Annotated in this window: 108 protein-coding genes, 1 other RNA gene and 1 riboswitch (2 of these 110 cut by a window edge); of the genes, 42 read left to right on the top strand and 67 right to left on the bottom strand. The window is 41.9% G+C overall.

Annotated features, from left to right (window positions below; genetic code table 11):
* The 8 genes from ABXT41_RS00825 to rsmI all read right to left on the bottom strand — a co-directional run.
* Positions 1–1268, bottom strand: the 5' portion of a protein-coding gene (locus tag ABXT41_RS00825; RefSeq protein ID WP_415390946.1) for a UDP-N-acetylmuramoyl-tripeptide--D-alanyl-D-alanine ligase. 112 nt of this gene lie to the left of the window's left edge; the window shows 1268 of its 1380 coding nt (coding positions 1–1268); its start codon is at positions 1266–1268; its stop codon lies off the left edge, out of view.
* A complete protein-coding gene (locus tag ABXT41_RS00820; RefSeq protein ID WP_415390945.1) occupies positions 1269–2807 on the bottom strand; it encodes a UDP-N-acetylmuramoyl-L-alanyl-D-glutamate--2,6-diaminopimelate ligase in 1539 nt (512 codons plus the stop codon).
* Entirely contained in the window at positions 2807–4576 is a 1770-nt protein-coding gene (locus ABXT41_RS00815; protein ID WP_415390944.1) for a peptidoglycan D,D-transpeptidase FtsI family protein, read from the bottom strand. The genes ABXT41_RS00820 and ABXT41_RS00815 overlap by 1 nt, the downstream gene beginning before the upstream one ends.
* 32 nt (positions 4577–4608) lie before the next feature.
* Positions 4609–4887, bottom strand: a complete 279-nt coding sequence (locus ABXT41_RS00810) for a cell division protein FtsL (RefSeq protein WP_415390943.1) — start codon at positions 4885–4887, stop codon at positions 4609–4611.
* Positions 4888–4910: 23 nt separating this feature from the next.
* Positions 4911–5846: a 16S rRNA (cytosine(1402)-N(4))-methyltransferase RsmH gene (rsmH, locus tag ABXT41_RS00805; protein ID WP_415390942.1), complete on the bottom strand. Its 936-nt coding sequence runs from the start codon at positions 5844–5846 to the stop codon at positions 4911–4913.
* Between the two features lie 10 nt (positions 5847–5856).
* Positions 5857–6312, bottom strand: a complete 456-nt coding sequence (gene mraZ / locus ABXT41_RS00800) for a division/cell wall cluster transcriptional repressor MraZ (protein ID WP_415390941.1) — start codon at positions 6310–6312, stop codon at positions 5857–5859.
* 362 nt (positions 6313–6674) lie between these two features.
* Positions 6675–7055, bottom strand: an RNA gene (gene rnpB / locus ABXT41_RS00795) — RNase P RNA component class A.
* Between the two features lie 90 nt (positions 7056–7145).
* A complete protein-coding gene (gene rsmI / locus ABXT41_RS00790; RefSeq protein WP_415390940.1) occupies positions 7146–7982 on the bottom strand; it encodes a 16S rRNA (cytidine(1402)-2'-O)-methyltransferase in 837 nt (278 codons plus the stop codon).
* Between the two features lie 14 nt (positions 7983–7996).
* Here rsmI and ABXT41_RS00785 point away from each other — a divergent pair, with 14 nt between their 5' ends.
* The 3 genes from ABXT41_RS00785 (at position 7997) to ABXT41_RS00775 (ending at position 10507) form a co-directional block, all read left to right on the top strand.
* Positions 7997–9193, top strand: coding sequence for a penicillin-binding protein activator (locus ABXT41_RS00785; protein WP_415390939.1), 1197 nt, complete (start codon positions 7997–7999; stop codon positions 9191–9193).
* A 157-nt stretch (positions 9194–9350) separates the two neighbouring features.
* A complete protein-coding gene (locus ABXT41_RS00780) occupies positions 9351–9935 on the top strand; it encodes an SIS domain-containing protein (protein ID WP_415390938.1) in 585 nt (194 codons plus the stop codon).
* Positions 9935–10507, top strand: coding sequence for a BON domain-containing protein (locus ABXT41_RS00775; RefSeq protein WP_415390937.1), 573 nt, complete (start codon positions 9935–9937; stop codon positions 10505–10507). Before ABXT41_RS00780 ends, ABXT41_RS00775 begins: the two co-directional genes overlap by 1 nt.
* A gap of 56 nt (positions 10508–10563) precedes the next feature.
* Here ABXT41_RS00775 and ABXT41_RS00770 read toward each other — a convergent pair whose 3' ends face one another.
* From ABXT41_RS00770 to zapE, 8 genes are all read right to left on the bottom strand, one after another.
* Positions 10564–11742: an acetyl-CoA C-acyltransferase gene (locus ABXT41_RS00770; protein WP_415390936.1), complete on the bottom strand. Its 1179-nt coding sequence runs from the start codon at positions 11740–11742 to the stop codon at positions 10564–10566.
* Between the two features lie 11 nt (positions 11743–11753).
* The gene (locus ABXT41_RS00765) at positions 11754–12191 is read right to left on the bottom strand and encodes a ClpXP protease specificity-enhancing factor (RefSeq protein ID WP_415390935.1); all 438 of its coding nucleotides are present in this window, start codon (positions 12189–12191) and stop codon (positions 11754–11756) included.
* 56 nt (positions 12192–12247) lie between these two features.
* Entirely contained in the window at positions 12248–12877 is a 630-nt protein-coding gene (locus ABXT41_RS00760) for a glutathione S-transferase N-terminal domain-containing protein (protein WP_415390934.1), read from the bottom strand.
* Positions 12878–12938: 61 nt separating this feature from the next.
* Positions 12939–14972, bottom strand: a complete 2034-nt coding sequence (locus tag ABXT41_RS00755; protein ID WP_415390933.1) for a ubiquinol-cytochrome c reductase — start codon at positions 14970–14972, stop codon at positions 12939–12941.
* Entirely contained in the window at positions 14972–15574 is a 603-nt protein-coding gene (petA, locus tag ABXT41_RS00750) for a ubiquinol-cytochrome c reductase iron-sulfur subunit (protein WP_415390932.1), read from the bottom strand. Before petA ends, ABXT41_RS00755 begins: the two co-directional genes overlap by 1 nt.
* Positions 15575–15808: 234 nt before the next feature.
* Positions 15809–16201, bottom strand: coding sequence for a 30S ribosomal protein S9 (gene rpsI, locus ABXT41_RS00745; RefSeq protein WP_415390931.1), 393 nt, complete (start codon positions 16199–16201; stop codon positions 15809–15811).
* 13 nt (positions 16202–16214) lie between these two features.
* On the bottom strand, positions 16215–16643 hold the full coding sequence (rplM, locus tag ABXT41_RS00740; protein WP_415390930.1) for a 50S ribosomal protein L13: 429 nt from the start codon (positions 16641–16643) through the stop codon (positions 16215–16217).
* Between the two features lie 165 nt (positions 16644–16808).
* Complete coding sequence (gene zapE / locus ABXT41_RS00735; RefSeq protein WP_415391430.1) at positions 16809–17930, bottom strand: cell division protein ZapE; 1122 nt, start codon at positions 17928–17930, stop codon at positions 16809–16811.
* A 246-nt stretch (positions 17931–18176) separates the two neighbouring features.
* On the opposite strand from zapE, the gene ABXT41_RS00730 reads away from it, so the two are divergent.
* Positions 18177–18698, top strand: coding sequence for a YhcB family protein (locus tag ABXT41_RS00730; protein ID WP_415390929.1), 522 nt, complete (start codon positions 18177–18179; stop codon positions 18696–18698).
* Between the two features lie 88 nt (positions 18699–18786).
* Positions 18787–19917: a S1C family serine protease gene (locus ABXT41_RS00725; RefSeq protein ID WP_415390928.1), complete on the top strand. Its 1131-nt coding sequence runs from the start codon at positions 18787–18789 to the stop codon at positions 19915–19917.
* Positions 19918–19957: 40 nt separating this feature from the next.
* Here the strand turns inward: ABXT41_RS00725 and hisC are convergent, their stop codons facing one another.
* From hisC to ABXT41_RS00695, 6 genes are all read right to left on the bottom strand, one after another.
* Positions 19958–21025 carry a histidinol-phosphate transaminase gene (gene hisC / locus ABXT41_RS00720; protein WP_415390927.1) on the bottom strand — a complete coding sequence of 356 codons (1068 nt, stop codon included), beginning with the start codon at positions 21023–21025 and terminating at the stop codon, positions 19958–19960.
* Between the two features lie 53 nt (positions 21026–21078).
* Complete coding sequence (gene hisD, locus ABXT41_RS00715; RefSeq protein WP_415390926.1) at positions 21079–22392, bottom strand: histidinol dehydrogenase; 1314 nt, start codon at positions 22390–22392, stop codon at positions 21079–21081.
* 3 nt (positions 22393–22395) lie between these two features.
* Positions 22396–23019, bottom strand: coding sequence for an ATP phosphoribosyltransferase (gene hisG, locus ABXT41_RS00710; protein WP_415390925.1), 624 nt, complete (start codon positions 23017–23019; stop codon positions 22396–22398).
* Positions 23020–23063: 44 nt separating this feature from the next.
* Entirely contained in the window at positions 23064–24326 is a 1263-nt protein-coding gene (gene murA, locus ABXT41_RS00705) for a UDP-N-acetylglucosamine 1-carboxyvinyltransferase (RefSeq protein WP_415390924.1), read from the bottom strand.
* 67 nt (positions 24327–24393) lie between these two features.
* On the bottom strand, positions 24394–24630 hold the full coding sequence (locus ABXT41_RS00700; protein WP_415390923.1) for a BolA family protein: 237 nt from the start codon (positions 24628–24630) through the stop codon (positions 24394–24396).
* A 17-nt stretch (positions 24631–24647) separates the two neighbouring features.
* On the bottom strand, positions 24648–25298 hold the full coding sequence (locus tag ABXT41_RS00695) for an MlaC/ttg2D family ABC transporter substrate-binding protein (protein WP_415390922.1): 651 nt from the start codon (positions 25296–25298) through the stop codon (positions 24648–24650).
* Positions 25299–25475: 177 nt separating this feature from the next.
* Between ABXT41_RS00695 and ABXT41_RS00690 the strand changes: the two genes are divergently transcribed.
* The 13 genes from ABXT41_RS00690 to yjgA all read left to right on the top strand — a co-directional run bounded on the left by ABXT41_RS00690 (position 25476) and on the right by yjgA (position 35452).
* Positions 25476–26459 carry a calcium/sodium antiporter gene (locus ABXT41_RS00690; protein ID WP_415390921.1) on the top strand — a complete coding sequence of 328 codons (984 nt, stop codon included), beginning with the start codon at positions 25476–25478 and terminating at the stop codon, positions 26457–26459.
* 77 nt (positions 26460–26536) lie between these two features.
* Positions 26537–27508, top strand: coding sequence for a KpsF/GutQ family sugar-phosphate isomerase (locus ABXT41_RS00685; protein ID WP_415390920.1), 972 nt, complete (start codon positions 26537–26539; stop codon positions 27506–27508).
* A gap of 2 nt (positions 27509–27510) precedes the next feature.
* Positions 27511–28056: a 3-deoxy-manno-octulosonate-8-phosphatase KdsC gene (gene kdsC, locus ABXT41_RS00680; protein WP_415390919.1), complete on the top strand. Its 546-nt coding sequence runs from the start codon at positions 27511–27513 to the stop codon at positions 28054–28056.
* A gap of 49 nt (positions 28057–28105) precedes the next feature.
* Positions 28106–28678, top strand: a complete 573-nt coding sequence (gene lptC, locus ABXT41_RS00675) for an LPS export ABC transporter periplasmic protein LptC (protein ID WP_415390918.1) — start codon at positions 28106–28108, stop codon at positions 28676–28678.
* Positions 28668–29156, top strand: coding sequence for a lipopolysaccharide transport periplasmic protein LptA (gene lptA / locus ABXT41_RS00670; RefSeq protein ID WP_415390917.1), 489 nt, complete (start codon positions 28668–28670; stop codon positions 29154–29156). Before lptC ends, lptA begins: the two co-directional genes overlap by 11 nt.
* 13 nt (positions 29157–29169) lie before the next feature.
* Positions 29170–29895: an LPS export ABC transporter ATP-binding protein gene (lptB, locus tag ABXT41_RS00665; RefSeq protein ID WP_415390916.1), complete on the top strand. Its 726-nt coding sequence runs from the start codon at positions 29170–29172 to the stop codon at positions 29893–29895.
* Between the two features lie 153 nt (positions 29896–30048).
* Positions 30049–31509 carry an RNA polymerase factor sigma-54 gene (locus ABXT41_RS00660; protein ID WP_415390915.1) on the top strand — a complete coding sequence of 487 codons (1461 nt, stop codon included), beginning with the start codon at positions 30049–30051 and terminating at the stop codon, positions 31507–31509.
* A 12-nt stretch (positions 31510–31521) separates the two neighbouring features.
* On the top strand, positions 31522–31809 hold the full coding sequence (hpf, locus tag ABXT41_RS00655; RefSeq protein ID WP_415390914.1) for a ribosome hibernation-promoting factor, HPF/YfiA family: 288 nt from the start codon (positions 31522–31524) through the stop codon (positions 31807–31809).
* A 6-nt stretch (positions 31810–31815) separates the two neighbouring features.
* Positions 31816–32280 carry a PTS IIA-like nitrogen regulatory protein PtsN gene (ptsN, locus tag ABXT41_RS00650; RefSeq protein ID WP_415390913.1) on the top strand — a complete coding sequence of 155 codons (465 nt, stop codon included), beginning with the start codon at positions 31816–31818 and terminating at the stop codon, positions 32278–32280.
* Positions 32277–33137: an RNase adapter RapZ gene (gene rapZ / locus ABXT41_RS00645; RefSeq protein ID WP_415390912.1), complete on the top strand. Its 861-nt coding sequence runs from the start codon at positions 32277–32279 to the stop codon at positions 33135–33137. Before ptsN ends, rapZ begins: the two co-directional genes overlap by 4 nt.
* 25 nt (positions 33138–33162) lie before the next feature.
* Positions 33163–33444, top strand: coding sequence for an HPr family phosphocarrier protein (locus tag ABXT41_RS00640; RefSeq protein WP_415390911.1), 282 nt, complete (start codon positions 33163–33165; stop codon positions 33442–33444).
* Between the two features lie 106 nt (positions 33445–33550).
* Positions 33551–34909, top strand: a complete 1359-nt coding sequence (mgtE, locus tag ABXT41_RS00635; protein ID WP_415390910.1) for a magnesium transporter — start codon at positions 33551–33553, stop codon at positions 34907–34909.
* 6 nt (positions 34910–34915) lie between these two features.
* Positions 34916–35452: a ribosome biogenesis factor YjgA gene (yjgA, locus tag ABXT41_RS00630; protein ID WP_415390909.1), complete on the top strand. Its 537-nt coding sequence runs from the start codon at positions 34916–34918 to the stop codon at positions 35450–35452.
* Between the two features lie 6 nt (positions 35453–35458).
* On the opposite strand, the gene typA is transcribed toward yjgA, so the two are convergent.
* Positions 35459–37270 (bottom strand): translational GTPase TypA, encoded by a 1812-nt coding sequence (typA, locus tag ABXT41_RS00625; protein ID WP_415391429.1) that lies wholly within the window; start codon positions 37268–37270, stop codon positions 35459–35461.
* Between the two features lie 440 nt (positions 37271–37710).
* Here typA and glnA point away from each other — a divergent pair, with 440 nt between their 5' ends.
* The 3 genes from glnA (at position 37711) to ntrC (ending at position 41789) form a co-directional block, all read left to right on the top strand.
* A complete protein-coding gene (gene glnA, locus ABXT41_RS00620; RefSeq protein ID WP_415390908.1) occupies positions 37711–39114 on the top strand; it encodes a glutamate--ammonia ligase in 1404 nt (467 codons plus the stop codon).
* 157 nt (positions 39115–39271) lie between these two features.
* Complete coding sequence (glnL, locus tag ABXT41_RS00615; RefSeq protein WP_415390907.1) at positions 39272–40360, top strand: nitrogen regulation protein NR(II); 1089 nt, start codon at positions 39272–39274, stop codon at positions 40358–40360.
* A gap of 4 nt (positions 40361–40364) precedes the next feature.
* Positions 40365–41789 (top strand): nitrogen regulation protein NR(I), encoded by a 1425-nt coding sequence (ntrC, locus tag ABXT41_RS00610; protein ID WP_415390906.1) that lies wholly within the window; start codon positions 40365–40367, stop codon positions 41787–41789.
* A 43-nt stretch (positions 41790–41832) separates the two neighbouring features.
* Here the strand turns inward: ntrC and ABXT41_RS00605 are convergent, their stop codons facing one another.
* Positions 41833–42243, bottom strand: coding sequence for a rhodanese-like domain-containing protein (locus tag ABXT41_RS00605; protein ID WP_415390905.1), 411 nt, complete (start codon positions 42241–42243; stop codon positions 41833–41835).
* A 165-nt stretch (positions 42244–42408) separates the two neighbouring features.
* Here ABXT41_RS00605 and gpmI point away from each other — a divergent pair, with 165 nt between their 5' ends.
* Genes gpmI through ABXT41_RS00590 form a run of 3 tightly spaced genes read left to right on the top strand, consistent with a single transcriptional unit; the run spans position 42409 to position 46448 of the window.
* Entirely contained in the window at positions 42409–43956 is a 1548-nt protein-coding gene (gene gpmI / locus ABXT41_RS00600) for a 2,3-bisphosphoglycerate-independent phosphoglycerate mutase (RefSeq protein WP_415390904.1), read from the top strand.
* Between the two features lie 19 nt (positions 43957–43975).
* Entirely contained in the window at positions 43976–45151 is a 1176-nt protein-coding gene (locus ABXT41_RS00595) for a murein hydrolase activator EnvC family protein (RefSeq protein ID WP_415390903.1), read from the top strand.
* A 13-nt stretch (positions 45152–45164) separates the two neighbouring features.
* Positions 45165–46448, top strand: a complete 1284-nt coding sequence (locus ABXT41_RS00590; RefSeq protein ID WP_415390902.1) for a S41 family peptidase — start codon at positions 45165–45167, stop codon at positions 46446–46448.
* A 25-nt stretch (positions 46449–46473) separates the two neighbouring features.
* On the opposite strand, the gene hisF is transcribed toward ABXT41_RS00590, so the two are convergent.
* The 12 genes from hisF to ABXT41_RS00530 form a co-directional block, all read right to left on the bottom strand.
* Entirely contained in the window at positions 46474–47247 is a 774-nt protein-coding gene (gene hisF / locus ABXT41_RS00585) for an imidazole glycerol phosphate synthase subunit HisF (protein ID WP_415390901.1), read from the bottom strand.
* A gap of 60 nt (positions 47248–47307) precedes the next feature.
* Positions 47308–47907, bottom strand: coding sequence for a GTP cyclohydrolase II (ribA, locus tag ABXT41_RS00580; RefSeq protein WP_415390900.1), 600 nt, complete (start codon positions 47905–47907; stop codon positions 47308–47310).
* Positions 47908–48048: 141 nt separating this feature from the next.
* Entirely contained in the window at positions 48049–48531 is a 483-nt protein-coding gene (locus tag ABXT41_RS00575) for a phosphatidylglycerophosphatase A (protein ID WP_415390899.1), read from the bottom strand.
* A gap of 70 nt (positions 48532–48601) precedes the next feature.
* Entirely contained in the window at positions 48602–49576 is a 975-nt protein-coding gene (thiL, locus tag ABXT41_RS00570) for a thiamine-phosphate kinase (protein WP_415390898.1), read from the bottom strand.
* Positions 49577–49675: 99 nt separating this feature from the next.
* Positions 49676–50119: a transcription antitermination factor NusB gene (gene nusB, locus ABXT41_RS00565; protein ID WP_415390897.1), complete on the bottom strand. Its 444-nt coding sequence runs from the start codon at positions 50117–50119 to the stop codon at positions 49676–49678.
* The gene (gene ribH, locus ABXT41_RS00560) at positions 50119–50616 is read right to left on the bottom strand and encodes a 6,7-dimethyl-8-ribityllumazine synthase (RefSeq protein ID WP_415390896.1); all 498 of its coding nucleotides are present in this window, start codon (positions 50614–50616) and stop codon (positions 50119–50121) included. The genes nusB and ribH overlap by 1 nt, the downstream gene beginning before the upstream one ends.
* A gap of 63 nt (positions 50617–50679) precedes the next feature.
* Entirely contained in the window at positions 50680–51783 is a 1104-nt protein-coding gene (ribBA, locus tag ABXT41_RS00555) for a bifunctional 3,4-dihydroxy-2-butanone-4-phosphate synthase/GTP cyclohydrolase II (protein ID WP_415390895.1), read from the bottom strand.
* 67 nt (positions 51784–51850) lie between these two features.
* Complete coding sequence (locus tag ABXT41_RS00550) at positions 51851–52459, bottom strand: riboflavin synthase (RefSeq protein ID WP_415390894.1); 609 nt, start codon at positions 52457–52459, stop codon at positions 51851–51853.
* Positions 52460–52476: 17 nt separating this feature from the next.
* Positions 52477–53634 carry a bifunctional diaminohydroxyphosphoribosylaminopyrimidine deaminase/5-amino-6-(5-phosphoribosylamino)uracil reductase RibD gene (gene ribD, locus ABXT41_RS00545; protein ID WP_415390893.1) on the bottom strand — a complete coding sequence of 386 codons (1158 nt, stop codon included), beginning with the start codon at positions 53632–53634 and terminating at the stop codon, positions 52477–52479.
* Complete coding sequence (gene nrdR, locus ABXT41_RS00540) at positions 53635–54114, bottom strand: transcriptional regulator NrdR (protein WP_415390892.1); 480 nt, start codon at positions 54112–54114, stop codon at positions 53635–53637.
* A gap of 122 nt (positions 54115–54236) precedes the next feature.
* A complete protein-coding gene (gene glyA / locus ABXT41_RS00535; RefSeq protein ID WP_415390891.1) occupies positions 54237–55499 on the bottom strand; it encodes a serine hydroxymethyltransferase in 1263 nt (420 codons plus the stop codon).
* A 157-nt stretch (positions 55500–55656) separates the two neighbouring features.
* Positions 55657–59124, bottom strand: coding sequence for a methylmalonyl-CoA mutase family protein (locus ABXT41_RS00530; protein ID WP_415390890.1), 3468 nt, complete (start codon positions 59122–59124; stop codon positions 55657–55659).
* Between the two features lie 133 nt (positions 59125–59257).
* Between ABXT41_RS00530 and ettA the strand changes: the two genes are divergently transcribed.
* Entirely contained in the window at positions 59258–60922 is a 1665-nt protein-coding gene (ettA, locus tag ABXT41_RS00525) for an energy-dependent translational throttle protein EttA (RefSeq protein WP_415390889.1), read from the top strand.
* A gap of 63 nt (positions 60923–60985) precedes the next feature.
* Here the strand turns inward: ettA and ABXT41_RS00520 are convergent, their stop codons facing one another.
* The gene (locus tag ABXT41_RS00520) at positions 60986–61702 is read right to left on the bottom strand and encodes a helicase associated domain-containing protein (RefSeq protein ID WP_415390888.1); all 717 of its coding nucleotides are present in this window, start codon (positions 61700–61702) and stop codon (positions 60986–60988) included.
* Positions 61703–61859: 157 nt separating this feature from the next.
* Here ABXT41_RS00520 and ABXT41_RS00515 point away from each other — a divergent pair, with 157 nt between their 5' ends.
* A complete protein-coding gene (locus tag ABXT41_RS00515; RefSeq protein ID WP_415390887.1) occupies positions 61860–62402 on the top strand; it encodes a DUF1456 family protein in 543 nt (180 codons plus the stop codon).
* 250 nt (positions 62403–62652) lie between these two features.
* A complete protein-coding gene (locus ABXT41_RS00510; RefSeq protein WP_415390886.1) occupies positions 62653–63966 on the top strand; it encodes an ammonium transporter in 1314 nt (437 codons plus the stop codon).
* A 48-nt stretch (positions 63967–64014) separates the two neighbouring features.
* Here the strand turns inward: ABXT41_RS00510 and ABXT41_RS00505 are convergent, their stop codons facing one another.
* The 6 genes from ABXT41_RS00505 to radA form a co-directional block, all read right to left on the bottom strand.
* Positions 64015–64836: a cobalamin-binding protein gene (locus ABXT41_RS00505; protein WP_415390885.1), complete on the bottom strand. Its 822-nt coding sequence runs from the start codon at positions 64834–64836 to the stop codon at positions 64015–64017.
* Between the two features lie 159 nt (positions 64837–64995).
* Positions 64996–65778: a heme ABC transporter ATP-binding protein gene (locus ABXT41_RS00500; protein ID WP_415390884.1), complete on the bottom strand. Its 783-nt coding sequence runs from the start codon at positions 65776–65778 to the stop codon at positions 64996–64998.
* A gap of 5 nt (positions 65779–65783) precedes the next feature.
* Positions 65784–66839 carry a FecCD family ABC transporter permease gene (locus ABXT41_RS00495; protein WP_415390883.1) on the bottom strand — a complete coding sequence of 352 codons (1056 nt, stop codon included), beginning with the start codon at positions 66837–66839 and terminating at the stop codon, positions 65784–65786.
* Positions 66840–66865: 26 nt separating this feature from the next.
* Positions 66866–67477: a cob(I)yrinic acid a,c-diamide adenosyltransferase gene (cobO, locus tag ABXT41_RS00490; RefSeq protein WP_415390882.1), complete on the bottom strand. Its 612-nt coding sequence runs from the start codon at positions 67475–67477 to the stop codon at positions 66866–66868.
* Positions 67478–67512: 35 nt separating this feature from the next.
* Positions 67513–69384, bottom strand: a complete 1872-nt coding sequence (locus ABXT41_RS00485) for a TonB-dependent receptor domain-containing protein (RefSeq protein ID WP_415390881.1) — start codon at positions 69382–69384, stop codon at positions 67513–67515.
* A gap of 129 nt (positions 69385–69513) precedes the next feature.
* A riboswitch (cobalamin riboswitch) is annotated at positions 69514–69769 on the bottom strand.
* A 39-nt stretch (positions 69770–69808) separates the two neighbouring features.
* Complete coding sequence (gene radA / locus ABXT41_RS00480) at positions 69809–71179, bottom strand: DNA repair protein RadA (protein WP_415390880.1); 1371 nt, start codon at positions 71177–71179, stop codon at positions 69809–69811.
* Positions 71180–71313: 134 nt separating this feature from the next.
* Here radA and ABXT41_RS00475 point away from each other — a divergent pair, with 134 nt between their 5' ends.
* Together ABXT41_RS00475 and ABXT41_RS00470 are read left to right on the top strand one after the other, a co-directional pair.
* On the top strand, positions 71314–72432 hold the full coding sequence (locus ABXT41_RS00475; protein WP_415390879.1) for a DnaT-like ssDNA-binding domain-containing protein: 1119 nt from the start codon (positions 71314–71316) through the stop codon (positions 72430–72432).
* Positions 72341–73000, top strand: a complete 660-nt coding sequence (locus tag ABXT41_RS00470; protein ID WP_415390878.1) for a replication protein P — start codon at positions 72341–72343, stop codon at positions 72998–73000. The genes ABXT41_RS00475 and ABXT41_RS00470 overlap by 92 nt, the downstream gene beginning before the upstream one ends.
* Before the next feature lie 38 nt (positions 73001–73038).
* On the opposite strand, the gene parC is transcribed toward ABXT41_RS00470, so the two are convergent.
* From parC to ABXT41_RS00440, 6 genes are all read right to left on the bottom strand, one after another.
* The gene (gene parC / locus ABXT41_RS00465; RefSeq protein ID WP_415390877.1) at positions 73039–75294 is read right to left on the bottom strand and encodes a DNA topoisomerase IV subunit A; all 2256 of its coding nucleotides are present in this window, start codon (positions 75292–75294) and stop codon (positions 73039–73041) included.
* 86 nt (positions 75295–75380) lie between these two features.
* Positions 75381–77264 (bottom strand): DNA topoisomerase IV subunit B, encoded by a 1884-nt coding sequence (parE, locus tag ABXT41_RS00460; RefSeq protein WP_415390876.1) that lies wholly within the window; start codon positions 77262–77264, stop codon positions 75381–75383.
* Positions 77265–77274: 10 nt separating this feature from the next.
* Positions 77275–77841 (bottom strand): YqiA/YcfP family alpha/beta fold hydrolase, encoded by a 567-nt coding sequence (locus ABXT41_RS00455; RefSeq protein WP_415390875.1) that lies wholly within the window; start codon positions 77839–77841, stop codon positions 77275–77277.
* 134 nt (positions 77842–77975) lie between these two features.
* Positions 77976–78713 carry a metallophosphoesterase gene (locus tag ABXT41_RS00450; RefSeq protein WP_415390874.1) on the bottom strand — a complete coding sequence of 246 codons (738 nt, stop codon included), beginning with the start codon at positions 78711–78713 and terminating at the stop codon, positions 77976–77978.
* Between the two features lie 91 nt (positions 78714–78804).
* Entirely contained in the window at positions 78805–79269 is a 465-nt protein-coding gene (locus tag ABXT41_RS00445) for a DUF1249 domain-containing protein (protein ID WP_415390873.1), read from the bottom strand.
* A 45-nt stretch (positions 79270–79314) separates the two neighbouring features.
* A complete protein-coding gene (locus ABXT41_RS00440; RefSeq protein ID WP_415390872.1) occupies positions 79315–79920 on the bottom strand; it encodes an NUDIX domain-containing protein in 606 nt (201 codons plus the stop codon).
* Between the two features lie 144 nt (positions 79921–80064).
* On the opposite strand from ABXT41_RS00440, the gene ABXT41_RS00435 reads away from it, so the two are divergent.
* Positions 80065–81480: a TolC family outer membrane protein gene (locus tag ABXT41_RS00435; RefSeq protein WP_415390871.1), complete on the top strand. Its 1416-nt coding sequence runs from the start codon at positions 80065–80067 to the stop codon at positions 81478–81480.
* Here ABXT41_RS00435 and waaA read toward each other — a convergent pair.
* Positions 81458–82672, bottom strand: a complete 1215-nt coding sequence (gene waaA / locus ABXT41_RS00430) for a lipid IV(A) 3-deoxy-D-manno-octulosonic acid transferase (protein ID WP_415390870.1) — start codon at positions 82670–82672, stop codon at positions 81458–81460. The genes ABXT41_RS00435 and waaA overlap by 23 nt on opposite strands.
* 248 nt (positions 82673–82920) lie before the next feature.
* On the opposite strand from waaA, the gene ABXT41_RS00425 reads away from it, so the two are divergent.
* Both ABXT41_RS00425 and ABXT41_RS00420 read left to right on the top strand, forming a co-directional pair.
* Positions 82921–84141 carry an FAD-dependent oxidoreductase gene (locus ABXT41_RS00425; protein ID WP_415390869.1) on the top strand — a complete coding sequence of 407 codons (1221 nt, stop codon included), beginning with the start codon at positions 82921–82923 and terminating at the stop codon, positions 84139–84141.
* 2 nt (positions 84142–84143) lie between these two features.
* Positions 84144–84941 carry an aldo/keto reductase gene (locus tag ABXT41_RS00420; protein WP_415390868.1) on the top strand — a complete coding sequence of 266 codons (798 nt, stop codon included), beginning with the start codon at positions 84144–84146 and terminating at the stop codon, positions 84939–84941.
* A gap of 26 nt (positions 84942–84967) precedes the next feature.
* On the opposite strand, the gene hldE is transcribed toward ABXT41_RS00420, so the two are convergent.
* The 9 genes from hldE to ABXT41_RS00375 all read right to left on the bottom strand — a co-directional run bounded on the left by hldE (position 84968) and on the right by ABXT41_RS00375 (position 95835).
* The gene (gene hldE, locus ABXT41_RS00415; RefSeq protein ID WP_415390867.1) at positions 84968–86392 is read right to left on the bottom strand and encodes a bifunctional D-glycero-beta-D-manno-heptose-7-phosphate kinase/D-glycero-beta-D-manno-heptose 1-phosphate adenylyltransferase HldE; all 1425 of its coding nucleotides are present in this window, start codon (positions 86390–86392) and stop codon (positions 84968–84970) included.
* 180 nt (positions 86393–86572) lie between these two features.
* Entirely contained in the window at positions 86573–87496 is a 924-nt protein-coding gene (locus ABXT41_RS00410; protein ID WP_415390866.1) for a glycosyltransferase family 2 protein, read from the bottom strand.
* Positions 87497–87557: 61 nt separating this feature from the next.
* Complete coding sequence (locus tag ABXT41_RS00405) at positions 87558–89315, bottom strand: carbamoyltransferase (RefSeq protein ID WP_415390865.1); 1758 nt, start codon at positions 89313–89315, stop codon at positions 87558–87560.
* Positions 89316–89317: 2 nt separating this feature from the next.
* Positions 89318–90733: a lipopolysaccharide kinase InaA family protein gene (locus tag ABXT41_RS00400; RefSeq protein WP_415390864.1), complete on the bottom strand. Its 1416-nt coding sequence runs from the start codon at positions 90731–90733 to the stop codon at positions 89318–89320.
* A 57-nt stretch (positions 90734–90790) separates the two neighbouring features.
* Positions 90791–91606: a lipopolysaccharide core heptose(I) kinase RfaP gene (gene rfaP / locus ABXT41_RS00395; protein ID WP_415390863.1), complete on the bottom strand. Its 816-nt coding sequence runs from the start codon at positions 91604–91606 to the stop codon at positions 90791–90793.
* The gene (locus tag ABXT41_RS00390; RefSeq protein ID WP_415390862.1) at positions 91603–92757 is read right to left on the bottom strand and encodes a glycosyltransferase family 4 protein; all 1155 of its coding nucleotides are present in this window, start codon (positions 92755–92757) and stop codon (positions 91603–91605) included. The genes rfaP and ABXT41_RS00390 overlap by 4 nt, the downstream gene beginning before the upstream one ends.
* Entirely contained in the window at positions 92754–93815 is a 1062-nt protein-coding gene (gene waaC, locus ABXT41_RS00385; protein WP_415390861.1) for a lipopolysaccharide heptosyltransferase I, read from the bottom strand. The genes ABXT41_RS00390 and waaC overlap by 4 nt, the downstream gene beginning before the upstream one ends.
* Positions 93815–94882, bottom strand: a complete 1068-nt coding sequence (gene waaF, locus ABXT41_RS00380; protein WP_415390860.1) for a lipopolysaccharide heptosyltransferase II — start codon at positions 94880–94882, stop codon at positions 93815–93817. Before waaF ends, waaC begins: the two co-directional genes overlap by 1 nt.
* 23 nt (positions 94883–94905) lie before the next feature.
* Entirely contained in the window at positions 94906–95835 is a 930-nt protein-coding gene (locus ABXT41_RS00375; protein WP_415390859.1) for a branched-chain amino acid transaminase, read from the bottom strand.
* Between the two features lie 259 nt (positions 95836–96094).
* On the opposite strand from ABXT41_RS00375, the gene argA reads away from it, so the two are divergent.
* Positions 96095–97435: an amino-acid N-acetyltransferase gene (argA, locus tag ABXT41_RS00370; RefSeq protein WP_415390858.1), complete on the top strand. Its 1341-nt coding sequence runs from the start codon at positions 96095–96097 to the stop codon at positions 97433–97435.
* Positions 97436–97588: 153 nt separating this feature from the next.
* Here the strand turns inward: argA and ABXT41_RS00365 are convergent, their stop codons facing one another.
* The 5 genes from ABXT41_RS00365 to rppH form a co-directional block, all read right to left on the bottom strand.
* Positions 97589–98092, bottom strand: coding sequence for a dihydrofolate reductase (locus ABXT41_RS00365; RefSeq protein WP_415390857.1), 504 nt, complete (start codon positions 98090–98092; stop codon positions 97589–97591).
* Positions 98092–98997: a thymidylate synthase gene (gene thyA, locus ABXT41_RS00360; RefSeq protein ID WP_415390856.1), complete on the bottom strand. Its 906-nt coding sequence runs from the start codon at positions 98995–98997 to the stop codon at positions 98092–98094. Before thyA ends, ABXT41_RS00365 begins: the two co-directional genes overlap by 1 nt.
* 1 nt (position 98998) lies before the next feature.
* Entirely contained in the window at positions 98999–99820 is an 822-nt protein-coding gene (lgt, locus tag ABXT41_RS00355) for a prolipoprotein diacylglyceryl transferase (RefSeq protein ID WP_415390855.1), read from the bottom strand.
* Positions 99821–99949: 129 nt separating this feature from the next.
* A complete protein-coding gene (gene ptsP, locus ABXT41_RS00350) occupies positions 99950–102220 on the bottom strand; it encodes a phosphoenolpyruvate--protein phosphotransferase (RefSeq protein ID WP_415391486.1) in 2271 nt (756 codons plus the stop codon).
* 8 nt (positions 102221–102228) lie between these two features.
* A complete protein-coding gene (rppH, locus tag ABXT41_RS00345; RefSeq protein ID WP_415391485.1) occupies positions 102229–102741 on the bottom strand; it encodes an RNA pyrophosphohydrolase in 513 nt (170 codons plus the stop codon).
* A gap of 156 nt (positions 102742–102897) precedes the next feature.
* Between rppH and ABXT41_RS00340 the strand changes: the two genes are divergently transcribed.
* Entirely contained in the window at positions 102898–103566 is a 669-nt protein-coding gene (locus ABXT41_RS00340) for an HAD family hydrolase (protein ID WP_415390854.1), read from the top strand.
* A complete protein-coding gene (locus tag ABXT41_RS00335; protein ID WP_415390853.1) occupies positions 103535–104704 on the top strand; it encodes a methyltransferase in 1170 nt (389 codons plus the stop codon). The genes ABXT41_RS00340 and ABXT41_RS00335 overlap by 32 nt, the downstream gene beginning before the upstream one ends.
* Before the next feature lie 83 nt (positions 104705–104787).
* On the opposite strand, the gene ABXT41_RS00330 is transcribed toward ABXT41_RS00335, so the two are convergent.
* Complete coding sequence (locus ABXT41_RS00330; protein ID WP_415390852.1) at positions 104788–105213, bottom strand: hypothetical protein; 426 nt, start codon at positions 105211–105213, stop codon at positions 104788–104790.
* Between the two features lie 34 nt (positions 105214–105247).
* Complete coding sequence (gene mrcB, locus ABXT41_RS00325) at positions 105248–107479, bottom strand: penicillin-binding protein 1B (protein ID WP_415390851.1); 2232 nt, start codon at positions 107477–107479, stop codon at positions 105248–105250.
* 260 nt (positions 107480–107739) lie between these two features.
* Here mrcB and ABXT41_RS00320 point away from each other — a divergent pair, with 260 nt between their 5' ends.
* On the top strand, positions 107740–108732 hold the full coding sequence (locus ABXT41_RS00320; protein ID WP_415391484.1) for an adenosine kinase: 993 nt from the start codon (positions 107740–107742) through the stop codon (positions 108730–108732).
* A 65-nt stretch (positions 108733–108797) separates the two neighbouring features.
* Here ABXT41_RS00320 and ABXT41_RS00315 read toward each other — a convergent pair whose 3' ends face one another.
* Entirely contained in the window at positions 108798–109331 is a 534-nt protein-coding gene (locus ABXT41_RS00315; protein ID WP_415390850.1) for a copper chaperone PCu(A)C, read from the bottom strand.
* 123 nt (positions 109332–109454) lie between these two features.
* Here ABXT41_RS00315 and ABXT41_RS00310 point away from each other — a divergent pair, with 123 nt between their 5' ends.
* The 6 genes from ABXT41_RS00310 to dusB form a co-directional block, all read left to right on the top strand.
* The gene (locus ABXT41_RS00310; protein ID WP_415390849.1) at positions 109455–111188 is read left to right on the top strand and encodes a protein-disulfide reductase DsbD family protein; all 1734 of its coding nucleotides are present in this window, start codon (positions 109455–109457) and stop codon (positions 111186–111188) included.
* A gap of 262 nt (positions 111189–111450) precedes the next feature.
* Positions 111451–111897 (top strand): type II 3-dehydroquinate dehydratase, encoded by a 447-nt coding sequence (aroQ, locus tag ABXT41_RS00305; protein ID WP_415390848.1) that lies wholly within the window; start codon positions 111451–111453, stop codon positions 111895–111897.
* Between the two features lie 29 nt (positions 111898–111926).
* Positions 111927–112373 carry an acetyl-CoA carboxylase biotin carboxyl carrier protein gene (gene accB / locus ABXT41_RS00300; protein WP_415390847.1) on the top strand — a complete coding sequence of 149 codons (447 nt, stop codon included), beginning with the start codon at positions 111927–111929 and terminating at the stop codon, positions 112371–112373.
* 25 nt (positions 112374–112398) lie between these two features.
* A complete protein-coding gene (gene accC, locus ABXT41_RS00295; protein WP_415390846.1) occupies positions 112399–113745 on the top strand; it encodes an acetyl-CoA carboxylase biotin carboxylase subunit in 1347 nt (448 codons plus the stop codon).
* A gap of 97 nt (positions 113746–113842) precedes the next feature.
* Positions 113843–114730, top strand: coding sequence for a 50S ribosomal protein L11 methyltransferase (gene prmA, locus ABXT41_RS00290; protein WP_415390845.1), 888 nt, complete (start codon positions 113843–113845; stop codon positions 114728–114730).
* Between the two features lie 179 nt (positions 114731–114909).
* Positions 114910–115343 carry the beginning of a tRNA dihydrouridine synthase DusB gene (dusB, locus tag ABXT41_RS00285; RefSeq protein WP_415390844.1) on the top strand. 556 nt of this gene lie beyond the right edge of the window, so 434 of the gene's 990 nt are visible here — the first part of the coding sequence; the start codon lies at positions 114910–114912; its stop codon lies off the right edge, out of view.

The following is a 115343-nucleotide window of genomic DNA, read 5'->3' as shown; positions in this document are numbered from 1 at the left end:
TCACTGCTATTTAAATAATCAATCAATTCTTGCTTGCTTTTAAAGTGCTGACCACTTTGACCAAATTCTCTGGCAGCATAAAAAGAAAGAGGGCCAAGGGCTAAAAGAATATCCACGCCTTTATTTAATGCGTAGCTGCCTATATCAGCATGTAGGGAGACCTCATCATCACCAAGCTCTGCCATATCACCCAATATTAAGACATGAAGACTGCGGATCTCCACAAGGCTATCAATGGCTGCTTTTACTGAACCCGGGTTTGCATTATAGCTATCATCAATACAAGTGACTCCAGAAGGTAGCTCCTCAAGATTCATTCTGCCTGGTATCTGCTTTAGATGATTCAGACCGTCCACAATAGAGGACATTGAAGCACCTGCCGCATAAGAACAAGCTGCTGCTGCAATCGCGTTTACAACATTGTGCTTCCCGCTTAAAGTAAGAGATATGGCTGATTCTCCCTCAGGAGTAACTAAAATAAAGCTATAGCTGCCGTTTTCTTTTAAGACAAGATTCTTGGCAGTAAAGTCGGCATGAGCCTTATTGATCGAAAAATTCAAGACCCTTGCGTTTGTTGATTCATGCCACATCTGAGCATAACTTTCATCAAGGTTGATAACTGCAGTATCTCCGGCAGAGAGATTCCTGTAGATCTCACCTTTCGCTTTAGCAATATCACTAAGAGTGCCAAAACTTTCAAGATGTGCAGGCAAAATATTGTTTACTAAAACAACATTCGGTTTAGTAAAACTACAGAGATAATCTATATCTCCATTAGCTCTTGCACCCATTTCAATTACCGCATAATTATGTTCACAGCGAATCTCCATCAAGGTACGAGGAACTCCAATTTCATTATTTAGATTTCCTTTTGTGAACAATACCGATCCCGTCTTGCTGAGAATAGCTGCAATCATCTCTTTAACTAAAGTTTTCCCGCAGCTTCCTGTTATAGCAATTAAACATCCATTAAGATGCTTACGATTAACTGCAGCAATCTGTCCTAGCGCCTTAGTTGTGTCGGGAACCACCCACTGACTCATGACTAGGTCGCTCATTGGACGCTCAACCACCAATCCGCTTGCTTGAGATGAAATCAACGAAATAAATTCATGTCCATCAAATTTCTCTCCTTTGAGAGCAACAAATAATTGACCTTTCTTTAAACTACGACTGTCTGTCGATACAGACTGAAAATGGCAATCTGGGTACATAATTGTTCCGCCGTATTCTAGAGCCATTTTCGAGAGCATTAATGTATTTATCAACTAGCCACCCCTCCTCTGTAGAGCCAGACTGGCCTCGACTTGGTCGCTAAAAGGTATCATTTTATGTCCAGTAAACTGATACAGCTCATGCCCCTTTCCGGCGATTAAAACAATATCCTTCTTGGTCGCAGACTGAACAGCAAAATCAATAGCCTTTCTTCTATCTGGAATCACATGAACGGACGATCGATCAGTCTTTGCCTCAGAAATGACATCGGAAAGAATCTCATTAATAATCGTTTCCGGGCTCTCCCCGCGAGGATTGTCGCTTGTCACAACAACCTGATCTGCTAACTGGCTAGCAATATTGCCCATTTTTGGCCGTTTAGCTTTGTCCCGGTCACCCCCGCACCCAAACACACACCATAATTTTCCATGACAAAATTGCTGTAAAGTCTCTAGTGTATTTTTTAAAGCATCCGGAGTATGAGCAAAATCTACCACAATCGCTGGTTCAGAAATTTTGACATCACCAGAGTCACCCAAACTAGAAACAATCTCCATTCGCCCTGGCACTCCGGTAAGTTGAGGAATCAGTCTTATAGCCTCCTCGAAAACCAATCCTTGGGAGCAAGCAGCTCCAACGACAGCTAGCAAATTGAGCAAATTAAACCTACCGATAAGCTGGCTCTTGAGCATACCATTGCCCCAAGGGGTGCAAATATTCGCCTCAATGCCTGACACTGATAGACTTACATCCTTAGCGTAGATAGCCGCGCTTGGATTCATTAAAGAGAAAGTAAACACATTTACGGACGAGGGTAACTCTTTAGTTATCTCTAGACCGACAGGATCATCCTCGTTAATCACAGCGGTCTGCAGATCAGGCATGTTGAATAGCTGCTTCTTAGCGGCAGCGTAGTTTGTAAAATCGCCATGATAATCTAAATGGTCATGGCTCAAATTAGTAAATATGGCCGTATCAAACAATAGACCATGAACCCTAAATTGACTGAGGCTATGAGAAGATACCTCCATAACTGCTTTACTTATATTGTGGTACACAAAGCTAGCCAGAACCGCCTGAAGAGTAATAGGATCCGGTGTCGTTATCCCTTCACCACTTAGCTCAGATATTCCATTCTTTACGCACCCGTAACCCAAAGTCCCGATAACTCCAGCAGGATTACCTGTAAGGCTAAATAGCTGTGCCAATAGGTGCGTGCAAGTGGTTTTTCCGTTAGTTCCAGTCACGCCAGTCAGTGCTATGTTATGAGATGGATCAGAATAAAAACGTCCAGAAATTTCACTTATTTTCTTATTCAAGCTTGGTATCGGTATTACTCTGTCATGCTCTTGAAGGAAAATTCCGTCTGCATGAGCAAGCACGACTTCTGCGCCAGCCTTAAGTGATGACTGAATATGATCTCGTCCATCGTGTGAAAACCCAGGGACCGCAATAAATAAATCGCCACTTTCAACCAGTCGACTATCGAGACAGAGACCAGAAATCTTCAAATTGATTAACTCTTCAGGAAACAAAACCTCTGGCATCAAGCTTCCTAGACTTCGGGTAATTGGCCTATTCAATACCGCCATCAAATATCACCTCCAAATCTTATCGGACTTGGCTTAGCACTCAACGCAACAGCTCTATCGCTGACTACTACTTTTGGTGCGACCATTAACACCCTAAGAGCTCTCTCTGTAACATTCGCATACACTGGTCCAGCCACCTGACCTCCAGTATGCCCGCCCACTTTAGGATCATTTATGATCACCACTGTCACTAGACGCGGTTTATCTGCTGGCACTATGCCTGCAAATAATGCAACGTATCTCTTATCATCATATCCTCCCGCTACATTTTTATAAGCAGTGCCTGTCTTCCCGGCCACGTCATAAGTATAAATAGCTGCTTTCTCTGCGGTCCCTCCTTTACGAGTGACACCTGTCATCATTTGGCGAACTATAGCAACTAGTTCTGCATCCACCACCTGCTCTCCTTCTAGAATTTTATCTGTTTTTAATAGCGTAATTGGTCTTTTTAATCCATCAGATGCCAAAACTGCATAGGCTTGAGCAATCTGTAAGGCTGAGGCATTCAAGCTATATCCAATTGCAAAATTTGCTCTTTCTAGTCTCATCGATTTTTTATGTACAGGCAGTGTTCCTGGGCTTTCACCTGCGACACCCGTCCCAACAACCTGTCCAAAACCTACGCGTGAAAATAAATCATGCATATCTTCTGGATCGACAGCTAGACCTAATTTTATAGCGCCAACATTACTGGACTTCTTGAGTAAATCGGCAAGACCAATCTCCCCATAATTACGCTCATCCTTTATTCTTTTTTTGTCTACCTGTATGTAGCCAGGATTTGTATCAATAATTGATTCAGCGAATATCTTGCTGTTCTCCATGGCTGCCAAAACAGTGAAGGGCTTAACGGTCGATCCCGGTTCAAATAAATCTAAAACTGCTCTATTGCGAGCCCCTTTATTTAAAGCATCAGAGCTTAATTTTTTCCTATCATTGGGATTGTAAGATGGCTGACTTGCCATTGCTAAAATTTCCCCAGTGTGCACATCAAGCACTACAATTGATCCAGAAGTCGCCTGATGCCTAACAACAGCGTCTTGTAATTCAGTGTAAGCTTTGTGCTGGAGCCTCATATCAATACTTAAGGCTATAGCTTCGCCAGGCTTAGCATTACGCTCCACCCCCAGATCTTTGATCACGTTGCCCCTTCGATCCTTTAGTAATTTTTTTCGCCCAGGGACACCGGCTAGCGTGCTGTCATATGACGATTCAATGCCCTCCTGACCTTTCTCCTTGTCATCAGTGATTCCGACTATCTGAGACATCACCTCGGCTGCAGGATAAAAGCGCTTATATGTTTTTTCTCCATAAATACCAGGTATTTTCCAGGCAAGAATTTTTTCAGCTACAGCAGGAGGCAAAAAATTTCTTGCCTTCAAAACCATATATGGTCTTTTGGCATACCTCAAAACTCGTTTCTTCAAGCTTGCGCTAGTTACTGATAAATGCTCAGCCAACTCAGAAAATTTAGGATGATTGACATCTACTAGCCGAGGATCCGCTACCAGCTGTACTACAGGGCTACTTATTGCAAGCGGTTCGCCGTGCCTGTCGGTAATAACTCCACGATAAGCAGGGATGACTTCCCTACGAACCATTTTTTTTGAGACTTTTCCTTGAAGAAATTCATAGCCTTTATCTACATCAGACAACACCTGCAGTCCAGCAATATGCCAAATTAGTGCTACTGGTAATATTAGGAGCGCAGTCATCACTAACGCATAGCGCCAGCGAGAAACAGTCAACTTATTTTGCTTTAGTTTCACTCAACACTCTTCCTGGCAGTTATCTAAAATACCTATGGAGAAACGACTATAAATTCATCTTGCCGAGGAGCTCGCATTTGCAGTTCATCTATTGCCTTGTTCTCAATATTAATCAATGAGGTGTAAGAACTTTTTTCTAATAAGTACTTTCCCCACATCTCCTGCAAAATGTTTGACTCTCCCTCGAGAGTTGACAGTTGGCTAGCAAGCAGCCGGCAAGCATTGCTGACATGGACCACAGAAAGCGCACAAAAAATCACACTAATCCAGAAAACTAACAACCAGGATGTAATTTTTAGCCCAGATAGCATAATCATTCCTATGTTAATCAAAGTTATATCAGCTTTTCTGCAATTCGCATCACAGCGCTCCTGGCTCTTACATTGTCCTTAATCTCTAAGCCACTTGGCTTAACTATCTTTCCTATCGAACGCAAACGCCTAACAATATCTTTTTCCATAACAGGTAGGCCTCTAGGTATAGCCTTCCCTTTCTCCTGATCACGAATAAATCTTTTTACAATACGATCCTCAAGAGAATGGAAGCTAATAATGACCAATCGGCCACCCACTGCCATAATTTCTAAAATATCAGGCAACACGCTCTCAAGATCTTTTAGCTCTTGATTAATAAAAATTCTGATGCCCTGAAAAGCTCTTGTTGCTGGATGCTTATCTTTCTCCCAAGCCGGGTTAGCTTCTTTAACGATTGCTGCAAGTTGCCCAGTACGTGTTATTGGCTTATCGGCACGAGCAGCAGCAATTGCACGAGCGATACGCTTGGAATATCGCTCTTCACCGTAGTCTTTTAAAACCTGAGCTATATCATTCTCTTTTGCTGTCGAGAGCCATTCGGCGGCACTAATCCCACAACTTGGATTCATGCGCATGTCAAGCGGACCATCTCGCAGGAAACTAAATCCTCTTATGGGGTCATCAATCTGAGGGGATGAAACACCCAAATCTAGGAGCACCCCACTTACTGTTCCCTCATGCTGTTTCTCTGTTATCAGTTTACGAATATCTGCAAACGAAGCTTGCTTTATCTCAAAACGAGCATCCTTAGAAAATTTCTTTTTCGCCACCTCGCAAGCTTTCGGATCTTTGTCTACCGCCATCAAACTTCCAGTCTCGCTTAGCTGAGACAATATCAGTGCCGCGTGCCCGCCTCGGCCAAATGTCCCATCGATATACAAACCATCGGGATTAGTAATAAGCGCCTCAACTGCTTCTTTTAACAAAACAGCCTTATGTCCCACCTCTACTGACATAAAATTCTACCTATAATGAAATAGACTGCATTTCTTCCGGTATCTTTAAGTCATCGCTAGCTTCAGCTAACCAGCTGTCTCTTCCTCTATTCCAGCTGCTCTCACTCCACAGCTCAAATCGATGGCGCTGCCCCACTAGCATTAATTTTTTCTCTAACTCGGCATACTGCCTCAATTCTGGTGGGATCAGAATTCGCCCACTAGTGTCAAGACTGACCTCTCTCGCATGGCCAATCAAAATTCTTTGTAGCTTTCGTGTGGTTGAATTAAAGGACGGAAGAGCTGCAATTTGCGTTTCTATTGCTTCCCATTCATGCAGGGGATAGATCAACAGGCATTTATCTTGTATATCAATAGTAATGACGAGACTTCCGCCGCATATTTCGGTTAAAACATCACGATATCTTGAAGGCATTGCCATACGCCCTTTGATATCGATATTGATTTCATTGCTGCCTCTGAACACTTTTCTATCCAACCTTATTTGCTAATCATCAGAACCACTTTTATCCACTTTACCCCACTTTTGTAACTATATGCTCAAGAAAGTCAAAGTCAAGGCAAAATAAAGCCCACCAATAAAGAAAATTTGGATAAAACTCAATAACTTGCGACTAGCGAATAAAATACAGGGGCGCTAAATAGGATATAATGAAGAAAAACATATAGCTAGAAATATCAGTTAAAGTGATTCTTTAACTAATAAGCAAGAAAGCTAATTTCATCAAGAATTGAAAGGTTCACTGCTAAGAAAAATCGGCATAGAACTATGCATTACTTAAGCTCAAAAAGAGAGACTAACCTCTGGTATTGCCAGAGGTTAGTCATATTTGGAGTCGGCCTATAAGCCGGGTTCTGTCGTGAGCAGCCATTCCTCTAGGGCGCGCGTCACCACACGCCTCAAGCAACCTACCCGAGTCCAACGCGGGCCACGCCAAAGGACTCCTATTTGGTCTTGCTCCGAGCGGGGTTTACCATGCCGCAATCTGTTGCCAGCTGCGCGGTGCGCTCTTACCGCACCCTTTCACCCTTACCTGTGTCAAAATATGACCATCGGCGGTATGCTTTCTGTTGCACTTTCCGTAGGCTCGCGCCCCCCAGGAGTTACCTGGCACTCTGCCCTATGGAGCCCGGACTTTCCTCCCCTGTCAACCCAATACCACCTAAGGAAATATCGAGAAAAACAGCGGTGGCTGCCCAGCCAACTCCGCGCATAGATTACCATGAAATAATCAGTTGCTTAAAAATTATTTTTATAAAAATCTCACTTAAGGTTGCTAAAAAATTCTCTCGGCTGGTTTATTGCTTAAGAGAGAGAGCTAAGGCGTATAATTCGTTCTTTTGGTAGCCGGTAATTTTTGCAGCCAATAAGGCGGCTTGCTTCAAAGATACTTCGTCCAACAGTATCGCTAACACTCGCCTGGCCTCAGCAGTGTCTGGATCTTTTTCTGAGGGACGAACCCCTTCTAATACAACAACTATCTCGCCTTTTTGTTGGTTTTTATCTTCTTCTACCTGCACTAAAACTTTCATCAGAGATCCAGACAAAAAAGTCTCATAGGTTTTTGTTAATTCTCTAGCGATTACTACTTGGCGAGCTCCACCAAACACATTCACCATATCGGTCAGAGTTTCTAGTATTCTATGTGGGGCCTCATAAAAAATTAAAGTCCTAAATTCTTCAGCAACACTTTCAAATTTTGCAACACGAGCAGATGATTTGGCTGGAGGGAATCCTTCAAAAATAAACCGATCACTAGGCAAGCCTGATACACTAATTGCAGCAATAAGAGCGCAAGATCCAGGTATAGGGACTACTTTTAGACCTTTATCTCTAACAATTTTTACTAACCTATAGCCAGGATCAGAAATCAAAGGGGTTCCGGCATCAGAAATTAGAGCTACAGAATTTCCACGCAAAAGCATATCGACAATAGTGTTAATTTGTTTATTATCACTATGGTCATGATAAGAAACCATAGGGGTTTTTATGCCAAAATGTCTGAATAAGCGACTGCTGCGCCTAGTGTCTTCAGCCGCCACTAAATCAACGGTATGGAGAACATCCACAGCACGAGGTGCCATGTCTCCCATATTACCTATAGGTGTTGCTACTATATATAACTCACCCACCATAAGAAACGACACCAATGTTTAGAGTTCAAGTTACAACCATCTTGTGCTTTATAGCATTACTAGCGTCAGGCTGCTCGCAAATTTCTATTTTAAATATTGGGGAAAAATATTTTCCGCAAGAGGTTCAGTCTTATTCGGACGAAAAAGTATCGAAATATAGCGATACTCAAAACAAAATTGCAGTTTTACTTCCACTAAGCGGCGCACAAAAAAAAGCAGGTGATGCGATACAAAGCGGTTTTCTTGCTGCCTTATATAGAGCTAAGGAAAACAAAGAGCAAGTACCTCAAGTTCAATTTTATGATACAGAAAATATGATGGATGTAGTTAATCTTTATACTCAGGCTGTAAATGACGGTGCACAGTTAGTTCTTGGACCGGTAAAAAAAGACAATGCTTTCCAATTTTTAGCATTAAAGAGAATTCCAGTTCCAATTATCACGCTAAATTATATGGGAGAACTAACATCACCAAGAAGAAATATTTTTCAATTTGGTCTCTCCGTAACAGATGAGAGTCGTGAGATTGCCAGCAAGGCATGGACTAAGAGCCATAAGTCAGCATTAATAATAGCTCCAAGTAGCAGCTGGGGGAGGCGCTCAGCCAAAGCATTCCATGAGCGTTGGCAAGAAAAAGGTGGTAAAATAACTGATACAATATTGTATAGCAACACAGTAACTGACTTCACCCCAGAACTAAGCTCAATACTACATATAAAAAATAGTTCTACTCGCAAACGAAACCTGGAGAAACTGCTCGGCAAGCCCTTAGTTTATACACCGCGCCGCCGAAAAGACATTGATATGATCTTTTTGGTAGCCTATCCAGATCGTGCTCGTCAAATAAAGCCCACCTTAGATTTTCTGTTTGCTGGAGATATTGAAATATACAGCACATCACAAATTTACTCTGGCTCTGAAGAGGTCGACAGAAACAGGGACCTTAATGGTATCAACTTTATCACCACACCCTGGTCTCTAGACCTGTCCACTCTTTTATCAGGGGTCAGCATGCCGCCAATTTATCGGCATTTTTTTGCACTCGGTATTGACGCTTACCAACTGCATTATTCTCTTAAGCAGATGAAAAAAAATCCAAATCATAAATTTTATGGTGTCACCGGCACTCTTCAGTTGAATCCATTAGGTACTATAAAAAGAACGCAGCCTTGGGCAAAATTTCGCAAAGGAAAAATATACTCCATCCAGTAGTTTGCACGAAAGGCAAAGGCCAAGTAGCCTCAGAGGAAGAATTCAGGGAAATATATCGATATGACGATCTGTCATTAAAGCGTCAGCAAACGAATTAAGCATGAGGTAGAATGACGACTTAGCCTTTTAAAAAATATAACGAGTCGACAAGAGAGCCATGGAATCAACTGTTATTGCACATTTCAATCAAAGCATTCAGGTTAAAAAAGACTGCACCAAGATGCTGGCCCCATATATTGTCAGCGCCAGTCATAAAATAGTTCAACAACTACTCCAAGGCCGGAAAGTCTTATCTTGCGGCAACGGCCTAACAACTGCTTTGGCTAGCATCCTCACCGAGTCTCTTCTGCTTCAATATAAACTTGAACGCCCAGGACTTCCCGCCATATCTCTGAATGATAGCGGAATACTAACGGCTATTTGTCATAGGAATGGAAAAAATCAAATATTTAGTAAGCAAATCCTAGCATTAGGGGAACCTGGCGACCTCTTAGCTATATTTAGCAGTGGAAGCAACCCCGGTAATCTCGTGCAAGCCATTCAGGCTGCTCACGATAAATCTATGGTGGTAATAGCATTTACGGGCATGTATGACAAAGACCTTTCGGCCTTACTGAGCAACGAGGATATAGAAATACGGGTTGAGCATGATGATGCACATCGAATCAGCGAATTACAAATGTTGAGTATTTTCTGTCTTTGCGAGCTGATAGACCAACAACTATTTGGAGAAAACAACTGATGTCGAATTCATTGCCGAGTCTCTTAGTGTTTTGCATATGCATTCTAGCCGGATGCACTAAAATTATTCATGTTGCAACCGAGGAACCAATAAAACAAGATCCAGAAAAAATTTCACTCGGTACTGATATTGATGACTGGGAGCTTGAAATATTAATTGGAGTTAACATAAAAAAAACTAGCCCCGAGCTAGAAAATGCTCATATTAATATTACTTCATATAATCGAGTGGTACTGCTAACCGGACAAGCCCCTTCTTTAGAGGCTAGAATTCTTGCAGCTAAAACTGCCAAAGAGTATCGCGGGGTCCGTCAAGTGTACAACGAAATAAAAGTCAGTGGTCCCACTTCTTTTATTTCAAGGACTAACGATGCATGGCTTTCTGCCAAAGTAAAAACTAAATTAATGGCAAACGAAGAAGTGAATTCCTCGTCGATAAAGGTGGTTACAGAAAACGGAGTAGTTTTCTTAATGGGTCTTGTTGTTCGACAAAAAGGAGAAGTCGCCTTACGGTTAGCGAGCGAAACTGGAGGGGCTGTCAGCGTCGTATCAGCTTTTGAGTACACCAACTAAAACTGATAATTACGCTCGATCTACAGGCCTATTTTTATATTTCTCAAGATTTAACGTCACATCAGCTCAAGGGCAACCGCTAACGCCTCACCTCCACCAATACATATTGCAGCAATGCCTTTCTTTTTTTCATATAACTGCATTGCAGCTAACAGCGTTACAATAATTCGGGCCCCAGAAGCCCCTATTGGATGACCCAAAGCACATGCTCCACCATGAACATTAACTTTTTCATGAGGCAAGTCTAAGTCTTTCATTGCCGCCATGGTTACAACAGCAAATGCTTCATTAATTTCATAAAGATCCACGTCATTCTTAGACCAATCAAGTGCTTTTAATAATTTCTTAATAGCCCCAACTGGGGCTGTAGTGAACCATTCAGGTTCATGTGAATTACTAGCATAATCAGACACCTTAGCTAAAGGCTTCAATCCTAACTTTTTTGCTACAGATAAACGAGTAAGTACCAAAGCGGCGGCACCGTCGCTAATAGAGCTGGAATTAGCAGCAGTAACAGAGCCGTCTTTTTTGAATGCTGGTCTTAATTGAGGAATTTTTTCTATGTTGCCTTTCCCTGGTTGCTCGTCTTGAGCATATAAGGTGTCACCACGACGGCTTTTTACAACAAATGGGGTGATTTCAGAATCAAATTTCCCGTCTGTAATAGCCTGCTGCGCTCTTCTTAACGAAGTAATAGCAAACGCATCTTGCTCTTCCCGAGTAAACTGATACTTACTACAAGTTTTTTCAGCAAAAAGCCCCATAGCACTTTTAGCATAAGCATCCTCTAAGCCATCCATCGTCATATGATCGTAAATAGTGGCATCACCAAAACGATAGCCGCCTCTACCCTGTGACATGAGGTATGGAGCATTTGTCATGCTCTCCATCCCGCCTGCAATGGCTACATCTGTACGACCAAGGGTTAGGCCATCATATGCATTCATGATAGCCTTCATGCCAGAACCGCAAACCTTATTGATGGTGGTGGCGCTGACCCTAACTGGAAGCCCTGCACCTATTGTGGCCTGTCTTGCTGGTGCCTGCCTAAGTCCTGCAGACAACACGCACCCCATATCAACAGAGCTAATCGCATCCAAAGGGACTCCGGAGCGATCAATAGCAGCTTTTATAGCCGCTGCACCCAGCTCTACTGCAGAGACTTCAGAAAACTGGCCCTGCATACTACCAATAGGCGTTCTAGCCATACCAACTATCACAACTGGATCAGACATAATTAAGTTCTCTATTTCACTATCCTCAAGGAGGGTTTTTTGTTTACATCAGAAGTACCGGAGCCTCTGGGCAACTTCTTCGATGGTGGTACTGATGTAACGGAGGTTGGGCCCGATGGTTCTGGATCTTTCGGGTCCTCCCCTTGAAAGATCATCCCTTGGCCATTTTCTTGTGCGTAAATTCCAACTATAGACTGGATCGGCAAAAAAATATCACAAGGAGCTCCGCCAAAACGTGTGCTAAATGAAATTTTCTCATTATCCATTAACAAATTCGTAATAGCTCGAGGCACCAAATTAAGCACTATCTGGCCATCACTTACATAGCTTTGCGGCACCTCAACTCCTGGATGATATGCATCAATAGACATATAAGGTGTTAGATTGTTATCAACAATCCACTCGTATACTGCTCGAATTAAGTAAGGTTTATTTGATGTCATAATCATAGCTGATAAATATCAATTACTAACGATCCATCCCGTACAAAAAATGACACTGTTTGTTATTCCATTTCTCTTTCGACTTCAGACAAGCTTTCTTGAAAAGATTCACGCTCAAAAATACGCACCATATAATCATGAAGCGGCTTTGTTTGTCGATTATTGGGCAGGTCTACACCCAAGCTCTTCAATCGCCACAAAATGGGGCCCAAACAGCAGTCTACCAAAGTAAAATATTCGCTCATAAAATAAGGTAAGTCTGAAAAAATTGGAGCGAGACTAACAAGGCTATCTTGTAGTTCTTTGCGAGCCTTTTCTTTAATTGGACCCTCGGGAGAGTCAGTAATTTTATCTATCTGGGTACTGCAGTCTTTTTCTATACGAAACATAAACTGACGACTTAAAGCTCTCGCTACAGGATAGACCGGAAGTAATGGAGGGTGAGGAAATCGCTCATCTAAGTACTCCATCATTACCTTTGTCTCATACAAAGCCAGATCACGATCAATAAGTGTAGGGAGCACACCATAAGGATTAAGTGCCAAGACCTCTTCTGGAATAGCTAGATTATCGACATCTTCGATGTCAACAGTAACTCCTTTTTCTGCCAAGACAATACGAACCCGATGGCTATAATGACAAGTCGGATCAGAATAAAATGTCATAGATGATCGTTTTGCAACAATCCCCATAATAAAACCTCAGTTATAACTATGAATAAAAGAGCGGCTAAATTTGCCGCCCAAGCAGGTGCTAATGAAGATCTTTCCAATATTCGCGATTTAAAAGCCAAACCCAGATGAATAGAAATGCAAGAAAAAGTAACGCATAGACACCAATTCTCTTACGGTCTTCAGCCATGGGTTCGCCAACGTAGGTTAAAAAATTAACCAGATCAAACATCGCCTCATCAAAATCTTCAGGGGAAAGCTTGCCTTTTTCGGAAAGAGTATAGCGGCCGCACGGGTCGTCTAAGACTTCAGCTCTAGTTAAAGGGTCCCGCTTAATGCCGCCGTTTGCGGCAAGAACTGGTCCAGGGGCACACTCTTGCAAACCCTGGAGGTCTAACAAAACATGGGGCATACCGACATCTTTAAATACTTTATTGTTTACGCCAAGAGGACGGCTTGGATCTAAATAAAAATTTCTAAGGTATGTATAGATCCACTCGGGAGAGCGAGCCCTAGCAACTAGGGTTAAGTCTGGAGGTGTGGCGCCAAACCATGCTTTTGCTTTATCTGCGGGCATTGAAATATTCATTAAAGCGCCAAATTTTTGGTCCGCGTATATAAGACTTTCTTTCGCTATAGAAGGAGGTATCTGTAAATCTCTAGCCACTCTTTCCCAGCGGGAATATTTCGCAGAATGACAACCCATGCAATAATTAACAAACAACTTAGCCCCGTTTTGCAACGAAGCTTTGTCGCTCAGGTCAGCATTAAACTCATCGCAGTTAATAGACCCGCAGTCAAAATTAGATTCTGCACCTACCGCTTTAAGTGGCGCCCATATCAAGAAGAGCACAATAAATAAAGCCAGTAAGGATTTCCAGGGGCCCATACCGCCATTCATTGTAATGCGATCTGGCTCTGGCTTGGTTTTTTCTATACGAGTCCAAAGCGGCATAGCAAGGAAAAACAAAAAGTATAATGCGGTGCATACTTGAGCCAAAAAGGTTCGCTCTGGTGTTGGGGCCTTCACCCCAAGAACACCAAGAATAACAAACGAGGCAGCAAAGACCAGTATAGCTCCACGACTAAAACTACCCTTGTATCTCATAGATCTTACTGGGCTACGGTCCAGCCAGGGCAATACAAACATAATGGCAATGGCGGCAGCCATAACTAAAAATCCAGCAAACTTGTCTGGAACCGCCCTAAGCATTGAGTAAAACGGCGTAAAGTACCATACAGGGGCTATATGCTCAGGGGTCTTAAGGGGGTTAGCGATTTCAAAATTAGCATACTCCAAAAAATACCCGCCCATTTCTGGCATAAAAAACAGGATAAAACAAAAAACGAACAAGAATACAGTGATTGGGATAAGATCATGCACTGTATAGTAAGGATGAAAAGGAATTCCATCTAATGGGATACCATTTTCATCCTTATTTTTCTTAATATCGACACCATCTGGGTTGTTCGAACCCACCTCATGCAATGCCAAAATATGCAAGACAACCAAAGCCAGTAAGATAATAGGTAATGCCACGACATGAAGTGACATAAATCTATTTAGCGTTATACCTGAAATCAGGTAATCCCCTCTAACCCACTGCACAATGTCTTCGCCAACTACAGGTATTGCACCAAACAATGAGATAATTACCTGCGCCCCCCAGAAAGACATTTGCCCCCAAGGCAGAACATACCCCATGAAGGCTTCAGCCATTAGGGCGACGTAGATAGTCATACCAAAGATCCAAACTAGCTCACGCGGTGGTTTATATGAGCCGTAAATTAACCCACGAAACATATGAAGGTAGATGACTACAAAAAAAGCTGACGCACCAGTGGAGTGAATATATCTGAGAATCCAACCAAAATCGACGTCACGCATAATATATTCGACTGAAGCAAAGGCTCTCTCAGATGAACCTTCAAAGCTCATCAGCAACCAAATACCTGATATGAGCTGTATAACTAGCACAACTAACGATAGCACACCAAAATAATACCAAAAATTAAAATTCTTAGGGGCATAATACTTAGCCATATGCGTATTCCAGGCACGCATAATTGGCAAACGCGCGTCTATCCAATCACGCAATGATACTAACGCTTTCATTAGCTAGCCTCCTGGTCTACACCAATGACTACCACATTATCAGTTTCATAAGAATGTGGAGGGACATCTAAATTAGTGGGCGCAGGAACACCTGCAAATACTCGCCCAGCAAGATCAAACTTTGAACCATGACATGGGCAGAAAAATCCTCCATACCAACCATCTCCGCCTAGATCTTGAGCGCCAACATCTGGACGAAACATGGGTGCGCAGCCTAGATGAGTGCATAGCCCCACAACAATCAGGTACTCTTCCTTACCCTCAATGGAGCGATGCACCCCATTGACATAGCTTGGTTGTTTTGAGTTAAGCGACAAAGGGTCCCTAAAGATATCGTCATGGCCACTCAAGGCAGCAATTGTCTCAGGCGTGCGACGAACAACATAGACTGGCTTTCCTCGCCACTCGAATGTAACCATCTGTCCTGGCTCTATTTTTGAAATATTTACTTTAACTGGCGCACCGGCAGCTTTTGCTTTAGCACTTGGACTCCATGAGCCGACAAAAGGAACGGCAGCGGCAGCGGCACCTACAGCGCCTACAACACAAGTAGCATTTGTCAGGAACCGGCGGCGCCCGTAATTAATACCGTCATCAGTCATGACGCTCTCCTAGCAACTAAGATTGGCAATATTTTATGTGTCAAAACGGGTAAGAATAGTACTGAAAACTAGGGATTTTTACAAGGAAATAGCAAAGAACAATTCATTTTTTATACAGGAAAAACAAAAGCTCGATAATTTCTAATAACACCGCATCTTTACAGTGGATTCATAAAACCCCACTCATTAAAAAGCTCGCAAATTGCGAGCTTTTTAATGAGTAGAAAGCCTGTATTAACGCTTAGAAAATTGTGGTCGTTTACGCGCTTTATGTAATCCAACCTTTTTACGTTCAACTTCACGAGCATCACGTGTCAGGAAACCAGCCTTGCGAAGCTGACTGCGTAAACCCTCATCATATTGTAATAATGCACGAGCAATTCCATGACGAATAGCACCGGCTTGGCCAAAACTACCTCCGCCAACTACAGTTATATTCAAGTCAAATGTCTTAATGCAATCAACTAGCTCTAAAGGCTGACGAACAATCATTCTAGCGACTTCCCTGCCAAAATACTGATCTAAAGTCCGATTATTCACCGTGATACTGCCGCCACCGCTTGCTAGAAACACTCTAGCAGATGACGTTTTTCGGCGACCTGTGCCGTAATATTGAGAATCTGCCATAACTAACTTTCCGTTAAATATTTAAATCTTGAGGCTGTTGAGCACTGTGTGGGTGCGCTTGGCCAGCATATACTTTCAATTTTTTAAACATAGCTCGACCTAATGGCCCCTTTGGCAACATACCTTTAACTGCGCTTTGGATGGTTCGCTCAGGCGCTTTCTCAATCAATTTCTCGAAACTTATTGACTTCAAACCACCAGGATAACCGGTATGACTATGATAAATTTTATCTTTTGCTTTATTGCCGGTGACCTGGACTTTTTCTGCGTTAATGACAACTATGTAATCCCCGGTATCAACATGAGGAGTATATTCTGGTTTATGCTTTCCACGTAGTCGTGAGGCAATTACTGTCGCCATTCGACCTAAGGTCTTGTCTGCTGCATCAACAATGTACCAGTCATGCTGTACTGTCTCGGCTTTCGCGCTATATGTTTTCATCTAACTCTGCCTAACTAAAATTTGGTGTGGCTATCACAAAGGAGGGCGCATTTTACAGAGCAGTCATGGTCATTTCAAGGAGATTCTGCATCTAATAAATAATAATTACTTCTCTTGGGTTATTCAGGCTAAAAAGCTAGCAATTTTATCGACGCTAAATATAGATCAAGGCTGATGAGGTCTGGCCAGGTACTCATAAGATTGCATTTCCAAGAGACGACTTCTAGTTCGTCGAAATTCAAAATTAAGAGCGCCATCTTCATATAGCAACATCAAACTTACTTCGGCTGATAAAACAAGTTTTACGCTGCGATCATAAAATTCATCAACCAAATTAATAAAGCGTCTTGCTTGATCTTCATTTTTTTTACCCATAACTGGGACATTAGAAACCAAAACAGCATGGAACTCTCGGGACAGCTCGATATAGTCGTTTTGGCTCCGGGGAGTACTACAAATAACATTAAAATCAAACCAAACTACCTCTTTGCCCAAACGACGGCATTGGATTTGACGACTCTCGACTTCCAGCTTTACGTCTACTACAGCTTCGCTCAATAATGGGCAAAATACCTCAAAAGCCTCTGTTAAAACTTTATCAGCAGCGAAGCCTAACGGAAAATGATAAAACTCTGCCTGCTCTAAGCTACGCAAGCGATAATCTATTCCGCTGTCAACATTAATGATATTCGTATGCTGCTTTAACAGTTCAATAGCAGGAAGAAAACGCTGTCGTTGTAATCCATTCGAATAAAGCTCATCTGGCTCAACATTAGATGTAGCTACCAAAGTTACCTGTCTAGCAAACAGTAGCTCAAATAGTTTTCCTAAAAGCATCGCATCTGCAATGTCAGATACAAAAAACTCGTCAAAACATATCACGCGAGCTTCATCAGCAATATTATCAGCAACCATATTTAGTGGATTTTTCTTCCCTTTGAGTGACTTGAGCTCCGCATGAACCCTTCGCATAAAGCGATGAAAATGGGCTCTCATTTTCATTTCAAAAGGAAGGCTATCAAAAAAACTATCCATTAGGTAGGTCTTGCCTCGCCCCACTCCCCCCCAAAAATATAGACCTTGGACTGGGGCTAGATCACAAGGGAGCCCAAGCTGTTTGCGCAACTTTGCAAATAATCCTTTTTTGGAGCGTACAAGCTCATCTTCTATCAGTCGCCTATAAAGCAACTGCAGTAAATCTACTGCAAACTCTTGGGACGGATCATAATTAAATCCATCTTGCTGAAGGTCTGATAGATATCGCTGTTTCGGTGAAGGTAATATAATGTGCGTATACTCGTGTATGGATTAATTACAAATAATTTCTATTATGCGTAAACTCTAACGAGGCATAGCAAAATAGGCAACGAGAACTCATATATTGATAAAGAAAAACTTACCCATAATATGTTTAGCGTAAAGGCCATTAAAAAAATATTGACCACAACCCCCTTACATCTTTGAGACTGTGGCTGTTTAAGGATAAGATATAGCAACAGCACTAAATTCAATAAACTTTACGGAGATCATATCTTGCTGACTTCGACTTTATTTGTAAATTTATTATTCTTAGGCGCAGGAGTTATCGCTGGATTTTTTTTAGCAAAAGCTCTTCGTCCTGCCCAAAAGGACAACAAAAGTCAAAAAGAGCTTGCAGTTCAACTGGCGGAAACTCAAGATGATTTCAGTAATTATCAGCAAGAAGTAGCTGCGCATTTTCGCAAAACATCTGAGGTTGTATCAGGCCTATCAAAAAGCTACAAAAGTCTACTTGAAAGTTTTGCTAGCGCAGCTCTTCATTTAACTACTGCTGATATCAGTCGTCAAATTATAAATTCTGCATTTGACGCGGACAAAACTATGAACCTAGCCTCAGAAGATAATTTAAAACCGCCAAAAGATTATGCCCCAAAGGCTCCAGGGGGTGTTTTAAGCGAAGAGTATGGCCTAAAAGAAGACAGTTCTTTGACAAATGCTCAGCATGCGCCATCAAATAGTGAGTTAGACTGCGCCTTAGAAGAAGGTAATGATGATCCAACTTTAAATGTCAGCTGACTAATTTCGATCATATCTGCATGCAGAATAACTCATAAAAATTAGTTTTTTGGCGCCAAAATTACTATCAGAAAGACAGGAGTTCTCGGTGAAAAAAATTTATCGCCTAATTAACTATCTTTTCTGGCCAACCATCACTGGGCTTCTTCTTGCTATTCTTATTTTTACATTTTTTCCTCAATGGATTGATGACCAACAGCAACCTATATCTATCCCTACGCCAAGGCAAACTGAGTCCGACTCGTATGGCGTAGCGGTGAAAAAAGCTTCTCCGTCTGTAGTAAATATTTACACGCAGAAAAAACTACCCCCTAATAGCCATTTATCTGCTGATCCGCTTTTTCAGCGATTCTACAATGGGAGCAATCCACCAAAGCAACAAAGAATGAAATCCTCATTAGGCTCAGGTGTCCTTATGACCGCTGATGGTTATGTTTTAACAAATCACCATGTTGTGGATGGTGCAGATCAGATCGTTCTTCAACTGCAAGATGGGAGAGAAGCAACTGTTATAGTGGTAGGAAAAGATCCAGAAATTGATCTTGCGGTACTAAAAATCAACTTAGATAATCTTATCCCAATCAAGCTAGCTGATACTGATGACGTGCAAGTCGGGGATATAGTGCTTGCCATTGGCAATCCTTTTGGTGTGGGTCAATCCGTATCTCAGGGCATTATCAGCGCAACTCATAGAAAAGGGCTGGGCTTAAATATCTTTGAAAGCTTCATCCAAACAGATGCTGCGATCAACCCAGGTAACTCAGGTGGCGCCTTAATTGACACGAAGGGTAATCTTATCGGCATTATCTCTGCGATACTAGATCGTACCGGATATGCAACGGGTATAAGTTTTGCCATACCTGCCAATACCGCCCTTGAAATACTAGAAGACATTATCAAGCACGGAAGAGTCATCAGGGGATGGCTGGGGGTAACAGCCCTCCAGCTAAGACCGGAGGCAGCAAAACAGCTGGCTCTTGAGCCGCCATCAGGTTTAGTTATTACAGATGTCTATCAAAATAGTCCGGCGTTTTTTTCTGGGTTACTGCCTGGCGATATAATTGTCCGTATAAATCAGATCTGGGCAACTGACAATGACAGAGGCATGAATATAATCGCCAATTTGTCTCCAGGAGACTCGGTAAAACTTGACGTACTGAGAGATGGAAAGAGAAAAATTATAAATGCAGTAGCGGGCACTCGACCAAAGGCTAACTAACTAGCTATCTGTTACCCTTATAAATAAACATTTATCGATTTTATTTGTTGAACAGTGTCTTGATTACGTTTAAAAGATATTCATTTTGCTCAGGCAAGCCAATTGAAATTCTGAGGTACTGTTTCAATCTAGGCTGATCAAAGTGGCGAACTAACACTCCTTTGTCTCTGAGGTGTTTCAGCAACTCAACAGCATTTTTCTTATTATGGGTCACAAGCAAAAAATTAGCTGCGGATGGCAAAATAAAAAATCCTAAATCAGCCAAAGATATCGTCAAGATTTCTCTAGATTCAATAACTTTCTGGCAAGTTTTTTCAAAATACGCCTTATCATGAAATGCAGCCGCGCCCCCCACAATCGCTAAACGATCTACAGGGTAAGAATTAAAACTATTTTTTATTCGATTCAAAGCAGTTATTAAAGATGAGTTTCCTACCGCAAATCCCACCCTCAATCCTGCCAAGGAACGTGACTTAGATAAAGACTGCGTGACTAGCAAATTCGGATACACATCAATCAAAGTGGTAGCACTTTCTCCACCAAAATCTATATAAGCCTCATCTACGACTACAACTGAATCTTTATTACCCTTCAGTAAAGTCTCGATAGCTGGTAACGATAATAATCGGCCTGTAGGTGCATTAGGGTTAGGGAAAATTATACCTCCATTAGGCTTCTGGTAGTCACTAATACTGATAGATAGATCTTCCGTTAATGGAACTAATTCGTAAGGCACTTGATATAAACCACAATAAGCCCGATAAAAACTATAAGTAACATCAGGGAATAAAATTGGAGTCTGCTGCTTAAAGAATGCATGAAAAATATGTGCCAAAACTTCATCTGAACCGTTACCCACAAATACCTGTTCAGTCTCAACATTGAGCGTATCGGCGACTGCTTTCTTTAAAATTTCTGCATTGGGATCAGGGTACAAACGAAGCCGGCCATCTAGTTCAGAAATAATGGCATCTCGCACTTTTGGTGATGGAGGATAAGGATTTTCATTCGTATTTAACTTAAGTAAATTCAGATTTTTTGGCTGCTCGCCTGGAATATAAGGCTTCAGTTTACCTATAATGTCGCTCCAATACTTATTATTTTCCATCTTGCAGTTGTCGCTCTTGATTTTTAGCCTTTATAGTCAAAACTCTAATCTATCTATTTTTTAATACGGTACTCAGCAGACCGGGCATGAGCTGTCAGTGACTCACCCTTTGCTATGACAGAGGCTCTTTTGCCAAGACTTGAAGCGCTATCTTCATTACACATGATCACTGAAGAGCGTTTCTGAAAATCGTACACCCCTAAGGGTGAAGAAAACCTTGCAGTAGAAGACGTTGGCAGCACATGATTAGGCCCCGCACAATAATCGCCCAAAGCTTCTGATGTAAAACGGCCCATAAAAATAGCCCCTGCATTTCGAATTCTAGGAAGCAATCTCTCTGGATCAGCAACCGACAGCTCCAAATGCTCAGGAGCAATCCGGTTAATCAACATCACAGCCTCATCAAGACTCTCAACCAAAATAAAAGCGCCACGGCTTTCTAAAGAGGCTTGAATAATTGCAGCACGATCCATAGTAGGTAGCAGTTTTTCTATGCTAATTTTTACGCGGACCAAAAAATCAGCATCATTACTAACTAGAATTGCTTGCGCATTCTCATCATGTTCAGCCTGAGAAAAAAGATCCATAGCGATCCAATCTGGATCGGTTGTACCGTCACATATCACTAAAATTTCTGATGGTCCAGCCACCATATCTAGTCCGACATGCCCAAAAACCATGCGTTTGGCTGTGGCCACATAAATATTCCCCGGTCCAACAATTTTATCAACTTTATGAATTGTTTTTGTACCATAAGCCAAGGCACCGATCGCCTGAGCCCCGCCCAAAGTAAAAATTTGGTCAACTCCAGCAATGGCGGCGGCGGCAAGCACCAGCGGGCTCAGCTCACCCCCTGGGGCAGGAACCGTCATAACGATTTCACTCACACCGGCTACTTTTGCAGGCAATGCATTCATTAAGACCGAAGAAGGGTAGCTTGCCTTACCTCCTGGAACATAAATTCCCACCCTGCCAAGGGGGGTAATTTGCTGACCCAGCAGAGTTCCATCTGCATCATTATAACTCCAGGATTCTAATTTTTGATGCTGGTGATAATCGAGAATTCGCTTAGAGGCAAACGTTAGCGCCTCCCTTTCAATATCCTTAATGCTATCAAGTGCTTCCCTCATCTCTTCGCGAGAAACAACCAACTCTTCAATATCAGAAATATCTCTACCATCGAACTCCCTGGTATATTTTATGAGGGCATCGTCCCCTTTTCGCCGAATACCTATCAATATGTTGCTAACCAGCTGATCGATTTTTAGGGTGGAGTCACTCTCCCACTCCAGCAACTGATCGAGCTGTAAATCAAAATTTTTACTATCTGATGATAGTTGCTTTATATGTATCGACTCTGGCGGCATATCTTAACCTACCGCCCGCTCAAGACTGTCTACTATTTTTTGAATACCTAAATATTTCATTTTCATTGCAGCTTTGTTTACAACAAGCCTAGAGCTAATATCAAAAATTTTATCCTTGGGCTCCAATCCATTTGCTTTAAGCGTGCCTCCGGTATCTACAACATCCACAATCTCATCAGACAACGCCATAATTGGTGCCAATTCCATTGCACCATAGAGCTTTATTATATCTACTTGACGGCCGCACTCAGCATAAAATTGGCGGGCAATATTGACATATTTGGTAGCAACTCTAATGCGTCCCTTTTGGGACGAAACACCAATAACCCCTGCCGTCATTAATCGACATCGTGCAATATTCAAATCTAATGGCTCATATAAACCTTCAGATCCATGCTCAAGCAGAATATCTTTTCCTACCACACCGATATCAGCCGCTCCAAACCTGACATAAGTCGGAACATCAGAGCTACGTAATATCAATAAACGTACGCCTTTGATATTTGTATCAAATACCAATTTTCGGCTCTTGTTAATTTCCTCAGCGGGTTTAATTCCTGCTTTGGCCAACAAGGGTAAGGTTTCCTTCAGTATGCGTCCCTTGGTGAGGGCAATTGTTATTTCCATACCTTCTGATCTCTAATGTAGTCCTGTGAATACCTTCAGTAAATCTAACCAGGGATTCGGCGAATTTTAGCTCCCAGCTGCTGAAATTTTTCTTCGATACACTCATAGCCACGATCAATATGATAAATCCTGTCAACTACAGTATCTCCGTCTGCAACCAAACCTGCAATAACCAAGCTTGCTGAAGCACGAAGGTCTGATGCCATTACCGGCGCAGCTTTCAAGCGCTCCACGCCTGTCACGCTAGCGGTATTCTTGTCTACACTAATAACTGCACCCATACGATTTAATTCATTTATTTGCACTAGGCGATTTTCAAAAACAGTCTCGACAATAACTGCAGAACCTTCGGCAACAGCATTAACAGCTGTTAGCTGTGCCTGCATATCCGTTGGGAACCCTGGATAAGGCGCTGTTGCAAAACTAACTGCTTTGGGTCTTTTTTTCTCCATGTCTAGCTGAATCCAATCAATTCCTGTGGTGATTGTAGCACCCGCTTCTTGCAGTTTTTTTAATACAGCACCCAGGGTCTTTGGATTTGCGTCTTTAAGCTTAATCTTACCCCTAGTGGCTACAGCTGCGGCGAGATAGGTCGCCGTTTCAATTCTATCCGGCATTACCCTATAGCTACCCCTATGAAGAGAAAGAACCCCATCGATGACTATTGTTGATGTCCCTGCTCCAGAAACTCTTCCTCCGAGGGTGTTAATACATTGTGCTAAATCAACTACTTCCGGCTCACGCGCAGCATTCTCAATTATGGTTTGACCCTCAGCAAGTGCTGCAGCCATCATCAAGTTCTCGGTGGCCCCAACTGAAACGATACCCATTGTGATATGAGCCCCTCGCAGGCGCCCATCAACACTCGCATTAATGTAACCTCCGTCTATCTCAACTGAAGCACCCATTAGTTTAAGGCCCTCAAGATGCAAGTCAACAGGGCGACTGCCGATAGCGCAACCTCCAGGAAAAGATACTTTGGCAACACCGTATTTTGCCAACATGGGGCCTAGAACCAAAATAGAAGCGCGCATCGTCTTTACTAGATCGTAGGGTGCAATATGATTATTAAGTGTAGTGGCATCAACATCAACTTGCATTTTTTCGTTCATGGTGACTGTTACGCCGAGACAACCAAGTAGCTCAAACATAGTAGTAATATCATGGAGATGAGGAATATTAGACACCATTACAGGGCCATCTGCGAGCAAAGTAGCTGCCAAAATAGGTAGAGCTGAATTTTTTGCCCCAGAAATACGAATTTCACCAGACAGTGGACCGCCTCCAGAGATCAACAGCTTGTCCATTCAAAATCCTTTCTTGCTCAAAAGAAGCGTTTAGAAGCGACCCAATAAAATATAGTGCTTAGCAAAATTACTGTAATTGCCATTCTTCTGGAGTAAATGTTTTCATATTTACGGCATGGATAGACCCGTCAGAAATACAGTCACGCAGTACCGCATAAACTAACTGCTGTCGTTGGACAGGTCTAAGGTCAGAGAAAATTTGTCCAACTACAACAATATCAAAGTGCCTGCCATCGCCTTCAGCTGTTATTTCGCAATCAGGCAGATCTAAAAGTAATAGAGTTTTTATCTCAGCAGGACTCATATATATTTTCCTAGTTCTTAGCCAGCAGAAGATGACCAGTTGTCAATAACTTTATCGATATCTCCGCCAAATTGCTTTGCTCTCTGAATAAACTGATTTCGAAAAATCTTACCTAAATTTATGCCATTAATAACTAAGTTAGTTACTCTCCAAGAACCGTCACGAGTTAAATTCATTGAATAAACTAAAGGGAAGACCCCATCTGAGCCACGAATTTCCTGTACAACCCTTATTGATTTAAGGCCGCTAATGGCCTTTTTTGGCGGAACAACAACAATAGATTGCTCGCCGTAAGATAGCAAACCTCGACCATAGGTTTCGATAAGCTCTCGCCTAAACGTAACAGCAAAACGATTCCGCTGGTCAGCACTGGCAGCTTTGGCATACTGCCCCATCACCCTAAATGCGATCCAGTCAAAATCAATAACATTCTTTAGCAATACATCGAGTTCTCCAAAAAAGCTCTCTGGGTCTTTAGTAAAACTTTCTCTATGAGTCGAAATAGTTTTCAGTAATTCCTGTGTGACCTGCTCTACCAAATCATGCGGTTGCTGTATATGCGTTAAGTCGGCAGGGTCAGTTTTTGTATTTGCAATAGAAGGTGCAACTACAGACGCTAAGCCAAAAAAAAGCATGCCTATTGTTAAACTTAAGTACCTGCGGAGCATTTTTAGATTCCTTATAAACCTTTACTTGATCGACAATACCACCAACTTAATCCAATCATGAAAACAGATTGAGTTGATAGCACCAAAAATAGCTGACTTCGGGACGTCCGCACTATAACATTGCAAGTCTAGTTTACGAAATACCCCCCAAGCCAAAATTAAGGAATTAAAGCTAAAATGGAAACGCTAGGTCTTGCAATTTTAGCAGTGCTGTTTGGACTAATAGGCTTAGTTTGGGGGGCTGACCGTTTTGTTACAGGCAGCGCTGCGGTTGCGCACAATTTTGGCATCTCGCCCATGGTGATTGGCCTTACAATTGTATCCATAGGTACATCTGCGCCAGAAATTATTGTTTCTATTAACGCATCCTTAAACAATGCTGGCACTATGGGCATAGGTAATGCTATCGGCTCAAATCTGGCAAATATCGGCCTAGTTTTGGGTCTCACTGCTCTTATTTGCCCCATTCCTCTCCGTCATGATTTACTTAAAATAGAAGCGCTTGCACTTTTGGTTGCAACTTTGCTTGCTGGCATGTTTTTATATGATGGGAACCTAACTCGCACTGAAGGGGTGATCCTTTGTGCTGCTATTTTTCCACTTTTTGCTTTGATTTTTTATTGCAAAAAAAACACCTCTCGCATAGAAAACTTAGACTCAAATAACAGTGCATATTTTATTCCAACTAAAAAAGCTTTAATCTTTTTTTTAATAGGCATCGGAGTACTGCTCGTGTGCTCAGATTTGCTAGTCTGGGGCGCTAAAGAGCTTGCTCAATTTTTTGGTATAAGTCAGCTTGTTGTTGGTCTAACTGTTGTCGCTATCGGAACTAGCCTTCCAGAGCTAGCTGCCTCGGTAATTAGCGCCATCCGTGGCCATCACGATATCGCCATAGGGACTATATTTGGCTCTAACTTATTGAACTTATTGGCTGTTATGGCCGCACCAGGAATAATCGCCCCATTGGTGCTAGGCAAAGAGGTTTTTCTTCGCGACTATTTGTCTATGAGTATATTAACGCTAATACTAACTGCCATGATCGCATCATCGCTATGGTTGGGAAAAAAGTATCGTCGCCAAGCAACGATGTCAAAAAAAATAGGGTTTACTCTATTATCGCTATATGTACTTTATTATGCTGTTCTTGTATCTGGAAGTTAAAGCATACCTTTCTTCTTAATCTTAAAGATTGTTAACCATAACTTACTGCCGTTATACTAACAAAAATAGAGCTAAACATGATCAAAAACGACTATTTAGAGGTGGCTAAGCGGACCATACGCATGGAAGCCCAAGCTATTAAACTGCTGGAGCATCGTATTGACAACGATTTCATCCAAGCCTGCGAGCTAATGCTCGAGTGCTCAGGTCGTGTTGTGGTGACTGGTATGGGAAAATCAGGCCATATTGGCCGAAAGATTGCTGCAACTTTAGCTAGTACAGGCACCCCAGCATTTTTTCTTCATCCGGGCGAAGCAAGCCACGGTGACATCGGCATGATAACCAGCAAAGATGTAGTTTTAGCCCTGTCAAATTCAGGAACTACATCTGAGGTGGTCACATTGCTGCCTCTAATTAAACGCATAGGTGTTCCTCTGATCAGCATGACTGGAGATCACCTCTCGACCCTGGCTGTAAGTGCAGAAGTTCATTTAGATGTCCAGGTATCTTGCGAGGCATGTCCTCTTGGCTTGGCTCCTACAACTAGCACGACTGCGACTCTTGTCATGGGGGATGCTTTAGCTATAACGTTACTGGAAGCAAGAGGATTTACTGCTGAAGATTTTGCTTTTTCTCACCCAGGAGGAGCACTAGGACACAAATTACTATTAAAAGTGCAAGACATAATGCACAGTGGTGAGAAGCTTCCAAAGGTGAACGCTAAAGATCTCCTGAGCCATGCACTACTTGAGATGTCGAAAAAAGGGTTTGGTATGACTACTGTGACCGATGACTCCGGTATGCTTTTAGGTGTATTCACTGACGGTGATCTGCGCAGAACTATAGATGCTAATATCGACATAAAAGTAACCCCTGTGGGTCAACTTATTCAAGCTGACTGCAAAGCAATCCACCAAGATGCGCTGGCTGCTGAAGCCCTTAAGGTTATTGAAGATTGTCAGATTACAGCCCTAGTGGTAGAAAACTCAAACCATCATCCTGTGGGTATACTGCATTTGCATGACATACTTCGGGCGGGAATTGTCTAACTATGGCGACAAGCAACCAGAAAATTCTGAGTCGGGCAAAATCAATTCGGCTGCTGCTATTAGATGTTGATGGTGTACTAACCGATGGACGACTATATTTTGGCAACAATGGCGAAGAACTCAAAGCATTTAATATTCAGGATGGTCTTGGCATTAGATTACTACAAAGAAGTGGCATCGAAGTAGGAATCATAACTGGTCGATCATCTGCTCTTGTAGCAAGAAGGGCGGAAGAGCTTGGTATAAAACTAGTGATCCAAGGTAGGGAAGATAAGCTGGCTGCCCTAGAAGAAGTTCTGAGGGATGACAAAGAAAATCACAGCTACAAAATGCAAGAAATCGCATTTCTTGGTGATGATTTACCAGATCTTGCTGTAATTAGCCGAGTGGGGTTAGGGGTTGCAGTAGCTGACGCCCATAATTTTGTAGCCAAACATTCTCATTGGCAAACCTCAGAAAAAGGCGGGTGTGGGGCGGTAAGAGAACTAGCCGAGTTGATCTTGCAAGCACAAAACACCCTGGATTCAATTTTACTGGACTACCTCTAGAGAAATAAATTACTAGTAGGGATTACTTTTTTGAAAAATATATTTAACTATGCGTAATCTGCTTTTAACAATCATGCTTTTAAGTATAGCTGGAATTTTTTTATTGTTCTGGCTTGCGCAACCTGAAGTCTTTATGAAAAAGACCAACTATAGCTCAAACGCTATCGATAGAAAATTTGATAGCTACATGCTAAGCATATCAATGCTTGAGTTTAACAAAGAAGGAAAGCTAGCATCCAAGATAGAAGCTGCTAATACTAGTTATTTCAAAGAAAGCAATCGCATTAAGCTCAACAAACCAAAACTCACATATTATCAGACACAAGATTCTACCAGACCCTGGTATCTTAAGGCAGATAAAGGCGAAACAGCCAATGATGGCAAGAATATAATATTCAGAAAAGATGTATGTGTATGGAAATATCTGGCTAATGGAGACAAGAGTGAACTCAAGACCGAAAAGTTGACCCTGTATCCTAAAACACATACTGTTAAAACTGACCGTAAGGTTAAAATGATTAGTCCAAATGGAGAATCTGTGGGCGTCGGAATGGAAGGAAATCTAGACACGGAAGTATTCAAGCTTCTCTCTGACGTCCAAGGGATTATCCATGGCCGCTAAATTTATTCTTCTGTTAGGTGTATTCGGCTGGTGCACATTTTCAAGCGCACTCCCTGATGATAGAAAAGCACCTATTAAAATCATATCAGATCGTGCAGAGCAAAACGAACAGGAAGGCACAGCCACCTACGAAGGTTCCGTAATTGTTCGGCAAGGGAGCATAAAAATTAATGCGGACAAAGTAACTGTAACGACTAACACCAAAGAAGGCGATAACATCGTGGCTACAGGAACCCCAGCTCACTATCAGCAAATCCAAAATACTGAAGAAGGGCTTGTTTTAGCAAGTGCAAATACTATTAATTATTTTCTTAAAAATGAAAGAATTAGGCTAATCAGAGATGCCAGTCTCGAGCAAAATGGTACAACCATAACTGGAGATACGATTGACTATGACCTAAAAGCCGAAACTGTGAAAGCTTCTTCTGGGCGAAACAAGAAGAACCGGATAGAAATGGTTATTCCACCCACTAAATAACAAGGCCGCGTTTATGGCAGTACTCAGGGCTCTTAATCTCTCTAAAAGCTATAAAAAAAGACCTGTCATTCGGGATGTTTCGCTTTCAGTAGAAAGCGGTGCCATAGTTGGCCTGCTGGGGCCAAATGGTGCCGGGAAAACAACATGTTTTTATATGATAGTTGGCTTAATCACACAAGATGGCGGAGAAGTTTTCATTGGAGAGGAGAATATCACCAATCTGCCAATGCATGGGCGCGCAAAAAAAGGTATTGGTTATCTGCCCCAAGAGGCGTCTATATTCCGAAAGATGAGCGTAGAAAACAATATTTTAGCTATTCTAGAAACACGAGATGATCTCGATGACACTCAACGTAGAAATAAAACTAACGAATTGTTAGAAGAGTTTCATCTTACTCATATTCGAAATTCTGTGGGTCTCAGTCTCTCAGGAGGTGAACGCCGAAGAGTCGAAATTGCTAGGTCTCTGGCCACGGAGCCTAATTTTATTCTTCTTGATGAGCCTTTTGCAGGAGTCGATCCCATCTCCGTAAATGATATTAAACAAATTATTCGGCATCTGAAAAGTAAGGGGATTGGTGTTCTGATCACTGATCATAATGTACGTGAGACTCTCGACATCTGTGAGCATGCTTATATTGTCGGCGAAGGAAAAGTTATTGCAGAGGGGCAAGCTTCTGAGATAGTGGCCAACCAGCAAGTTCGAGAAATATATCTAGGCGAAGATTTTGTACTTTGATGACAATTACCACACTCGGTCTATTTCAAAAATTTCAACTATATTTAGTATTTTCTCAACTGAGGCATAAAAATTGCTTGTGCGACACCTCATGCTCAGATTAAACTTTTATTAGAATTCTTTATCCCTAAACTAGAGCTATCATAAAGTCCCATGAAGACAGGCCTGCAGTTAAATCTTACTCAAAATCTAGCAATGACCCCGCAGCTACAGCAGGCCATAAGGTTTCTTCAGTTATCCTCACTGGATCTCCTTCAAGAAATTCAACAAAGCCTATACAACAACCCACTTTTAGAACTTGAAGAAGAGACAGAAAATTTAGACATCCTTGAGCAAAAATCAACAAATGAATCCATAGACGTGTCTACCGAGGATCTAACTATAAGTGACTGGGAAGAAAAAATACCGGAAGAGCTGCCTCTCGATATCAAATGGGACGATATTTACGAACCAACTAACTATAAGACGGCCGAAAATACCGATTTTAGCGGAGATGAAGAGCTCGATCGAACCACTGACTCCCTCAAGAATCATTTAATATGGCAACTCCATCTAGCACCTTTCTCTAAGATAGAGTTCTTAATTGGAGAGCATATTATTGACTCGATTGACGAGAATGGAATGCTTGCTGTGGCGGCCGAGGATATCCAAGTATTGCTAGGTGGTACAACAAAACTTGAAGATGTGCATGCAGTGCTATATCAAATACAACAGTTTGATCCCCCAGGAGTCGGAGCAAGAACCCTCTCTGAATCACTGCTAATACAACTAAATCAGCTCTCAGAAAATACAGAATATTTAAATGAAGCCCGACTATTGGTGTCTGATTATATTAATCTGTTGGGCGAAAATAGCCATCAGCGACTCCAAAAAATTACCGGATATACCGCAGCAGTTATCAATGCGGCTGTATTCTTAATAAGAACTTTATCGCCTCATCCGGGGGACAGGTGGAATAACGAGCCCATAGGGTACATTGCACCTGATGCGCGTGTACATAAATCAAATGGATTCTGGCATGTATTGCTAAATGAGGATATCACACCAAAACTGAAAATTAATGAACAGTATGCATCTTTAGTCAGGCGAGGGGATTCCAGTCAAGAAAACGACTTTATAAAAAGCCATCTACAGGAAGCAAGATGGCTGATTCGAAGTATAGAGAATCGCAACGAAACTTTATTAAGGGTTGCTTCCTGCATCATCAAACAACAACAAGAATTTTTTGAACAAGGACCGATCGGTATGAAGCCTATGATTTTAGCGGATATAGCAGAAGAACTAGAACTTCATGAATCTACCATATCTCGGGTAACCACTCAAAAATACATAGATACGCCACTGGGCATCTTTGAGCTAAAATATTTCTTCTCAAGCCATGTAAAAACATCACACGGAGAAGAGTTTTCATCTACGGCAATTCGCGCTATCCTAAAAAGAATCGTCAGCACTGAAGATCCGGTGTGCCCTTTGAGTGACAGCAAGCTAACATTCTTGTTGACTGGAATGGGTATTCAGATTGCGCGCCGTACGGTTTCTAAATACAGAGAGAGCGCAGGAATTGCTACCTCTAATAAACGAAAATGCATCCAAGCATTATGCGATAAAAAATAAATGGAGACTCATATGCAGCTAACTATCAGCGGCCATCACCTAGCTATAACTGCCCCAATTAGAGAGTATGCTACAAACAAACTAGAAAAATTAGAGCGCCACCATAACCATATTACCAGCATTCATGTTATTGTCTCGGTAGAAAAACTGTTACAAAAAGCGGATGCCACTATACATATAAGTGGCGGAGAATTGTTTGCCGCCACCGAACACGAAGACCTATATGCAGCAATAGATTTACTTGCAGAAAAGCTAGATAGACAGCTTATTAAGCACAAAGAAAAACACCGAAAAAGATGACCACACATGAAGCTATCTGATCTAATTCCATTTGAAAATATTGTCACCAACGCTGCGGGAAAAAGCAAAAAAAGAATCTTAGAGGATCTCTCCCTCTTTCTTTCAGGTCGAATCAATGGTGTTGACTCAGAGAAATTGTATCAGGGCTTGCTTGCAAGAGAACGCCTGGGCAGCACGGGTATAGGAGAAGGGATAGCAATACCACATTGTCGGATGCCTGGATGCGAAAAAATTACAGCGGCTTTTTTTAAGCTAAATAGCCCGGTAGATTTTGACTCCACAGATAACATATTGGTTGATCTAGTCTTTGCTTTAGTTGTCCCCGAGGAGGAACATAACGCACACCTAGATGCGCTGTCATCCATTGCAGAATTACTACAGGATAAAAAAACCTGCGAAATACTAAGGAATTCTTCATCCAAGGAAGTGTTTTATCAGGCGATCAAAAATGGAGGAGCTAAGAAAAAATGAGGCTCATAATTGTCAGCGGGCGGTCTGGTTCTGGTAAAAGTACAGCCCTTAATATGCTAGAAGATGCTGATTTCTCATGCATAGATAATCTGCCTGCTAAACTTCTTCTTGGGTTGATCGAACACGCATCTCACTTTAAAAAAAGCCATCGACATAATAATCTGGCCGTAGGGATTGATGCAAGAAGTCTGGAGAATGACTTAACCCAACTACCAGAAATTCTTAACCAAATTAAAAATTATGAAGTGAGCTATGAAATAGTATTTCTCGATGCATCTAACGATGTGTTGATTCAACGTTTCAGTGAAACAAGTCGAAAACACCCGCTAAGTTCCAATAAAGTAGCGATCAAAGAGGCTATATTGTTAGAAACAAAGCTGCTGGACTCTGTTTCTACCTTAGCAGATCGCAAAATTGACACTAGCAACATGAATCTCCATCAGCTCAGGAGTGTTATAAAAAAACAGTTAATTCCAAGCAATGAAAATACCACTTCTATCCTATTTGAATCTTTTGCATTTAAGTATGGCGTGCCAACTGATGCAGATTTTGTTTTTGATGTTCGTTGCCTGCCAAATCCATATTGGAACATTGAGTTACGAGGTTGCAATGGCAATGAAAGCCCAATCATTAAATTTTTTGAGCAAGAAAAAGAAGTATCTCAAATGTTGTCAGATATCAGCGTCTTTCTGACATGCTGGCTTCCAAAATTTCAAGAAACCAATCGCAGCTATGTCACTATTGCAATTGGTTGCACTGGAGGACAGCATCGCTCTGTATATATTAGCAACATGCTAAAAAAAATCTTTCAAAAAGATTATACCAACACTCAGGCATGGCATAGAGAGTTGAGCTAACTTAATAGGTAACCTAATAATTAATATGTCACAATCAATAAGCACAAAGCTCACTATTATTAACAAACTAGGCCTTCATGCTCGTGCAGCAGCACAGCTGGCATCTACCGCGAATAAATACAGCTGCACTATAAAAGTAGGTCGAAGCCAAGATAAGCTAGTGGATGCCAAAAGTGTAATGTCCTTGTTATTGCTTGCAGCAAGCAACGGTGCAATCTTATACTTTGACATTCAGGGAAGTGACGCAAAAAAAGCATATAAAGATATAGAGCAATTGCTAGCCAACCGATTTAACGAGGCGCAATAAAACCACATGCCTCTTGGCAAGAAATATGCAATGACCGCTGTAAATTTTAAGCACCCGCCTATAAACTATTGCTTGGTCTATAGCGATAGCCAAGGACACCTCTCCAATGCAGGGACATAACGAAAAAGTTAGCCAGCTCTCTCAGCTTGCGAGCATTCACGAGCTAATGGACTCCAGTGATGTTCGCTTGCTGAGCTACATGCTTAACCACTTGACACCTGCTGATATTGCCCACCAAATAGAGTCAGCGCCGCCTAAAGCACGCCGAGTTCTGTGGGATCTGATCGATAAAGAGCTTGAAGGTCAAGTAATAGGAGAGTTGAGCGAAGAGCTTAGTGGGGAAATTCTCAAGGAAATGGAGAGCCATGAAGTAGCTTCTCTGACAGAAGGTCTAGATCCAGACGATATAGCAGATATTCTTCAGCAACTACCTGAAAAAGTCATTCCAGAAGTACTACAGGCAATGAGCGCACAAGATCGGCTTCGAGTCGAAAGTATTCTTAGTTATGCCGAAGATACAGCTGGCGGCCTAATGAATACTGATACCATTACTGTAAGGCCAGACATAACAATTGATGTTGTATTGCGCTACTTAAGACGCCATGAAGAGCTTCCTAATACCACTGATAGCATATTTGTAGTCAATAGAGAGGATTCTCTTCTAGGTATTCTACCTCTTGGTAAATTGTTGACCTCCAGCCCAGATATCACGGCCAGAGAAGTCATGGTTGCTAGAACTGAGGGCATCTATGCAGATATGCCTGATTCCGAGGTTGCGCACTTATTTAAAAAAAATGATTGGGTGTCCGCTCCAGTAACAAATCAAGAAAATAAATTATTAGGGCGCATCACTATTGATGACGTGGTTGACGTGATGAGTGATGAAGCCGATCATTCCCTGCTTAGTCTAGCGGGACTGAGTGATGAGGAGGGGACATTTACCTCTATTGGACGAACAGCTCCCAGAAGAGCAGTTTGGCTTGGCATTAATTTAATGACTGCCATTTTGGCCTCTTCGGTAATTAATATTTTTGAAGCTACAATCGAAAAGGTAGTAGCGTTAGCCATACTAATGCCCATTGTGGCAAGCATGGGAGGAGTCGCGGGCAGTCAAACGCTTACTGTTGTTATTCGCGGCATGGCATTAGGCCAGGTCGGCCGGAGCAATCTACGATGGCTGCTAAGCAAAGAATTTGCTGTAGGTGCGCTAAACGGGATACTTTGGGCGTTAGTAATGGGTGGAGTCGCAGCGTTCTGGTTTAAAGATCCCATCATTGCTGTAATTATTTCTTCAGCGATGGCTATCAACCTAATCGTAGCTGCATTGGCTGGAGCCACACTTCCGGTAATTCTAAAGTCTTGTCGAATTGATCCCGCTCTAGCGGGAACTGTTGCATTAACAACAATTACTGATGTGGTTGGCTTCTTTTCTTTTCTAGGGCTAGCTACAATATTTTACGGTTAATCGTATATGACTGACAAACCAATCACTAACTCTGATCTATTCATAGACCTAGTAGAAAAAAATCCTATTGAGTCTATCGTCAAAAGTAAGTCTGCCCTAAAACGTGAAATGACCAATTTGCAAAAGATTGGCGAAAAGCTTATTAATCTCTCTCCTGGAAAACTAGCAAAAATTCCAATGCCAGAAGAGCTTTTCGAAGCGGTAATGCTGGCAAGGCGCCTCAAAAATCGTGAGGGGAAACGCAGACAAATGCAATATATTGGAAAATGTATGCGATCTGCTGATAGCCAAAAAATTATAGCGGCACTTGAATCCTTTGACCATCAGAGTGAAGGCTTTCGGCAAGAGCAGCTAAGATTAGAGCAATGGCGGGATCGACTTATCGCTGAAGGAGACAGAGCTATTAGCGAGCTAATGCTAGAGTCACCAGAGATAGATAGACAGCATTTAAGGCAACTGGTTCGGCAGGCACACAAAGAAGCTGCTGAAAACAAGCCTCCTGCTGCAAGCAGGAAAATTTTTGCATACCTTCGAGATAACTAAAGGATGTTAGAACTTAGGGGCTCGTTTTCGCTCATTTTCTGTGAGCAACTTCTTGCGTATACGAACTGATTTTGGTGTCACCTCTACTAGCTCGTCATCTTGAACGAACTCAAGTGCTTGCTCTAGGCTATGATGTATAGGCGGAGACAAGACCAAATTTTCATCTGTCCCAGCAGCACGTATATTAGTTAATTGCTTAGCTTTTGTTGGGTTAACAGGCAGATCATTGCTACGAGCATGGAGACCTATAACTTGTCCCTCATAAACTTCAGCGCCATGACCAAGAAAAAGGCGTCCGCGTTCTTGTAAATTGAACAGAGCGTACGCCAAAGTCTTTCCTCTCACCATTGAGACTAAAACGCCATTTTGGCGTTTAGCTAAATCTCCTTGTTTGGCTGGACCATAACGATCAAAAATACTGGTCATTATACCCGAACCACTGGTCATCGTTAGAAATTGCGAACGAAAACCAATGAGTCCACGAGAAGGCACTATGAACTCTAGGCGAACCCTTCCTTTCCCGTCCATCTCCATATTTCCAAGCTCAGCCCTACGCAGACCAAATTCTTCCATTACAGAGCCTTGGTGTTGTTCCTCAACATCAATAACTACCTGTTCAAACGGCTCAAGAATTTCACCATCAACTTCTTTCGTAATAACCTCTGGTCTTGACACTCCCAGCTCAAATCCCTCACGACGCATATTTTCAATCAAGACCGATAAATGCAATTCGCCGCGGCCAGAAACAACAAATTTATCTGGCGTATCGCCCTGCACCACCCTTAATGCAACATTATGGATTAGCTCTTGCTCTAGGCGCTCTTTTATATTGCGAGAAGTGACAAACTTTCCTTCAAGGCCGGCAAAAGGAGAATTATTTACCTGAAACGTCATGCTTACCGTTGGCTCATCAACTGTCAGAGGTGTCAAGGCTTCTGGGTGATCTGGACTGCATATTGTGTCAGAAATATTGAGCTTATCGATTCCTGTGACACACACGATCTCACCCGCTTCCGCCTCAATAACATCTACACGCTCAAGACCACTATAGCCCATAACTTGAAGAACTCTACCTTTGCGAGAGACTCCTTCGCTGTCGACTATAACAATTTGCTCGTTAGGCTTTAATTTTCCACGAGTGATCCTACCCACACCAATAACGCCAACATAGCTATTGTAGTCTAATGCGCTGATTTGCATTTGGAGGGGGCCGTCCCTATTGACCGCCGGAGACCTAACCTTGTCTACTATCATTTGCAAAAGAGGCGCCATATCTTCTGCCAAAGACTCAGGTTCATGACCAGCAACCCCATTCAAAGCAGAAGCAAATATTATAGGGAAGTCCATCTGTTCATCAGTAGCGCCTAATCTGTCGAATAAATCGAACACCTGATCTACGACCCAATGAGGCCTTGCACCCGGGCGATCAACTTTATTTACAACCAAAATAGGGTTTAATCCTTGCTCAAAAGCTTTCTGGGTAACAAACCGAGTTTGAGGCATTGGTCCATCTACAGCGTCCACCAATAATAAAACTGAATCAACCATTGAGAGCACACGCTCAACTTCTCCCCCAAAATCAGCATGCCCAGGGGTATCTACAATATTGATATTATATCCATTCCACTTGAGAGCTGTATTTTTAGCAAGAATAGTTATACCGCGCTCTCTTTCTTGATCGCTTGAATCCATTATTCGCTCTGAATTCATATCTTTTCGATCGAGAGTGCCCGATTGCTGAAGAAGCTTATCAACTAAAGTGGTTTTACCATGATCAACATGGGCAATAATGGCAATATTCCGAAGATTTTCAATCACAAGACTGATCCTAGGTTGGGAAAAAAACGGCATTATACTGACCTGAGCTATCTGGAGATAGCAAAATGCATGAAAATGCTCACTTTAATTTTTTTAAACTTAAAAAATACCGTATTAATTACAGTTAATGCTTGCATGACATGCTGTAGAAACAACCCAAGCCAAATGGAAAAAATAAAGTGGTTTACAAAATATACCAATAAATGCACTATAAATGATCTTAAATTGCACCATAAATGGTCTTTATGGCACCCTAACAGTGCAATTATATTTTCTAGGGCGCTATGATTGGGTCTGTTGACCAATTATAGTGTTGGCACAATTTTTGCTTTGATAACTAGTAGGATAGCAGTAAAAATTACAGCTAATATCTAGAACAAAAGATCACCAATGAAACATTTTTATATTGTAGCTAGGCATACTTAAATTTGGAGGAACAAATGTCACAAACTAAAAAACTTATTACAGAAAGTGAAGCGCGCTGGGTAGATCTTCGCTTTACGGATACAAGAGGGAAAGAGCAGCATGTTTCTTTTCCATCTAAAGATGTAGATGACGAATTTTTTAAAGTCGGCAAAATGTTTGATGGCTCATCAATTGAAGGCTGGAAAGGTATAAATGAGTCAGATATGATCTTAATGCCTGATGATACAACGGCTATTCTGGATCCATTTACTGACGAAGCAACCATAATTATCCGTTGTGATATTATTGAGCCTTCTACCATGAGGTCCTATGATCGCGATCCTCGCTCTGTTGCAAAACGAGCCGAAGAATATCTAGCTACAACCGGATTAGGCGACACTGCGTTCTTTGGCCCAGAGCCAGAATTCTTTGTTTTTGATGATGTAAAGTGGGGCTCCAATATAAGCGGTTCTTTCTACAAAATTAACTCTGAAGAAGGGGCATGGTCTTCTGGTTCTGACTACTCAGATGGCAACATGGGCCATCGTCCTGGGGTCAAAGGGGGCTATTTTCCAGTGCCGCCAGTAGACAGTCTACATGATCTTAGAACTGCAATGTGTTCGGCAATGGAACAAATGGGACTAGACATTGAAGTGCATCATCATGAGGTGGCTACCGCTGGGCAGTGCGAAATTGGGGTAAAATTTAACACTCTCGTCAAAAAAGCTGATGAAGTTCAAATTCTCAAATACTGTGTACATAATGTTGCTCACGCCTATGGAAAAACTGCGACATTTATGCCCAAACCTCTTGTGGGTGACAATGGTTCCGGTATGCATTGTCATCAATCTTTCTGGAAGAATGGCGAAAATGCTTTTGCAGGAAATGGTTATGCTGGATTAAGCGAAACTGCACTTTACTATATCGGGGGAATAATCAAGCATGCCAAAGCCTTAAATGCTTTTGCAAATGCGTCCACCAATTCTTATAAGCGCCTAATTCCAGGGTTTGAGGCTCCAGTAATGCTTGCCTATTCAGCTCGAAATCGCTCAGCGGCACTACGTATTCCTTATGTTGATTCACCCAAAGGAAAGCGTGTAGAGCTCCGATTTGGTGACCCAACAGCAAATCCCTACTTAATGTTTGCCTCTATGCTTATGGCCGGGATTGATGGAGTCATAAACAAAATACACCCAGGCGAGCCTGCAGATAAAGACCTTTATGACTTATCTCCAGAAGAAGGCGCCTTAATTCCACAAGTGGCCGGAAGCCTAAGGGAGGCTCTGGAGGCTCTGGATAATGACAGAGATTTCTTAACGAAAAGTGGGGTCTTTACGGATGAAATGATAGATGCCTACATTGAATTAAAAATGCAAGATGTATACCGCGTAGAACATACAACTCATCCAGTTGAATTTGATATGTATTATTCTGTGTAAAAGCTGCAATCTGGCAAGTCGGGTTGAGAATCTTTACGGCCCGACTTGCTGGCACTTAAGTAAAAAATAGCGATATAAAAAAACCAAGTCTTTAGGGAGTTTTCGTAATCTCTGTTATTCGCTAACATGCAAGAAACCAAACTTATAGCCAGCTACAATGATGAAAAAAGATAATCTACAGAATCTACTTTTAGACAGTCTTAGCGTATCCATTATCTTGTTAGATGAAAAGCTAACGATTTCCTATTTAAATCCTTCAGCAGAAAATCTTTTCGATGCAAGCTCGATTCGCATCATTGGATTACCAATATTAAATTTCTTACAGCCCGACCAAAAATGCTCTTTAGGGGAGGTAGTACATTTATGCTCTCTGGATAAAGCATTGAAGGAGGCTCAACCCTTTACGCAGAGAGAAGCCAGCCTGCAGCTTTTAAATAGTCGTCACATCACTACTGATCTCACCGCCTCTCCTATTGTCTGGGGCCAAGAAAAAATGCTTTTGCTGGAGCTGCAGCCAATAGAAAGGCTACTACAACTAAGTAAAGAAAACGAGCTGCTATCTACGCATGATGCTACACGCAGTATAGTCCGCGGTCTTGCGCATGAAATAAAAAACCCTCTCGGGGGGATTAAAGGTGCAGCGCAGTTACTCTCTGATGATCTAAGCAGCCAGCCAGAGCTTCTCGAGTTTACTGACATCATCTCTAGTGAGACTGATCGTTTATGCAGCCTAGTCGATCGACTACTTGGGTCAAATGCTCTACCTAAACTCTTGCCCACTAACATACATGAAGTGCTTGAGTACATCGTCTCGCTGACAGAAAAAGAAACGCTGGGCTACATAGAGGTAGAAAGAAACTACGATCCAAGTATTCCAGAAATCAATGGCGATAGAGGACAGCTAATCCAGGCATTGTTAAATATTACCCGTAATGCTGTCCAAGCATTAAAAAACAGCGTGCAAAAAACCCCAAGAATTTGGATAAGAACTCGTATTGAAAGGAACTTCACCATTAGAGGCGTCAACCATAGAATGGTTTGCTGCGTTGAAATTATTAATAATGGCCCAGACATACCAGAAGAAATCCTTAATAGTATTTTTTTTCCAATGATCAGTGGCAGGCCGGAAGGCACCGGCCTTGGTTTATCGATCGCTCAGTCAGCTGTTGATGTTCATCGCGGTCTTATTAGATGTGAAACTTCAGTCGATAAAACTACTTTTTATGTGTACTTACCCTTAGGCTAATAAAATGAAACATACTGTTTGGGTTGTTGATGATGATCGATCTATTCGATGGGTAATAGAAAAAGCGCTGGCTAGGGCAGGCATTATGGTGACGAGCTTTGAAAAGGGTAGCAATTTACTTAATGAGCTGAACAAGTCAACCCCTGATACTATAATCAGCGATATAAGAATGCCAGGGATTGATGGTTTGCAGTTATTAAAAAAAATTCACTCCTCGAACCCAGCTCTGCCAGTTATTATAACTACTGCTCACTCAGATCTTGATAGTGCAGTTGCAGCATACCAGGGAGGCGCCTTTGAGTATGTACCGAAGCCCTTTGACATCAAAGAACTTGTCGCTGTAACGCTACGCGCAATTAGTTTTGCTCAAGAACAAAAAAATAATCTTATTCCAGAAAAAAAAACTTCCAGCCATAACAGTGAAATCATTGGAGAGGCTCCTTCCATGCAGGAGGTTTTTCGTGCCATAGGAAGACTATCAAATTCCAATATAACCGTTTTGATAAACGGGGAATCAGGAACTGGAAAAGAGCTTGTAGCTAAGGCGTTACATGATAATAGTCCGCGAAAAAATAATCGATTTATTGCACTTAACATGGCTGCAATTCCTCATGACCTAATAGAATCTGAACTTTTCGGTCACGAGAAAGGTGCATTCAGCGGTGCAACTCATCGGAGAGAGGGTCGCTTTGAGCAAGCAAATGGCGGCACCCTCTTCCTTGATGAAATTGGGGATATGCCAGCAGAAGCACAAACAAGACTCCTTCGAGTGCTTTCAAATGGAGAATTTTACCTTGTAGGCGGCCACACACCTATAAAAGTTGATACCCGAATTATTGCTGCAACCCATCAAAATTTAGAAGATCTAGTTTTGCAGAAGCGATTTAGAGAGGATCTGTTTCACCGATTAAATGTTATCCGAATCCACCTTCCAAAACTAGCAGACCGTCGAGAAGACATTCCTAAACTAATGAAGCACTTTTTAGAGGCGGCCTCTATAGAATTAGAAGGTGAGGCTAAAGCTCTTTCCCCTGAAGCGGAGGAGCACATGTGCAATCTCCCATGGGAAGGCAATGTCAGGCAGCTCGAAAACGTATGTCGCTGGATTACAGTAATGGCTCCCGGTCGAGAGGTGTATATTGACGATCTTCCTCCAGAATTTTTAATTGCATCAAAAGACGTGTCTAATACCTTCAGTTCATGGGAAGAGCAGCTCAAAATCTGGGCAAAAAACGAATTAGCTTCTGGCAATACTGATATTCTTGCGAGAGCAACAGTAAGCTTTGAACAGATATTAATCGAAGCAGCGCTAACTCATACTGGAGGCAGGAAGAAAACTGCTGCCGAACTTCTTGGCTGGGGCAGAAACACTCTAACCCGAAAAATAAAAGAACTTCATATAATTGAACATAGCGATCAGCCAAAGTGACAACCGCTTCTAAAAACTTCGACCCTTAGTGTGCTGAAGCGGCTTATGTCTTTATAACTGGCAAGCTTTGATTTTTCCATTCCATCATGCCACCGCTTAGTCTTAGCACACTAAATCCTTGTTGCTGAAGTGTACGCCCTATAGCTCCCGACTGTTGTCCAACCTTATCGGCAACAATAAGTGCTTTTCCACGATATTTTTCTAGCTCAGATATACAGTCACTTAGCTTGCTATTGGGGATATTAATAGCGCCCGCAATGTGTCCTGCATTGAATTCTCTTGCATCACGAACGTCGAGCAATACAGCCTCATCCGCATTAATCATTCGAGTGACTACATGAGGGGAGATGCTCTTTCCGCTTTTAGCGCGTTCATTTATAGCAAACAAATAAAGTAACGCCATGAAGATACTAACAAGCACCCATTGCTCGCTTATAAAATTAAAGAATTCCAAAATATAAAGCTCCGCTTGTTATTTTTCACAGAATACAAAACAATAAAATAGCCAAATTATACACAGCGAACCCTATAACAGGAAACCATGATTGGCGCTAATTGCTCTTTGCCGGTAAGATTCTTAATTAGCATCTTTGAAAAAAACAACAGAGCCCAAAAAGTCATGACTAAACCGAAAAAACCGCTACTCCTTTTGATAATAGATGGATACGGATACAGTGAAAATAAAAAACATAATGCTATCCATAGTGCGAGAACACCCACCCTAGACAATCTCTGGAAGACCTGTCCCCACAGCCTCATAGGCACATCAGGAATTGCCGTAGGTCTTCCTGAGGGGCAGATGGGAAATAGTGAGGTCGGCCATGTTACTTTGGGTTCTGGGCGAATAGTACATCAAAATCTATCTAAGATTAACAATGCCATCACAAATGGAGATTTTTTCATTAATCCGGCTTACATAAACGCTATAGATAAAGCAGTTGCCAAAGATACGGCAGTGCACATTCTTGGTCTGCTTTCTGCGGGTGGAGTGCATAGCCACGAGGATCACATAAACAGCATTATTAGGCTAGCTGCACAAAGAGGGGCAAAAAAAGTTTATTTGCATGCATTTTTAGATGGCAGAGACAGCCCGCCAAGAAGTGCCGAGGTCTCGCTAAGGGTTACAGATTCTGTCTTTTTAGATTTAGGCGTCGGACGCATTGCTAGTATATGTGGTCGATTTTATGCCATGGATAGAGACCAAAGATGGGATCGCTTAAAGGCAGCCTATGACATGTTGACGAAAGCCTCGCCGGAAAATCAGGCTTCAAGCTCAATTGAGGCGCTGCACGCCAGCTACAAAGATGGTCAAAGTGATGAATTTGTCCAACCTACTGCAATCTGCGCTAAAGGCGAGAATCACGTCACCATCAAAGATGATGATGTGGTTATTTTCATGAATTTTCGTCCAGATAGAGCAAGGCAAATAACCCATGCCTTTGTTGACAACAGTTTTTCTGGGTTTGATAGGACTGTAAGGCCTTTGCTAGCTGACTTTGTAACGACCGCAGAATACTCGTCGGATATAGCGGCGTCAGTAGCATTTCCTCCAGAAGGCATCAGTAACTCACTGGGCGAGCATCTAGGTAAGCTAGGGAAAACTCAATTAAGGATCGCCGAGACTGAAAAATATGCACATGTAACTTTTTTCTTTAGTGGCGGACAAGAAAGTTTCTTTGACGGAGAGTCAAGAATACTGATACCTTCTCCAAAAGTTGCTACTTACGACCTCAAGCCTGAAATGAGCGCTCACGAGCTTACACAAAAACTCCTAGAAGCAATTAATAGTGGCGACTATGACGCCATTATTTGTAACTACGCCAACTGTGACCAAGTTGGCCATAGCGGTGTTTTTGATGCAGCGGTTAAAGCAGTAGAGGTAATCGATGAATGCATCGAAAAAGTAACACTAGCAATCAGAAATGTCGGGGGGCAATGCCTCATTACTGCTGACCATGGTAATGTAGAACAGATGTTTGACGAAGATACCAGACAAGCTCATACACAGCATACGATCTTCCCTGTGCCTCTAATTTACGTAGGAGATAGAAAAATTTCTCTACTCCCCAGTGGTGCGTTATCAGATATTTCCCCCACCATCCTGACCCTTATGGATTTACCTCAACCAATAGAAATGACAGGGCAGTCTTTAGTTAAAACTCATTAATCTATTTCGGTCAGCGATAATGAATCTAAAGCAGTTATTAAAATCAGCGGCATTGACGCTCATGCTAATCGCGCCAACATTAGCAGAAGACTCGGGCACTCTGCAACATCTCAACAAGCTTAAGAGTGACATTCTGCACCTAAAACAATTCTTAGAGGGGGATGAAAAACATCAAGAATCACTTAACGACAAGCTTAAAAATACTGAACTAAATTTAGCAGACTTAAGCGTTAAGATCAAAATCTTAGAGGGAAAGTTAAAAAATTTAAATCTTGAGCTTAAGGCGCTCCGTGTAGAAGATGCTGCCTTAAAAATATCCCTGCAAAGCCAAAAAAAATTGATAGTAAGCTATATTACCTCTTTGCACCGTCAGGGTGGCCAAGAGCCGATAAGGTTATTGTTGAGTCAAAAAAATCCACAGAGTATTAGTAGAACTCTTGAGTACTATAATTATTTTTTACGCGCTAGGGGTGAAAAAATAAACACCTACAAATCAATCATTCAAGAGTTAGCAAGTATTGAAAAATCAATTTTCAACCGACAAGCTAAACTCCTAGAAAATCGCTCCAAGCTTAAAAAAATTACAAAAAATCTACTAACAGCGCAGCAACATAGAAAAAAGATCGTAAAAAGTCTCAATAAAAAAATTTACTCATCTCAAACGAAGTTGAGCACACTAAATAACGAGCGAAGTAGGCTAGAATCTATATTCATGGATGCGGAGAAAAGCACCCAAAACCTCCCCGCTTCCTCTATTGAAAAAACTTTTGCAGCAAGCAAGGGTAAATTGCCTTGGCCTACAAATGGACAGTTAAGTAACCGTTACGATCCTTTGATGGGCTCTGAATTGCACTCAAAAGGGTGGCTTTTGAGTGCAATAGAGGGAGCGCTAGTTAGTGTTATCCATGATGGGGAAATTATCTTTTCAGGCTATCTTAAAAATCATGGCTTACTGGTCATAGTTAACCATAATAATGGGTATATGACTCTTTATGCTCACAATCAAGTTCTTCTAAAAAAAACAGGGGACTGGGTTCTAAAAGGAGAGAATATTTCTAGAGTTGGAAATACTGGAGGCCAAGAGAAACATGCTCTTTACTTTGAAGTGCGCCAAAACGGGAAGCCCTCAAATCCAAAAATTTGGCTGAAGAAAAAATCACCTAGGCTTTCCCATGCAAAAGAAGCCCTAAATTAACCAGGATAAAATTATGTCCAAAGCCCAAGCTATTATTTTTTCTTTTATTTTATTTTTACCATCTTATATGTTTTCTAATTGCATTCAGGCAAAAGAAACTCAAGAGGCGTCCCGCCTACCACTTGAAGAGTTACGTCATTTTACTCAGACCTTCGAAAGAATCCGACAAGAATACATAGAAGAAGTCGACGACAAAAAATTACTTGAAATGTCCATAAAAGGCCTTCTTGGCTCTCTGGATCCTCATTCTGAGTATCTAGATGAACAAGCTTTTTCTTTATTAGAGGAGCATTCCTCAGGTGAATTTGGAGGCCTAGGAGTTGAAGTAAGCTTAGAAAAAGGAGCTATTAGAGTCATCTCTCCAATCGATGGAACTCCTGCATATAGAGCGGGAATATTACCAGGAGATTTGATTATCAAGCTAGATTCAAATGCTGTGCAAAACATGACTTTTGGCGAAGCCATTGAAGTAATGCGTGGACCAAAAGGGTCTACGTTGCTACTAACAATTGTCCGAGGACGAGCAGATGCTCCGATTGAAATCAGCGTTGAACGCGATATTATTCATGTAAGTAGCGTGCGTAGTGAAATACCAAGATCTGGCTTTGGATACATTAGAATTGCACAATTTCAAGAAAATACAGGCCAACAATTCAAAAAAGCATTGTCAGATCTATCTGAAAAAGATAGTCAGCTAAAAGGGGTAGTTCTAGATTTACGCAATAATCCAGGAGGCCTGCTTACCACCTCCATAGAGGTTGTAGACGCAGTCCTAGATGGAGGGTTAGTAGTTTACACCGAAGGTCGGGGGGCCAAATCAAGTGCAAGCTATCAGGCTTCTTCGGGCGACAGATTAAACGGGTTGCCTATGGTGGTGCTTATAAATGAAGGCTCAGCCTCCGCAGCAGAGATTGTTGCAGGTGCCCTCCAGGACCATGGTCGAGCACTCATACTCGGGACCAATAGCTTCGGTAAAGGCTCTGTTCAGACAATCTTTCCTTTAGGGAATAATCGTGGAATGAAGCTAACCACTGCACGTTACTTCACTCCAAACAAAAGGTCCATTCAAGCCTTGGGGATAAAGCCAGATATTATAGTTCAACCTGCCGACATAAAGGTATGGAAGAAGAATAGTGTGGGCATAAAAGAGGCAAATTTACCAAGACACCTAAGTAGTCCATTAGGTCAAAAAAATCCCAAAGAAAAGGAGGTTACCATCAGCGACAATCAACTCCATGATGCTTTGAATTTACTACAGGGTTTACATTTGCTAGGCAAAACACAGCCTGAGTCATAAAAATACCCAGCATTTTGATGTAAATTTAAAGTCTCACTTCAATACCTTTTGCAGACATATATGACTTAGCTTCAGGAATTGTATGTTCACCAAAATGAAAAATGCTAGCTGCAAGAACTGCATCGGCTTTTCCTTCAAGAATGCCGTCCACTAAGTGCTGCAAATTACCAACGCCGCCTGAAGCAATAACAGGGATATCTACTGCTGTGCTAACAGCTCGAGTAAGAGCAAGATTAAAGCCATTCTTAGTTCCATCGTTATCCATGCTCGTCAATAAAATTTCTCCTGCTCCATAACTGGCCATTTTGTTGACCCAGACTAACACATCAATTCCAGTCGTATTGCGTCCACCATGAGTAAACACCTCCCAGCGTAAAGGCTCGCCCTTTGCGCTTACCTGTTTAGCGTCAATTGCCACAACAATGCACTGTGAACCAAAACGATCTGCCGCAGCTTGAACGAATTCTGGGGTTTTTACAGCTGCAGAATTAATACCTACTTTATCAGCACCAGCATTGAGTAATGCTCTAATATCAATCAATGATCGCACGCCGCCGCCAACCGTAAGAGGAATAAATACCTCGCTCGCTATCTTTTCCACCGTGTGGATCATAGTATCTCGACCCTCATGGCTTGCTGTGATGTCTAAAAAAGTTATTTCATCAGCCCCATGGTTGTTATAGCGCTTAGCTATTTCAACAGGGTCTCCAGCATCCCGTATATCCAAAAACTGGACGCCCTTCACTACTCGACCTTTATCAACATCGAGACAGGGTATGATTCGCTTTGCCAATGACATAGAACAACCTTGATACAATTTTTTTTAAAAAAATATTTCAAAAAAACAAATAACTAAAGCCTAGCTCTTATTTTTATCAAATAAGTGCCCTAATTTTCCAGCTTTTACAGCCAGGTATGCTTCATTGTGTGGATTTTGGCCAGTTTGTAATGCAATTCGCTCTGAGACAACAATTCCCATCTCTTCCAGTGCTTGAACCTTTTTAGGATTGTTTGTCAGTAAACGTACATTATCAATCTCAAAATGCTCAAAAATAGACTGACACATGCTGTAGTCTCGCATATCTGGATCAAAGCCCAGCTGCTCGTTTGCCTCGACAGTGTCCGCACCCTCGTCTTGGAGGTGATATGCCTTAATTTTGTTGAGTAGGCCGATGCCTCTACCCTCTTGACGCAAATAAAGTACCGCACCCCTACCTTCTTTGGCAATAAGGCGCATAGCTTCTTCTAGTTGAGACCCACAATCACAACGAAGACTAAACAATGAATCGCCAGTGAGGCATTCAGAATGAATTCTCACTAAAACAGAACCCGCACCAGAAATTGGCCCTAGCGAGAGGACAATATGCTCTTTATCTTTAGCGGCATCATGAAAGCCGTGCAACTCAAACATCCCCCATCGGGTTGGCAGCTGCGATTTCTGTATAAAATCTAAGGACACTAGTTACTCCAACATAAACGTAATTTAGCCAAGGTTGCTCATTTTAACCATGATGCATAGCGAGTAAAGGACTTTAAGCCACTAGCTACTTTGTTCCACATCAACAGGTTCAGCGATTAAGCATACCAAAATTGTTTTTTCTTATAGAATCTTGATTGTTAAAAACAACACCAACCAAGTTAAGGCGCCAGCGACCAAATCATCTAACATTATACCTAAGCCTCCGGTTATATTCTTATCCAGCCAGCTAATAGGCCAAGGCTTCCATATATCAAACAGCCTGAAAATCAAGAAGCCCGCTAACACCCAAGCCCAAGAGACTGGGATTATAGTCAATGCCAGCCAAAGCCCGACCATTTCATCCCAGACAATACCGCCATGATCATGAACGCCTAAATCACTAGCAGTTTTTCCGCAAATATAAACCCCCGCCAACGCAGCTACAGTGACAGTCGCCAAGTATGAAGTTAATGGCAATTCTGCTAGCAGGCACCAAAACAGGAGCCCCATTACGGTGCCTGCTGTCCCTGGCGCTTTAGGCAATAATCCGCTACCAAAACCAAATGCCAACAAGTGGATTGGATTACGAATTAATTGCTGAAAGGTTGGTATAGTTGTTTTCATTTGGGTGCCTTTATTTCTAAATCATCTTACCTGCTTGCAACATACCTGTTCAAAATGACATAAAGAGCGCTTAAAAGTGCTGATAGCCAGATTTTTTTAGCTCCACTGCCTGTCCTCGGCTATCAAAACAACGGACTCCTGGTATTTTCGACATCTTGCCAATATAAACTGCATTCAATTCTCTACTGCTAATCATGGATTCTATTAAATCTTTATTTCTATTGGGTACAGTAAAACATAACTCATAATCATCTCCACCAAATAACACCCAATCCTCAATATAGCTTGGCTCTGCTAGAGCCAAAAGCCAGGAAGCAATGGGGAGGCGATCAAGCTCTATATTGGCACCCAAACCTGAAGATTTAGCGATATGACCAAGATCTGCAATCAAGCCGTCCGAAATATCTATAGCGGCAGATGCTAAATCTCGCAAATAGGCGCCTTCTTTCAGGCGCGGTTCAGGCCTATAGAATCTCTGTAGCAGACGATTAAGAGTGTCTTTAGTTGCAATGCGAGCAAGGTCACTAGTCGCATCAAAGAGAGAAAGAGCTGCAGCTCCTTCGCCAAGTGAACCTGTTATATAAATACTGTCTCCCTCCTGGGCACCACCTCGAATAAGTGGCTTTCCTTGAGAAACAGTACCAAGCACTTGAATAGTTATCGACAAAGGTCCCGCTGTTGTGTCACCGCCAACCAAGGCACAACCAAAACTCAATGCATCAGTAAGCAGTGCTTGTGAAAACTGATGCAACCAGCTATCGCTGACCTCTGGTAAAGTTAACGCCAAGGTAAACCAATGAGGATCCGCACCCATAGCGGCAATATCACTTAGATTGACCCGCAAAGAACGATGAGCAATATCAGCAGGGGAGGCCCTGACTGGAAAATGAATACCTTCAACTAATGTATCTACAGTAACTGCAAGTTGCTTACCTTTAGGTATATCTAGAATAGCGCAATCATCGCCAACACCCAAAGAAATGCCTTGGCTTTCCCCTAAAGACGAAAAGTATTTTTGTATAATTGAAAATTCATCTAGTGGCACTTCTGAGAACTCATAAAATTAGTCCTGACTAAGAATCGTTCAGACAGAATTTAAGAATATTAAACAACATCATGTCTGTCAGACATACAATATCTTTTACTATTTGGCGCGTGCTTGGCTTTTAATCTCTAGATCGCGCTTATCTATGGCCACCTTATCAAGAATTCCATTAATATATTTGTAGGTATCGGTTGGACCAAATTTTTTGGCCAAATTTACCGCTTCATTAATGGCCACCCTATAAGGTACATCAATCCTAAAGCATAGCTCATAGGAGCCAATCCTCAGCAAAGCCCTAGATACAGGATCTAAATCCTTGAATTTCCGATCAAGGTGTCCCTCATAAGCAGCATCCACATCAATCAGCTTGCTTGGTATGCCATACAATAATTCTTTAAAGAACTCAGTATCTACTTTATCCATATTGTTGTCAGTAGCAAATTCAACCTCTATGCAGCTAATCTCAGAACCAGAAATTTCCCACTGATAAAAGGCCTGAACCAAAAGCTCTCTTGCTTTTTTTCTAGTTGAAGGCAAAAACATTACAATGATCCAAGTTTAGAAAATAAAGAAATCATTTCTAATACGGTTAATGCTGCTTCTTTTCCCTTGTTTTCGTTCTCACTGTCGTTAAAAATTACGCCGGACCGTAATTCGGACTGCTCAAGGTCATTAGTCGTTAGCAAGCCAAACCCAATTGGTAGACTTTCTTGTAGTGTGACCTGGCCTATCCCTCTCGTAGTCTCACCGCATATATATTCAAAATGCGGGGTTCCACCACGAATAACACAACCAAGAACAATAATCCCATCATAGATAGATTTCTGGGCTAATTTTTGACAAGCAAGAGGAAGCTCGAAAGCGCCCGGGACCCTAAATAAGTCAATATTTTTCTCGGCGATACCATAGTCAGTCAGTCCATGTCTTGCCCCAATAAGAAGATTCTCGGTAATTTTGGCGTTCCATCTGGCAACCACTATGGCAATACGTGCATGACCAACGTCGAAGCTACTGTTATCACTAGGGCTAAATGTGCTCATTTTTACTTTCTCAATATGGAATATTAAAAATCTACGTCTTTCTGCAACCAAAGAACATAAAAATTATTCGCAACTTATATATTCAACTACTTCCAAATCAAAACCAGAAATTGCAGTAAATCGGAATGGGGCGCTCAGTAATCGCATCTTATGGACCCCAAGGTCCATCAAAATTTGGGATCCGGTGCCTATCTGCTGATAAACAACATCTCCAGCTTTTTTAGGCATCGGGCTAATTATTCCATCAATACTGAAATCTATATCATCAGCGGTTTCTGGGTAATAAAGAAAGACTACAACGCCTCTCCCTTCTTCTGCTACTTTTTCCATTGCTCGAGATAAGGTCCAACTCTTAAAACCGTCTGGAGACTCAACACCAAAAAGATCTCTGGCTGATTTATTTATATGCACACGAACCAATGGTGGCTCACTACCAGCAATATCGCCCATAACAAGAGAAAAATGCTTCTCATTGCGAGCGGTGTCTAGATAGGTGTGGAGCATAAACTTGCCATATTGTGTAATCACCTCACGCTCACTAATGCAGCTAATGGTTTTTTCTGTCACTAATCGATAGTGAATTAAATCAGCGATTGTTCCTATTTTGAGATCATGTTTTTTTGCAAACAGCTCAAGATCGTTGCGACGTGCCATTGTGCCATCATCATTCATGATTTCAACAATAACTGCAGCTGACTCAAATCCTGCTATTCTTGCCAAATCGCATCCAGCCTCAGTATGGCCAGCTCGACATAAAACACCTCCAGCTTCTGCCTGTAAAGGAAAAATATGGCCTGGCTGAACAATATCTTTTGGGCAAGCGGTATCGGCCACTGCCGCATGGATTGTCCGCGAACGGTCCGCAGCCGATATTCCAGTTGTCACGCCATGAGCAGCTTCAATAGATAGAGTGAAATTAGTACCACGGCTGGCCTTGCTAACACTGACCATTAATGGCAAGTCTAGTTGCCGGCAGCGCTGCTCTGTCAGCGTCAGGCATATAAGCCCGCGACCATAAGTCGCCATGAAGTTTATATCTTCCGGACGAACCATTGTTGCAGCCATTAATAAGTCGCCTTCATTTTCTCGATCTTCGTCATCCATAAGAATGACCATTTTGCCTTGACGTATATCTTCGACTATTTCTTCGACACTGTTTGTCAACATACCCACTCTCTAATAAAAGCCATTAAAAAATATAACCAGCTATTAAACATAAGTTTTTTGCAAAATACTAAGTATTAGCAGCGCTGTCTCCCAGCAATAATCGCTCTACATATCGCGCAATCACGTCCACCTCTAAATTAACTAGAGATCCTGCCTGATAAGACCCTATTCCAGTATGCTCTAAAGTATGCGGCACAATATTCAGTTCAAATTCGGCGCCTTCAACTTTATTCACCGTAAGGCTAGTGCCATCAACAGTGATCGAGCCTTTTTGTGCAATATATTTAGCCAGCTCGTTAGGTGCGCAAATCCGCAAGCACCAAGAACGAGCATCAGGATTAAGGTGGACCACTTCGCCTATACCATCTACATGACCAAGAACTAGATGCCCCCCTAATCGCGTGTCTATCGTTAATGCACGCTCAAGATTCACCTTGGTGCCAATATGCCAGCTACTTACAGAAGTTACAGATAGGGTCTCTGAGGAGACGTCTGACTCGTAGCCATCTTCGAGTAAACTTGCAACTGTTAAGCAAACGCCATTAGTCGCAATGCTATCGCCTAGCTGAATTTTCGACAAATCTAAACTATTAGCTCTTATCCGAAGCCTAACATCGCCACCACGTAAATCCAGTGCCGTCACCTCACCTGTTGCTTCCACAATACCTGTAAACATAATAATCAATTTCTCTTTTATATCGCTGAATTCTTTATTGGTCTGGCCGTTATACGGAGATCTCCACCCACTTGCCCAATATCAATAATATCTAATTCTACTTGTTGGTTCATATGAATAAATGGAAGATGGAACAATGGCCTTGCCATATTTCCCAGCAATTTAGGGGCCACATAAACTACAAGTTCATCTGCAAGTCCGGCTTGCAGGAAGGCTCCTGCAAGTTTTGGTCCCGCCTCAACAAGCACATTATTGCATTCTCTTTCTGCCAATATTTTCAGTAGCTCTGAAAGATCAACTCGCTCATCATTGCCTGGTACACGGACAATTTCCGCCTTACTTGAACCTAAGGCATCCGAAATAAGGGTCGAAGCAATTAACACAGAACCTGTGGTTGATAAAATTTTTGCATCTACTGGCGTATTAAGTTTGCTATCTACCACTACACGTAAGGGTTGCTTCAGAGACAGCTCTCTAGAAGAATCTCTTTTCTCATTAGGCAGTCCGTCACTTCTATCAATCTCTTCATACCTTACTGTTAAAGACGGATTATCCTGCAGAACAGTTCCAATACCTGTAATAATAGCGCAATGTTTTGCCCTTAATCGCTGCACATCTTGACGAGCATGGAAGCCTGTGATCCATTTGCTTTCACCGTCACCCATTGCTGTACGTCCATCCAGGCTCATGGCCAGCTTAATAGTTACCCAAGGCTGATTGCATTTATGACGCTTAATATAACCTCGATTCAATTGCTGAGCTTGAAGCTCAAGCAATGGCCCTTCTACCAAAATTCCTGCTTTTTCAAGCTTACTTAGGCCACTGCCAGAAACTTTTGGATTGGGGTCAGTCATGCCATAGACCACTCTAGCGATTCCAGCCACTACTAAAGCGTCTACACAGGGGGGGGTGCGCCCATGATAGCTGCATGGCTCAAGTGTGACATAAGCGGTAGCGCCATGAGATAATTTACCAATCGACTTCAGTGCGTTGATCTCAGCATGATCTTCGCCAGCTAATTCATGCCATCCTTCACCTAATACTCGACCATTCTTCACAACAACACAACCTACAGCAGGATTTGGCATGCAGGTTTTTTGCCCTCTAGCTGCAAGCCTTAAAGCCTGGGCCATCATTTCAAAATCAAAACTACTTAAGTGATTAATGCTTGTCATCTAAGGTGATTCCTTGCTCCCTTCGAGCGGCTTGCGTTCCAGTCGATCAAGCTCGTCACGAAACTCCCTAAGATCTTGAAAACTTCTATAGACAGAGGCAAAACGCACATAAGCTACCTCGTCTAAACCCCTAAGCTCTATCATTACTCTCTCTCCTATCATTCTAGAAGTGATTTCTCTTTCGCCAGTTGCCCTTAGTTTATGCTGAACATGTGATATGGCATCTTCGATTTGATCAATACTTACCGGACGTTTTTCAAGAGCTCTTAAAAGTCCTGCTCTAAGTTTTTTTTCATCAAAAGGCTCGCGGGTATCGTCACTTTTGATGACTCTAGGCATCACCAATTCAGCAAGTTCATATGTAGTACACCTCTCTCGACAAGACAAGCATTCGCGCCTGCGTCTCACCTGGCCGCCTTCTGCAACTAATCGAGAATCAATTACCTTGGTATCTTCTGCGCCGCAAAAAGGACAATACATAACACTGCTACTTTTTAATTAACGGTGTGTAATTGTAACACATTGGGGTGCCCCTCGGTGGCACAAAGCAGGGCTGAGCTAGAGGCGTGCGAAGTCAAAGACCGGATTTCAAAGCAAACTCTTTATTTGCTATACACAGGAAAACGCCTACAAACCTCAAGTACTTTGATTTTTATTTGAGGGATGACCGCGTGCGAAGTATTATTTTCCAGACTATATAATATGTCACATATCCAGTGGGCAAGGTCAATTGATTCAATTTCAGTAAAGCCACGAGTAGTGATAGCAGGAGTACCTATACGGAGGCCAGAGGTAACAAATGGGGATCTAGGGTCATTAGGGACAGCATTTTTATTGACTGTAATAAACGCTTCTCCTAAGGCCGCATCAGCATCTTTTCCGGTATATTCTTTGCCAATAAGATCAACAAGCATGAGATGATTTTCAGTACCACTGGATACAATCTTAATGCCACGCTCCATGAAAGTGGCTGCCATTGCTTTAGCATTTTTTATTACTTGCTGCTGATAAACCTTAAAACTATCAGTCATAGCTTCTTTAAATGAAACAGCCTTAGCAGCAATGACATGGCAAAGCGGCCCGCCCTGACCGCCAGGGAAAATAGCAGAATTAAATTTCTTCGCTAAATCTTCGTTATTTGTCAGAATAATGCCGCCACGTGGGCCACGGAGTGTTTTATGTGTGGTGGATGTAACAGCATCTGCAAAGGGTATAGGGCTAGGATAAACACCTGCAGCAACAAGACCGGATACATGGGCCATGTCAACCAAAAGATAAGCTCCTACTTTGTCTGCGATTTCACGAAAACGGCCCCAGTCTAGAATTCCCGAATAAGCAGAAAATCCAGCAATAATCATTTTTGGCTGGCACTCAACTGCTAGAGTTTCTATCTCATCATAGTCAACCAAACCAGTTTCTGGATTTAAGCCATACTGCACAGCATTATAAATTTTTCCAGAAAAACTCGGTTTAGCGCCATGGGTCAAATGACCTCCAGCATCCAGACTCATACCTAAAATGGTATCACCTGGCAAACAAAGTGCCAGAAACACGGCAGCATTTGCTTGAGATCCTGAATGAGGCTGTACGTTGGCAAACTTCACGCCAAATAATTCTTTGGCGCGCTGAATAGCAAGTTCTTCTGTCTGATCTACAAACTCACATCCACCGTAGTAGCGCTTATTTGGATAACCTTCAGCATACTTGTTAGTAAGCTTTGTTCCTTGAGCTGCCATCACAGCAGGGCTTGTGTAATTCTCAGAAGCAATAAGCTCAATATGTTCTTCTTGGCGCTGCGATTCGCTCTGTATTGATGACCAGATTTCAGGGTCAAAATTTTCGATGGTTTGGTCTTTATCAAACATGTATGTCACGCGGTTAGTTTTTTTAATTGATGGTAAGAAAATTCTTCATAAAGAGCTTAAATTGTACACAAATTAACTAAGAAATTACACGCTTATTAAGTCCGTATTTTTTACTTACGTGAGATATTTTTAAAGGACTGAATATTATGAAACGATATTACATATTTCTTCTATACAGTCCACCAACATCATATAAAGCTGAACTCAACTGCCCAAGAGAATTCAACTTAGCTGCCTCCATAAGACTTTCAAATATATTGCCTTCACTTAGTGCTGCTAACTGAAGATTGGCCAATAAGCCTGGCGCGTTATTCTTGTTTAGAGAATAATATGCCTTTAAGTTGTCTACTTGAAGTTGTTTTTCCACCTCATCAGATCGGGCCAGCTCGCGACCCTCTATAGTTTCTTCTTCGCCTTCTTTGGGAAGAAATGTATTTACACCAATCAACGGCAAACTTCCGTCATGTTTTTTGTGTTCATAATCAAGGCTTTCCTCTTGAATTTTGCCTCTCTGGTACATGGTGTCCATGGCACCTAACACGCCGCCACGTGCAGATATTCTATCAAACTCAATATAAACAGCTTCCTCCAGTAGATCTGTTAGCTGATCAACCACAAAAGAGCCCTGCCATGGGTTTTCGCAAAAATTCAAACCGAACTCACGATTGATAATCAGCTGTATCGCCATAGCTCGACGCACCGACTCTGATGTTGGGGTAGTTATAGCCTCGTCATAAGCATTTGTATGCAAACTATTGGTATTATCAAATATTGCATATAATGCCTGTAGCGTTGTGCGGATGTCATTAAAGCTCATTTCTTGTGCATGCAGGCTTCGCCCCGACGTTTGAATATGATATTTAAGCATTTGACTGCGAGGACTGGCGCCGTATCGCTCCTTCATAGCCCTTGCCCAGATGCGACGAGCTACTCGACCCATCACAGCATACTCAGGGTCCATGCCATTAGAAAAGAAGAAGCTGAAGCTGGAGACAAAGTCATCTATTTTCATGCCTCGCGCTAGGTAATACTCTACCAGGGTAAAACCGTTGGATAGTGTAAATGCTAGTTGTGATATCGGATTCGCGCCAGCTTCAGCGATGTGATACCCACTGATCGAGACACTATAATAATTTTGGATCTTGTTTTTGACAAAATATTCCTGCACATCACCCATCATTCGCATTGCAAAATTTGTTGAAAAAATACATGTGTTTTGAGCTTGGTCTTCTTTCAGAATGTCAGCTTGAACAGTTCCACGAACCGAGGACAAGGTGTCCTTTTTTATTTGAACATAAACCTTATTGTCCACTAGCTTATCGCCTGTAATACCGAGCATTGCTAAGCCTAATTTATTGTGACCATCAGGCAATTCTCCTTGGTATTGAGGTCGTTTTTTATTCTCAAAAAACTTATCTATCTTACGTTCAGCTTGGCTCCAAAGATCATTCTTTTTAAGGTAAATTTCTACTTGTTGGTCAATTGCTGCATTCATAAAAAAAGCCAGAATCATGGGAGCTGGACCGTTAATCGTCATAGAAACTGAGGTTGTGGGTGAGCATAAATCAAAACCAGAATAAAGCTTCTTCATATCATCTAGTGTTGCGATTGAAACTCCAGAATTACCAATCTTCCCCCAAATATCTGGCCGCTTCTCTGGATCAGCGCCATAAAGTGTCACAGAATCGAAGGCAGTAGAAAGGCGTGCGACAGGCAATCCTTCAGAAACGTAATGAAATCTACAATTGGTTCTCTCTGGGGTTCCCTCACCAGCAAACATTCTCGCAGGATCCTCTCCAGCACGACGATAAGGAAAAACGCCTGCCGTATAGGGATAACTTCCTGGTAAATTTTCTGCTAGCAAAAAATTTAACACCTCTCCCCAGTCTTGGTGTTGTGGCGCCGCAACTTTTGGAATTTTAAGAAGACTTAAAGAATCTATAAAGTTGTCGCCTACAACATCTTTACCTCTGACAGAGTAAGAGTATCTTTCTTTTTCTACACCAGCTTTTTTTTCTGGCCACTGCTGCAATAACTCTATTGATTCCTTAGACAGTTCAGATATTGCATCTTGGTATACTAGGCGCAGAGCAGACAACGTCTTATCAGAGGCTGACTCTAGAAGTCCAGACTTAGAATATAGCTCGAAAGGATTTGGCAATAGCTCATCCTGGAGCTTTAAAAGCATGCGGTAACTCTGAAAAGCTTCTGATGCAAGCTCGGTCTGATGCAAATTTCTAGAGCGAATCTGCCTACCCTGTTCGCTAATATCTGCAAGATAACGAATTCTATTTTCAGGAATAAGTACTACAGACTTGGAATTTTTAGGGAAGACCTTAACTGCTGGTATCCAGACACTTGCATCCAGCTTCTTTTTGTCGACCAGCAATCTACACAAACTGTAGAAAGCATAATTAAGTCCCGGATCATTAAATTGACTAGCAATAGTAGAGTAAACGGGTATCTCATCAAGTGGCAAACCAAACGCATTATGATTTCTTTGCCACTGTTTGCGAATATCTCGCAATGCGTCCTCAGACCCACGTTTTTCAAATTTATTTAAAATAACTACATCAGCATAATCAATCATATCTATCTTTTCGAGCTGAGTAGCTGCGCCATAATCACTAGTCATGACATAAATTGATAAATCAACAACATCGACGATCTGGGAATCACTTTGCCCAATTCCCGCTGTTTCGACAAGCACCAAGTCATAACCTACCGATCTCAAATAAAGAGCGACGTCCCCAAGCACTTTGTTGGTCGCCAAATGTTGTCTTCGTGTAGCCATTGACCGCATGTAAAAATTAGCGGAGGTAAGGCTATTCATTCTGATACGGTCGCCCAATAAGGCTCCTCCAGTTTTCCGCCGAGTGGGGTCTACAGCCAAAACTGCAATGCGAATGTCTGGCCTTTGCTGTAAAAATCTTTCTAGCAGCTCATCAACAACACTGCTTTTGCCTGCGCCACCAGTGCCAGTAATGCCGACCACCGGCGACTTGTTCAAAGTCAAACTCCATTTGGTTTTAAGCTCTTCAAGAACATCGTCAGGCATACTGCCATCTTCTATAGCTGAGATGATTTGAGAGATCCTCATCTCATCATTAATATCTGACTGCAGGACAAAAGATTCTTTGTCTTCTAAAACTGATATCTTAGGATTATCTGGTGATTCATTTTGAGCAAGGCTAAATAAATCATCTACCATTCCCACTAAACCCATTTCCATGCCTTGCGCAGGATGATATATACGGCAAACTCCCGCTGACTCTAAAATCTCTTTTTCTTCAAGAGTAATCGTACCGCCTCCGCCTCCAAAAACCTTTATATGCTCAGCCCCATATTCTCTCAATAGCTCCAATAGATAAGAGAAATATTCCATATGACCGCCTTGATATGAACTAATAGCAATAGCATCGGCATCCTCTTGAATGGCAGCACGAACAACCTCGGCAACACTGCGATTGTGCCCCAAATGAACTACCTCGGCACCTCTGGCTTGAATTAACCTACGAATTACATTAATAGCAGCATCATGCCCATCAAAAAGTGAGGTTGCTGTAACAAAACGCAATGGCCTTGAGTCTTCCTCTGCTCTGTTCTCTCTTTTTGACCTCTCCATCACTTGCTTTCCTTCTCGCAAAAACTCTAAATTTACAACATATATCTATTGTCCGATAATAAATCATTCCTGTCAGTTGCTTATTTCCGCTAAAATATAAGGTACACCAATAACCAGATGTTTTGTAAGCCTTATGTCTCAATATGTTTATACCATGAACCGCGTTGGCAAGATTGTTCCACCTAAGCGGGAAATACTAAAAGATATTTCGCTATCATTTTTTCCAGGAGCTAAAATTGGCGTTCTTGGTCTCAATGGATCTGGAAAATCTACACTACTGAAAATTATGTCGGGTCTTGATACTGATATCCAGGGTGAAGCGCGTCCAATGCCCAACATTAAAGTTGGTTATCTGCCGCAAGAGCCACACCTAAACCCAGATAAGAATGTACGTGAAAATGTTGAGGATGGTGTCTGTGAGGCGATCGATGCGCTAAAAGACCTAAATCAATTATACCTAGATTACGCAGAACCAGACGCAGATTTCGACAAGCTAGCTAAACGCCAGGGTCAGCTAGAAAATATTATTGAGCACTGGGATGCTCATAACTTAGATCACTTGCTAGACATTGCAGCTGATGCTCTTAGGTTGCCGCCATGGGATGCAGATGTAACCAAGCTCTCAGGGGGCGAAAAACGCCGAGTGGCCCTATGTCGCTTATTGCTTTCAAAGCCTGATATGATTTTGTTAGATGAGCCTACCAATCACCTAGATGCTGAATCTGTTTATTGGCTAGAAAAATTTCTAGAAGAATTTTCAGGAACTGTAGTTGCTGTCACCCATGATCGATATTTTCTTGACAACGTTGCTGGCTGGATTTTGGAGCTTGATCGAGGTCATGGTATTCCTTACGAGGGGAACTACACCACTTGGCTGGAGACAAAAGAACAGCGCCTTGATATGGAAAAGAAACAGGACGACGCTCGCCAAAGGACCATTAAAAACGAGCTTGAATGGATACGACAAAACCCCAAAGGTCGCCATGCTAAAAGCAAGGCTCGTTTATCCCGCTTCGATGAAATGAGCTCTCAGGATTTTCAAAGCCGCAATGAAACAAATGAAATTTATATCCCTCCTGGTCCTCGTTTAGGGGATAAAGTCATAGAATTTTCAGGAGTCAGTAAAAGTTTTGGTGATCAATTACTCTTAGATAACCTATCTTTTAGTGTTCCCAAGGGGGCTATTGTAGGAATTGTAGGAGGTAATGGCGCAGGAAAATCGACTCTTTTCAAAATGATTTCTGGTATAGAGAAGCCTGATAGCGGAGACATTATTGTTGGAGATACAGTCAAACTGGCGTTTGTTGACCAGAGTAGAGAAAATCTAAACGACAGTCAGAGTGTGTGGGAAGCGATTTCGGACAGCCAAGAGAATCTCAAGATTGGCGGTTACGAGATATCTTCGCGAGCATATGCTGGAAGGTTCAACTTTAAAGGTGGCGACCAGCAAAAAAGGGTTGGTGATCTCTCTGGAGGTGAAAGAGGTCGATTGCATTTGGCCCTTACTCTCAAACAAGGAGCAAATGTTTTACTTTTAGATGAACCTTCTAACGATCTGGATATTGAGACTCTGAGAGCACTAGAGGAGGCTATTCAAAAATTCCCTGGCTGTGTGATGGTAATCTCACATGACCGCTGGTTCCTAGACAGGATTTCCACACATATTTTAGCTTATGAAGGAGACAGTGAAGTTGTCTTGTTTGAGGGCAGCTTTAGTGAATACCATGATGATTTTGTAGCCCGAAAAGGGCTTGACGCGCAACCTCAGCGCATCAAATACAAACGACTAAAAAGTTAAAAAGAAAAAAGGTCACCTTAATAGGCGACCTTTAGGAAAAAAAATATACTCTAATTTAGAGTATTAATCACTGGTGTTATAAAGATGTAGGTGTAGCGGCTCTCCAGATTCCGGAGTCCAATCAAAGCCTTCTGCATCAAGTGCTAACATTTTTTCTTCTGTCAACCAGCTATAGACCATATTTACGCGTTGTTGAATCACCCATTGGCCTAACTCTAGTTCACCTGTTACCGACTCTTCATCAGTAAAATAATCTGCAGGAACCAAACAGTCGCCATGCTCTTCTTTGTATAATTTCAAGGCAGCAAATGCTCTTTGCCAATCATACTCACGAAGATCCCAGACATAATCTACCGTACAAAGCCTCTGATACTTTTCTCTTGGATAGTTGCCTTCAGTCAAACGCTGCGCTCTGACCCAGTCACCCAATGGATAGTGATCATCTTCTGTAAGGTAATTTTCAGGCACCAAGCTATCACCAAACTTCGCTCTATATTTTTGCGTCTCAGCAAACCCTTTTTCCCAATGAGGCTCGTGAGGATCCCAAACAAATTTTAGTTTATCCAAGCGATTGATTTGCTCTTCTGTCAATAATCCACTTGCACGATCTTGGCGTAATTTCAGAAGCCAAAAACCTAATGTAAACCCATCGTCAGTAGAATAAAATTGGGGGACCAGGGTATTAGTCTCCTCTTTTCTGTAGGTCGCCAAGTGTTCATATGCCACATCCCACGGCGTTTCTTCTGTTTCTTTGAGTTTTGATGCTAGATCTCTATACATAATTTAGTTCTTCTTGTAAGTTGTTCTTAAATATTCGTGCATAGGAAAATATTAATATAAATTTACGAATACAGCAAACCAATGCAACTAGCATGTATGTTGCTATGCGCTAGTGTAACAAACAACTATGCTCATTCGATACCATAAAGGAAATTCAATGACAAATAATGATGTATTACGACGCATTCGCTACACCTTCGATTATAGCGACCAAAAAATGCTTGCTGCCTTCAAGCTAGGAGATTTGGAAACTACTAGAAAGCAGCTTAGCAACTGGCTAAAAAAAGATGCTGATCCAAATTACCTTAACTGTAGCGACACAAGTCTAGCCTCTTTTCTTAATGGGTTGATTATCGATAGAAGGGGTAGAAAAGACGGGGTGCAACCTTTGCCCGAAAAAAAAATAACCAATAATATTATCTTTATCAAATTAAAAATTGCACTTAATCTAAAGTCAGAAGACATTTTAGAAATATTAAGTCTAGCTAGCTTCGAGCTAAGTAGCCATGAATTAAGTTCTTTCTTTAGGAAAGAAAGCCACAAGAACCATAGAGAGTGTAAAGATCAAGTTTTACGTAATTTTTTAAAAGGATTGCAGCTAAAATACCGTGGCAAACCGGAGCCAGAGGAAATAATCAATGCTTCGGAAAGTCTAACACCTGAGTTCGCCTGGAAACCGCTCCCAGTTCATAAAAAATAACATTATTCTATTTTCTTAAAAATATATTTTATACTTGCATCCTACTTAAATTGCACTGAAATAGCATATAAGGCGCTATTTAAATACATGATAATAGGATTTATGGCTCAATATTTGCATGTAAAATAAGTAAATGGGGATAAAAACCCCATTTAAACAGTAATCACAATAAAAAATGCACCGAAGTTGATGCTTTATAAGCATCTAAAAAATTAAAGTGCACTAATATAGGACAAAAGGATACTGGATCATGTTTAAACACCTAAATCGACACTTTTCACTCGCCCCCTCCCTATTATTGACCTTAATGGCTCCAAGTGTCGGACACACAGAAACACTTGATGGCGCTAATACAGCTTGGATCATAACTGCTACTGCACTAGTGTTGTTTATGACACTTCCTGGCTTATCACTTTTTTATGCTGGCCTAGTTCGCGCCAAGAACGTGCTTTCCGTCCTTATGCAGTGCTTTGCAATCACTTGTATCGCGTCATTAATATGGCTTATTTGTGGTTACAGTCTGGCATTCAGTGATGGCGGAGCATTAAACAACTGGATTGGTGGCTTCAGCAATTTCATGCTTGTAAATGTTCTTGAAGACACTCTATCAGGCAACATCCCAGAATCTGTTTTCGTTATGTTCCAAATGACCTTTGCTGTAATCACCCCAGCATTAATTATTGGAGCATTTGCTGAACGCATAAAATTCTCCGCCGTGCTTATATTTAGCAGCGTATGGCTTCTTCTAGTTTACGTTCCTGTTACCCACTGGGTGTGGGGTGGTGGCTGGCTTCAGCAAATGGGGCTGCTAGATTTTGCCGGCGGCACAGTAGTGCATATCACAGCAGGCACAGCAGCGTTAGTTGCGGCAATCGTTCTGGGTAATCGAAAAGGCTTTCAACAACAACCAATGACTCCTCACAATCTGACACTAACAGTGGCTGGCGCCGGAATGCTCTGGGTTGGTTGGTTTGGATTTAACGCTGGATCAGCATTGGCTGCTAACGGGGATGCCGGTATGGCAATGCTAGTGACACACATATCTGCCGCCACGGGAGCGCTAGCCTGGATGATGATGGAATGGATTAAGTATGGAAAACCTTCTGTATTAGGCATTGTCACTGGAATGGTTGCAGGACTTGGTACTATTACCCCAGCCTCTGGTTTTGTGGGTCCTGGCGGTGCACTAATTATTGGTTTTTCAGCAGGGATTATTTGCTACTACGCAACACAGCTAATAAAGCAGAGATTCAAAATAGACGATTCATTAGATGTTTTTCCCGTGCACGGGGTAGGGGGCATTTTAGGGACAATTTTAGTGGGGGTTTTTGCCTCTAGTGAGCTTGGAATTTTTAGCGGTCAAGGTTTAGCTGAAGGAATCGCTATAACTGCTCAGCTAAAAATTCAATTCATTGGGGTGCTGAGCACTTTAATTTATACCGCTGTTGTTACCTATGTTTTACTTAAAGTGATAGATGCCATGATGGGTCTACGCGTTTCCAGAGATGACGAGGAAGATGGTCTTGATCTTACTCAGCACAATGAGCGCGGTTATGACCTTTAGGATATAAAATCTAGGACTCAAGAAAAGACCAAACAGAACGCCGAGAAATTAGCGTTCTGTTTCTTTTTTTTGATTACGAACTTTTGCCAAAAAATTACACATTTTTTCTGCTCCATCAATAATCCTAGGGGTATGCCTTGACAGCAGATCTGGGTGTATAAAATATATATGTCCGTTTTGGACGGCCGTTATTGATGATAGACGCTTCCAGCGATCTAGCCATGCTAGCTGGTTTTTCTTCTCGGCCCCTGCTATCACAACTTGAGGGTTAGATCGCAACAAAGATTCCTTGTTCGCCTTAAGCGCTATCGGCAAAGCTTCAGCAAAAACATTCCGCCCTCCACATAATGTCACCACATCAGAAATTAGATGGCGCCCACTAAGCGTCATTATTGGCTCACTTGATAGCTGATAAAACACGCTCACTTGCGATTGATTGCTATAACTTTTTTTAAGCTTGGTCAGCCTTTTTAAAAAATTCTCTGCCTCATCGTTACCTTGATCCTTGTTACCAACTAAAATACCAATTTTTTGAAGCGATAAAGCTACATCTTCGAGTATCTTTGGCTCGGAAATATAAACCGTCAATCCCAAAGATTTTAACTTGCTAATTTTTTCTTCACCATTGCCAGAACCCCAAGCTAAAACCAAATCTGGCTGCATTTGAACAATTGCTTCATAATTAATTGTGTTGTATGAACCAATACGGGGGATGTCATTCGCTGCTTCAGGATAATCGCTGAAACTTACAGTACCTACAAGTTGCCCCCCTCCGCCCACTGCAAAAACTAATTCTGTAAGATGCGGAGACAAGCTTACGATTCTTTGCGCTGGTCGACTCAACAGAACCTCCCTTTCTGTGTCGTCCATCAAACGCACATCGGCAACTGTTTTTAAGGGAAAAAAAGCAGTTAGCACTGCTATCAGGATGCAGTGCGCGGATCTCTTAGCCGTATGGGTCCTCAACAACTTACTCCTCAAAAAAACAACAGCCCTGATCTAATATAAAAAAATAGGACTAAAGATTAACTATATTATTACTAATAATTTTCCAGTTTCAGGATGCTGTCCAATATTAGCTTTTACATTAAATACTTTGTTGATTGCCTCTACAGTAAAAACTTCTTCTGGAGTACCTATCATTGCTATTTCTCCGCACTCCAAAAGTATTATCTGATCAGAGCACTCTGCTGCCAAATTTAAATCATGCATCACCAACAGAATACCAATACCCTCTTCAGCGCAATTTTTTATAATCTTCAAAGTTAATTTTTGATGTGCTAGGTCAAAAGAGGAAGTCGGCTCATCTAGGATCAAGAAACGCGCCTGACAAGACTCTTTTGTATGCGGATGCCAAATTTGAGCCAAAACTCGCGCCAAATGAATGCGTTGTTTTTCTCCTCCCGACAGTTCGGTGTATAGCCGTTTCGATAGATAACTACCATCTACAACCTTTAGTGCATCAGCCACCACTTTTTGATCTATGTTTGCACCAGTCGCATGAGGAGTTCTAGCTAGCATCACAACTTCTTCAGCAGTAAAAGGAAAATCTAGAAATGAATGCTGGGGTAAAATAGATAACATTATAGCTCGATCAACTGATGGCCAATCTCTGATATCTCGGCCATTCAGAGTTACCGAGCCTGAAGTAGGGGAAATCTCGTTCGCCAGACACTGTAGCAATGTGGTTTTCCCTGCGCCATTAGGACCGACTATTGTAGTAATTTTTCCTGGCAACACAGAAAGATTAATATCTCTCAAAAAAGGAATGTCTGAATAACTGAGTGACAACCTAGAAGCTATTAAGGACATGACTGTTATCTCATTGCTCTATGATGATTTTTTGTTAGGAGCCAAAAGAAAAATGGAACGCCCAAAAGTGCGGTCAAAATGCCGGTCGGAAGTTCGGCTGGAGCCACTACGACTCTCGCAAAGCTGTCAGCAACTACTAATAAAATTGCTCCGGCTATAGCCGAACTAGGAATGAGATATCGGTGATCAGGGCCAATCATCATGCGCATTAAATGTGGCACAACAAGGCCCACAAATGAAATCATTCCAGCCACAGCAACTGATATTCCCACTCCTATTGCAGTGAGAAAAATAATTCGCTGCTTGACTCTCTCCACATCTACTCCTAGGTAGCGCGCTTCTGACTCGCCCAGCAGTAATGCATTAAGTGCCCGGCTTTGTTTCGGAAGGGCAAAAATCAGCAAAACAACAGCGCAACCAGCTATCGCGACGCGAGGCCAATTAGCTGCATCTAGGCTACCCATTTGCCATAAGCTCATGCGGCGTAACATTTCATTATCTGCAACGAAGCTAAATATTCCATTCAAAGCCCCTGCTAAAGCGCTAATTGCAATGCCGACCAAGAGCATTGTTGGAACTGAAGTACCCGTAGAAGATGTAGCCAAACGGTAGACGAGAAGGACGGCTAAGGCACCACCCATGCAAGCTCCAAAAGCAACAAAAGTAAGCCCAAACCAACTGCTGCCATGAATCCAAGCGCCACCAAATACAATTACTAATCCAGCGCCTGCAGAAGCACCGCTGGAAACACCTATCAATGAGGGATCAGCCAGAGGGTTACGAAATAACCCTTGCATCACTGCCCCACAACTTGCCAAACAAATGCCCACCAATGCAGCAAGAATTACCCGGGGAAACCGGATAGCAGAAAAAATTACCCCTTCTTGCTGAACGCTAATCTGGTCTAATGCGGGTTGACCTAGCCCTAACCAGCCAGCCAGCACTTCTATCAGCTTGATAGGAGAAATAAAAACAGGCCCAACCAAGGCAGCGCCGATCATCGCTGGTAGTAGTGCCAACAAGAGCATCAATGTAAATTTTCGGGCTTTCGTCTCTCTCAATTATATTCCTCTGACTTTAGCCCCAGTTAATAATCAACTCCTTTTCGAGCTTTTATGTTGTCATGGTATGCATGCTTCACATCTTTTATCTCTGAGACGGTATCCGCTATCTCTTTCAAAGAAGAGGTGCCGCCACGACCTGTAACTACGACACTCTGGGTTGCTGGCCTATTCGATAAGGCATCAATTACCATAGATTCATCAAGATACTTATAGCTCAGCATATAAGTTAATTCATCTATGATTACCAGATGATAGCTCTCATCACGCAACATAGGCGCCACTACTTCCCATGTAGTTTTAGCTGCAGCAATATCTGCATCACGGTCCTGCGTATCCCACGTAAATCCAGTACCCATCTGATAAAAATCTACTTGAGGGCAAGAATCCCTCAAGTAGAGCTCTTCGCCTGACAGCTGCTGACCTTTAATAAACTGAACCACGCCAACCTTATATCCATAACCAAGAGAGCGCATAACCATTCCAAAAGCTGAGCTACTCTTACCTTTGCCATCACCAGTAAGAAGGATCATAACCCCTCTTTCTTGGTCACAGGCTGCAACATGTTGATCAACTTTTGTCTTCAATTTTTGCATTTTGCGCTTTTGGCGCTCAGCCTGGCTTTCAGTCTCTGTCATGAAATTACTCCAAAGTCAGCTCAAGAGCCAATTAGTTAAAGCGTATAAGTGAATTTTAACACCCAATTAGAGCCATCCATATGATAGCTTTCACTAGCAGTCCTGTAATGCTTATCGAACACATTATTAGCTTTCAACTGCATCTTAACCTTTTCGGCGAGCTGGTAACTTAAACGAAAATCTAATAGACCATAGCCTCCTAAATTCGCGGTGTTAGTTGTATTAGTATAGCGCTTACTAGTTGCATTGAAGGATAATCCTGCATCCAGACGAGAAAAACTACGATCAATATCGAAAGTAAATTTCTTTTTGGCGCGTTTTTGAAGCATCTTATCTGTTTTTTGATTGCGTGGATCGGTATAAGAAAAACTGGTAGTAATATCCCATCCACCAATATTTGTATCGGCACTAAATTCACCACCTTTAATTTTAGCACTGGAGACATTACTAGGGACCCATTGAGATGGATATTCCGCTGTACCAGCTTCGGCCCAGTCAATAAGATTATCGATGCGATTTTGATAAATAGAAGCTTCCCATTTCCATGAGGAATAATCTCCCCTAGCTCCTAGCTCAAAGATTTCAGAATCCTCTGGAAGCAGATCTGGATTACCAGCACCATAGGCTCCAATTGGCCAATATAAATCATTGAAGGTCGGTGCCTTGAAGCCTTCTGCCCAGCTTATCGTCACTCGATGGCTCTTTCCTAGCTGTGCCCCTAAGGCAAAGTTACTAGTATCCTGTTTGCCAGTCTCCTCATTATCGTCCTCGCGAAACCCTAGAACATAATCAAAAATAGAGAATTTTCCTTGATATTGAGCAAAATATGCACGATTCATTCTTTCTTTAACTAAAGCACCCTGAGTATCAGTATATGTTGTGCTAGCGATTAACTCGTCATCATAAAGATCGACACCAAATGTCGCCAGCTGACCGTCAAATATTTCGATATCATTTTGCCAAGAATACTGATCTTTAGTTGTACGAAAATTTGATAAATGTGACCCATCTACAGCATTAGTATCATCAATGTCATCCATAGATCGACCTATAGAAATTTTAGATTGCCACCAATCTGTTAAAGGGGCACTAATATTAAATCCTATATTTTGTATGGTGTTATCTGAATAGGGATCAGTTCCACGTGAGCCGTCAGATGCATTATCGTAATAATTACGAGAATTGGCCTCTAAAATACCTAACCCTACATCCACTCCATTATCAAATGTATATCCAAAGTTAGCGTTAATTGAACGATTTCTATAGCCGTCATTATCTCGAGTCTGCTCCCTATCTTCTAGCTGTGCGTCTATTCCATCTGTTTCCAAATATGATGCATCTAGCGAATAACGCAACTGATTGTATGCTCCACGCGTTGATATGGCAGTTCTTTTTAAGACGTTAGACCCCACCTCAGTAGATATCATTGTTGAAGGTTTAGAATCACCTTTCTTGGTAAATATTTGAATTACTCCGCCTATTGCATCACTACCATAAATGCTTGATTTTGCACCACGTACAATTTCTATACGTTCTATCTGGCTGGGATCTATAAATTGAAAAGATGTACTACCTAGGCCAGCAGAATTAAAACGTTGCCCATCGATTAAAAATAAGGCGTGTCCTGTGTTTGAACCGCGAATAAATAGACTAGGAATTGATCCTGCTCCTCCATTCCGAGCTAAATCAATGCCAGGGACATGCTGAAATAAATCAAGTAGATCGGTTGGCTGGTATCTCTCGATATCAGCAGCACTGACTACGGTGGCTGATGAGAGCGTCTGGGCGATAGATTGTGATGTACGTGTTGCCGTAACTATAACTTCTGCACTATGTGTTTCTGCAGACACTGGAATAGAAACAGTAACAGCAAGAATAACTGCACCAAAAAAAAATTTAGTTTTCATGTGACCTCGTTATGTTCGTCCCCGAACAAATGCGGATTTAAGTAATATCCACGCGAAAGAAATAACGAAGAGATGAGTATAGGATTAAAAAAAACCTATACCAAAACTAACGCCACCGCTCCCCGCAGTTCGTTATGTGTAGCTATAGGCCGGTCTCCGGACTCATGAGTGGTTTCCCTGCTAAATCACCTTCCCATACTTTAGTACAGTGGTTGCTTGATTTAGCATTAGATCTACTAGTTAAAAGCAAATCTTCTCACTTACCGTTGCGGGGGCAGTATCAGAATCGTCAACTCCCAAGCATTACTGGGTTTCAACTCACTGATTTCCCGTTTCACCCAATTTACAGACTTATAAATTGGACACCTACAGATAAACAATGCTCGCCAAGTTACAGAGATGAGCTCTAAAAGTCAATCGACATTCAGTCGAGGGCTTCGATGGCATCTGTTAGTTTACGTACAGCGATAACCTCCATTCCACGGATAGCTTTTTTGGGGGCATTTCCTGCTGGGACAACAGCTCTTTTGAAGCCATGCTTTACAGCCTCCCTTAAACGTTCCTGACCATTCGGTACTGGACGAATCTCACCAGAAAGCCCAACCTCACCGAATACAACTAGGTCTCTTGGTAATGGGCGATCTCGAAAACTAGAGATCACAGCAAGGATTAAAGCAAGATCGGCGCTAGTCTCGAGAGCTTTCACTCCGCCTACTACATTTACAAAGACATCTTGATCGCCAACCATCAGACCACCATGACGGTGCAAAACAGCTAATAGCATGGCCAGGCGATTATGATCCAAACCTACAGTGACTCGCCGAGGATTGCCTAAATGACTTGGATCCACTAGCGCCTGTAGTTCAACCAACAATGGCCTGGTGCCTTCCCAGATCACCATCACCAGACTACCAGAAGCCACTTCATCTCCTCTTTGTAAAAAAATTGCCGAAGGATTAGGCACCTCTCTAAGACCTTTGTCCGTCATTGCAAAAACACCTAGTTCGTTTATGGCGCCAAAGCGATTCTTATTGCAACGAAGTGTTCGAAAATGGCTATCATTAGAGCTCTCAAGCATCATGGAGCAATCGATCATATGCTCTAAAACTTTCGGCCCAGCAATCACACCATCCTTTGTGACATGTCCTACCAACAGAAGCACAGTATTTGTCTCTTTAGCATAACGAATAAGCATTGCGGCGCTTTCTCTGACCTGAGATACACTTCCAGGGGCAGAAGCTACATCATCTAAATGCATGACTTGGATGGAGTCTACTACTAATATTTTTGGCTGATACTGTATGGCAGCAGCACAAATAGCCTCTACTGAAGTCTCAGCCATAATTTGTAGTTTATCTGACGGTAGTTCAAGCCGACTGGCTCGCATTGCCACCTGTTGAGGCGACTCTTCCCCGGTTACGTAGAGAGACTTATGGTTTTGAGCCAGACTGCAAAGGTGTTGTAGTAATAACGTACTTTTTCCTGCACCAGGCTCACCACCGACTAAGATGCATGAGCCAGGAACTAGGCCTCCACCTAAAACTAAATCAAACTCGACACTTCCGGTTATGATTCTAGGCACCTCATCAAGCATGATTTCAGACAGCACACTGATTGAACCGTTCGCTGCACCTGAAAAACCGGCATTACGCATAACAGAGGAATTTTTAGAGGACCCTATCCTCAGCTCTGTCAAAGTGTTCCATGCGCCACATTCAGCGCACTGACCCTGCCATTTGTTGAAATCGGCACCGCAATCATTGCACACATAAGACGATATTTTCTGTTTTGCCACTTTAAAGAGCCTCCGAGAATAATAATAAGTTTATCACGAGACATCAGAAAGAAGTTCCGACATGTGCAGAAGAAACTAGCTATCTTTGATTCTTTAAATAAACTTACTTTGATATTTCTGATAAGGTACTTGATATGTCATTAATATCTGAAAAAATGCTTACCATTTCAATTCCTCTGGCAGCCACAATTGGACTAGAGGAAGCTGTCCTACTTCAAGCATTAAATGAGCTGCTATATCACAACGAAAAAGAATCAAACGATGATTATTGCTGGGCTACTGTAAACATACATCAACTCCAAAAAATTACACCTTTTTGGGATATCAAAATATTACAACGTCTGGTCTATAGTCTTCGCGATAAGGGTGTCCTATTAGTTGCCTCCTCGCCACTACTTGAGAGCAGCGAACTTCGTTTTGCTTTTAATGAGAAAGAAGCCTCAAAACAGCAACCTGCTATTGGGAAACCTATGACAGACAATTCCCATCACAGGCAAGGCGCAAAAACCCTATCGCAATCATGGTCACCAGAAAAAGATGTTTTGCGACAGTTAGGGCAATACAATATACCGGCTCAATTTATCAGTGATCAGTTGCCAGAGTTTATTACCTACTGGTCAGAACGCAACGATCCTCAATTTAGCTGGGGTTCAAAATTCATCAAGCATGTGTTGCGTTTGTGGCGCAATCATCAAACAGAGAGTAAAAAACTTGACCTACAAGTTCGGATGAGTACCGACTGGATGCCCTCTGAAGATGCTATGGATATCCTTGTACGGCAGGCAGGGATTAATCATAATTTCATTGAAGATGCCATACCGGAGTTTATGCTGTATTGGGCAGAACGCGGGGATGCCTCCAATACCTGGAATAGTCGTTTTGTGATGCATGTTAAACGCCAATGGGCGAAATTTAGCGCTACAATGGAACAAGATTCTGATCCCAGACCAATACCCCGAGACTGGCAGCCCAGCGAGGAGCTTTATGAGGTTTTAGTCCTAGCAAATATCCCTCGAGATTTTGCAGAGCGATTATCACCTGAATTTACCCTCTATTGGAGAGAAAGTGCTCAGGCGCACACTTCATGGAACACAAAATTTTTACAGCAGGTGAAACGAGAGTGGTCTCGACAGCAATCAGCTTCTTCGCAGGTGACATATAATGACAACAAACAACGATCTAATCGATCAAACAGTACAAGAGGTAGTAACCTCATCGACGAGCTCAGTGACAGAAGCTGGGCCAGCAGCTAAGCACTCATCTAAACTTATAGATGCTATCAACCAGGTGTTTGCTCTGTTTAGAGTAAATTATCATAATCAATTTTATAGTGCATATAGTGACACCGATGTGCTCAATCAAGCCAAACGTTTGTGGCTGGATACTCTCTCCTATTTTACAGAAAGGCAGATATTGCAGGGGGCAAAAAAAATCATAGAGACCTCGGACTATCTACCGACGCTAAATCGTATGCTGCAGTGCTGCGAAATGTCTAGTGAAGACGGGAGCCTGCCAAGCCCCAAAAAAGCATACATAGAAGCGTGCAATGCTGCCTCCCCAAAATGTGATGCGAAGTGGTCACATTTGGCGATTTACCATGCAGGCCAAGACACTGGCTGGTATCGTCTGACTAACGAAGCAGAATCTAGTAGCTACCCAGCATACTTAGAAAACTATCGTCGTATCTGTCGAGAAATCTCTCAGGGAAGAAAATTGACTGCCCCTATCCTTTCAGAACAGGAAGAGAAGACGGTTCCGTTAAGTAAAACGGAACTCAAACTTAGGCTCAAATCATTAAAAAATGAATTAGGCTTCAAGTAAGCAATACATAAAAACTATCGCACCTAAATAAGCTTATGTCACGCCAAAGGTTTAACTTCTATTTTGTCTACCCTCTGAAAACCTTTCGGTAGCTTATTGCCTCGCCTACCTCTTTCTCCCCGATAATGCTCTAAATCTGGCAGCTTGAGACTTAAGTAACGTTTTCCAGAAAAAACTAGGAGGGTCTGTTGCTGATCAAAAACAGTGACAGCAACCATAAATTCCTCTCTTGACTGAAGTCTAGAAGACGGAATACTTATCAGTTTATTACCTTTACCTCGAGCAAGCTGCGGCAGCTCTGCAAGAGGAAAAATTAGCATACGCCCTTCATTGCTTACAACGACCACTAAACTTTGATGAATGTTAGGCACCAGCTTCGGCGCAAGTACTTTCCCCCCTCTGGGAACAGAAATTGTTGATTTACCTGAACGATTTTTTGTATGCAGATCTTCAAGTTTTGCCACAAACCCATAACCTGCGTCAGTTGCTAAAAGTAAGTGCTGACTATCTTCCCCCATAATCAAACCATTAAAAGTTGCACCAGAAGTTGCATTCAATCTTCCAGTTACCGGCTCACCATGGCCTCTCGCCGAGGGAAGAGAGTGCGCAGGGACGGAGTATGTGCGCCCTTCGGAATCCAATAAGATTACATTTTGATTACTACGGCCCTTTGCCTCACAGAGAAAATTATCGCCCTCCCTGTAATTAAGTGAAAGAGGGTCAAGATCATGCCCTTTTGCTGACCTAATCCAACCCTTGTCAGATAGGATAACGGTCACTGGCTCGGAAATCACTAAATCGGCCTCACTGAAAGCCTTCGCCTCGACTCTCTCTACAAGAGGGGATCTTCTTTTGTCGCCAAATTCTTCTGCTACTTCTAATAATTCTTTTTTTACCAGCGTCCTTAAGCGCTGAGCAGAACCAAGAATTTTCTCTAATCCTTCTTGCTCTTTGGTAAGCTCTTCCTGCTCTCCTCGAATTTTAAATTCCTCTAATCGCGCAAGCTGTCTCAATTTTGTATCTAGAACGTACTCAGATTGTATGTCGCTCAAGTCGAAACGTTGAACCAATACAGCTTTAGGCTCATCCTCACTCCGCACTATCTGAATCACTTCATCTATATTAAGGAAGGCTATTAATAACCCATCTAGGAGGTGTAATCGCCTCTCTACCTTATCTAAACGATAGGCTATACGTCGCTTAACAGTCTCCAAGCGAAATGTGAGCCATTCAGACAAAATAATTTTTAACGATTTTACTTCTGGTCGGCCGTTAATGCCGATCATGTTCATATTGACTCTATAGCTTTTCTCCAGGTCAGTCGTAACAAACAAATGGTTCATTAAAACTTCAAGATCTACTCGATTTGACTTTGGAACAATCACTAGTCGAGTTGGGTTCTCGTGGTCAGATTCATCCCTAAGATCGGCTACCATAGGTAATTTTTTTGCATTCATTTGCGCGGCTACCTGCTCCAAGATCTTTGCACCTGAAGTTTGATGAGGCAAGGCCGTCAAGATGATATCGCCGTCCTCTTTATGCCATATCGCTCTCATTTTTAAACTACCACGACCTGTTTCATAGATTTTTAAGATATCCTCATGAGTCGTAATAATCTCAGATTCCGTGGGGTAGTCAGGCCCCTTAACGTACTCGCATAAATCCTCTAGAGTTGCCTTGGGCTCGTCAAGTAGATGGACACAAGCACCGATCAATTCTCTCAAATTATGAGGGGGAATATCCGTCGCCATACCTACAGCAATACCTGTAGTGCCGTTTAACAGTACATGCGGAGCTCTAGCTGGCATTACTATCGGTTCATCTAGCGTCCCATCAAAGTTTGGTTTCCAATCAACAGTCCCTAGGCCTAGTTCGCCCAACAAAATATCTGAAAATTTAGCTAACTTAGACTCGGTATAACGCATTGCTGCAAAAGATTTGGGGTCATCTTGCGCACCCCAATTTCCCTGACCATCAACTAGCGGATAGCGGTAGGAAAACGGCTGGGCCATTAAAACCATGGCTTCGTAAGCTGCGCTATCGCCATGAGGATGGAATTTACCAATCACGTCGCCTACCGTTCGTGCAGACTTTTTGTACTTTGCTGTGGACTTCAGTCCCAGTTCACTCATTGCATAAATAATTCTTCTTTGAACAGGCTTAAGGCCATCCCCAATATTAGGCAATGCGCGGTCAAGAATCACATACATTGAATAATCTAGGTATGCTTTTTCAGCATAATCCTGAAGGGGTGTTTGTTCCGGGGTTTCGCCAATCAACAATGTTTCTGTCATATCCTTATCATCAGTCCTTGATCAAATTTTACTTTAAGAGCGATTTCTGCCCGAAATAGCACATTAAATATCATGAAGGCGGAACACTAAATCTCCGCTAAATTTCCCGTTTCTTCAAGCCACACTTTTCTATCATTTGCGCGCTTCTTAGACAACAACATATCGAGCATCTGATTGGTATTGTCACCTGTTTCTACCGTCAACTGGACTAAACGGCGTGTATCAGGATTCATAGTGGTCTCACGTAGTTGCATAGGATTCATTTCACCCAGCCCCTTGAAGCGCTGTATGTTGACTTTTCCATTTCTTTTTTCTGCTAAAATTCTATCTAAAACACCCTGTTTTTCGCTTTCATCCAAGGCGTAAAATACATCTTTACCGGCGTCTATTCTATACAATGGTGGCATTGCAACATATACATGCCCCGCATCGACCATTGCACGAAAATGCTTAACGAATAAAGCGCAGAGGAGTGTAGCAATATGCAATCCATCGGAATCTGCATCCGCCAAAATACATACTTTATGATACCTTAGGCTGCTAAGATCTGCTGCTTGCGGATCAATCCCCAAGGCGACTGAAATATCATGAACCTCCTGAGATGCCAAAATTTCCTCGCTATCAACCTCCCAGGTGTTTAATATTTTCCCTCTTAGAGGCATGATTGCCTGAAATTCGCGACTCCTTGCTTGCTTAGCGGAGCCGCCAGCTGAATCACCTTCTACTAAAAATATCTCACAGCGTTCCGGGCTGCCAGAAGAGCAATCTGCAAGTTTTCCTGGCAAAGCAGGGCCTGCGGTCACTCGTTTTCTTGCAATTTTTTTACTGGCCTTAAGACGTGTTTGGGCGTTATTTATAAATAACTCCGCCAAGAGCTCAGCGTCCTCTGTGTGATGATTAACCCAAAGACTAAAGGCATCTTTTATAATGCCGGAAATAAACGATGCGGCCTCACGAGAGGATAGGCGTTCTTTGGTCTGACCTGAGAACTGTGGATTGGCTAATTTAGAGGACAGCACGAATGCACATCTATCCCATATGTCTTCAGGAGTGAGCTTAACCCCCCGTGGCAATAAATTTCGAAATTCACAAAACTCTCTCATAGCATCCAGCAGTCCGGTTCGGAAGCCATTAACATGAGTTCCCCCTTGCACTGTCGGTATTAGATTAACGTAACTCTCTTGAATTACATCTCCCCCCTCAGGCAACCATTGTACAGCCCAGTCAACGGCTGCAGTTTCAGTGGAAGAACTTCCTACAAAAGCCTCTAAGGGGATAGCTTCCCATTCTTTTGTTGCCCCCTGAAGATAATCTTTTAGTCCGTCTGCATACAACCATGTATCAGTTTCACCAGTGCTTTCATCACTAAAATTCACCTCTAGCCCCGCACAAAGCACTGCTTTTGCCCTCAACACATGCTTGAGTCGTGCAATAGAGAATTTTATCGAATCAAAATACTGTGGATCCGGATAGAAGTGCACCAAAGTGCCTGTATTTCTCCTCCCACAGCTGTCTACAACTTCTAGTTCAGACGACTTATTTCCACCAGAAAAGCCCATATGATATACGTTACCATCACGCTTAATCGTAACCTCTAATCTAGATGAAAGCGCATTAACTACAGAAATACCAACCCCATGAAGACCACCAGAAAACTTATAATTTTTTCCAGAAAATTTTCCCCCAGCGTGTAGCGTAGAAAGGATCACCTCTACGCCGGGCAAACCCTGCTCCGGATGAATGTCCACTGGCATGCCGCGCCCATCATCCAAAACAGACAAAGACCCGTCTTTATGATGTGTCACCATTACTTTTGTAGCGTGACCCGCAAGAGCCTCATCAACACTATTATCTATAGCTTCTTGAGCCAGGTGATTTGGTCGTGTTGTGTCCGTATACATTCCTGGGCGCTTTCTTACCGGATCCAGTCCTGTTAGAACTTCAATGTCTTCTGCCGTGTAATTACTCATAAAAAATCGACTATGGTTGTAAAAAATCAATAATGGCAGGTAAATGCCGCGTATAATTTTGAAAGCTATGATCGCCGCCAGGCTCGATAGTCAAAATACAATGAGAATACTTCATCCTCGCCTGACGATAATCTAGCACCTCATCACCTGTTTGAAGCAACACCCAGATACTATCTGGCACGCATATCTCTTTGGTATCCAAATCTCGAAGCATGTCAATATGACTCTGGTTTAGCATATAACGCTCACCAGAATGGTAATTGGTGTTTTCTCCCAAGTACTCACTCATAGACTCGTACGGACGGACGGCTGGATTAACAAGTACCGCCTTTAGGCCATATTTTTTAGCGAGCCAGGTTGCATAATATCCGCCCAAAGAGCTACCGATGAGCCCAACAGGCTCCCTGCACTGATCAATAATGGCCTGCAGCTGGTCAATTGCAATAAACGTATTGCCATCTAACGCCGGGCACAGAAAGCTGCGATCTAAAGATGATTTTTCCAGCCAATCCTTAGTTTGCCTTGCCTTCAAAGAAGCTGGAGAGCTGTTAAACCCATGAATATAAATTATTGTCATAACCCACCAGAGTTTTTCTACATCAAGGCATTATAGTGATATAAATTCTTTCAAGAGAACAGATAAATCAAAGTAGTTTTACGCAATTAAAGACAATAAATATAGCCTTCTCAAAATTAGCTCATGTCTGCATATCAGGCTTTCAGATAATTCACTCCTGTATCAAAAGAGCCATCCGGATATAGCTCAATCCATCGATAACCAGGCGCTTTTTCACCCAACTGAAAACGTTCAGCATCACTAGCAAACTGAAAACAAGTTGAGGGGGTATTATAAACAAGCAAATCATTCCAATTAGTAACTCTTTCTTGATGGACATGGCCGGTAAATACCCCCCTTACATTATCATATTGAGCTAATATTTCTTCAACTTGCCAGTTATTTGATATGCAGTGCTCATCCAGCCACCTGGAATTTATACTCACAGGGTGATGATGAACAAAGAGCAGCACAAAATAATTCTGGCAATTTTTTAATAAACTCCTTAGCTGCTCGATTTCATCTTTTGCAATTACGCCAGCCACGTTTCCAGGATCGGCGCTAACCAAAGAAACAACAGCCCAGTTTTCTTGCTTTTCTACCCGAACAAAGGGCTGCACAATTATATTGCTCATCATCAAAAAATCGTCATGATTACCAGGAAGCCATCTATAGGGTATCAATGAAGATTCCATTACATCAGAAAAAAGTTGATACGAGCATTCTTCGCCCGAAGAAGAAATGTCACCCGAAGCGATAATTAAGGAGGGGGGCAATTTAGTGGTAATTTCATGCAGTACTCTAGAGAAACTCTCGTAAGTATTTACGCCATGCGATATAAAATTTTTTTCTGCGCCCAAATGGCAATCTGTAATCTGTACAAGCCGCACCATAATATCTCTCTTCAGTTTACTTCTTTGGCGCCCAAATACCTCACATACCTTCAATCAGATGCTGTTTGGGTCTCAAGAAAAGACAGAAAATCTAAAACACTGAAACAGGGTCATACCCAAACTCAAGACAATACGCTAACCATTCTGAGAGAAATTGATTCCATTGAGCTTTTTCATCCGGCTGATACCTATTTTTATTCAAATACTCGTAGCGTGGGCGAATATGCCTAACTCCATCACAGGACACCACCTCTGCCATCTTCGCATCGTGGTACAGTCTTAATTTCAAGAGAGGCAATTTCAACCATGAATCTAATCTTTTGCATGGGACATATGTACCCGTTTCCTCGTCAAGCTTTATCAACGTTGTATAGGGCGTTCTTTCTAACACCTGAAATCGCAAGATATGCTTGCCTGCGCTACAAACGTAGATCTTGCGCTGATCAGCCTCATCAATCTTAGGGAATAACTTTAATAGCCGAGCATAGTTAGCATCGCCATCAGCCATATAGCCATGAAGGTCTATCTTATATTGGGCTCTAATATTCGCTATCAAACGACTTGCTCCACACTTGGTCATATCGACACAGGTATAAAATGGTTAGCTAAAAAAATTATTGGACTGCTTTTGTAGCCACATCAAAGAGATTGTAGTTGCCGCATTGTTGCATTGTCCTTTTTCTAAACATAAGAATACATCATCTTCAGCAATGATATGCAGAGAAATATCCTCAGAGTGCTCATTCATGCCGCAATTGCCTTTGAGGCCGATCAGGTTAGTGACCCCACAATAAAGATGCATGTATTCGTTCGTTCCTCCAGGACTCACCCAATACTCACAAATATGCTTTAATTCGATGTCTTCGATATCAACTTCTTCTTTCACTTCTCGCAAAGCCGCTTCCTCTAGCGACTCCCCAGAATCAACCATACCAGCAACAACCTCAAACAGCCAAGGTCCACTCCGTTCATCTAACGCCCCCACCCGAAACTGCTCTATCAGCCCCACTAGCTTGTGTATAGGGTCATAAAGCAAAATCCCTACAGCAGCGTTACGCTGAAATAGTTCTCGCTCAATAGGTTTGCTCCATGCACCAGAAAAAAGCTTATGGCGCAAAGTAATTCGAAGCATTTTAAAAAAACCAGAAAACACTTCTTCTTGCTTTTTCACCAAAACATCCTGAGAGTTATATTTATGTCTAGGCATCGTCATAGCCAATACGCAATTTTTTGGTTAGTTTTTTTCATAAACTTAAAAATCTCATGACATAAATACTCTAGCAATGGCTAGTCCGAGGAAATCTGATAGACTTAATGTAGCATCATCAGCACCAAAATTGGAAAAATTTGAATGAACCGTTTTGCTAATTTTTTTATCCTCATCAGTCTAGGCATATTGGCCCCGTTATGTTGGAGCGCAGACACACTGTTACAGATTTATAAGGTATCTTTGCGCAACGACTCTGAGCTGCTAGCGGCACAAGCTGAATATCTTGCAAAAACAGAATCAAAAAATATTAACAGGGCGGCATTATTGCCGAATATTGATGCCATAGGTACATACTCAGAAAATGAATGGAAAGGTTCATCGACTTCGGTTTTAGGTCAAAGCTCAATATTCGGTCGCAAGGGCAATACCGATCAGGACAAAAAAAGTTACTCCATAACGCTATCTCAGCCAATTTTTAATTTGCCCGCATGGTTTTCTTTTCAACAAGGAAAAGAGCTCAGTTATGAGGCTCAATTGCAATTTTCTGCAAATCAGCAATCCTTCATACTAAGATGCGCTGATACTTATTACGGAGTTCTCAGAGCAAGGGAAACTTTAGAATCAACGATTGCTGAAGAAGAGGCTATAAGAGATCAACTGGACCAGGCTAAAAAACGTTTTGAGGTTGGGTTAACCCCTATCACAGAAATACATGAAACTAAGGCCGCCTATGATAACGCCCAAGTTAAATCTCTAGAAGCAACAGCTGCTCTTGATATAGCTTTTGAGGGCCTAACAGTCCTGACAGGTCAGCCTCATGAAAAACTGGTCGGACTAGCTACCGGTTTTCCTATTATAAAACCAGAGCCCTTAGGTCGAGAGGCATGGGTTCAATTTGCACTGGCAAATAATTTTTCACTTAAGGCCGCTCGTCATGCCCGAGATGCAGCAGCGCAAAATGCAAAATCAAAAAAATATGAACATTTGCCAAAATTAACAGGATCTATATCTTACTATGATGATCGTTCTGATAGCTACTTTATGGGAACAGACCTGCAAACCAACACCGCCTTTTCAAGCCCATCTGAAAGCAGCTCTTTAGGATATAGCACTGGGGTGGAAATCAGTGTGCCTATTTTTACTGGAGGGCTTATAAGCGCTGAAAGAAGGCAAGCCATGCAGCAGTCTTTGCAACTGAAGGCAGTTTGGGTAGGCAAAAAACGAAGCATCGCACAGCAAACCAAGTCTCAGCACTTGCAGGTTTTCACAAACGTGGCGCGAGTGCAGGCTCGCGAACAGGCTGTAGGTTCAGCAAAAAGTGTATTAACTTCCACCGAAGAAAGTTATGAGGCAGGAACTCGAAATATTGCTGATGTTTTAATTGCACAGCGAAGTCTATATCAAGCTAAGAGAGACTATGCTGACTCTCGTTACGACTATATTGATAGCCTCTTACGTCTCAAGGAAGTGTCTGGACAGTTGAGTCCTAAGGACCTTATCGAGCTAAATAACTGGCTTGATCCGGAAATTATTGTCATGAAATCTGCCCATCAATAATCTTCATCAGTTTATTTAAAGCTCCTCGATTACCTTCTGCCACAGATTTTGCAGCAGCTCCCATTCGTTCTGCTTCTAAGGTATCTCCCAAAAGCTCCTGAACAATCTTGGCCATGCTACTGGAGTCTTGACATATACGCATACCTTGGGCATCTTCAAGTAATCGCGATACTTCAGAAAAATTATATAGTGATGGACCGCTAATCAGTGGGGTTCCCCAGATGGCTGGCTCAATTAAACTATGCCCTCCGGATGGAACCAAACTCCCTCCTACGAAAGAGACATCGCATGCCCCATAAAAAAGCATAAGTTCTCCCATGGTGTCTCCAAGCAAAACCTGATCACGTATTTCTGGCCTAACACCATCACTCCTCTTGACGATACTTAAGCCATGCTCCAAACAGAGTTGCGCTACCTCAGAAAATCTTTCAGGGTGTCTCGGCACCATAACTAGCAAAATCTCTGGATAATTTTTTCTTATCTTCTTGTAAGCATCTAGGACTATCTCGTCTTCACCTCGATGAGTGCTAGCTGCAAGAAATATTCGTCGATTATTTTGACTGGACCAGTCTAATTTTAATCTAGATGATTCACTAGATAGCTCACTATTTAGCGCGACATCAAACTTGATATTTCCAGCAACCATCAATTGTGTTTCGCTCAACCCTAGCTTCAAAAAATTTTTACCGTCATCAACATGTTGCGCCACTACATAATTAATTTTTTCTAGCATATTCTTTGTAAGTCGAGAAAACCTTTGGTATCCCCTTGAGGATTTTTCTGACATTCTGGCATTAGCAATAATCACAGGTATGTCGGCATCATGGCAATAATTAACTAGATTTGGCCATAATTCTGTTTCCATAATTATCACTAAACTTGGATGCACGCGCCTCAAAAAACGATTCACAGTATCCGGTAAATCGTAGGGAGCATAGACATGATAAATCCCGCTAGAAAAAATGGACTGTACTCTTTCTGAACCTGTAAGAGTTGTGGTGGTTATCACCAAAAGTTTATCGGGATAGAGTTTCTTGAGTTTTTTTATCAACGGCACTGCTGCCAACGTTTCCCCCACTGAAACAGAATGTATCCAAACTACTTCTTGGCTCGCATCAATTTCAGGAACAAAACCAAATCTTTCGTGCCAGCGATCACTATATTGAGGATTTTTTCGAGCGCGCCAAAACATTCTCAACACCACCAAAGGCGTTAAAAAATAAAGTAGAATTGTGTAAAATATACGGTACATATAACAGAGCCAATCAAAAAATTAAAATATATTTGAGCATCAACTTAATAACTCCGAAAATTCTTCTGAAAGCATAATGATATTAGTCGGGCTATACTAGTCTTCTAAATCAATGCTCGAAAAAATAACTGGTTAATCATTTTTTTAAAAAATTAGAATAAAAGTTACCCCAAAGGAATCCAGCTAGCATGACCGCAACCGAACAACAACAGATGACCTGTGATATCGCTATTATTGGAGGAGGCGTGGCTGGATTATGGCTGCTAAACCGCCTAGTTAGGAAAGGCTACAATGCTATATTGTTCGAAAAAAATGCTCTTGGTAGCGATCAGACTGTAGCAAGCCAAGGAATGATACATGGCGGTATGAAATATACCCTAAATGGAGCCCTAACAGGTGCATCAGAAGCTATTGCTGAAATGCCAACCCACTGGCAGCAATGTATGGCAGGCCATGGAGATGTCGATCTAAAAGGTGCCGCCAAATTAAGCGATCATTTTTACATGTGGTCCAGCACAAGTGTCTTGTCAAAAATGACTACGTTTTTAGCAAGCAAGGCTGCTCGCGGACGTATAAATAAAGTACCTAAAGATGATCTACCTCCTATTTTTCAAAACAATCAATTTAAAGGTAGCGTTTATAAGCTATTGGATATAGTTCTGGATGTGCCTAGCGTTGTTAAGGTTCTAGCCAATAATTACCTTGGCCGTATTTTTAAAATTAACTGGGAAAAGACGCAATGGCGAAAAGATGCTAACAACAAAGCATCTTTGGTTTTCTTTTATAATAATCAAGAATATTCACTAAATGCTAATCAATTCGTACTAACTGCAGGCGAAGGCAATGAATCTATTTTAAATGAAATTGGAGAAGATTCTCCTCGTATGCAACGACGACCCTTGCATATGCTAATGGTCAAGCATACCTACCCACATTCTTTTTATGGTCATTGCTTGGGGGCAGAAAAAACACCAAGACTAACCATTTCGAGTCACCCCTGTGATGAAAAGACTCAGGTCTGGTACCTAGGTGGCAGCTTGGCAGAAAAAGGTGTCGGGTTACCCCCCGAGGTTATCATCCAAAATGCAGAAGAAGAGATCTTTAAGCTAATGCCTTGGGTTGATCTATCTAATGCCGAATGGGCAGCATTGCCTATAGAAAGAGCCGAACCAAGACAAAAAAACTTTACCAGACCTGATAAAGCATTTGCTAGCAGCACTAAAAAACACTCTAATATTACTGTGGCCTGGCCGACCAAACTTACACTGTGCCCTAATCTAGCCGATGAAGTTATTGCACTGCTAGATGCGAAGCAGTTACAGAAGTCTGAAGCACCGGCACCTAATCTATCTTTTTTAGATTCGCCTGATATAGCCAAAACCCCTTGGCAAACAGCGTTTGGAGACTAGCTTTGCTTCCCAAGAGAATTTTTGGTAATACTGGAATTGAAATTAGCACCCTAGGCTTAGGGACAGTTAAACTTGGTCGCAATCGAGGGGTTAAATACCCTCAAAGCTATACAATTCCAGATGATCGAGATGCAGCGAACTTAATAGCCCAAGCAAGCGCCCTTGGCATTAATTTAATCGATACAGCTCCATCTTATGGTAATAGCGAGGAACGCTTGGGGAAACTGCTAAAAGGGCTGCGCAATCAATGGATAATTTGCAGCAAGGTTGGCGAAGAATTCCAAGATGGTGTATCGCAGTTTAACTTCTCGCCTGAATACACACGAATCAGTGTTGAACGAAGCTTGAAAAGGCTCAACACTGACATTATCGATATTGTATTGGTGCATTCAGACGGCGATGATGAAAATATCATCAACAATCATGGAACCCTAGAAATGCTTGCTCAGCTTAAAGCTGAAGGCAAGATTCAAGCTTTTGGCATGTCCTGTAAAACCATAGAAGGTGGACTTTTAGCGGCAAAAAAATCAGATGGAGTGATGGTGGCATGGAACCTAGAGTACAACGATGAACTTCCGGTTATTGATTACTGCGCTGCCCATAACAAAGGATTGCTTATCAAAAAAGCTTTGGCTAGCGGCCATGCAGTCAAATCAATGGCGGAGGATTCTGTAAGAGAGGGCTTTCAAATGATTTTTGAACACCCAGGAGTAAGTAGCATAATTATAGGTACAATAAATCCTTCTCATCTAAGTGACAATGCAGCAAAAGCAAAGGAGCTATCGGCCCGAAAGCTCTAGTCGACATACCATTGAGAATACTGTGCTTATTTCTCTTGGATTTTTTTTACAATAGCGGTGGTCGAGCAGTCTTCAAAGTAATTTAACACCTGAACCTCTCCGCCATAAGAATCAACTATTTCGAAACCAACAACTTCGTTACGGCTATAATCTCCACCTTTAACCAAAACATCTGGTTTAATTAGAGTAAGTAAGCGCTCTGGGGTCTCGTCGTCAAAAGCCACAATCCAATCAACAGACTTTAGTGCCGCCAATACAGCCATGCGTCGATCTACTGAGTTAATTGGACGACCAAGGCCTTTTAATCTTGAGACAGAGGCATCTGCATTGATGGCCACAATCAGTCTGTCTCCTGCTTCTCTGGCCTGTTTGAGATAACCAACATGGCCAGCATGAAGAATATCAAAACACCCGTTGGTAAATACAATTCTTTCGCCTCTAGCTCTTGCGTCGATCACATGAGCCATTAATTGCTCGTCGTTTGTCACGCCGAATTCAGCACCATGATCTGCATACATAGCATGGCATAACTCTGGGTGACTAACAGTCGACGTCCCCAATTTTCCTACTACAATTCCAGCTGCAATATTAGCCATTGTGACTGCATCCAACATATCAGCCCCCGAAGCGAGAGCGCCTGCTAGCAATGAAATAACAGTATCGCCGGCTCCAGTGACATCAAAAACTTCGCGAGCGCGTGCAGGCAGATGGAAGGGCGGGAGATTTTGTCGTAAAAGTGTCATACCTTTTTCGCTGCGAGTGATCAATAATGCTGCTATATCTAGCGATGCCATTAGTGAGTCGCCTTTCTCGGCTAACATCTGCTCATTAGTGCAGACACCTACTACTGCTTGAAACTCAGAAAAGTTAGGGGTTAAAAGTGTAGCGCCCCTATATCGCTCAAAATCAACCCCCTTTGGATCGACCAATACAGGAATTTCATATTTACGGGCTAGATTTATTAATGAACAAGGGTCTTGCAAAGAGCCTTTTGCGTAATCAGAAAGAATCAGTGCCTTGGAGCCGGAAATTAAAGCCTCAACCTTCTTGAATAGCTGCGAGGAGTCTTCGACAGTAAAGCGCTCTTCAAAATCCAATCGAAGAAGATGCTGATGTTGGCTGATAATCCGAAGTTTCTTGATTGTTGGCTTAGATGTTGAAATTTGTAAATCGCAACATATATTGGCAGATTCCAGTTTAACTCTAAGCGCTCTCCCATCCTCATCATTGCCAACAACGCCAACAACAACGACCGATGCCCCTAACGAAGCCAGATTCAATGCCACATTGCCGGCACCACCGAGTCTCTCTTCGGATTGATCTATATTCACCACTGGCACTGGAGCCTCAGGGGAGATACGAGTAGATACTCCATGCCAATAACTATCAAGCATGAGGTCTCCTACAACGAGCACTCGAGCTAGATCAAATTGCGGCACAACAAATGTCATGAAGCTGTCCTTTGTGAAAAAATTCTCATTTCTATTATATTAGCATAGCGCGTTTCAAATAATATTTCTTGGAGGAGTCCAGCTAACCTGATTTTTTCTGTGCTCATTAATATTGAGAGCTATTATCATGGCCATTGGTATCAAAATCAAAAGCTATAATAACTAAAATAGTTAATTTTTTTACCTCAACCAAAAAACCATCCCCCCTATTGCCTTCTTTATATACCCAGGCCTTAAGGCCAAGAATGGAGACAAGAATAGGGCTCTCTTGTAAAAAATCAAAGCCTCCTTCTTGTGATCCGATAAATACAGTGTTCGAAAAATGGACAGACATCTTCTAGCTCTATAAATTTTTTCATACTTAGCAGCCCAATCGGGTAAAGCAACAAAAGAAAAAATATGATCTGCAACTCTCTCTCCGACCTCCATAGCATAAGCTGTGTTATGGCGCAGACTGTCTTCATGTTTATGAACGGTAGCCATTGGCACACTCACAAGTTCACATTTATAGAGCGCTAGTAATTGAGCCATAAAAGGAATATCTTCCGAGCTTCTCAGTTCAATGGGGTAACTTACCCCCTCAAAAACTCTACGGTGAAGAAGTTTCGCGCAGTGAGATAAGTGTAATTTTTTAAGTATATATGCTGAAAAACGCTTTTCATGAGTTTGCGGCAAAGGGCTTGTAGCCCTATAAGAAGCTATTCCATCTGAGCCAACAGAGATATGGTCTCCAAAAAATACATCGACATCAGTTCTATACAATATGCGTTTTCGCAAAAAATCCAAAAGGCTAGGAGCCATTTCATCATCTGCGTCAAGAAAAAAAATATACTCCCCGACAGAAAACTCAACACCATAATTTCTTGCAGCTGCAGGCCCTTGATTGTCTTGCAAATAATACTTAATTTTTTTAGGAAATTTTTGACAGTAGCCATCTGAGATTTTAGATGTATGATCAGTTGAGCCATCATCAATGATTAGAATTTCATAATCATCACCAGACTGACCCAATATCGAGTCTATGGCTCTATCCAATGTATGAGCATAATTGTAGGCTGGAATAATAATACTGAATATTAGCTGACCTTTATCAACAGTTGTCATGGTTCATCCATATTGCTTTTGGGTGCCAATTAAACATTACAGCATCTTCTTGAAGAAAAAATTACCCAGAAAATGGCTCGAGAAGCTGCTTATTTTTGACCACCAGCACGTCTTCCATAATTAAATACTGCAGATCTGAACCAAAAAACATGCTCAATGCATCTTCTGGCGAACAGACCATAGGTTCACCCCTCCTATTCAGCGAAGTGTTCAGAACAACTCCATTGCCCGTCAGCTTCTCCATCTCCTCCATAAGCTCATAATAACGTGGGTGAAACTCTCTTTTCAGAGCTTGAGCACGAGCAGTCCCATCCTCATGAACCACTTCGGGAACACGAGATTTCCAAGTATCATTAACTTCAAATGTAAAAGTCATAAAAGGCGCAGGATGGTCAATTTTAAACATTTCAGATGCAACTCTATCTAACATGCTAGGACAAAATGGTCGCCATCTTTCCCTAAATTTTATTTGTTCATTAATTCGCGCTGCAACACCTGCAGAACTTGGGCAGCCCAAAATAGATCTGCCCCCTAAAGCTCTGGGGCCAAACTCCATTCTTCCCTGAAACCAAGCAACAGGATTTCCATCTGCTAAAATTTTTGCTATCTTTTCAGGCACGAAGTCTATTACTTTATATGCAAGCTTCTGTGTGTGGGGCTGACAGGCTTTTATGCAATCATCATTAGAAAAGCTAGGGCCCAAATAGACATGCTCCATTTTTTCAGGCTGTATACCCCTTTTCATCAGAGCAAAAGAGGCTGCACCAATTGCTGTCCCGGAATCACCAGATGCCGGCTGGACAAATAGCTCTTTTACATAATCTTTAGCAATAATTTTCTGATTTAACTTAACATTAAGGGCGCCACCGCCGGAAAAGGCTAACTTGCCGGTTTCTTTAATAATGTCCCCTAAATAATAGTCCATTAATTTAAGAACCACACTTTCAAACAAGTCTTGAATGGTGGCGGCATAATCAATATAAGGTTCATCTGCGATATCCCCTTCTCTTTTAGGACCAAGCCAATCAATTAGCTTAGGGCTAAAATAGAAGCCCACGCCATTTTCTTTGTAACGCCTCAACCCTACAGTGTTAATAAGCTGAGTGTTAATCTGAAAGTTTTTACCATCAAATTCAATTAGTCGTGAAAAATCATGCTTTTTTGGATTGCCATATGGTGCCATTCCCATTACCTTGTATTCTCCATCGAGCATCTCAAAACCAAGGTATTCAGTAATTGCACCGTAGAGTCCGCCTAAAGAGTCGGGATCATAAAATTCTTTTATCTTATGAATCTTTCCATTTTCACCATAACCAAAAAAAGTAGTAGCATACTCGCCTTTACCATCTACACCCATAATGGCAGTTTTCTCCTTAAAACCACTTAAGTGGTAAGCGCTAGATGCGTGGGCTAAATGATGCTCAACGGGCTCAAACTCTATTTTCTTTGAATCAATTCCTATATCACGCAATAAGTTAAAAACTCGATCACGGTAACGCCGATAACGTCGGTTTCCATTAAACAGCGCATCCAAAGCACGGTCAGGTGCATACCAATACCTTTTTGCAAAATGCCAACGAGCTTTAGATAAAATTGAGATAGGAGCAAAAGGGACTGCCACCACATCTACTGATTGGGGGCTAATACCAGCATATTCAAAGCAAAATTTAGCTGCATGAAATGGCATTTTTCCCTTAGCATGCTTGTCGCGGATAAAGCGCTCTTCTTCGGCGGCGGCAACCAATTTTCCGTCAACATAAAGGGCTGCAGAGGCGTCATGATTTAATGCGCCAGAGATACCAAGAATAATAGTAGACACGATTAGACCTTTTTGTTGGTTAAAGTGATATTAAGTTTTTCTGAAAAAGGGCGCAGCAATTTTTCAAAATATATCCAGGTGTTGCCTTGCCAATTATCCATAAACCTCTGTAGATCCCCAGAGAGGGCTTCTTTGAAAGAATTTTCTGACTTATGCCATTTCATTGCGTCTAGATCAATCACATGCAGCGTCTTACCGGAAATCATAAAGTTAGTGGACTTCATGTCTCCGTGACTAACTCGGCTATGCCATAAAGTGTCAAACAAATGGAGTACCGTTTGGCCTAACCAATTAGGTATTTTATCGTCCTGTGAAGCGAGCAGCCATGCATGAAGATCTTTACCATCTAGAAATTCAGTAATCAGATATGCCTCTCTCCGAAAAGGCCCATTTCTATTTTCTCGCATGGCTATAGGTCGCGGAGTAGAAATTCCCAATAATGCTAAGCGATGAGCAGCTTGCCATGAAACGCACGCTCTACTTGGACGCCAACAACGACTTAATCTATGCCAAAAACTCTTGATGTTATAGCGCTTTATTACCCAATTGCACTCATCAACAGCAATCTTAAGGACTGTGGCACTATTGCCACGCTTAATAAATGTAGCCTGACCTATGGCTACTTCTGGCTCATCAATTAACTGCCTGAGGTTTTTAGTCAAAAAACTTCTTTTTGCAACGGCAAAAAAATACCTTGTCTTAAACATTCGAAATTTTGTACAAGAGCGCAGAGTCTTGGTTAAATACCTCTTAATGCGAATCTCTCTCATATCTGTTATTGCAGACAAGAGATCCTTCGTCACAGGTAAATCTGAATTATATGAATCAATAGCAGAATGAACCATATGGTCATAATCAGGCGTCATTTGTGCAAAAAAGAGCGCCAGGTTGGCTATCGGAGTGCTTAATTTCTTAATGCCGCCTCCATCAATCATATAAATTTTTTCCTGTCTAACCATAAGGTTACTGAAATGAATATCTTCCTGCATCAAGCCGTTTCGATGCAATATAGCAATTAATTTTACAGCACCGCAAAGCAATGGAAGGAACTGTTTTTTAGAAAGGCTCTGGTAATAATCCTGCAGAGTGGAAGCTTCAGCCAGAAATTCAGTGGCAATAAAATAGCCTTGCTCTGTATCCACCATACCCCAAATTTTCTTTGGGCAAAGCACCCCAGCACAATGCATGGCATTCAGCCCGGCTTGCTCAGCCTCAAAATCTTTGCGCTGAAAGAATAGCTTAACCAAGACCTCTGTCCCGCCCCATCGAGAACGAAAAACTAATCGTTTACCAGGCAAATGTCTGAAAATTTCCTCACAAAAAAAAGGCTCTCTTCCCGGAATTTCTAGCTCAAAAGGAGTGGCTTCGGCACTTTTTGTCGATTTAAGATAATCAAGAGATAACAATTTAGGCACCATTTATCCCTCTAGAACAGAGCATTATAAAATGACAGTCATCGGTACTGATAATAAGCTTCAAGTATGATAACCCTTTCGAACACCTTTCTGGTGAAGATTTTGAGCTTGAAGAACTACAGATCCCCAAAAGTTGCAGTCATGTTTCAGGGTATCCCTCAAAGATTTTTCTTTATATTCTCGAATAAAGCAAAGCATATCTTTTCGATTAAATCCTATACGACTTGCTGAGTAATAAAGAGCCGACAAATCTTTATGCCTCCAACGTCTAGGGGTACGTTGACGAATTTGTGCACGATGAAGATCAATCAAAGAAATTGGCCTCTTAACAAAAGAATCCTCTGAATGGCGCTCAGAAACATCAACTAAGAAATGACATAAATAGTAATCGCGATGATTAATACCATTTTCATGTAACGCTCGGGTAATTTCTGCAAGCCTTCGGACCAAACTGCGTCGCTGAAATGCCCCCATTGCAACTAAAATTTCAGAATTACAGTACTCATCTAGAGGTTTTGTAGGCTCGAGCGCTTCAGTGATTAAGAACGATTTCTTTTTCGCTGGATTCCACCCACTGGAACCAAAGGCCTTCACTACCATTGTTTTGATTCCCAGCTCACCCAGTCGGACAATAGCCTGATATTCATTTTCAGCGCCTAAAATAGGTCTTCGCAAGCAAAAGAGATTCTTGAAAATTTCGAGCCATCCCACTCCTGTGTGAGTCTTTACGAAGTAAGCCTTACCATCCACTTCGAAGCGACTCGTGCAGCGATCGCCCATATCGCGATAAATTTCGCCTGCAAGCAAAAATACTTCTTTGAATGGGTCGATATTTTCCCACTTTGATGCAAAAGGCTCAGCCAGGAATAGTTTCATTCGACCCTATCCGCCCAATTCTTTGCAGTCCACTTTTTTTTCATCACCCGATCAATCACATCAACAGCTCTTGCCGGCATATCGTAGATATCGGCTTCTTTAGCAAAATTAATTCCATTTTGGCGCCATTTACGTTTATCTTCCAGCAACATTTCTTCTAACCTGCAGTCAAACATATTTTGAGAGTAAGGTGACTCCAGCAATATCCCAGCTTTTGCTTCTTTTACATAATGAGCATACCCACAGACATCTGTTACTAAAACTGGCAGGCCCGCAACCACTGCCTCGAGTATCACCCCCCCGGTATTCTCAGCATAGGATGGATGTAAAAGAATATCTGCTCCCTGCAGAAATCTGGGGACATCGTTTCGGCCAGAAAAAAAAGTTACTAACTTAGAAATTCCCAGACTTTTTGCTAAAGATGCAAATTCTTTAGGATCATCTTGTCCAATAATATATAGATGCACGCGGGCTGTTAGTTTAGAAGGTAAAACCGAGATTGCACGTAAACTCCTATCAAGCCCCTTGGTTCGGAATCCTGAGCCAATCTGCAAAAGCAAAATATCATCAGCACCCAAACCAAATTCTTCTCTAAAAGATTTTCGAATATCAGCCGAATTAACTGAAGCGCAACGATCACGGCTAATTCCTGGGGGAAGCATCGCCACACGAGATGATTCTGTATCATAAAATTTTTGAAATAATTTTTTTTGTATGGGAGAAAACATAAGAATATCTACTTCAGACCCGCGCTCAAAGACAGCCTTTTCAAATTTAGAAAAGTGCCTGTAACGATTCGTATATGGATACCACCAAGGGCGTAAATTACGAGATTTGTACTCAAAGCAAGGGTCTCCGCAGTAATAAACATCTAAATCTGGCATTTTGTTAAATCCTACCCTTAAGTCTATAGATTCATTTCTTAAATTTTTATTAAGCCAAACGGAGAACTTTTGATACCTTCTTGCACTGCTAATAGCATTTACCCGAACAATCACTATCTCTAAAAAATTTGGCTGCTCTCCCTGCCAAGCCATCGTATATACAACAACCTTGTGTCCGCGATCAGTGCACTCTTTGGCAATTTTAAGAAAATTTCTCTGCATGCCCCCAAAAGGAAAATATTTATACAAACAAAATGCTAGCCTCATTCGCTAGATTCCTTTTTCTGGTTCACGACACTGATTATTTCCGGGGAAACCGATTTTTCTATCAGCCTAACAAATTCATCAAACACCCTAATTGCTGTCAGCTCTTCAAAACAAGGTGCTGTTTGATCTAAGTTTGAAGGGTATAAGCATTTTCGAGACATGCAAGGAGTACATTTAAATTCCGAGACTAAGTTTTTCTGATGAAGACCATAGAATCCTGTAAAAAATGGATTCGTTGGCCCAAAAATAGCTAAGGTGGGGGTATTCACGGCAGCAGCCAGATGCCCCAAACCTGTATCTACAGAAATACATCCAGCCGACTCTGACAGGACTGAAGCTATCTCTGTAAGAGACATTCTAGGCAGCACTTTAGCTCCAGATGCTTGAGAAATCCTTTCTGCACGCTGCCTTTCTCCTTCATCACCCCAAGGCAAGCAAACTCGATAACTTGCATCTATAAGCATACTACTTAATTTAATCCACGACTCTTCAGACCAATGCTTTGATGCCCAGGTAGTTCCGTGAAGCAAAACAACAGACCGCTGTCTGTCTGACTCAAAAGGAAGATTGTATGTTCCCCGCCGAAAATCCAGCGAATACCCTAATGATTTAGAAAATAAAAGCCGAGTTCGCTCCACAGCATGCAATTTTTTAGGCACACTCACGAGATGATCGTAAAAATTTGATGCTAGCGGCTCCCTAGCAGAGTATTTGTCAAAGCCATATATTTGCCCATTTGCATATCTGGCAAGCCAAGCACTCTTCAGTAAGCCTTGCGCATCGATTATTGCATCATAATGCTGAAAGCTCATCTTTCTTTTAAACTCTATCCATTCTGAAGAATACCAAGATCTAAAAGGGTTTTTGCGCCACCTCCTTAATGCAACTGGAATGATCTGATCAACTCTATAATTCCAACCAGGGATCTCAGAAAAATTCTCCTCCACGACCCAGTCAAATGTAATATCTGGGATAGCAGAGATAGCGTCATTAATAGCTGGAAGTGTATGAATAACGTCACCCAAAGATGAAGTTTTTATCACTAGTACCTTTATCATTAATTGGGAACCAGTTGTGATAGCTCTGAAATTACCTTGGTTGGAGATAAATCATTAAGGCACTTCATGCTCTTAATTGAACACTCTCTCTGAAAGCAAGGTCCGCAGTCCACAGGAACAGACAACATAACTGCTTTCTTTCCCAAAGGTGGGGTAAACTTTGGAGAAGTGGATCCATATACCACCACCAAAGGTCGACCTAAGGCTGCAGCTATATGCATTAGCCCTGAGTCATTGCTCACTACGGCATCAGCAATGGAGAGCAGATCAATCACGTCACCTAATTTTGTAGCACCAGCCAAGTTGTAGCTATGCTCACGATAATTAAATGACAAGCTATCAATAATTTTTTGCCCCACCCTTCTATCTTTCTCAGAACCTAGCAACCAAACCTGCCAGCCTTCAGAGATCTTATTAGCCGCCACTTTAGCGTAATGCTCTTCAGGCCACTGCTTGGAAGGTCCAAATTCTGCCCCTGGACATAAAGCTAAAATTTTTCGCCCGCTCGTCAAGCTCAAGCGAACCAAAAGTGCTGTCGCATTTTGACTATCAGCAGTCAAAGCTGGCCGTGGTAAACTGTCTGGTAGCTCCGCGCTCTTATGTAAAGCAAGCGCAGCGAAACGTTGCACCATTAGGGGGTAAGAACCCTTGTCTAAATGACGAAGATCGTTTAGCAGGCCATAGCGCATTTCGCCTTTCCATCCACTTCTATATGGGATTTTGGCAAACCAAGGGATTAATGCGGACTTCATTGAATTAGGCAAAATGATCGCCTGAGCATAATGTTCTAAGCGTAACTCAAGTCCAATTTTGCGTCGATCGCCCCACATAATACTTCCATGCCCAATAGGCATGTCAATCGCTCGACGTACTTCCGGCATACGCTCTAGTATTGGGCGACTCCAGCTCGGAGCCAACACATCAATTAATACGTTTGGGTCTTGCTGTCTAAGTAACATGAACAGCGACTGAGCCATCACCATGTCGCCCACCCATGATGGCCCAACAACCAAAACTTTGTTCCCTATTGCTTGATTTTTCGGTGCCATATTTTTACTAGCTGTCATGGGCTTCCTAGGAAATTCTACGGTCACTTTCCTACAGGGGCAAGCCAGTCCAAATGTTTGGCTACCCGACCTCGAACCAAATCAAAATACTGCGACTGCATAAGTTTTGTGACAGGGCCCCGATGTCCAGCACCCAAAATTCGGCCATCTAGCTCTCTAATAGGAAGCACTTCTGCCGCAGTGCCTGTAAAAAACGCCTCGTCTGCAATATACACTTCATCTCGAGTGATACGCTTTTCGATAACTTTATAACCAGCTTCTTCTGCCAACTGCATGACAGTTTTACGCGTTATTCCATCGAGACAAGAGCTGAGCTCTGGGGTATAAACAATTCCATTTTTAATAATAAAAACGTTTTCACCACTGCCTTCAGCAATAAATCCCTCCACATCTAACATTAGGGCTTCTTCGCAGCCACATTCCAAGGCTTCCCTTAATGCCAACATGGAGTTGATGTAGTTACCATTAGCCTTCGCTTTTGTCATAGCAATGTTTGGGTGATGCCGAGTATATGAAGACGTGCGAACTTTAATGCCCTGCTCTAATGCTTCAGGGGACATGTATGACGGCCAATCCCAAGCTGCAACTATTACATGGACCTTCAGTCCTTCTGCACGCAAACCCATTCCTTCGGAGCCAAGAAATACCATAGGACGCAAATATGCCTGATGCAGTCCATTCTCACGAACCACCAATTTGTGGGCTTCATTTAGCTGCTCCTTGGTATAAGGTATATTGATGTTTAAAATTTTTGCCGACCCATACAAACGATCAGTGTGCTCTTGCAGACGAAAAATGGCGGCACCTTGTTCTTCAGTTTCATATGCTCTAACGCCCTCAAAAACCCCCAAACCATAATGAAGTGTGTGGGTTAAAACGTGCACTTTAGCATCACGCCAAGGAACCATGTCACCATCAAACCAAATCCAACCATCTCTATCGGCAAATGACATCTAATACTCCTACATAAAATATATTTTAATCAGACACGCTTATTATAAGCTTCGAAGATGAATTATAGCCCTCAACAATGCTCATAACAAAGTCGTAGTCTTATGAAGAAGAATTTCTTACAGTAATTCTTGTTTGAATAAAAATATTTAAAATTTTAAATTGGCTAGCTTGGCCACTGTTGTTTATAACCTGCATTATTTATAATAGGGTTAATTACTTTTATTTTGATGCATCTCCAGACGTCTAAAAAAGAACTCTATGAAAGCTAACCATCAAATGGGCGAAGCAAATACAGTGACTGAGCACGTGAAATTCCTCCGCGACACGTCCCCCTATATAAACACCCATAGGGGTAAAACTTTTGTGCTAGCCTTTAGCGGAGAGGCGGTGGGCCATGAAAATTTTGCCAACATAATTCTTGATATTGCTTTACTGCATAGTCTGGGCATTAAGCTTGTCTTAGTACATGGAGCTAAATCTCAATTAAATGACCGCCTAAAAATTTCCGGCTTCAATGAAAGATCCAACAAGCAAACTGATATTACCGACTCTACTGCTATGTCTTACCTAAAGGATGCAGTGGGGAACGTAAGGATCAACATCGAGGCAATGCTCTCTATCGGAGCGGTCAATTCCCCTATGCACGGCTCACGAATACAAGTTGTAGGCGGTAATTTTATTACTGCAAAGCCAATAGGTATAAAGGATGGTGTGGACTTCCAGTATGCCGGTGAAGTTCGAAGGGTTCATGAGGCGGTTATTCAAAAGCACCTTAACGACGATGCTATCGTATTGCTTTCACCGATTGGTTATTCACCTACGGGAGAAATATTCAATCTAAACTATGAAGATGTAGCGGCACAAGCTGCTGTTGCTCTAAACGCAGAAAAATTAATTATGTTCTGCCAAAACGAAGGTATTTTTGATCATCGCGGGGGGCTATTAAAAACTTTGTCCCTAAGTGAAGCGTTAAATCGTCTGAATCAAACAGATAAAGACTCGGAACAGCAACGCTTACTTAAGGCGTGCTATCAAGCCTGCGAAAGCAACATCAGTCGTGGTCACATTATTAGCTATACTTCTAACGGTGCGCTTTTAGAAGAACTCTTCACTCGCGACGGAAGAGGCACTTTAATTTTAAAAAATAGCAACGAAATTATTCGGCAAGCAACGATAGATGATATCGGAGGGCTTCTGGAATTAATTGCACCCCAAGAAGAAAAAGGGGCCTTAGTAAAGCGGTCTCGGGAACTATTAGAGCTAGAGATTTCAAAGTTTTCCATAATAGAACACACAGAAGGTACTATTATTTGTTGTTGTGCCCTCTATCCTTTAGATGATCGGGTTTCAGCAGAAATAGCATGCGTTGTCACACACCCTGAGTTTATGAACCAAGGCCATGCTGGCCGGTTATTGGGGTCTATAGAAAATAAAGCCTCTAAGATGGCAATCAGCCAATTGTTTGTCCTTACTGTTCAGGCAAGTCACTGGTTTATGGAAAAAGGCTTTATTGGCTCTTCTTTAGAAGAACTGCCCATAAAACGCCAATCTCTTTATAACTTCCAAAGAAACTCTAAGGTTTTCTGCAAAAAACTATGAAGATTACTGACCCCTTCGACTCCTCTCTGTTATTATTAAACTCTTTGTTGATGGTGTAGCTGTGAAGGCTTACGCCATGCTTGCTTCAAGTGCAGACAAGTGTGCCACAAGGGACGTTAACTTAAAAATAAAAAACTTTCTTGCAAACAACCCTCAAATTTTTTCTAGTATTTGAAAAAAGTAGGGTGTTTCTCCTTGCTGCTCTGGCTCTTGACGACTTACTTCATGCCAAATCTCTTCATCAAACAAAGGAAAAAAAGTATCCCCCTCAAACGAGGCTTGCACTCGAGTGATATAAAGTCTGTCTGCCTGATCGATGGCTGTGTTATATATTTCAGACCCACCTATTACCATAATCTCCGACATAGATTCATCCATCAATGAAACAATATTTTTTGCTTGATCCAAGGATAAGGCAACCTCAACACCACTAAAAGACCAGTTAGTATTACGCGTAATCACGATGTTCAATCGACCAGGTAAAGGCTTGCCAATCGAATCAAAAGTTTTTCTGCCCATTACGATAGGTTTTCCCATGGTAATAGATTTAAAATATTTCAAATCTCCTGGCAAATGCCAAGGTAGAGTGTTGTTTAGGCCTATAGTTCGATTATTAGCCATAGCTACAATTAGAGAGAGTCTCATTTTATCTGTCATTACACTGCCACCGGTGCTGGTATTGCAGGGCAAGGCTCATAATTTTCTAGCTTAAAGTCTTCATATGTAAAATTAAACAAGCTTGTTACTGATGAATTAACAGCCATGTTTGGCATAGGTCGAGGAACACGACTGAGTTGTTTTTCGACCTGCTCTAAATGATTAACATACAAGTGTGCATCTCCAAACGTGTGCACAAAATCTCCAGGCTGTAAGCCTGTAACCTGAGCAATCATTAACATCAACAACGCATAAGATGCAATATTAAAAGGCACCCCTAAAAAAACATCGGCACTGCGCTGATAGAGCTGACAGGATAGTCGTCCCTCTGCCACATAAAACTGAAACAAAGTGTGGCAGGGCGGCAATCCAGACTTAGTCATAACTGGAATATCTCTGGGATTCCAAGCCGAGACAATTAGCCGTCTAGAATCAGGATTTTTTTGAATATCTGAAACAACCCCAGCGAGTTGATCGACCCCTTCAAAGTTTCTCCATTGGCGCCCATAAACGGGGCCCAGATCACCATATTTTTGAGAAAATGCATCATCTTCTTTTATGCGAATCACAAACTGGGCCATCTCTTCCCGCCATGCTTTTGAGTACGTAGGGAAATTCTGCTCTTGTTTTGTCTCCCTTAACCAATTTTGAAATGGCCAGTCATTCCAAATATTTACCCCATTTTTTACTAAATATCTGATGTTAGTATCACCTTGAATAAACCAAATTAATTCATGGATAATTGATTTAAGGTGAACCTTTTTAGTAGTAACCAAAGGAAAGCCTTCACTGAGATCAAATCGCATTTGATAGCCAAAAATACTAAGTGTTCCAGTGCCTGTTCGATCACTTTTTCGAACTCCGTTGTCCTTTATGTGTCGGACTAAATCAAGGTATTGCTTCATTTTACTCTTGGCCTCTTTTATCAACCAATTTCCTATTAAAGTTAGCGCTAAAATAAGCATATATAATAAGTGTTGTACCGATGCATATCATAGGCAAACTCAATAACTGGCCTCTTGTCATCCACCCAAATAAGTCGAAACCAATAGCAATGTCTGGCTCTCGAAACCACTCAACAATAAATCTAAAGCTACCGTAGAGCGACAAGAATAAGCCCCCTAAAGCACCCCTCGGTCGCGGTTTTCGTGAGACTACAATCAACACAATATAAAGCAGCAGGCCTTCCAAAAAGCACTCGTAGAGTTGAGAAGGATGCCTTAATAGCTGGTCAGGATCATTGGGGAATATCATTCCTACCCAAGAATCAGTTGGTCTACCCCAAAGCTCTTGACCCATAAAATTACCTATACGGCCTAAACCGAGACCTATCGGGACCAAAGGTGCCACGAAATCACCTAAAGCTAGAAAAGACTTATTTATTTTTCGGCTATACCACCAAAGTGCCACCAAAACACCCAGCAATCCGCCATGAAAAGACATTCCTCCCTCCCAGATGCGCAGCAACCATAGAGGGTCCAGAAGCCATTGTTCAAAATTATAAAACACTACGTAACCAAAACGACCACCAAATATTACCCCGAAGGCACTACAAATAATTAGATCTTCTATTTGATTTTTGCGTATGGGCGACCAATTCGATTGGCTACGAAAAAGTGCAATTCTCCAAGCCACAAAAAAACCAAGCAAGTACATTAACCCATACCAATGGATTTTTAGGGGCCCAAAGGAAAAAATAATAGGATCGATTTCTGGATAAATTAGCATGTAACAACTTTAGCTAAGGATAGTTTCAGTGATAATACTACTGTTATCTATCTTGGGTAAAATTCAATGACTTCTTATAACCAACCCATCTAACCATGAAGCTAGTAATAGCGACAATCAATATAGATATTAACGACTAAAAAGTCCTGAAACTTCAGCCTTGTTAAGCGCTTGCTCCACATAATTTCTGACAGATTGAGCATCTGGCATTAAGGATACATCTTCAAGCAACTGCTTCGCCTCCACTAAGCTCACTTGACGTAACATAGCTTTGACTTTTAATAGGCTGGTGGCGCTCATAGAAAGCACACTGAAGCCTGCAGCCATCAACAGTATGGCCCCAATTGGGTCACCTGCCATCTCTCCACAAACGCTAATGGGAGTACACTCATCCTTTGCTCCACTGGCAATAACCCTAAGCGCTCTCAAGACAGCGGGGTGACAAAAATCATACAGATCGGCAACTCTTGAGTTATTTCGATCAACTGCTAATAGATATTGAGTTAGATCATTAGTGCCAACAGAGAGAAAATCAACTTTACGGGCAAACTCATGAATTTGGTAAACTGCTGCTGGCACCTCAATCATTATGCCTACATGAGGCCTTTGAATCTCATATCCCTCCTCTTGTGTAAGCTCGTTATAAACTTGATTAATTAGCACCAAGGCGCTGTCTAACTCAGTCATGCTGGCTATCATAGGCAACAATATACTGAGATTGTTTAGCCCCAGGCTAGCCTTCATCATGGCTCTAAGTTGCACCAAAAAAATTTCGGGGTGATCAAGACAGACTCTGATGCCTCGCCAACCAAGAAATGGATTTTCCTCTTCAATGGGGAAATAAGATAAATCCTTATCGCCCCCAATATCTAAAGTCCTCATAGTGACGGGCCTGGGGGAGAACATCTCTAATTGCTCACGATAGGATTTACGCTGCTCTTCTTCAGACGGAAAGCGGTCCAGCATTAGGAATGGGATTTCACTTCGATAAAGTCCTACACCCTCAGCACCTCGATCGAGCGACAACATTGAATCAATGCGCAAGCCGGTATTTACCCATAAAGAAACTTTATGTCCATCAGAGGTTTCGCAGGGTTGATCTAAAAATTTTTCAAGATCGGCCGCTAATAGTTTTTCTTCAAGGACTTGGCTCTCATAGGTTTTACGCAATGAAGTATTTGGGTAAACAATAACATGTCCATTGTGACCATCAACTATAACCTCTTCACCGTCCAAGTTACCCCAAGGCAGATCGATCGCGCCCATAACCGTAGGAATACCGATAGCTCGACCAAGAATTGCCAAATGCGAATTACGGGAGCCTTTAACAGAGGCGATAGCAACAATTTTTTCTAGCGGAACACTAGCAAAAGAAGCAGCTGATAGATCCTCACCTACGAGGACAATATTATCCGGAAATACTGTACGTTTAGTTTCAGTCTCTTGAAGATAACTTAGTACCCTTCTCCCCAGATCTTCTAGATCAGAAGCCCTCTCTCGTAAGTACGAATCGGTCATACTTTTAAACATATTAATGTGACTTAATATAACTTGAGTCCATGCACTTTGTGCACTAAGACCATCTTCGTTAATAAGTACAATAACTTCTCCACCCAAAGCCTGATCATCTAGCATACATACGTAGGCATCGAACAGGGCTCGCTCTTGATCGCTTAATATTCCCACCATACTTTTATCTAGGGCACGCATATCACTTTTAACCAGACTCATCGCCTTTCGAAATAAAATAAGCTCTGTGTCAACATCTATCGCTTGTCTTGAAGGAGTAGCCTGTAAGGCAGTATGAGAATGCATTGCTATCACAGTGCCTATAGCAATTCCTGGGGCGCTTGCTACACCAGAATAAATACGCTCATTGGTGGGTGTATCTTGAGGATTAAGCGTTCGATTCAGCTCACCTGTAGCATTAGCATGAGCAATAACGCCAGACAGCTGGGCGGCAATTGTCACAAGAAAAGACTCTTCGCTCTCATCATAGCGACGAGTCTGCTTATCCTGTACGACCAGCACACCAAGAACTACTCGCTGGTGAATAATTGGTGAGCCTAAAAAGGAGTGGAATAACTGTTCATCTGTTTCGGGGAAAAAGGCAAATCTAGGATGCACAGAAGCTTCTTCAAGATTAATTGGCTCTGCGCGCGAAGCTACCAAACCAACAAGTCCTTTGCCAGAAGGTAAGCAAACTGAACCAACAGCATCTAGATTAAGGCCATCACTTGCCATAAGGACATAGTTATCGTCCTTTTTGTTATAAAGATACACAGAGCACACTGATGTATCCATAGTGTTCTTAACTTGGTGTACAATGACATTGAGAACTTCATCAAAGTTTTTAGCTGAATTAGCTTCTTGTACAATTTTTCGTAGTGATTCGAGAATAGACATATTTACCTTATCACCCTCGGGTAAGATTCAGCCTTTTTTTCAAGATTGCACTGTAGTGGTGAAAATTCTTTCAGTACTTTGCGATAAACATTCCTTTTAAACTCGACAATTTGATTAACAGGGTACCAGTAATTTACCCAAGCCCACTTATCAAACTCAGGATGTGGGGTCTGATCCAAAGATATCTTTTTTTCGTTGCTTAAGAGCTGAAGTAGGAACCATTTTTGTTTTTGTCCAACAAAATAGGGGTTTGAATTCTTTCGCTGCATACTCTGAGGCAGACGATAGCGGAGCCACTCTTTAGTGCAAGCAAGAATATCGACATCCTGAGACTCAAGACCAACTTCCTCAAAGAGCTCGCGATAAAGTGCAGTTTCTAAAGACTCCTCAGCATCAATGCCGCCCTGAGGAAACTGCCAAGCATCCTGACCAATACGCTTAGCCCAAAGCAACTTGCCCATACCATCAGAAACTATAATGCCAACATTTGGACGAAATCCGTCTTTATCAACCACAATAATGCTCTCAACCAGAAATATTTCGAACATACAGAATTCTAAATAGCTGGTTTTTTGATTAGTTAAACATCTCTATAACTACATAATTTACATGAAATATCATATTGAGGACAGTTCTATCTTTCGTTAAACTATACTGCGCATACTAACTTCATGGACCCTATCATGCCCTTAGCCTTGTTTGACTTAGACAACACTCTTATTGCCGGTGACAGCGATTACAGCTGGGGGGAGTTCTTAACAACAAAAAAAATTGTAGATTCCGCTTACTTTAAAAGTAAAAATGATCAATTTTACACAGACTATCAGGCTGGGAAATTAGACATCTTAGCGTATCTGAAGTTTTCACTAGCTCCATTATCTGGCCTAGCTCGTTCCGAGCTCGATGCTCTACATAAAGAATTTATGAAAAAAATCATTGAACCCATGTGGCTTCATAAAGCGGAAGCATTATTAACAACACACCGAGACAAAGAAGATACATTAATGGTGGTGACCTCAACAAATCGATTTATTGTAGCGCCTATATGTAAAAAATTAGGTATTAAGCATTTAATTGCTACTGAGCTTGAAGAATCTGACAACAAATTTACCGGCCAAGTATCCGGAATACCAAGTTTTCAAAAAGGTAAAGTTAAGCGCCTAAACAACTGGCTCAAGACATCGAACCTTAGTCTTGAAGGGAGCAGCTTCTATAGTGATTCGATTAATGACTTGCCTCTACTAGAGGTTGTAAGTCATCCTGTAGCAGTAGATCCTTGCCCTAAGCTAAAAGAAGAGGCCACTCGTCGTGGCTGGAAAACCATCAGTTTACGAGACTGACCTTAAACTAAAAATTAATAAATTACAGAGCGAGCAATTAAGGGCATTCTATATCGTGACTAACTATTCTGCTCATAACTCCAAAATACAAGATTCATGTTTTAGCTTGTTGCTAAATAAAGCCAACGATGTCTCTGGCTCTCGACTAATTATTGCCGATGAGAACGTAAGAGGCTCCAATTTACCATTTCTGTCTTGCAGTCAAACAACTGTTGTAACCAATCGCTATGATATTTTCGAGCACGCAAAATCCCTAAAAATTAACATTTTTTTCAGTGATTTTGATTTTTCAGATTTTCCTGATAATAGTTTTAGCCAAGTGCTATTTCGTGTATCCAAAGAAAAAGCCTTGACTCACTATATTATTAAAAGTGCTTATCGATTGCTTGCGGATAATGGCGAACTGCTAATGAGCGGAGAGAAAAGTGATGGTATTAAAACCTATGGCGAAAAAGCAGCACAATATTTTGGGGCATCAACACAAATAAACAAAAATGGTATGGTTTATCTATCAATCACTCAACGGCGAGAGGCTGAAAAAAATCAACTCGCAAAGCTAGCAATTGAAGACAAAGGCTATGCCCATCTGACGAAATGTATCCCTTTCTCCGGCCAAATGCTGACTAGCAAACCAGGCTTGTTTGGGTGGGAGAAAATAGACGAAGGTAGCGCTTTTTTAGGCGATTTTTTTCCAGAATTTCTAAGTTTTTTTAATAAAGAGCCAGCCAATATTTTGGATCTTGGTTGCGGCTATGGTTATCTTTCAATAAGAGCCAGCCAGCACACTAAGGCGAAAATTGTCGCTACCGATAATAATGCTGCTGCAATAATAGCTTGTTCAAAAAATTTTTCTGCGCTATCACTTAATGGTGAAGTAGTGGCTAGCAATTGCGCCGACAACATTGGTCAATTATTTGATGCGATAATATGTAACCCGCCGTTCCATAAAGGCTTTACAACTGACAGCGAACTTACTCGGCAATTTGTTGCTAACAGCTATAAGCGCCTAAAGCCAAGAGGAATGGCGCTGTTCGTCGTTAATAGATTTGTTCCATTAGAAAATTATGCTGAAAAATTTTTTAAAATAAAACTAGTGGCTGAAACTAAAAGTTTCAAATTGATACTACTTATAAAATAACGACGCTAATCGCATAGCAAATTTATTGCTAACTTCCTCGTATTCTCAAAAAATTTTGCGTTCATCACGCCGCACAGCATAGATTATTCTTGAATAATTTTTGCACGAACCAAAATCAAGAATTGGTTTAAACTTTCCTTTATTGGTTTGTTGCCAGATGCTAGCGGTAACCCCTTCGAGACTACTTGTTCCGCAAGAGAAAACTGCCCTAAAGAAAAATAATTTGATGCCATGACGAGATAAATTTCAGCTTCTGAATGGTTAATGCGCATTGCTCTTTCTGCTACGGCATTAGATCGATCATGCTGTCTTTCACGATTGTATCGCCAAGCATCCTCAAGCAATTTGATCACTGCGTCCTTTGATACAGAATCTGTGATAGGGCTACTTGGAGTAATGGCCTGACCTGATGAGGGAAGCCTGCCTCCCGATGGCGTGACTGGAGTGCATGCTGCCGCTAAGAAAAAGCTAAGCGTGAAAATAACTGCATACTGCAACCCAGTCTTCATACTTCTTATCATCCAGCAGTCAATAAATAAGGTCTTACCAATCGAGATTTCGACTAAACCAGCCTAAAACACCTGTATCATTTTTCGACGCACAGCTTTCTCTTTTATCTGGCTCGCTACCCGCGATGAATGGCAGATATCTTGGTTTATGGCAGCCATTCTGGTTCGAGCTGACCCAATAATAATTTACACCATCAGGTTTTTGAAAAACCAAAGATCGATTTTCAAGCTCAACCATGATGTCTATCCAGAGTCTTAGTGCACCAGAACCTCCGGTAAGAGGAGTTTTTCCATTATCATCCCGACCCATCCATACCACACTTAAATAATTGCCACTAAACCCAGCAAACCAGCTATCTCTCTGATCGTTAGTCGTGCCAGTTTTTCCGGCCAACAGTAGCTCTTCTGGTAATCTTTGGTAGGCACTTTTTCCGGTGCCTTCTCGTAAAACTACCTGAAGTCCGTAACTAATTAAGTGCATAACCCTGTTGTCAAATCGCTGTTCGGCCTCAAAATGATACCTCTTCAGTGGAATATTTTCAGCGGTAAATACACTGCTAATTGCACGAAGTGGTGAATAAAACCCGTTTGCTGCAATCGTATGATACATTTGCGCCAGCTCTATCGGTGACATTTCAATTGACCCCAACAGCAAAGAAGGAAGCCTCGGCAATGGTCTCGAATACCCCAGTCTTTTAATGCTATCTATGACTGCAGGCAAACCAACATTCATACCAAGTCTAGCTGTAGCTTGATTATAAGAATACCCCAATCCTTCATATAAAGGTATCAGGCCATGGCTTTTCCTCCCAAAATTACGTGGCTGCCAAATATCGCCATTTTCTGTACTCACAGAAATTGAGGTGTCTTCAATTTTGCTGTTTAAGGTATAAGATTCAGGATTTTCTAGGGCTGCCAAATACACTGCAGGCTTAATAGTTGATCCCACGGGACGTCTTGCATCCAGGGCGCGATTAAAGCCATCAAAGCCTGGCTTCCTGTCTCCTGAAACAGCTACCACTTCCCCTGAGCCTACACGCGCAATCACAGAAGCACTTTGTAATTTCCCTATTTCAATACCATAACCTGATTCTAAGTTTTCAATCCGTTTTGCGATCTTGTCTTCAACTTTACGCTGGATCTGAGGATCAAAATTGGTAAATATTCGAAGTCCGGCTGTTTGTAGATCTGATTGTTTATACGTCTGACGCAACTGGCGTTTTACTAGAGTTAAATAAGACGGATACTTCAAGTGACTCCGACCAGATATAGGGGAGATAATCGCCAGTGGTTTTGCTTTAGCTGTCGTTGCATCGACTCTACTTATGACACCCGCCAAGTTCATTACATCGAGAACTAGGTTTCGTCTATTTAAAGCACGCTTAGGATGGCGCCAAGGATTATAAAACGACGCCCCCTTAACAAGGCCAGCAAGTAAAGCCGTCTGGTGTAACTGCAGCTCTTGAACCGGCTGATTAAAGTAATGGTTGCTTGCCATTTCAAAGCCATGAATAGCCCTGTCTCCAGACTGACCTAAGTACACTTCATTGATGTATGTCTCAAGAATTTCTTGCTTAGTGAAATGGATTTCCAGCAATACTGCCATTATTGCTTCTAGTGCTTTCCGAGATAACGTTCGTCTTTCGTTAAGGTAAAAATTTTTAACAAGCTGCTGTGTAATAGTGCTTCCACCTTGGACGATTTTTCCCTCTGTCATATTGGCAAGAAAAGCGCGCGTTATTCCTCTAAAAGAAACTCCCTGATGTCGATAAAAATCCTGGTCTTCTATTGCAACTAATGCTGCTGCTAATGTCGGAGGAACCTTGTCAAGCTTCACCAACTGACGATCTTCTTTGCGGGATGGATAAATACCCCCTATCATCATAGGCTCTAATCTTGTTATCGCTATAACTCTACCATGACTGTCTTTTAGACCAGATATCTTGTCTCCAGAAAATATGGCTATCATCAATTTGGAGGGTTCTCTTTCATCCCAAAACTCAAAACCACGAGAGAAAAATTCCACCGACTGCTCAGATACACTAAATTGACCTGGGGCTTTAGCTGCATCAACCTTCTTATAACCAAGCTCTTTGAGCTCCCACTCAAGCAACTGTCGACTCAAAGACAGCCCCTGATATAACTCTAAGGGTCGGCTGTATACATGGGACGGCAGTGACCACTTTTTACCGACAAACTTTTTATAGACAAACACATCCACTATTACCAAAAATATAGTGGTGGCGACAAGAATAAAAATAATCATTCGCCAAATCCAAGCCAAGCGAGAATTATCTTTATTGCTTATGTTACTTTTGCTTCGGCCTTTCTTTGCTATTCCTTGAACCAAAGATATCCCTCTGTACTTAAAAACACACTTTTCAAAAACTCGCACTAGTCAGCAAATGGGTGTCAAAAACTGCTGGTTTAGAAACAGCAGGCCTTTATTTGCAATTAGGGCTTTCACTGTTAGCCTGCAAGACAGATAATGCTACTCTATTCTATAACAACAAATATTCTACACACATGTCCAAATACAATGTTTATGGCATCGGCGCAGCGCTGGTGGACACTGAAATACAAGTCACTGACTCAGACTTAAAGCATCTAGAGGTAGGAAAAGGCTTAATGACTCTTGTGGATGAAGATCGTCAGCAAGAAATTATACATCATTTGCAAGACCAACTGTCCACTTCTAAGCGCGCTAGTGGCGGATCAGCAGCCAACACTATTATTGCACTCAGCGCTTTTGGCGGAAAAGCCTTTTATTCCTGTAGGGTAGCTAATGATGCGGATGGAGAATTCTATCTTCATGATTTAGACAATGCCGGTGTTAAATTTAACTCCAATAGCGCCTTAACGGAGGGCCTTACAGGAAAATGCCTGGTCTTGATTACTCCGGATGCTGAGCGCTCCATGAATACATACCTCGGTGTAAGTGAAACTTTTTCGATTGAGAATCTTGATGCAGAAGCAATTAGGCAATCTGAATACTTGTACATTGAAGGCTATCTCGTCTCATCAGATACTGGGCGCAAAGCAGCTATTCGAGCTCGAGAAATTGCAGAAAAGTGTGGTATCAAAATTGCGCTCACCTTATCAGATCCAGCAATGGTAACTTTCTTTAAGTCTGGACTAAAAGAAATGCTCGGTAAAAAAATAGACCTTCTTTTTTGCAATGAGGCGGAGGCCGTCAGCTGGACAGAAGGTAGTGACCTAGAGTGCGCCTTAGAACTGCTTAAGCAATCTGCAGTGGCCTATGTTCTAACTATGGGGGATAAGGGGGCAATAGTATTCGATGGTGAAAATCAACACTTAATTGAGGCTCACCCCGCAATCGCTATCAATACAAACGGAGCAGGAGACATATTCGCCGGTGCTTTTTTGTATGGTATTACACATGGGTATGGCTACAAAAAATCTGGAAATTTTGCCGCCTTGGCAGCAGCGCATGTAGTCAGCCAGGCTGGGCCTAGACTAAACCCAGAGCAATACCCCAAAATATTAGCTTCGCTATAAAATTTAGGGCCTTAAACTCAGACTTTTGATCGAAAGCTATAATAAAGTAGTGTCAACTGCCATGCTTAATGCTGATGTTTATTGTGAAAAATACTTCTTACTTTTGCATCAAAAGGTAATTCTGGGCACCTATCAAAAATAAGAGTGACTCTATGCTGCTCATCTTCGTCTAGTTCACGCTTTAATCCAAATAACATTAAATGGTAACCACCGGGTTCGAAAGACACCTTCTTTCCAGGGGCTAACTCCACCCCCTCAACAGGTCGCATAGACATAACCCCATTCTGATAAAAATGCTTATGAATTTCGACTCTGTCAGCAATGTCTGTAGACGCACCTATTACTCGACATGCCCTATCTGTAAAATTCTGTAGTATCATGAATGCAGCTGTTACCTTTTGTCCTGGGGGCATTTTGCGAATATACCCATCGCTAACTGCTAGCTGACCGACTCCATCATGAGCACTATAGTCTCCATGTGAGTGAGCATGGTGACCACCCATATCATCTTGTTTAGACGCGTTTATCGCCTGGGAAGACGTAGCTAACACTACTATTAAGAAAATACCCAAATATCTACCCGAAAAAAAAATTTTCATTACTTTTTAAAAGCCCTTAAAATACGAATTTGTCTAAAAAAACAAGTAAACCGTAACTGGGAATTGTAGAATATATTATCAAGTTCTTTTTTTGAGCCCGAACCAATTTTAATGAGCGGTCAGATGATAAAAAAAATTCTACACTTTTTGTTCTTTTGCTTGCTGCTTGCGACAAATGCTGCGATCGCCAATTTTGAAGAAAACATCGCTACTGGCCAGGCAAAATATAGCCAATCCTCTATCGTTCAAAATACTAATTTTTTGCCTGTGGAAAAGGCCTTCCAGCTCACCGCAGAAACTCAAGACAAGCATCTTATTCTAAACTGGTATATAGCCTCAGGCTACTATCTTTATCGAGATCGTTTTAATTTTTTTAGTTTGGACCATAGGCCGCTGAATATCAGGCCACATTATGAAGCTGGGCAGTCTATTTACGATGACTACTATGAGAAAAATCTGGAAGTGTACTATCATCAAACCAGAATTCTTATTCCCCTAAAAGATCTTCCACAAAAAATTGTCATTGAATCACAAGGGTGTGCTGATGCTGGACTCTGTTACCCCCCCAGACGCCAAACCATCTTTCTAGATAGTGATAAACCGGCACCCCTGATTACAGAAGCAGCTCAGCAAAAATTTTCAACTAGCAATGAAGTAGCGCAGGATCGGTTGAGTGCTCTGCCCCTTATGCTGATGCTGGCCTTTTTGGGCGGACTAATCCTTAATCTTATGCCCTGCGTATTTCCAATTCTTTCCATTAAAGCAATGAGCTTGTCCAGTCTAAGCACGAACCCTAACGGCAAATATTTACATGGATTGGCCTACACTGCAGGCATCATAATAAGCTTTATAGCTATTGGAGCGCTTCTGATAATTTTGCGTAGTGCAGGCGCAGGTATAGGCTGGGGGTTTCAGTTGCAATCCCCAGTTTTTATTGGACTCCTAATCTATTTATTTGTGCTCATGGGTCTCAATTTTTCTGGGTGGCTAACACTAGGAAGCGCGCCAATGAGTTGGGGTCAAAAAACAACCGAAGGGAACAATCTAATTTCTTCATTTATGACTGGGTTGCTTGCTACATTGGTCGCCAGCCCATGCACTGCGCCTTTCATGGGTACTGCTTTAGGCTTTGCGCTAACACAGCCGATCTGGACTGCACTAAGCACCTTTATTTTTTTAGGTCTCGGTATGGCTTTTCCCATACTTCTTATCACCTGCCTGCCTAGCCTATCCAAAAAACTTCCTAGACCTGGAGCATGGATGGATCACTTTAAACAATTTCTAGCATTTCCATTATATTTAACATCCGTCTGGTTGCTTTGGGTTCTTGGCAGGCAAACTAACAGCGACACACTGTCTGCAGTGGTGTGTGGCGTTGTTCTTATGTTGTTTGCAATTTGGCTTTTGAAAATTTACAAGACCCGAATAATTGGTTTGGTGGCAATAGCGGCGTTTCTTTCCGCTTTTCTTTTGCTGTTTTGGGACAAGCAAGGCATGAACTCCCAGAATGACGCATGGAGGCCTTACTCAGCAGATGCATTGAACATGCTAATTAAAAATCAAAATGCAGTTTTTGTTAATTTGTCAGCAGACTGGTGCATCACCTGCCTGGTTAACGAAAAATTGGTACTAAACTCAAAAAGTTTTTTAGCTAGCCTAGAGTCCCAAAACGTTATCTACATGAGGGGGGATTGGACCAGCTATGATCCAGAAATTACCAAATTATTAAATAATCAAAATCGGAGTGGCGTTCCTCTATACCTATTTTATCCTTCAGGAGAAACTACCCCTATAATTCTGCCTCAAATATTAACTGTTAGCAGTGTAATTGATGCATTTTCAACGAAAATACGATAAAAATTGCACATATTTATAAAAATACTATAAAATTTCTGTGATTTTGCACCTATCTTCTTAAAACTATGGATAAAATGATTCAAATGGCAGTCAAATGATAGCTTAATTTTCTAAAAATCTGCAATTTTACGTAAGATTGTAGCGAAAAGAGCCAAAAATCTAAAAAATTGGACAGTTTATAAATTTTAATGCAGACTTGGGTCTCCTAAAAAGTACAGTCGGTGTATCAATATACTTCTTCAATAATTTTTGCAGGAAAATCATGGCTACTATACTAGTACTTCACGGCCCAAACTTAAATTTATTAGGGGCTCGAGAACCTGACCTCTACGGAAACCAAAATCTTGACACTATTAATCAAGGCCTTATGGACATTTGCAAAAAAAAGGATTGTGGGCTGTTGGCCTTTCAAAGCAATTCAGAGCATGCCCTGATAGAGCGCATACATACCGCAAAAGAAGAAGGCACGAAGTACATTATTTTTAATCCTGCGGCTTTTACCCATACTAGTATTGCACTCCGAGATGCACTACTGGCGATAGACATCCCTTTTATTGAAGTGCATTTATCTAATATACATGCACGTGAAGAATTTAGGCAATCATCCTATTTCTCTGATATCGCCAAAGGAGTAATTTGTGGCTTTGGTAGCCTTGGCTATGAATTAGCATTAAATGTGGCCCTGGTAGAACTAGGCCACCAACAATAACCCTCCCCCCCTATTTAGAGTGAGCACAGATGGATATTCGGAAAGTAAAAAAATTAATAGATTTGATAGAAGATTCGGACATTAATGAGCTAGAAATTAAAGAGGCTGAAGGGTCTATTCGCATAAGCCGTGGCGGTGCATTTGTTGCTTCACCGGTCAGTTTGACTGCACCCATTACGAGGCCTGTACCTACGGCTACAAAGATCTCACATAATGAAGAATCTGCAGCCACGACCATTGAGGGACATGTTGTGAAGTCTCCAATGGTTGGTACTTTTTATAGCTCATCAGCTCCAGGAGAGCAGGCCTTCGTTCAGGAAGGCCAGCATGTCAATATCGGTGATATATTGTGCATTATTGAAGCTATGAAGATGATGAATCAAATTGAAGCTGACAAAGCGGGGACTGTTGGAGCAATCATAGCCAAAGATGGTGAACCAGTGGAGTTTGACCAACCACTTATCTCTATAGTTTAAACCGCAAAGGACAGGAGCAACAGCTATGCTGGAAAAAGTGCTTATTGCCAATCGCGGTGAAATCGCGCTACGAATTCTTAGATCATGCAAAGAGCTAGGAATAAAAACTGTTGCAGTTCATTCAAAGGCTGACGCAAATCTTAAACATGTGTTGCTCGCCGATGAATCTATATGTATTGGCCCAAACTCCTCAACACATAGCTATCTGAATGTGCCAGCGATCATTAGCGCCATGGAGATCTCAAATGCCCAGGCAGTGCACCCCGGTTATGGATTTCTAGCTGAAAATGCTGATTTTGCTGAGCAGGTCGAAAAAAGTGGCTTTATTTTTATTGGACCGACTGCTTCGGTTATTCGCACAATGGGTGACAAAGTTGCCGCTATAAAGGCCATGGTAAAAGCGGGGGTCCCTACTGTACCAGGCTCAAACGGACCCCTAACTAATGATGTCGCTCGTAACAAAAAAATCGGAATTAAGGTCGGCTATCCGGTTATTATTAAAGCTGCTGCCGGGGGGGGCGGCAGAGGCATGCGTGTCGTTCATAGCGAAATCGAATTAATCAGCGCTATACAGTTGACCAAAGCAGAAGCACAATCTGCTTTTGGTGATGGCACCGTCTATATGGAGAAATTTTTAGAGAATCCACGCCATGTAGAAGTCCAAGTACTGGCCGATGGACAAGGCAATGCTATTCACCTAGGCGATCGAGACTGTTCCTTGCAACGCCGCCATCAAAAAGTTTTAGAGGAGGCCCCTGCACCAAATATTCCTGAGATTGCACGGAATAACGTTTTAAAGTCTTGTGTTGATGCCTGTCTAACAATTGGTTATCGAGGGGCTGGTACATTTGAGTTTCTGTATGAAGACGGGCAATTCTTTTTTATAGAAATGAACACACGGGTGCAAGTAGAACACCCTGTAACGGAAATGGTTACTGGTATAGATATTGTTAAGGAACAACTTTTGATTGCTGGAGGAGAAAAACTCAGTATAACTCAGCAGGACGTCAAAATTGTTGGACATGCTTTTGAATGCCGAATAAACGCTGAAGATTCCTCTACATTCATGCCTAGCCCCGGAAAAATTACCGCTTATCATGCTCCTGGAGGGAACGGAGTGAGGGTCGATTCGCATATATATGCGGGGTACACGGTACCCCCACACTATGATTCTCTCATAGGTAAGATAATTACTTTCGGCAAAGATCGAAGTTCTGCGCTCTTGCGAATGGCGAGCGCGCTAGACGAACTTCATATTGAGGGCATAAAAACCAACACCGAACTGCAGCGAGACCTGGTTTCTGATGCAGAGTTCCTCAAAGGAAGTGTTAATATCCATTATTTAGAGAAAAAACTAGCTCTTCAAGGCTAGTTTTTAAAATTAACACTAGTGCATCTGCCCTCCCTCTAATCAAAAATTTTCCAAACTTAAAGTATCTTCGCACCCCATATAACGCATAGGAAATATCATGCCTTGGCTTCAGCTGACAATAAGTAGCAAAAAATCCATGGCAGGGCAAGTAGAAGAGGTTCTTGCAAATGTCGGGGCTCTTTCAGTTTCATATGAAGATAACGGCAATCAAGCAATACTCGAGCCAGAAATTGGCCAGCACCCTTTATGGGACCTAGTCAGCATGACTGGACTTTTTGATGCTTCAGCTAACACCAATCTAATAAGTGGCATCTTAAGCCAACAATTAAAATTAAAAAAAATAGAATACCGATGGGAGCTGCTTGAAGATAGAGACTGGGAAAGAGAGTCACTTAAAAATTATCAACCTATCAAATGCGGTCATCGTCTATGGGTTTGTCCTAGCTGGATCAAACCGCCGGAGCCAGAGAGCATTAATCTATTGCTTGATCCTGGGCTCGCTTTTGGAACCGGAACACATCCCACTACATTTTTATGTCTGCAGTGGCTGGATGCTGCAAGATTAGAAGGAAAAACTATTATTGATTATGGTTGCGGCTCAGGAATACTTGCTATTGCGTCATTGTTGCTTGGGGCCAAAAATACTACCTGCATAGATATAGACCCACAAGCATTAATGGCTACTACTGAAAATGCAAAAAGAAACGGCTTGATGTCTAATGTCATCGATGTATATTTGCCAGAAAAGGCCCCAAATAATCCAGCTGATATTGTAATTGCCAATATATTGTCCGGTCCTCTTATCTCTCTGGCGTCACGCTTAGCTTCTTTGACTGGTCCTGACGGACTTCTTTGTTTGTCAGGGGTAATCGAAAACCAAAGTAAAGAGGTCCAAGAAAATTTTTCAGCGTGGTTCGAGTTTGATGCGCCTGTATATAAAGAAAACTGGGCTTTATTGACTGCGAAAAAACGTGGGCTCCTGTAGCTCCATAGAGCTACCTTATAAGTCAGTTATTCGCTTAATAAAATTATATAAACGCTATTGGGTGTTGGAAATGCTAGCCTGCCCTTATGCTTTTATAATAAACTTTTGACTAAAATAACCAACTGGTATCATATCCCTCCCCCCTAAAGAAGTATTAAAACTGAAAGAGGCTGCAACATTTGATAAAAATTGGCACTCATGCCCTGGAAGGTAAAACTATGTTGGCCCCCATGGCTGGAGTCACTGACTTACCGTTTCGCAATCTTTGTAGGCGGCTAGGGGCGGGGCTTGCTACTGCAGAAATGATCACCTCCGATACCAGTCTATGGAACAGCAAAAAGAGCCAGCAGCGCTTGGTACATAAACATGAAGCCTCCCCAAGATCTATTCAGCTTGCTGGAAGCATTCCAGAAATAATGGCAGATGCGGCACGCCAAAATGTTAAGCTGGGTGCAGAAATTATCGATATAAATATGGGTTGCCCGGCAAAAAAAGTATGCAGACGTGCGGCTGGGTCAGCTTTACTTCAAGATGAGGGCCTAGTTGAGTTAATACTAAAGGCTGTAGTTGCCGCTGTAGATGTACCTGTTACCCTAAAAATTCGCACTGGCTG

It is taken from the genome of Porticoccus sp. Uisw_050_02, assembly GCF_047729555.1.
In the GTDB taxonomy this organism is placed as follows: Bacteria; Pseudomonadota; Gammaproteobacteria; order Pseudomonadales; family Porticoccaceae; genus Porticoccus.
The sequence above is the reverse complement of the archived record's forward strand: the minus strand, read 5'-3'. Positions and strand labels throughout refer to the sequence as shown.

Bases quoted from the DNA above. Each gene is read 5' to 3' on its own strand.
- aroQ (WP_415390848.1), top strand. From the start codon at position 111,451: ATGGCTACTATACTAGTACTTCACGGCCCAAACTTAAATTTATTAGGG.
- ABXT41_RS00365 (WP_415390857.1), bottom strand. From the start codon at position 98,092: ATGACAGATAAAATGAGACTCTCTCTAATTGTAGCTATGGCTAATAAT.
- ABXT41_RS00530 (WP_415390890.1), bottom strand. From the start codon at position 59,124: ATGGAGAGGTCAAAAAGAGAGAACAGAGCAGAGGAAGACTCAAGGCCA.
- hpf (WP_415390914.1), top strand. From the start codon at position 31,522: ATGCAGCTAACTATCAGCGGCCATCACCTAGCTATAACTGCCCCAATT.
- ABXT41_RS00500 (WP_415390884.1), bottom strand. From the start codon at position 65,778: ATGTCCTTAATAGCTTCTAGGTTGTCACTCAGTTATTCAGACATTCCT.
- ABXT41_RS00475 (WP_415390879.1), top strand. From the start codon at position 71,314: ATGTCATTAATATCTGAAAAAATGCTTACCATTTCAATTCCTCTGGCA.
- ABXT41_RS00575 (WP_415390899.1), bottom strand. From the start codon at position 48,531: ATGAAAACAACTATACCAACCTTTCAGCAATTAATTCGTAATCCAATC.
- ABXT41_RS00785 (WP_415390939.1), top strand. From the start codon at position 7,997: ATGTTTAGAGTTCAAGTTACAACCATCTTGTGCTTTATAGCATTACTA.
- accB (WP_415390847.1), top strand. From the start codon at position 111,927: ATGGATATTCGGAAAGTAAAAAAATTAATAGATTTGATAGAAGATTCG.
- ABXT41_RS00390 (WP_415390862.1), bottom strand. From the start codon at position 92,757: ATGAGGCTAGCATTTTGTTTGTATAAATATTTTCCTTTTGGGGGCATG.
- ABXT41_RS00485 (WP_415390881.1), bottom strand. From the start codon at position 69,384: ATGAAAACTAAATTTTTTTTTGGTGCAGTTATTCTTGCTGTTACTGTT.
- lptB (WP_415390916.1), top strand. From the start codon at position 29,170: ATGGCAGTACTCAGGGCTCTTAATCTCTCTAAAAGCTATAAAAAAAGA.
- ABXT41_RS00435 (WP_415390871.1), top strand. From the start codon at position 80,065: ATGAACCGTTTTGCTAATTTTTTTATCCTCATCAGTCTAGGCATATTG.
- ribH (WP_415390896.1), bottom strand. From the start codon at position 50,616: ATGAGCACATTTAGCCCTAGTGATAACAGTAGCTTCGACGTTGGTCAT.
- mrcB (WP_415390851.1), bottom strand. From the start codon at position 107,479: ATGATTATTTTTATTCTTGTCGCCACCACTATATTTTTGGTAATAGTG.
- ABXT41_RS00700 (WP_415390923.1), bottom strand. From the start codon at position 24,630: ATGAGTCCTGCTGAGATAAAAACTCTATTACTTTTAGATCTGCCTGAT.
- ABXT41_RS00660 (WP_415390915.1), top strand. From the start codon at position 30,049: ATGAAGACAGGCCTGCAGTTAAATCTTACTCAAAATCTAGCAATGACC.
- ABXT41_RS00375 (WP_415390859.1), bottom strand. From the start codon at position 95,835: ATGTCATTTGCCGATAGAGATGGTTGGATTTGGTTTGATGGTGACATG.
- ABXT41_RS00315 (WP_415390850.1), bottom strand. From the start codon at position 109,331: ATGAAAATTTTTTTTTCGGGTAGATATTTGGGTATTTTCTTAATAGTA.
- ABXT41_RS00310 (WP_415390849.1), top strand. From the start codon at position 109,455: ATGATAAAAAAAATTCTACACTTTTTGTTCTTTTGCTTGCTGCTTGCG.
- yjgA (WP_415390909.1), top strand. From the start codon at position 34,916: ATGACTGACAAACCAATCACTAACTCTGATCTATTCATAGACCTAGTA.
- ettA (WP_415390889.1), top strand. From the start codon at position 59,258: ATGTCTCAATATGTTTATACCATGAACCGCGTTGGCAAGATTGTTCCA.
- lptA (WP_415390917.1), top strand. From the start codon at position 28,668: ATGGCCGCTAAATTTATTCTTCTGTTAGGTGTATTCGGCTGGTGCACA.
- hisC (WP_415390927.1), bottom strand. From the start codon at position 21,025: ATGGAAAATAATAAGTATTGGAGCGACATTATAGGTAAACTGAAGCCT.
- ABXT41_RS00820 (WP_415390945.1), bottom strand. From the start codon at position 2,807: ATGGCGGTATTGAATAGGCCAATTACCCGAAGTCTAGGAAGCTTGATG.
- argA (WP_415390858.1), top strand. From the start codon at position 96,095: ATGAAAGCTAACCATCAAATGGGCGAAGCAAATACAGTGACTGAGCAC.
- ABXT41_RS00410 (WP_415390866.1), bottom strand. From the start codon at position 87,496: ATGACAACTGTTGATAAAGGTCAGCTAATATTCAGTATTATTATTCCA.
- ABXT41_RS00765 (WP_415390935.1), bottom strand. From the start codon at position 12,191: ATGATTATGACATCAAATAAACCTTACTTAATTCGAGCAGTATACGAG.
- ABXT41_RS00520 (WP_415390888.1), bottom strand. From the start codon at position 61,702: ATGTATAGAGATCTAGCATCAAAACTCAAAGAAACAGAAGAAACGCCG.
- nusB (WP_415390897.1), bottom strand. From the start codon at position 50,119: ATGTTTTTGCCTTCAACTAGAAAAAAAGCAAGAGAGCTTTTGGTTCAG.
- accC (WP_415390846.1), top strand. From the start codon at position 112,399: ATGCTGGAAAAAGTGCTTATTGCCAATCGCGGTGAAATCGCGCTACGA.
- parC (WP_415390877.1), bottom strand. From the start codon at position 75,294: ATGACAGAAACATTGTTGATTGGCGAAACCCCGGAACAAACACCCCTT.
- ABXT41_RS00450 (WP_415390874.1), bottom strand. From the start codon at position 78,713: ATGGTGCGGCTTGTACAGATTACAGATTGCCATTTGGGCGCAGAAAAA.
- glnL (WP_415390907.1), top strand. From the start codon at position 39,272: ATGATGAAAAAAGATAATCTACAGAATCTACTTTTAGACAGTCTTAGC.
- hisD (WP_415390926.1), bottom strand. From the start codon at position 22,392: ATGCCGCCAGAGTCGATACATATAAAGCAACTATCATCAGATAGTAAA.
- rsmI (WP_415390940.1), bottom strand. From the start codon at position 7,982: ATGGTGGGTGAGTTATATATAGTAGCAACACCTATAGGTAATATGGGA.
- ABXT41_RS00695 (WP_415390922.1), bottom strand. From the start codon at position 25,298: ATGCTCCGCAGGTACTTAAGTTTAACAATAGGCATGCTTTTTTTTGGC.
- hisG (WP_415390925.1), bottom strand. From the start codon at position 23,019: ATGGAAATAACAATTGCCCTCACCAAGGGACGCATACTGAAGGAAACC.
- lptC (WP_415390918.1), top strand. From the start codon at position 28,106: ATGCGTAATCTGCTTTTAACAATCATGCTTTTAAGTATAGCTGGAATT.
- ribBA (WP_415390895.1), bottom strand. From the start codon at position 51,783: ATGTTGACAAACAGTGTCGAAGAAATAGTCGAAGATATACGTCAAGGC.
- glnA (WP_415390908.1), top strand. From the start codon at position 37,711: ATGTCACAAACTAAAAAACTTATTACAGAAAGTGAAGCGCGCTGGGTA.
- ABXT41_RS00760 (WP_415390934.1), bottom strand. From the start codon at position 12,877: ATGGGGATTGTTGCAAAACGATCATCTATGACATTTTATTCTGATCCG.
- ABXT41_RS00810 (WP_415390943.1), bottom strand. From the start codon at position 4,887: ATGCTATCTGGGCTAAAAATTACATCCTGGTTGTTAGTTTTCTGGATT.
- nrdR (WP_415390892.1), bottom strand. From the start codon at position 54,114: ATGTATTGTCCTTTTTGCGGCGCAGAAGATACCAAGGTAATTGATTCT.
- ABXT41_RS00470 (WP_415390878.1), top strand. From the start codon at position 72,341: ATGACAACAAACAACGATCTAATCGATCAAACAGTACAAGAGGTAGTA.
- glyA (WP_415390891.1), bottom strand. From the start codon at position 55,499: ATGTTTGATAAAGACCAAACCATCGAAAATTTTGACCCTGAAATCTGG.
- ABXT41_RS00400 (WP_415390864.1), bottom strand. From the start codon at position 90,733: ATGGTGCCTAAATTGTTATCTCTTGATTATCTTAAATCGACAAAAAGT.
- ABXT41_RS00690 (WP_415390921.1), top strand. From the start codon at position 25,476: ATGGAAACGCTAGGTCTTGCAATTTTAGCAGTGCTGTTTGGACTAATA.
- ABXT41_RS00515 (WP_415390887.1), top strand. From the start codon at position 61,860: ATGACAAATAATGATGTATTACGACGCATTCGCTACACCTTCGATTAT.
- rpsI (WP_415390931.1), bottom strand. From the start codon at position 16,201: ATGGCAGATTCTCAATATTACGGCACAGGTCGCCGAAAAACGTCATCT.
- waaC (WP_415390861.1), bottom strand. From the start codon at position 93,815: ATGATAAAGGTACTAGTGATAAAAACTTCATCTTTGGGTGACGTTATT.
- mgtE (WP_415390910.1), top strand. From the start codon at position 33,551: ATGCAGGGACATAACGAAAAAGTTAGCCAGCTCTCTCAGCTTGCGAGC.
- ABXT41_RS00595 (WP_415390903.1), top strand. From the start codon at position 43,976: ATGAATCTAAAGCAGTTATTAAAATCAGCGGCATTGACGCTCATGCTA.
- thyA (WP_415390856.1), bottom strand. From the start codon at position 98,997: ATGAAGCAATACCTTGATTTAGTCCGACACATAAAGGACAACGGAGTT.
- ABXT41_RS00320 (WP_415391484.1), top strand. From the start codon at position 107,740: ATGTCCAAATACAATGTTTATGGCATCGGCGCAGCGCTGGTGGACACT.
- waaF (WP_415390860.1), bottom strand. From the start codon at position 94,882: ATGACAGCTAGTAAAAATATGGCACCGAAAAATCAAGCAATAGGGAAC.
- hisF (WP_415390901.1), bottom strand. From the start codon at position 47,247: ATGTCATTGGCAAAGCGAATCATACCCTGTCTCGATGTTGATAAAGGT.
- ABXT41_RS00590 (WP_415390902.1), top strand. From the start codon at position 45,165: ATGTCCAAAGCCCAAGCTATTATTTTTTCTTTTATTTTATTTTTACCA.
- prmA (WP_415390845.1), top strand. From the start codon at position 113,843: ATGCCTTGGCTTCAGCTGACAATAAGTAGCAAAAAATCCATGGCAGGG.
- kdsC (WP_415390919.1), top strand. From the start codon at position 27,511: ATGGCGACAAGCAACCAGAAAATTCTGAGTCGGGCAAAATCAATTCGG.
- hldE (WP_415390867.1), bottom strand. From the start codon at position 86,392: ATGACATTTGTTGTGCCGCAATTTGATCTAGCTCGAGTGCTCGTTGTA.
- ABXT41_RS00780 (WP_415390938.1), top strand. From the start codon at position 9,351: ATGGAATCAACTGTTATTGCACATTTCAATCAAAGCATTCAGGTTAAA.
- gpmI (WP_415390904.1), top strand. From the start codon at position 42,409: ATGACTAAACCGAAAAAACCGCTACTCCTTTTGATAATAGATGGATAC.
- rfaP (WP_415390863.1), bottom strand. From the start codon at position 91,606: ATGAAACTATTCCTGGCTGAGCCTTTTGCATCAAAGTGGGAAAATATC.
- waaA (WP_415390870.1), bottom strand. From the start codon at position 82,672: ATGTTTTGGCGCGCTCGAAAAAATCCTCAATATAGTGATCGCTGGCAC.
- lgt (WP_415390855.1), bottom strand. From the start codon at position 99,820: ATGCTAATTTATCCAGAAATCGATCCTATTATTTTTTCCTTTGGGCCC.
- ABXT41_RS00510 (WP_415390886.1), top strand. From the start codon at position 62,653: ATGTTTAAACACCTAAATCGACACTTTTCACTCGCCCCCTCCCTATTA.
- ABXT41_RS00425 (WP_415390869.1), top strand. From the start codon at position 82,921: ATGACCGCAACCGAACAACAACAGATGACCTGTGATATCGCTATTATT.
- ntrC (WP_415390906.1), top strand. From the start codon at position 40,365: ATGAAACATACTGTTTGGGTTGTTGATGATGATCGATCTATTCGATGG.
- ABXT41_RS00685 (WP_415390920.1), top strand. From the start codon at position 26,537: ATGATCAAAAACGACTATTTAGAGGTGGCTAAGCGGACCATACGCATG.
- ptsN (WP_415390913.1), top strand. From the start codon at position 31,816: ATGAAGCTATCTGATCTAATTCCATTTGAAAATATTGTCACCAACGCT.
- rsmH (WP_415390942.1), bottom strand. From the start codon at position 5,846: ATGTCAGTAGAGGTGGGACATAAGGCTGTTTTGTTAAAAGAAGCAGTT.
- ABXT41_RS00455 (WP_415390875.1), bottom strand. From the start codon at position 77,841: ATGACAATAATTTATATTCATGGGTTTAACAGCTCTCCAGCTTCTTTG.
- ABXT41_RS00330 (WP_415390852.1), bottom strand. From the start codon at position 105,213: ATGAAGACTGGGTTGCAGTATGCAGTTATTTTCACGCTTAGCTTTTTC.
- ABXT41_RS00755 (WP_415390933.1), bottom strand. From the start codon at position 14,972: ATGAAAGCGTTAGTATCATTGCGTGATTGGATAGACGCGCGTTTGCCA.
- petA (WP_415390932.1), bottom strand. From the start codon at position 15,574: ATGACTGATGACGGTATTAATTACGGGCGCCGCCGGTTCCTGACAAAT.
- cobO (WP_415390882.1), bottom strand. From the start codon at position 67,477: ATGACAGAGACTGAAAGCCAGGCTGAGCGCCAAAAGCGCAAAATGCAA.
- rapZ (WP_415390912.1), top strand. From the start codon at position 32,277: ATGAGGCTCATAATTGTCAGCGGGCGGTCTGGTTCTGGTAAAAGTACA.
- ABXT41_RS00440 (WP_415390872.1), bottom strand. From the start codon at position 79,920: ATGCCTAGACATAAATATAACTCTCAGGATGTTTTGGTGAAAAAGCAA.
- ABXT41_RS00775 (WP_415390937.1), top strand. From the start codon at position 9,935: ATGTCGAATTCATTGCCGAGTCTCTTAGTGTTTTGCATATGCATTCTA.
- rplM (WP_415390930.1), bottom strand. From the start codon at position 16,643: ATGAAAACATATAGCGCGAAAGCCGAGACAGTACAGCATGACTGGTAC.
- murA (WP_415390924.1), bottom strand. From the start codon at position 24,326: ATGGACAAGCTGTTGATCTCTGGAGGCGGTCCACTGTCTGGTGAAATT.
- ABXT41_RS00640 (WP_415390911.1), top strand. From the start codon at position 33,163: ATGTCACAATCAATAAGCACAAAGCTCACTATTATTAACAAACTAGGC.
- ABXT41_RS00340 (WP_415390854.1), top strand. From the start codon at position 102,898: ATGGACCCTATCATGCCCTTAGCCTTGTTTGACTTAGACAACACTCTT.
- ABXT41_RS00770 (WP_415390936.1), bottom strand. From the start codon at position 11,742: ATGTCTGATCCAGTTGTGATAGTTGGTATGGCTAGAACGCCTATTGGT.
- ribD (WP_415390893.1), bottom strand. From the start codon at position 53,634: ATGACAAGCATTAATCACTTAAGTAGTTTTGATTTTGAAATGATGGCC.
- parE (WP_415390876.1), bottom strand. From the start codon at position 77,264: ATGAGTAATTACACGGCAGAAGACATTGAAGTTCTAACAGGACTGGAT.
- ABXT41_RS00505 (WP_415390885.1), bottom strand. From the start codon at position 64,836: ATGGACGACACAGAAAGGGAGGTTCTGTTGAGTCGACCAGCGCAAAGA.
- ABXT41_RS00550 (WP_415390894.1), bottom strand. From the start codon at position 52,459: ATGTTTACAGGTATTGTGGAAGCAACAGGTGAGGTGACGGCACTGGAT.